We start from the raw sequence: 112,673 nt of genomic DNA, 5'->3' as shown, positions 1-112,673 counted from the left end.
CCTGCAGTCGGCCGACTTCATCGGCGAACTGCTCAGGCTCCATCGTCACGCGATAGAAGTGCTCCGGCTCCGCGGGAGACACTGGGACGGTGTACGGCAGGAACGGCCATTCCACTGGCAGTTCCTCGGCCTCGGCATCGCCTTGCCCGATCTGCAACAGCAGCCCGCGCACGGCTTTGGCCGAGTCCGACGCCTGGTCGCGCTGGCGAACCCGCCGACCGAAGATCACCACCTGCTTGAACTGCGCCTCCACCGCACGGTAGATCCGCAGGTCTGCGAAATGGCGCGTCAGCCATCCGACCAGCTCGGCGTCGAGCACGTAGGACGGCACGATGAAGATCAGCACACCGCCGTATTGCAGCAGCGGCAGGCTGCGCTGATAGAACAACTTCTCCAGCCGGGCACGACCCTGGCCCTGATAGCCGATGTTGCCGTTGACGTCCTTGGAGAGGTCGCCATACGGCGGGTTCAGCCACAACAGGCCGAAGCTCTGCCGGCTGATCAGCGCGTCCATCAGGTCACCGTGGAGGCAACGATCGATCAGTTGCCGGGCGTGGCGGGCACGCTCGGCGTCGTACTCGACGGCATAAGCCGAAACCTGCTCGCGCCCGAGGGCGTGCGCAGCTTCGGCAATCGCCACGCCTTCGCCGGCGCAGGGATCGAGGATGGAGAGCGGGCCAGAGGCTGGCGCCAGTGCGGACAATGCCCGTTCCAATGTGGGTTCATCGGTCGGGAAATAGCCGTTCTTGATGAAGTTGCGCGCGAGGCGCGGGAACATGAGTGCCATGGGAATCTCCTGGAAGGAAGTGGGATGAAGGAAGACGGGCACGCGCACCGCGCTTGCCCGTACAGGGGAATGGCTCAGGCCACGCGCCGAAGCGGTGTGCCCGAGGCCAGTTCGTACCGTGACGCCCCGAGGGTGCCGTTGCGGATCAGGTCACCCAGCGCGGTGGTCAACGCCGGGACGTCGACCGCCAGCCGATGACCTTCCAACGCGCCGATGGCGGATGGCAGGCGGCTCAGCATCGCGCGGGCTTGCAGCAGTTCCAGCACGGTGTCGCGCCAGTGATCGAGCAACGGCAGTGGGCAGGTGTCCTGCACCAGCGTCCACAGCCGATCGGTGCGATGCGATGAATCCCTGGGCAGCAGGGCCAGCGCGCTGGCGTTGGCCTTGTCGGGCTTCACGCAGCGGCGGTCGAACAGCCACAGGTTGACCATGGAACCGAACAGCGTGCGCCGGAAGACGCGCGTGGAGCGTTTCTCCAGGTTCTCGACGTTGCCGACGAAGACCGGGATCGATCCGCCCTGTTCGGTGATGACGTGGAACTGGTCCAGCCCCTGTTCGTCGCGCCCGAGGGTCAGGCGTGCCAGGAACTCCTGGATGGCGGTGTCGCGCGCCCAGATGGAAAGGAACACGAGATTGCCCTGTTCGTCGCCGACGCAGCCATCGGCCATCAGGTCGGGGCATTCGTCGATGCGGTAGAGCGGCTTGGGATCGGAGTGTGCAGGCATGGTGATGTCCTCTTGGATAAAAGAAAGGGACAGCAATGCCCGCTGGGGCAAGCACTGCCCCGTGGGGTGGAAAAGGAATGACTCAGTCCGGCTTGAACTGCCGGGTGGCCGGATTGAAACGAAGCGCCTCGTCTGCCTTGCGGATCGGCGTGAAGCCTTCCAGGTAGACGTTGGCCGAGTAGCGGTCGCGGTAGGTCAACGCCTGCCGTGCCTGCTCATCGGTGAGGCCGTTGGCGATGAAGAGGTCGAGCAGTTCCTCGTCGGGCGAGACGTCGTTGTTGGACAACTGGTCTTCGACGAAGGACAGCAGCGATGCCGGAAGAGACGCGAGGATAGGGTCCATCGTGAGCCTCCTGTGATCAGGCCGACACCGGCGTAGCCGGTAGGGTCGGCGTGCGACGACGCGCGTGGTAGGCACGCACGCCTTCGCGCCACTCGGGGGACTGCTCGGGCGCCATCGCCAGATAGCTGAGCGGGCACGAGTAGTAGTACGGGTGCATCGACTCATCCATCGGCTTGTAGCCCCATTCATTGCCGGAGCCTTCCAGCAGGTCGCAGCGGATGTAGTGATAGGAGTCGCCAACCCCAAGGCCCGGCTTGATGCCTTCCTGCTTGGCGGTGATGCGCACGACGGACCACAGCACGTTGCCGCGCAAGGTGTGTGCGACGGTCTCCGCGCGAAGCTGCTCGTTGTCGCGGGGTTCGATCAGCTCCTGGATCAGTTGATGGCGGGATTGCCTTGAGAAATACCAGCCCATGAGAGTTCTCCTTGAAGAAAAGGCCGGAGTCCTCCCCATCGGGGAAGAACCCCGGCGGGTGGTGGCAGACCGCTTGCGCGGCGGATGGATCAGGCGGTGGCGAGGTGCCAGTCCTGAGACAACGGGGCGAACGAATAACCCAGCACCCCGAGGCGGTCGCGCTGCTGACGCAGGACACGACGATCCACGGCCGGATCGAGCTTGACGATGTCGCCCAGCGGCCAAAGCGCGCCGAACAGCACGGTGTCGTCTTCCTCGGCCGAGGCTTCGAGAGACGGCTTCGCTGCTTTCTCCGTGCCGAACGGCGTGGTGTCGACCAGCGGATCGCGGGTCTTGCGACCCTTCGCCTTGGCAGGTGCCGGGGCTGCGACAGGCACAAGTGCCTGCGCCTCTTCGTCGATCGGATCGACTTCCTGCGGACTCAGCCGGCGGGCTTCGTCACGGCTCAGGGGATCGATGCTGGACAAGGTCATACCGCCCAGGTGGGCGCGAATCTCGATCACCATCCGCCCACTGGTGTTGTAGGTGGAGGGCCGGATCTCGGTGATGATGAAGTCGCCGTCGTACTTGCCTTCGGCGTACTGGTCGAGTTCGGCATTCTTGATGACGAACTCGCCGATGGAAGTCGCCAGACGGCCGACGTTGAAGTCGCCGTTGCGACCGTGGATGGTCTTGATGGCCAGTTGGCCTGGAACATTGATCATGGATAGCTCCTTTCGACGAATGAGCGATCGCGTGCCGCCGGCGCCGAAGCGCAAGCGGTGCTCGATCGAAGGGGAAGAAAACAAGGCCCCGGTGCATGCGCACGGGACCTTGCAGATCAGAACGACTCGGCCAGGGCCGGTGCGTCAGCGGGTGCATCAGCGTCGTCATTGGCGGCGGCTTCGGATGCGGGCGCGTCCTGGGCTACCGACGCGCTGGAGGATGCTGGTGCATCCTCGTTCGCCGCGTCATCGGTCGTCTTGGGCTCGGCCTTGTAGACCATCTCGCCATCGATCTTGATCCAACTCACGAAGAGCAGGCGGGCCTTCAGGCTGACGCCCTGCTGGCCGGCATTCTTCCCCTTGGAGTAGGTGAAGATGTCGGTCCACAGGTCGCCGAGGCGGAAGCCGATCAGCACCTTGCGTTCGGCCTTGACGGCATCTTCGCAACGGCGGACCAGATGCTGAGCTTCGCTGCCGGACACCCGCACGTCGAAACGGCGGTACTCGGGAGCGTTGCTCGGACCATTGAGCGCTGCGATGTCGCAGGCCAGGAACGGCTCACCTTTCTTGGGCTTCACTTCGCGGATGCGATTGAGATACCCGAGGCCAGTGATGTGCAGGTCGAAGAACGATTTTTCGGATGAAGTGGTCATGGTGAATCTCCAGACTTGAGAACAAGAAAAGCGGAGACACACCGACCCTGGCGGGGAGGTGTGGAAACCCCCGCGCGGGTTATGGATCGTGAGACCCGGGAACAACTGCCGTGGCATCTCCATCGATGACTCGACGGACGTTCGCGCTATGGATGCCGAGAGCGAACTGGGGTGATCAACGCGGCCGGAACCGCGTCGTAGCCTTGAAGACCTTGGCTACCTGGGCATGCTGCTGACGGGTGTCAGCGGAACATGGCAGCAGCGTGGCTCCTACAGACGCGGGCTGCTAGAAGGAATCGGCATCAGCGATCTTCCCGATTGTTCGACGACCGGGGCCATGAACCAAAGAAAAGCCCCTCGATCGAGGGGCAGTGAAGGAACACAAGGGTTGGTTTCAGTGCCGCGCGCTGCGCGCGTTGCCGGAGAGCGTTTCCACCCGGATGAGGCGCCAACTGCCGTCATCGATCAAGCGCTCCAGCGTGTCACCGAGATCGTCGAAATAGACTTCATCGACGCGCTCGATGGATTCACCGCCGTGGTGCAGTTCAACCACGTAGACGTCGCCGCCGCGGTCGTAGCTCACCGTGACCTGACCACTGAACTTGCCGGTCTCGACGGTGAAACGGATGGCCGGCGGCGTGGCGATGATGTCGTGCGGCTTGGGATCGACCAGCGAGAAGTCCCGGGCATTGGCGTCAACCAGCAGGTGGCTGATGTACCGATGACCGTCTGGTGCGGGCAGCTTCTGCAACTGTTGGATCAGCTCGGCCAGTTCCGGGCAGCGTGCCTGTGGCACAGGCAGCTCCGCGGTGGCGTCGCCCAGAATCACCGACTTGACGGTGTAGGGCCTGCCATCGGCCAGATACTCCGTCTTCTCCCGAGGCGTGCCGACGCGCTGACCATCGAAGTGGCGCCGTGCATACGGGATGACTTCCACTTTGCTGCCCTCGGCTGGAACAGCAGTGACCAGATAGCGATCGATGACTGCGAACTGGGTCGGCTTGACCTTCACAACGATCGCGTCGTCGGTGACCGCGATCACCTTGCCTTGGAACGGATTGGGATCGGCCGCGAAGCCCAGCATGGTTTTCTGCGGCGTGCCATCGTAGATGTTGAACTTGAACGACCTGGCATTGCGAGGCACATGGCCTGCGACCAGGGTGGGCATTTGAGAGCGGATGAGAGCGTGGTCCATGGGAATCTCCTAGAAGAAAACCCAGGGACGCCCGCCCGCCACCGGGGTTGGGAGCCCCTGGTGGGTTGAGCTGAATGGCGCGGGATGCGCCGGGGATGAACAACGACCTGTGCGGCGAACCACACCGTAGCCTTGAAGGTCGATGGCTACCTGGGCATGTTGCTGACCGAAGTCAGCGGAACATGGGCTCAGAGTGCACCGGCTTCATCGATCTGCCGACTGGAAATCCGCACTGCGGCCTGGTCGGTTTCCAGCAGGATCGAGTAGGGTGGGGGATTACTCCCCCAGCCCTCTCACACCACCGTACGTGCGGTTCCGCATACGGCGGTTCAACTAATACGCTGGAGTCCCTGCACAGTGCTGCGCAGCGAGACCAGCCCCATTTTGGCGAAGTACAACGTCGGTACTGCCTGATTCATGTGCTTGGATGCCGAGTTCCACCAAGGCCCTCGCCCATTTGCGCTCGACTTCCACGCACGCTCCGGCCTAAGCCCAAGTGAGATGAGCCGTCGTTCACGGGTCTTCGGGTTCTTCCACTGCCGCCAGAGTAGGCAGCGTAGTTTTCGGCGCAGCCACCAGTCGAGTTCGTCCAGCGTCCGCATGTTCGCGGTAAGCCGAAAGTAGTTTGCCCAACCCCGCAACACGGGATTTAGCACCTCGAGGGTGTGGGACAAGGACCGGCCTCGCCCCTTGCGTAGTAACTCGCGAACTCGGTCCATCAGTCTCCTGAGGCTTTCGGGTGCCACTCGCACCCGTACCTCGTTGCGATAGATCGTGATCGCGTAGCCCAGAAATTTTCGCTTCCAGGGCCGTGCCACTGCGCTTTTCTGCTCGTTAACACGCAACTTCAGATGACCTTCCAAGAAGGCCCTGATGTTCGCCATCGCCCGCTGCCCTGTGCATTCGCTGCCAACATAGATGTTGCAGTCGTCAGCGTAACGGCAGAACTTCAACTGCCTTCTTTCCAGCTCCCGATCCAGATCGGTCAGCAGGATATTCGACAGTAGCGGGGACAGTGGCCCACCTTGAGGCGTGCCTTCGTTTCTGGGCTGGATCACTCCATAGGCCATCATCCCCGCTTCCAAGAAACGGCGAATCAACCTCAGTAACCGACCATCCTTCACCCGATAGGCAAGTCGAGCCATCAGCACGTCGTGGTTGACTCGATCAAAGAATTTCTCCAGATCAATGTCCACCACCCAGTGCTTTCCTTCGGCCACATACTCTTTCGCCTTGGCGACCGCATCGAGCGCACTTCTCTGTGGACGGAAACCGTAGCTGCCATCGGAGAAAGTTGGCTCGAAGATCGGTTGCAGTACTTGATGGAGCGCCTGCTGGATAAGTCGATCCACCACCGTGGGAACGCCGAGTGTTCTAACCCCGCCATTAGGCTTGGGAATGTCCACTCGGCGCACCGCCCGTGGCAAGTATCGATCTTCCAGCAGTGCCGTCTTCACACTTGACCAGTGCACCAACAGCCAATCCTTCAGCTCCTCGACCGTCAGGCGATCAACGCCCGCTGCACCTCGGTTCTTCAGGACTCGCTTGTACGCTCGTCGCATGTTGCTGGGTTCGACTACCCGCTCCATGAGCAGGTAGTCCTCCGATTTCGTTCGCCCAGCCGTCGCCGCACCCCCCTCAGCACCCTGCGGGCTTCTTTCCGGATTCCGTCCGGCCATGGCATGCAGGGCTCCCCCTTGGGGGACTTCTGCGTCATCGTGGGTTGTCGAGATCGGCTGTCCTACTCTCGGTATTAATCGTTCAGGCCTTCAGTCTCGCGACCTACTATGCCCTCTGCTGACTTCTGCACAGTCATTCCGGCACCTCACGGTGCCGGTAGCCCTGATGGGCAACCGTGCAGATCTCCCCGGGTATTGCGCACCCACTTTCACGCTTATGCCTGTCGGATCTACGTCATGGCGTTCTGTGCAAGTATTGGGCTTCGCAGATTTCGGACTGCTTACCCCGCCATGCCGCCTCGTATCCGCTTCCTGTTCGTCAGGCCAGCGATTTGCCTCGGGCTTCCTTCAGACTCGCAGTCGCCCGCGAAACCCTTGCCTCTAGCTAGCACTTCCCCTTGCCGGGTGTGCGGGGGACTTTCACCCCTGAGTGAATGCGCCCTGCCGGGCGCACCGAAAAAAGCCCCTGCGAACAGGGGCTGGGGCTTGAACATCACTCCTCGAAGATCGGTAGACCTTCCAGGATCTGCGCGTCCGCATCGAGGATCAGGATGCGCACGTCGGCCTGCGCCGCCAGGTGCAGGACGTTGACCAGGCTCTCGGGCATGGCCTTCTTGAGATGCTCCCGATGCAGGTCTTCGGCCGTGATCCCCTCGACATGGCCGAGGTTCTCATCCGTCCAGGGCGTGGCGATCAGCTTGACCCCGATCGCCGGGCTGTACGGGATGCGGAACGCGACGAACAGAAACCGGGTTGGCGTGGCGATGTCGGCCAGCTCGGCCAGGTAGCGCCCGGCATCTTCGGTGATGTGGGCGGAACTGATCTCCCAGCAGCGGCTGTAGAAGCCGGTCTCGAATGTCAGGCGCCGGATGACTTCGCGTGCAACCTCGTCGGAATAGGTGTCGCCGACATGGACAGGCTGTCCGAAGTCATCGCCTGCAACCGCATAGGTCACGGTTCGCACGATGCCCTCGATCTGGCATTGATCCTCGAGTTCCTCGCTGATCTCCTGGCCCTCGGTGATCAGGGCAAAGTCGTTGCAGAAGATGCAGGGGAACTGTGCGACCTGATCGTCAGGCAGATGCGCCTGGCTGGAATGAAGCGGCCGCCAGACCGGTGGGCTGTCGTCCTCGTAGGTGATGCAAAGCGTGCGGACGATGCGCAGGTTCTGATAGCCGCGAACGAATGGATTCGGTTGGATGGACATGGGATTTCTCCAGCAGAGAATAGGCGGAGCTATCCCCTGCTGGGGATTAAGCCCCAGCGGGTGGATGAAGTGGTGGACGCTCAGGCGGAGCGGTGGAAACGGATCGTGCTTGCTCAGCGGGCGGGCATGCCTGCTGCCGGTGTGACCGATGGGGGATAGATCACGGTCAGGAACTGCCTGCCGTTGTGATCGCGGAAGCACGTGCCGTTCGGTACGGCAACCCAGGTGATCCAGTCATGGACCTCCAGCGTCGTGCCGCGAACGAGTCGGGCTCTGAACCAGCGGCCGGGCAGTTGGCCGTCGCCGTAGAACCCGGCGCTGGTGCGCGCGTGATGTGCGTTGAGCCGCCGGACGATTTGTCTGAGCGTCAGGGACATGTGCCACTCCTGAGATGAAGAGGAGGAACACGGCCCCGGCAGGGACACGTGTCCCTCGTAGGGTTGGAGAAAAGGTGCGAGTGCGACGCCGAGGCAGGCTCACCAACCGTTGTAGTTGAGGACCAGGTCGGCAATGACCTTGCGCCGCTCCAGATCGAGGCCACCGAAGTCGGACAGTCCCTCGAAGCCGCAGCGCTTGAGCATCGCGCCGCCTTCGCGGGCGTTGTAGAAGCTCACCATCGCGGACAGGAACATCCGCTGGCCACTGCTCAGGACACCCAGGGCGTCGTTGAGCATCAGCATGTTGGGCCGCAGCTCCCACTTGGTCGTGGCACGCTGCAAGCCTTCGCGGGTGCCGTCACCGAACCACTCGGCGCCGGCGATCTCGGCACCGCGCTTCCAGGCCTGGAAGAACGCGGACGGGGCCTTGGTGAAATGCGCGTCTTCCCGCGCGATCTGATCGAACACTTCTTGAGGCAATGACAAGCTCATGAGGAATCTCCTTGGATGGCAGGGGCAACCACGGGTGCGAGCGCTGCGTCCACGCGCCTGTCGCCAGGGCTTTGGCTGCGGCGTCGCGGCTGGGGAAGTACTCGAAGGACTCGCGGGAGCAAGGTCCGTCGTGGTCATCGAACGCGCCGATGTAGTAACCAGCGGCACTGCGAAGAACCTGCAGAGGCAGGCGCTTGCCGACAAAGGTCAGGGCCAGGTAGCCGATGGAGTCGGCTCGGGCCGCCTGTGCCGTGATGGGTGGCGAAGTGGAAGCAAGGGACATGGGGCTCTCCATGGTGAAAATGGAAAGCGCCCATCCCGACGGGATGAAGGAACTTCCCGTGAGGTGGATCGAAGCATCGACGCCAGGTATCGGCGGCGTCCGCGCGGGCGATGCGAAGCGGACTGGTTCGGTCTACGCGGAAGGTTCCGCGGCGCAGCCTTGAAGACCGGAGCTGCCTGGGCATGGCGCTGACGGAGTCAGCAACGCATGGGCTTAGCTTCGGAGAGCAGTGCGAGCTTGTCGTGCAACAAATCGAAGCTGCGCGGTTCCTGATTTCCAAGCACTGGATAGGCTGTCGCCATTCAGCAGCGCACACGAAAAGGCCCCGCAGTGCGGAGCCGGTTGTGAAACAGGGAGCAGAGGTTGTAGGCCGTGCGGACGGCGTATTTCAGGACAAGGAAAGACCAAGGTGCCGAAGGCTGGAGGCCTTCGGCTGGATGACAAAGGAGTGCCACCCGTGGGCTGCTACAGGCGTGGGGCCGTCGTCAAAGCCGCCGCTGCACCAGCAATCGCACTCGACCGGTATCGTGGCTGGGGTCGATATCCTCTGGCACGCATCCGCGCACAAAGGGCGCCCGTTTTTTCACCGGCGGGCACCGGCACCGAATACCGTCGACCCCGAAGAGTCTCCTGGCGGCTCGCGAGACAAGGCGCCAGGAGACTCTTCTGAGTGAACGGAAGAACCGCGGATCAAGGGAATCGCGTGGGGCGCCATTCGCGGACCAACTGCCTTCTCGCCCTATGGCCACACATGCCAGGCAGGACGCGCACACCGTCGCAGAAGGGATCGCGTGCTGGGGATGCCCCGCAACGCGCGGGGCGCATGCCTCGCCGCCGGGGGAGCGGCAGGCGCGGCAGACGTGTTTTCAGGCTTCAGGACGCCTTGGGTGACGCGCGCCGCTTGCGCGACGCCGGGCGTTTGCCCGCCGAAGATTCGACAGGCAGTGTGCCCTTGCAGTCTGGGTAGCGGCTGCACGACCAAAAGATGCCGCTCTTGCCGCTGCGCTGGCGCATCGGCGACGTGCACAACGGGCAGGTCGGCGTCGGCGGCAGCTTGAGGGACAACCTGGTGCCGCGGTGCTGCTGGACCAACTGCGTGACCCAGGCCGACTGCTTCTCGATGAAGGTGTCCAGCGTCATCTGGCCGGCTTCGATCATGTCCAGCGCCTGTTCCCAGATTGCCGTCGTGCCCGGATCGGCAATCGCCACCGGCACCGCATCGATCAGCGTGAAGGCCGCATCCGATGCACGAATGGCACGGCCTTTCTTCAGCAGATAGCCACGGCCCAACAGGCCGTTGATGACGCTGGCGCGCGTGGCTTCGGTGCCGATGCCCGTCGTTTCCTTGAGCTTCTGCTTCAGTCGCGGGTCGGTCACCAACTTGGCAACACCCTTCATGGCCTTGATCAGTTCGCCCTGGGTGTAGGGCTTGGGTGGCAAGGTCTTCAGCGCCTTCAACTCGACTTGCTCGACGCCGCACTGCATGCCGCTGGTCAGCGGCGGCAGGATTTGACTGCGCTGCGCCGGCTCATCATCCGAACTCTCCGGTCCACCGTTGGCCAACGCCAGGCGCCAGCCCAGCACGACCACCTGCTTGCCGGTCGCCTGCAGTGTCTGGCCGCCGCTGGTCAACACCGCTGTCGTCCGATCAAACTCATGGTGCGGCAGGAACTGGGCCAGGTAGTGGCTCCGGATCAGGCCGTACACCGCCTGTTCCTTCTCCGACATGGCCGAGAGCCGGGTGGGCTCCAGCGTTGGGATGATGCCGTGGTGAGCCGTCACCTTGTCATCGTTCCACGCGCGCGAACGCTGGCTGCGGTCCAGCTTGTCGATCAACGGTCGCAGGTCGGGATCGGTGGCGAGCAAGGCGTCGAGGACTGCCGGCACTTCGGCCAGCATGCTTTCGGGCAGGTAGCCCGAGTCGGAGCGTGGATAAGTCGTCGCTTTGTGCGTTTCGTACAGCGCCTGGGCGATGTCCAGCGTCTCCTGCACATCAAGGCCGAGCTGGCGCGAACACACTTCCTGCAAGGTGCCCAGATCGAACGGCAACGGTGCGGCTTCCGGCACGCGCTCGGTCTCGACCGACACCACCTGGGCTTCGCGACCGGCGCGGATACGATCAGCTGCGTTCTGCGCCACCGGCTGCTGGAGGCAGCGTCCGGCCGCATCGGTGGTGTCGTCGGGCGGCAGCCAATGGGCGCTGAAGGCGTGGCCTGACTGAGTCAGCAAGACCTCGACCGTCCAGTACGGCACGGATATGAACCTGGCGATCTCGCGGTCGCGGTCGACCACCAGGCGCAGCGTGGGGGTCTGTACCCGACCGACCGACAGCACGCCCGGGTAGCCGGCTTGACGCCCGAGCACGGTGAACAGCCGGCTCAGGTTCATGCCGATCAGCCAGTCGGCACGCGAGCGGGCCAGGGCCGAGTGGTACAGCGGCAGTGTCTCGGCCGAAGGCTTCAACGCGCTGAGTGCCTTGCGGATGGAGGCGTCGTTGAGCGCCAACAGCCACAGCCGCTGGATTGGGCCGCGGTAGCCGCACAGGTCGAGGATTTCGCGGGCGATCATTTCGCCTTCGCGGTCGGCATCGGTGGCGATCACCAGCGCGGTGGCCTGGCTGATGAGCTGTTTGACGATCTTGAACTGCGCGGCGGTCGCGGCCTTGGGCTCGACGCGCCAGCGCTCGGGAAGGATGGGCAGTTGCTCGATGGACCAGCGCTTGTACTGCTCGCCGTAGCCCTCGGGCGGAACCGCTTCGACCAAATGACCGATGCACCAGGTCACGACGGTACCCGAACCGCTGTAGCAGCCGGAACCTCGCTGGCCGGCACCCAGCACGCGGGCGATGTCTTTGCCTTGCGAAGGCTTCTCGCACAGGAACACGCGCATGGAGCCTCCTCGGATACGTGCTGTTGATCGGATGGACGACAGCATGTCCGCGCAGGGAAAACTCGACAGCAAGGAAGCGGAACGGGATGGACACCGATTTGTGTGGACGGCAGGAAAACGCCGCCCACAGCGGTGCGGGCAGGTCGCTGCGGAAGGCGCTACGGAAGCGTCGTGTCGGGAGGGCGACTGGAAACCAATGAACGTCGATGACGCTATCCCCAGGGGATAGCTGGTGCATGGCGGGCGGTTGACGGTTGCTACAGCCGCCCTCGAAGGACATCTATTGGCCGGCGGCCGGCTTGGTGCCGAGCACCACCGCCTCGACGCGATACGGCAGGATGCCCACGCGCCTGGCCTCGATCTTGAACGTGACCCGTTCGTTCTCGTCGGCATCCTCCCACTCGTCGCGCACCGTGCGGCCATCGACCAGTACGCGCATGCCTTTCTGATAGAGACTGGCCCAGTGCTCGGCATCGCGATGCCACAGTTCCACCGGCGCCCAGAAGCCGCCGCGATCCTCGTATTCGCCGTCCTTCTTCGGCACCGGGTTGTCGAAGTAGACGTTCAGGCGCAGCAGACGCCGCGGTTCGTCGTTGCCGTTGGTGAACTCGCGGTACTCGGGCGCAGAACCGATGTTGCCTTCGCCGCTGAAATGCGTGCTCATGGTGCCTCCTGTCGCGAGGTGGGTTGGATCGAAACACCGTGCCCGTGGTGGACACGGCGCAGGTACACCGCCTCGGCCTGGGACATCTTGTCGGCGCATTCCAGGGCCTGGCGGGCAATGCTGTGAGTCAGGCTGATCTGCATGTTCAGCGCGATGCGCTGCAGCTCCATCGCGTAGAGATCGTCGACCAGGCGATCGGGCGTGGACGGGCTGGCGATGAGGTGCTGCCACAGCGTCACACCCATGCTGGACCGGTCGAGGTTGCGCCAGCGCAGGAAGGTCGTGCCTGCGCCAGTGGTCTGCTGGGCCAGTTGCGAGCCGAGCAGGTTGAAGGGGTAGGTGCGTGCCTGCGGCAGCACTCGTCTCATCGCAAGCGCGATCAAGTCGTCGCGCAGCGCCATACATTGGCTGGCCCAGGCCTCCAGACTTCCCTTACCTTTAAAAGGCTTCAAAAGGCCTTTTAGGTAGGCTGCATGTTCCAGTCGCTGGAAGTCGGGCTGTTCCAGGGGCATGAAGTGCCGAGGCGCTGCGGAGGATTGCGCCGTCATGCTGGTGCATCCCAATCGGTGGATTCGGCCGCCTTGGCGGACTTCCCCGACTTCTTGGGTTTGTCGGGCTTGGCGGTGTCCTCGTCCGTCGCAACGGCTTCGGCCTCGTCCGCGGTTTCCGCCGGTGTGCTGGCCCTGGCCTCGGCAGGTTCGCGCTGCATGGCGGTCAGTGGAGTGCGGCGCAGCAGGGGCGGCGCGAAGCGCGAGCGGTGTGTGCCTTCGAGCACCTCCTGCGGCAGCGGCCCGTATTTCTCCAGTGCAGCACGCGCCGCGGCGTTGTTCGCAGCGAAGTCGTTGCGCTCGGTGCCTGAATAGCGGTACTGCTGGGCCACGGAGAACAGGCTGCGCAAGGCGTGCGCGCCATCGTTGAGCCAGCGCTCCAGCGTGCTGCGGTCGATCAGCGCCGTGTGATGCGCCAGGATGAGCTTGCGGGCCAGGTCGTCGTAGTCGGCCAATAGGTACACCGCCATGAAGCCGAGCTGCGCGTTGACGAACAGCGGCAGCTTCACCGGCTGCACGTTCATGTTCTCGCCCAGCGACAGCGCCGCTGGCACGTCGGCCAAGGCCTGATCCACCTGCTCGCGCAGCGCCTGCAAGCGGGTCTTGGTGTCGGCCAGCTTTTCCTCGATGCGCAGCATCCACCAGTCGGAATACGGGTCGTCCTGCTCGGCGCCGCGCTTCATCTTGTTCATCGCACTGATGAAGCCGTTGAGACCGATGATGCCGGGGCGCCCCTCGGTAGGCGCGCGGCCGTGCCAGATGCGCGAAGCGTGGTGGGTGTGCAGCGTCAGCGACATCGCGCTGCGCAGCGATCCGAGATTCAGTTGCAGGGGTTCGTTGGCCATGGAGACGACTCGCGACGAATGAACGGGTCGTCAGCATCGGCATCGGCCGGAAGGCCGTCAGTCAACAAACCGCAGCCAGCGCCAGCCGGGTTTTTCCGCCGCCGGAAGGCAGTCTGTTCCAGCTATCCCCTGGGGATAGGTTTGGAACAGTCGAGAGTCAGGCAGGTGAGACAGGCGCTGCGGCGTCAGCGCTGCCAACTGGATTGGTCGCGGGGCAGCCGCCCTTCGGGATCGTTGACCTCGACCGCATTGCCGTCCTTGAGCTGATCCACGTACACCACGACGTTGGTGCGGTCGTCGTTCGCCTGGCTGGGGAACAGGATGCCCGTGCGGCCGTGCGTCAGCACCATGTCGCCCAGCACCCAGGTGGGCGGTTCGATGTGCAGGTCGAATTTCAGGTGGCGCCAGTCCTCGCGCCAGTCGTGCCAGAGCTCGTCCCAAGGATCGCCGTGGTGGAGCTGTCGCAGATCGACCAGCCCGCGCAGCGCCACGGTGTACGAACACATCGTGCACGGCGACAGGAAAGGCGAGGTCTGCTGGTACTCGCGCAACGCGGTCAATTCCTCCAGCGACAGATACAGCGCCTCGACACCCTCCCGGTTGAAGCGACCGTCCTTGGCTGCCGCCCCGGCACCGCTGGTGGGCCGGCTGGCCCACTGCGGGCTGTGCGCGCGAAACAGCGTGGTACCGCGGGGCAGGTCGTGGAGGATCATCCGGTGAACCCTGACTGATCGACTCCAGATAGTCGATCGCGTCGTCGGTGCGTCCTTCCTGCACCAACTGCAGCAGGGTCTTGTGGCGGAACGCCGCAATGGGCTCGTTCTTGACCATGAAAAACGCACGCGCGGTATCCGGCTGCACTGCCGCGGCGGCCGACAGCACTCGCATGAGGTCACGCAGCGCGGCCTGCAGCCGCGGGGACTCGGGATGAGTGCGCAGTGTGTTGCGGTGCACGCCGGCCAGCGTGGCCAAGTCTTGGTATTGCAAGCCCAGGGCATCGGCGACGTTGGTGGCGGAAAAGCGGGACGTACCGGCTTCGCGCACAGTTCCAAGCCGCCTGCCGGCCGAGGTCGGATCGGCCCCACCCCTGCCGTAAGGCTCCGTGTTCCAGCTATCCCCTGGGGATAGTCAACATCAGCGATCACGCAAGGCTTCTCGGAGCTGAGCCAGGTAGGCACGTGCCACCTCGAGGTCAGCGGCACGGGATGCCGGCGGTGACGATGGCGCAGGTGGCGGGGGCGCTGGCGGCGCCGATGCGCTTTCTCCGGCCCAGGCCTTGAACTCTCCGCGGATCGCCTTCTGGATGATGCCGAACAGATAGCCAGCCGGGTTGCGCACCGTGCTGCCGCCACAGCGTGCCGCCCACTCGTCGAGAACGGCCTGCCGCTGCCCCTCGTCCACCTGCTGCAGCGCCACCAGCGCGCCGGCCTGCTGCTCGTCCTTCAGGTGCAGAAAGCGTTCGGGCAGCCGCAAGTTCTGCAAGGCCCTCGCGCGCGGTACTGTACGCACTTCTTTTATACGTTTACTCAGTACTTCAGTACGGTCCTCCTTCGTATTCCGAAGTGAGCCGTCCGGCGCGGGTTTCAGCCTTGCTTCGGATTCCGAAGACGGGCGGCCGACATTCCGAAGTGAGGCTTCCTGGTCGTCTTCGGATCCGTGGTCGGCGTTCTCCTGTGGATAACTTTCCGTTGCCCCGTCATGCCGGGCCATGCGCTGTGCCAGCACCTGCAGGCGGGTCGCCAGCGTACGCCCGCTGAGCAGCGGGTCTTCGGCGATCTCCTTGAGCGTGTTCATGCCCACGATCTGCACCGCCCTGGCGGCATGGGTCAGCGCTTGGCTGACTAGGCCGAGGTAGTCGGCATCGAGCTGCATCGCCTCGAAGGGCGACAGCGGCTCGTCGTGCAGAACGTAGAGGTTGCCCTGGATGCGGCCGCTCTTCGGGTCGCGCCGTCGTCGCACCAGGCTCAGCCAGCGCGTCAGCCGCAGCAGCGTCAGGGCGCGCGCCACGGTCTCGTGCGATGCCTGCGCCGCGCAGGGCATTGAGGCCAGGTAGGGGCGGAGCTGGTCGTAGGTGGGAAACGCCGTCACACCGTCGTCGTTGAGCTGCAGGCGAAACACCTGCCAGGCGTTTCGCTCCAGCGGCGTCAGGCGCCGGTCGAGAAACAGCCGGCGCGGCACACTCTCGTGGCGGTTGCCGCTGTAGAGGAACCCGTCGGCAACCGGCGCCGTTCCCTGCGCTGGCTGCAGATGCTGCAGGGCCTCGTCGAACAACGCCGACAGCGCAGCGGGACCATCGCGCGGTGGTGCGCCGCCCGTGGTCACGGCTATGCCAGCCCCTGGTCGATCCAGTTCCGTATCGCCGCCCACACCACCGACATCGGCAGGCTCAGCGCCTCGGCCAGGTCCATGGTCAGCGCCAGCATCGCCATGTCGTCGGTCAGTGCGATGTCGCGCTCGGTGACGGCGGCCTTCCAGTGCTCCCACAAGGCCACGTCCTGCGCCTCGTTCAGCACCGGATGCCGGCCCTTGCGCTTGGGCAGCCCGAGGATGTCCCGGCGCAGCGCCACTTCCTGGTGCGTGAGGCCGTAGAACGTGCTGACCATCTCCGTGCTCGCACCCAGCCGCAACATGCGGTCGACGGTGGCGATCTCCCGCTCCACGTCATGCACCTGGCTCAGCAATCGCTTCAACACCTCGCGGTTGACCGACACCGAACACCACGACACCGTGGCATTGACCAGCATGCTCACGAGTTCGGGATGCTTCAGCGCATCCAGCTCCTCCTCGCCGAAGCCCATCGCCTTGCAGCGGCGCAGTTGACCGTTGCGCAGGTCATGCAGCGCCTGGGCGATGACGGCCTGGTTGAGCGGGTGCGGTGCCGACATGGGAGCCTCCTGCGTGCTCAGGACTCGTGGCGCGGGTCGCCGGCTTCCAGATCCAGCAGCCGGCGCGCCAGGCGCAGCAGACGGAACAGCTTCACCAGCCCGGCATCGCTCAGGCGCGCGCCAAAGCCGCCGTGACCATGCAGCAGCGGCCCAAGGTCATCGGCCAGCCGCGCGCGATCCAGCCCGGTCGCGAGTGCCGGTGCGACGCTCAGCGCGTACAGCAGGGTCAGCACCGCGCGCGCGAACGCCGGTAGCGCCTTCGCCTGGCGCACGGCCGGCGCCAGGCAGACGAAGCCGATGCCGCCGTCGCTGGCTTCGATGTGGTCGGCCACCGCCGCCTCCTCGGCGATCTCGCGAGCGAACTGCGCGATATGCACGCGCAGGCGATCCGGAACGTCGAGGCCGGGCTCGATGTACCAGACATCCGAGATGGGATAGAGCCCGCCGGCCTGCACCGGGATCGCGCGCAGCGCATCGGCCTCGAAGTCGGGCAGCCTGTCGCCGAGCTGGTCCGCGATCAGGCGCTGGATGGACTGCAGGCGCTCGGTGGTCGGGGCCGGCGTCACGATGTGCCCCTGCAGGCGCTCGTCGGGCTGCCCGTCCTGGTCGTTTGGTGCAGCGGCAGGTGGCGCCGAGGGTGTCTGTGCCGGTGGCGCTGCCGACGGGGTGTCCCGTGGCATTGGCGCCGCTGGCGGCCGTGGCGGCGTGACGGCTGGCGCCGCAGGTGCGACAGGCGTTGCAGGGTTCGGCGCGGCCGGCTCGCTGGTCAATACTCGCTGACGGCTTTCGCTGTCGTCGACTTCCAATGCCAGCGTGTCGTAGTCCACTTCCAGCAGCTCGGCCATCTGGCCCACCAGCTCGTCCTGCACGCGCTGGGGCGAGAAGCCCGCCGGCTGCGTGTCGAACTGCGACAACACATCCTGAAACAGCGAAGCGAAGTCCACGGCCAGCGCTCGGCCCAGCACCCACCGTTCCCAGGTGCGCTCGCACGCCTTGCGCAGCACTGCGAGCCGCTCCACCTGGTGCCGGCCCAGCCCGCCGTAGAGCAGCGTCGGTATCGCCGGCAGCAGGTAGCGCACCGCATCGTTCATGCGGCTGATGTGCGACTGCGGCACCGGATAGCCGTCGGCCGTCAGGCGCCGCGCGAGTTCGCTCTGTGACAGCGCCTGGCCGGTTTCCTGCTCATAGAACTCGCGCGCCGTCTCGATGCCCAGGGCGCGTTCGATGAAGGTCAGCCCGCCGCGCAGCTCGTTCTCGGCCAGGTGCCCGGTCAGCGCCACGATCTCGCCGCGCGCCGGCCATGGGCGGAACAGGCACGCAATGCGGAAGAAGCGTTCCTCCTTGGTCTCGCTCCACAACTCGCGCAGGATCGCCAGCCGCGTGTTGCCGCCGTTGCGAATGATGTAGTGCGCCTCGCCCGGCCTGCGCGTGATCGCGGGGGGCGCGTCCAGCCCGCGTTCGCGGATGGACGCCTTGATCTCGTCGTAGGCCGGATTGCGCGTCACGCGCGGATCGTGGTCGTAGGGCCGCAGTTGATCCAGCGTCACCACCATCGGCGTGTCGGCGATGGGGTCGCTCGAGGTCGCGGTCGAAGGGCCGCTGCGCTCGAAGCCGGTGGCCAGCAGCTTGGCAGCCATGTCCTGCGGCGTCAGCTCAGCCACGGCCGTTCTCCTGCGCCTGCCGGTCGGCGCGGCGAAGCTGCGAGCGGGCATTGCGGTCGGCATGGTGGTCGCTCGCAGTCGAGCTGGTGTAGATCGACGCGCAGCCTTGTTTCGTGAATTTCAGGTGCCCGCCCGACGTGCGCACCACGCGCCAGCCTTCGCCCAGCGCGAACTCGATCAGCGCTCGCAGCCGTTCGCGGCCGCGCGCCAGTTCATGCGCGCTCGCCATGGCCGGCCCCTCCCGCATCGGCCCGGCCGGTGACCAGCGCGAAGTGCTCCCGCCACGCGGGGAACAGCTCGCCGGCCAGCGTGCGCATGGTGTCCAGCGCCGCGGGCGCCGTGCGCCCAGCCGGCTGCCGGTACTCCACCCGATGCACCGGCAATCCTCGTGTCGCAGCACGCGGATAGGCTTCGATGGCCGGCACGTTGGTGTCCAGCACCTGCACGCCGGCCTGTTCCTGGAACACCTGTCGCAGCGCCTGCTGGACCAGCCGCGCGTTCGACGACACCGGATGCACGCGGTTGATGAGCAGGCGCAGCGGCGGTGGCTCGATGCCCAGGTGCCGATACGGCGCGATGTCCTCGATCAGTTGCAGCGTGCCGCGCCGCAGCTCGCGCGCCGCGAGGATCTCCGGCGTCACCGGCGACAGCGCCCGGTCGGACGCCAGCACCGCCATCTCCAGCAGCACGCTGCGCGCGCCCTGGGTGTCGATCAGCAGCAAGTCATAGTGCGTGCGGAAGACGGGCAGCAAATGGCGCAGTCGCAGGCGCCCATCCGGTGCGTGCAGCAGCAGCGTGTTCAGCTCGCCGCGATCGTCGTTGGAGAGCACCAGGTCCAGGCCCGCGATCGCGGTGCGCGACACCAGTTGCTCGATGCGCCGCTCGTTGAAGGCCAGCATCTCGTAGATGCCGCCGGGCGCGCGCACGTCCAGCGTGAAGTAGCTCGACAGCGTGGGCTGCACGTCCAGATCCAGCAGCAGCACACGCAGCCCGGCGTCGGCGATGAAGCCGCCCAGGTTGGCCGCCGTCGTGGTCTTGCCCACGCCGCCCTTGGTCGAAATGATGGACACCACCTGCATAAGCTTCTCCTCGTCGAATGGCATGAACAGAGAAGAAGCGTCAGGCGCGTTCTTTGAGGCGATCAGCGATCCACTGTTCGATCTCCACCGAGTCCCAGCCCACCGCGCGCACGCCCAGGCGCAGCGCCCTGGGGAACTTGCCTTCCTTCATCAGGCTGTAGATGTGCGCGCGCTTGAAGCCGGTCTTGGCTTCGACCTCGGCGCGGCGCAGGATGCGATGTTCGGTTGGTGCCTCCGGGGCGGTGATCTGCGAAGACATGAGGGTCACTCCTTAACGCTCGGTGGCGCTGATTGGCGTGACTCGAATTAAGAACGCCGCGTTGAGGAAAGACACCGCAAATGCGGTATCCGCGACCGCAGATACGGTCTGGCATCGCTCAGGAAGTTGTGCTCTGCAGATTGCGCCGAGCCAGTGCGAACTTGGCCTGCAGGGTGCGCTCGGTGATGCCCGTCGCGTTGCCGTGGTGCGCCACCATCGCGCTGATGATGGCCTCCTGCGTCAGGAAGCTGGAATACGGCATGCCGCTGGGCGACTTGCCCAGCAGCAGCGTCAGTAACCCGCCAACGATGTTCAGGTAGGTCGATTCGCTGCGCGGCCCCGGCATGTTTGCACGCTCCGCGTCGGCCGCGCAGGCGGCGTGCGTCTTCAGCAGCGCCTCGTGCTCGGCGCGCAGTGTCTCGTGCACGCTCAGGTGTTCCGCCAGCCGCGCCTTGATCGCTTCCCGCTCGGCCAGCAATGCGCCCACCGTCTCTAGGCTGATCGCCGGGTGAAGCGCACGCTCGATCTCATCGAACAGAAACGCCGGTTTCTCGCCGGGGTAGTAGTGTGCCATCCAGGCTTTCAGACCGATGTGCCGCACCGTCAGCGTCGGGTCGTCCATCGCCAGCCCCTGCGTATCCCGCATCAGGCCCTCTTTGCCATACGGCATCTCGCCGTGAGCCAGCGCATCGAAGATCCTTTCGGCGTTCAATCGCAGCATCGGCCAGCGCGGAAACTCCGTTGCCTCCGGCAGAGGCCGCCGTCCCAAGGTCGCCAGGATGCGTCGCTCAAAGCGCAGCAATCCACTCCAGCGGATTGCCGCCTCGATCGGGCGGTAGTAGGTCTTGGCGCCATCGGCCAGGCTGCTCGACTTCGGCATATCGCGCGCCTCCATTCGTCATCGCACCGAGTCCACGCACGCACACCCGCCGTACAGGCGGCGTGCGTGGCTGTCCAAGAATCTCCGGGCGAAACGAGCAGGTGGCGAAGCGGCAAAGACCGTGGCATCGGAGATGCCGCCGGTTCCGTTGCGAGATGGGCGCCATGCTTGACCCGGATAACCAGGCCAAAGTCTTTGCAGGGAAGAAGGCCCAGTAAAGCGCGATCAGCTCAACACGCCAGAGCCGATGCGCATACGGCAAGCACTGTTGCGCTGGGCGTCATCGCTGTGACGCTCACGATGGGCATGCGGATTGCATCGCAGGATGCCAACCGCAAGCGCGAGCAACGCCTGAATGCAGCGCGCCCGCGCACTGCGTCAATGGAATCCCGCTATGACAAAACAGGTCTGGCGCTTTGACCAAAATGGAACCGGGCAACCCTGCCTGAAGCAGCCTCATGCGAGCCGTTGCGTATCCAACGGCATATGGCCGACACGCTGCGCACGGTCGATGAAGTGGCGCAGCGGCTCCGACATCGCGCCCTCGGGATGTAGCAGGTAGGTCGTCAGCGCCGCCGAGTCTTCATCCAGCGGCCGGACGATCACGTCCGTCTGCCGGCATGCCACCACGTGCGCCGCGCTGGAAAATCCCACGCCATAGCCGGCCGCCACCAGGGCCAGCATCAGCGAGTGGGTCGTCACGTACTCGGCCACGACCGGCGGTGTCTCCACCAGGCGCAGCAGGCGTTCGCATTGCCGGCTGCACGCCTCACACGCCTGCGGGTGGCACAGCACCAGCGGGTAGCCCATCACTTCTTCCAGCGGCACCCGCTTGTGTGCCAGCAAGGGATGCCGCGCGGGTATGGCTACCACCAGCGGGTCTTGCCACACCGGCGTGGCGACCACCCCGGCCTCCATCTCGCCGGCCATCGCAAACGCCGCGTCGTACAGGTCGTTGCCCAGCCCGCCCACCACCTGCGACAGCGGTGCCTCGAACAGCCGGATGCCCACTTCCGGCGCCTCCTCCCGGCACAGCGCGAGCAGCGCCGACAGCCGGGTCCGCGCGACGCCGCCGGCTAAGGCAATGCGCAGGGTGCCCCGGTGTCCCGCCGCCACCGCCCGCGCCTTGGTCTGGGCTTGCTCAAGGGTCAGCAGCACGCGCCGGGCCTCCTCCAGGAACACCTGCCCGGCCGGGGTCAGGCGCACGCCGCGCGGCGTGCGCTCCAGCAGCGTCACGCCCAGGTCCGCCTCCAGTTGGCGAATCGTGCGCGACAGGGGCGACTGCTCCACATGCAGCCGCCGCGCCGCCCGGCCAAAGTGCAACTCCTCAGCCACGGCGATGAAACAGCGAAGATGGCGTAACTTCATGTAGCTTCCCCAGAAAATGGAGTCCATTCCTCTGACTGTAGGGAACCGCATGAGTGCTTCTCCCGGTGGCGATGCCTGTCACAGAGGCTCTCCAGTCGCCGCCATCCGGCCTTCTGTCGCCGGCACGAGACGGCGAGTGTCCAGGCGAGGCCGGTTATTCGAAGGCCCCCATGAAACTGCATCGGCACGCCCGCCCAGACGTCGGCGTGTCGTCGTCGGCGGCACTGAGCGCGGACTTCAGCAAGCGTGAGCGCCTGCGCGCGGTGCCCGACGGTGAAACGTATCTGTATCATGCAGGTGCTCGAAAGAGCTCAGGCGCCAATGGCGGCGGAAGATGTCATTCGGACACTGATCGAGTGGGGTGCGCGTGTCGGCATCGGCACGGTGTATCGAGTGCCGGACGAACTCTTGCAGCGTGCCTGAGCATCCAGCCATGCAGTTGCTAGGGCGGTCTATCCGGTCTTGTCGGACTGCCGGAACTGGTGCGTGGGCGCGCCGGCTGGCTTGCCAGCGTTGCGCACAAGCATCGTCTTCGTGGACCCCGGTTTGCAGGAACACCTGTGCCACGTCGCCGGGCTGCCCGCCCTGGCATCAGCAGGCACTGACCATCAGCGTTCACTGCCCGGGCTGTGCGCTGCCTGTTCCGAGCGGGCATGAGGCTTTGACGCGATGCCATCAAAGGGGGTGCTGACGGGATGCGGATGGAGGTGATGGCGCCGGATAGGCCGAACCAGAAGAAGACGGACAGGAGGCGGCCTTGGATTTCAGATTGCTGCGTTACTTCGTTGCAGTTGCAGAAGAACTGCATCTGGCCCGTGCAGCAGAGCGCCTGGGCATCGAGCAATCGCCTGTGTCGCGTGCGATGCGCGACCTGGAAAACCAGCTTGGCGTGCAGTTGTTCGACCGCAGCACACGCCTGACGCGGCTGACCTGGGCCGGCCAGGTGTTCCTCGGCGAATGCCGGCGCGTGCAGGCCACCGTCGAGCAGGCAGTCAAAAGCGCCAAGGCGGCGGCGCAGGGCTACCAGGGTTATCTGCGCATCGCCATCTGCGACAGCCTAGCGCAACCCCGCATCGCCACCTTGCTGGCACGCAGCCGCGAGGATGAGCCCGAGCTGGAGATTCGCGTCGTCGAGCTGCCGTTCGCACAGCAGCTCAAGGTGCTGCACAACGATCTGCTGGACATCGGCTTTGCGTTGTCAAACGCGGTGCATGATGGCCTCGTCGCCGAGCCAGTGTGGACCGACCCGCTGTCGGTGATCCTGCCCGCACGCCATCCCTTGCTGGCACACGTGCAGGTGCCGCTGGCCGAAGCCCTGAAGTTCCCGCTGGTTCTGTGCCATCCCGAATCGGGATCGGGCTGCCGCCATCAGATTCAAGCGATGCTGCAGGACGCGGGCGCGCCACTCAAGCTGGTCGATGAAGTGACCAGCCTAGGCGTGATGCTGACTCTGGTCGGCGCCGGCTACGGCATCGGCTTCGCCATCGCCTCGCAAGTGCAGACGCTACAGCGCCCGGACATCTCCATTCGTCCCTTAGCCGGCACCCCACCGATGCTCTCTACCTACCTGCTGCGCCGCCAGGGCGAACCCTCGGAGCCCATGAAGCGCTTCATCGAGCGGGTGAAGGACGGGGCCGCGCCGGTCGACGATGAGCCAATCCTTTGAAGACATAGCTCACCTGTCCGTTGCGACCTGTGGCGTGATGTGTCAGTAGACAGATAAACTTCCGGATGAAATCCGCTGCTCTGGCTGTTGGTAGATGTGCTTGGTTCGCTTTGGATCACTCGCAACGGCCTGTGTTGACCAGGCCGAAGACTTGAGTCCACAATCGAGTCCATTCCGTGACGCTTGGATCGGAAAAGACGTTCGCAATAAACGAGTTAGCGACCGGGAGCTGTTCCCTTCGCCCGCTCCAATCTTTAAGGCCCTGCTTACGCGCGGGGCCTTTCATTTGCGGCCGAGCAACCTGCTGATGGTTCGCCTTCTGCCAGGTTTCATGCCTTTGTCGACAAACCACCATTGCTCTCAGCCGCGCAGAAACGTCAGCACTCGCTGCGTGAACGCGTCGCCCGCCTCTACGTTGGCCAGATGAGCTGCTTCGAAGGCAACCAGTTCGGCGGCGGGGATATTGGCCTGGATGAATTGGCCATGCTCGACAGTTGTCACCGGGTCCTTGGCGCCACAAACAACCAAGGTTGGGGCCTTGATCGCGCCCAGCTGCGTGCGATAGTCGGCATCGCGAACAGCCGCACAGTTGGCGGCGTAGCCGTCTGGTGAGGTGCTGGCGATCATCTCGGTGATGCGTGCCACAGCCGCCGGGTTCGCCTCGGCGAAGCCAGCCGTGAACCAGCGGGCAATGGATGCATCCCGCATGTCCCGCATGGCCTGCTCACGGCCAGCCAGAACGCTATTGATGCGGGTGTTCCATACTTCGTCGGTACCGATCTTTGCTCCGGTATTGCACAGAACCAGCCGTTGCAGGCGGTCGCCGGCATGGATTCCAAGCCACTGACCGATCAGTCCGCCCATGGATAGGCCGCAGAAGGAAAAGCGCTCGATACCTAGCGCATCGAGCAGGGCCAGCACGTCCGCTCCCAGCTGTTCGATACTGTAGGGCCCCTCGGTGACACTCGAATCGCCGTGGCCGCGCGTATCGTAGCGCAGCACGTGAAAGTGCTCGGCAAATGCCGGGACCTGGTCGTCCCACATATGAAGATCCGTGCCCAGGGAGTTGGACAGCACCAGCACCGGCGCGCCTTCCGGACCATCGAAACGGTATTTCAGGCTGGCGTCAGCCAGCTTTACGATCGGCATGCTCGTTCTCACTCGTTCAGTGCCCGGCCAAGCCCTACCTGCAGAAGGCTTTCCGGAATCGTTGTTCGTTGCCGGTGGCTCCTTAAGCCCCGACATGCAAAGCTCAGCGCCTGCACATCACCGGGCGGAACCACGTCGGCACTGTCCTTCGTCACCGCAACGTGGGCTAGGCTCCACCGTTTTCCACGCTACGGCGCCTGCGTCTTCATAGGGTGAACAACCACGTCAGCGGGTTCACCACAGTGGTCATACCCTTTCGACCACCAGCGCCAACCCCTGTCCAACGCCAACGCACATGGTTGCCAGGCCGAGCTTACCGCCGGACTTCTCCAGCTGATGGACCGTAGTCAGCACCAGGCGCGCGCCGCTCATGCCTAGCGGATGGCCGAGGGCGATGGCGCCGCCGTTGGGGTTTACGCGGGCATCGTCGTCGGCCAGGCCGAGGTCGCGGGTCACCGCCAGCCCTTGGGCGGCGAAGGCTTCGTTCAGTTCGATGACGGCGAAGTCACTGACCGCCAGCTTCAGCCGCTCGCACAGCTTCTTCACCGCCGGTACCGGGCCGTAACCCATTATGCGCGGAGCGACGCCGGCACTGGCCATGCCGAGCACCCGGGCGCGCGGCTTGAGGCCGTACTTCTGCACCGCCTCGGCGCTGGCGAGGATCATCGCCGCCGCGCCGTCGTTGACACCCGAGGCGTTGCCGGCGGTGACGGTCTTGTCCGGGCCGTTGACCGGCTTGAGCTTGGCCAGCGCTTCAGCGGTGGTGTCGGCACGCGGGTGCTCGTCAGTATCGACGATCGTTTCGCCCTTCTTGCCCTTGATCACCACCGGGACGATTTCCTCGGCGAAGAAGCCGGCCTGCTGGGCGGCGGCGGTGCGCTGCTGGCTGCGCAGGGCGAAGGCGTCCTGATCCTCGCGGTTGATCTGCCACTCGTCGGCGACGTTGTCGGCGGTCTGCGGCATCGCGTCGACGCCGTACAGCTCCTTCATTTTCGGATTGATGAAACGCCAACCGATGGTGGTGTCCTCGATCTTCTGGGTGCGGCCGAACGCCGTGTCGGCCTTGCCCATCACATAGGGCGCGCGGGACATCGACTCGACGCCGCCGGCAATGGCCAACTCCAGCTCACCGCTGGCGATGGCGCGGAAGGCAGTGCCCACCGCGTCCATGCCCGATGCGCAGAGACGGTTGAGGGTCACGCCCGGCACTGTCTCCGGCAGCCCGGCGAGCAGCGCGGCCATGCGCGCGACATTGCGGTTATCCTCGCCGGCCTGGTTGGCGCTGCCCATGAACACCTCTTCGACCGCCGCTGGATCGAGCCCAGGGTTGCGTTCGAGTAGCGCCTTGAGCGGAATCGCCGCCAGGTCGTCAGCCCGCACGCCAGCCAGCGCGCCGCCGAAGCGGCCGATGGGGGTGCGTACGGCATCACAGATGAATACGTCGCGACTCATTCCTCTCCTCCTTGCTGGCCGTGGGCAGCGGCTGTGCGGGCTTCCAGGGCGCGCAACGCTTCCAGTTCCTCGGCGCTAGGCGCTTCGGTAGTACCGAGCGTTTCGGCGAAGCGGATCGCCCAGCCGGTGTTCTCCACCACCTGCTCGCGGGTCACGCCCGGGTGCAGCGCAGTGACGATGAACTCATTGGTGCCGGCTTCCGGCTCCATGATGCACAGGTCGGTGATGATCGCCACAGGGCCCTTGCCGGGCAGGCCCAGCTGCTTGCGATGTTCACCGCCCTCGCCGAAACCAACGGAAGTGATGAAGGCAAGCCTGTCGACGAAGGTGCGATGCGACTGTTTGAGGATGATCAGCACTTCCTTGGCGCTGCCAGCAATCTCCGGCGCGCCGCCGGCACCTGGCAGGCGCACTTTCGGCTGGTGGTAGTCGCCGATCACCGTGGTGTTGATATTGCCGTACTTGTCCACCTGCGCCGCGCCGAGGAAGCCAACGTCGATACGCCCACCCTGCAACCAGTAGCGAAAGATCTCGCCAGTCGGTACCACGGTGTCGGCGGTCTCGGCCAGCTCGCCGTCACCGATGGACAGCGGCAGCACCGAAGGCTTGGCGCCGATCGGGCCGGATTCGTAGATCAACACAACCTCCGGCGCATGGGTCAGGCGGGCCAGGTTGGCAGCCTTGGACGGCAGGCCGATGCCGACGAAGCAGACACTGCCATTACCGAGGCGGCGGGCCGCGGCGACGGTCATCATTTCATTGGTGCTGTAGGCGCTCATCAGTTGGCCTCCTGCTGCTGGGCCAGCTTGCGCTGGAAGGCGGCGAAGTCTTCGGTGCCGCGAATATAGGTATCGATCCAGGTAGTGAACGCCTCGCGGTCGCGGGCGATCGGGTCCCAGGCCTGGTAGAAGCGGTTGTCCCGCTCGTAGTAACCGTGCGCGTAGGAAGGATGCGCGCCGCCCGGCACCAGGCAGACCGCAGTCAGCGCCCAGGTCGGCAGCACGCAGGCGTTCATCGGCGCGTTCAACTCGTCGACGATCTCCTCGACGGTAACGATGCAACGTTTGGCTGCCAGCGCGGCTTCCTTCTGCACCCCAAGAATGCCCTGGATCAGCACATTGCCCTTGCGGTCGGCCTTCTGCGCGTGGATCACGGTGACATCCGGGCGCACGCTCGGCACGGCCGCCAGCACCTCACCGGTGAAAGGACAGGTAACCGACTTGATCAGCGGGTTGACCTTCGGCAGATCGGAGCCGGCGTAGGCACGCAGCACGGCGAACGGCAGGCCGGACGCACCGGCCACATAGGCGTTGGCGAGATCGGCGTGGCTGTGTTCCTCGATCTCCAGCGCCTGCGGCCAGCCCTTCTCCACCGCATCACGCAGGCGGTGCAGCGAGCCGACGCCGGGGTTGCCGCCCCAGGAGAAGATCAGCTTCTTCGCGCAGCCGGCGCCGATCAGCAGGTCGTAGACCAAGTCCGGTGTCATCCGCACCAGGGTCAGGTCCTTGCGCCCCTGACGCACGATCTCGTGAGCCGCGGCGGTCGGAATGAGGTGGGTAAAGCCTTCCAGGGCGACCGTGTCGCCGTCATGAACGAAGCGCTCGACGGCTTCGCGAAGTGTGAGAAGTTCAGCCATGAGTCGGTCTCTAGTCTTCGGTGCGCAAACGTGCGCGTTGACGAAAACATTAACGACCACGGCAAGGCGTCACAATCCGATAATCGACATATCGTTCGATTACCGAACAACTTACGAAACGCGGTTTGCACCCAATGCGCGTGCATGGCGGGCACCGAAGCCTGCCACAACCAGTCAGTGGAATAGGCGGGTACTGAGTTCCCGGCTGGCCTCCAGCAGCACTGGCAGGAAACGGGTCTCCAGCTCCTGACGGGATACGCGACCGGCGTGGGTGCCGACATTGAGCGCTGCGAGCACCTGCCCGGCGGAATCCTTGAGCGGCACCGCCAAGGAGCGCAGCCCTACTTCCAGTTCCTGGTCGATGATGACCCAGCCCTGCCGGCGAATCTCCTTGATGCTCTCGCGCAGCGCTTCGGGGGTGTGCAAGGTGCGGCTCGTCTTGATCTGCAAATCGGCACGGTCGAGATACTCGTCCAACGCCGCATCATCCAGTGCCGCCAGCAGGATGCGGCCCATGGAGGTGCAGTACGCGGGCAGCCGGCTACCTACCGAAAGGTCCACTGAGATCAGCCGCTGCGGCGTCGCCGAGCGCGCCACATAGAGCACCTCGTCACCTTCCAGGGTCGCCATCGAACAGGCTTCATGGAGCTGTTCGCTGAGACGGTCGAGGATCGGCTGGGCAGTCACGGCCAGCGGCGTGGACGACAGATAGGCGTGGCCCAGTGTCAGTACCTTGGGCAGCAGCGAATAGGTGCGCCCGTCGGTGGTGACGTAGCCGAGTTTTATCAGCGTATGCAGGCAGCGGCGCACGGCGGCGCGGGGGATTTCGGTGCGATGGCTGATCTGCGCGATGGTCAGATGACGCTTGCGTTCCTGAAAGGCGTGGATCACTGCCAGACCGCGGGCCAGCGACGTCATGAAGTTCGGATCGCCGGTCAGCGCTTCGATGCGTTTGGCTGGCGAAGCGACGATGGGCGGTGCCATCGACGGAGAATGAGCACGCTGATCGTCGGTCATTGGCGTGAACCCTAGGCATGTAGTGGATGGGCGATTATCGACATGCAGGCCGATTATCGCCAGCCATGTGAGTGTAGCAACGGTCGAACCGAGCCGGCGCCCCGGCGTCTACTGACCAGGCCGCCTCATACGGCACCACACTCATGACACAACGGAGGACACTGGATGGACGTGACCCGCGGAGTGGTCTGGCTGGCACGCAGCGGTTACGCCGCGCGTGGCGTGGTCTACGTGATCGTCGGTTTTTTTGCGCTCATGGCGGCGCTGGGCGCGGGCGACACCGTGGATACCCGCGGCGCAGTACAACAACTGCTCGGGCAACCCTTCGGCGCGGTGCTGCTCTGGCTGGTGGTGATCGGCCTGCTGGCGCATGTGGCTTGGCGCCTGACCCAGGGCATTGGCGATACCGATCGACACGGTCACGATGCCAAGGGCCTGCTGGTACGCGCCGGCCTAGTCGGCAGCGGCGTGGTGAACCTGTTGCTTGCGCTGTTCACCCTGAGTCTGCTGGTGAGTGGTCTGGACCGTTTCACCGATGGCGGTGGTGGTTCAGGGAGTGGCAGCACCGACAGCCTGATGCGCCTGCTGGGCCTGGAACACTCACACTGGTTGATCTGGGCGATCGCGCTGATCCCGCTCGGCGTCGGCATCGCCCATCTGATCAAAGCCTGGCGCGCGCATTTCGAGCGCTACTTCCAGTGTGACGCGGGCACCATGCGCCTGGTTCGGCCTGTCTCGCGTATCGGCCTGGCTGCACGTGGCTGCGCCTTCCTAATCATCGCCGGCCTGCTGTTCATGGGCGGCAGCCGCTACGAACCGACCGACCCGCCGGGCCTCAAGGAAGCGCTGGAAGCACTGCAGGGCATGCCCGCCGGTGGCGTGCTGCTGCTGGCAATCGGCGTCGGCCTGCTGGCCTTCGCCCTCTACAGCTTCGCCGAAGCGCGCTGGCGGCGGATCGATTTGTCCGAGGTCATGGATTGAGTGGATTGCCGGTGGGCCGGGCTGGATCCTTACACCTTGAATTGGATCGACCGTAGCGGTGGGCTGAAGCCCACCCTACCAGGGGTCGCATGGCGGTTGTGCACGGCCGCTTTTTGTAGGTGGGCTTCAGCCCACCTCGAGCGCGCGCCCACTCCGGTCATCAACCGGCGTGGTAATCCGCGTCCGCTTCCTCGAAGCGCTTGACGATGCTGGCTGCCGGCTCGGCGCCCAGCTTGCTCACCACCACGATGGCAATACTGGCGAGGATGAAGCCCGGGATGATTTCGTACAGCCCCAGACCGATGAACTCCTTCCACACCACCACGGTGACCGCCCCCACCAGCATGCCGGCCAGCGCGCCGTTGCGCGTCATGCGCTTCCACAGCAGCGAGATCAATACCACCGGGCCGAACGCCGCGCCGAAGCCAGCCCAGGCGTAAGACACCAGACCGAGCACCTTGCTGTCGGGATTTGAAGCGATGCCGATGGCGATCAGCGCGATCAACAGCACCATGCCGCGACCGACCCAGACCAGTTCGGTCTGCGAGGCATTCTTGCGCAGCATCGCCTTGTAGAAGTCTTGGGTCAGCGCGCTGGAGCTGACCAGGAGCTGCGCACTGAGAGTACTCATCACCGCCGCAAGGACGCCGGAGAGGATGATGCCGGCGACCCAGGGGTTGAACAGGATCTTCACCAGTTCCATGAACACCCGCTCGCCGTTCTGGCTCACCGCACCGGCCTGCTCCGGGTGGTCGGCAAAGTAGGCGATGCCGAGGAAGCCCACCGCGACGGCGCCGGCCAGGGTCAGGATCATCCAGGTCATGCCGATGCGGCGGGCGTTGGGGATGGTCTTGATCGAGTCGGCGGCCATGAAGCGCACCAGGATGTGCGGCTGGCCGAAATAGCCCAGCCCCCAGGCCAGCAGCGAAATGATCGCGACGAAGGACAGCCCGCGGAACATGTCGAAGTTGGCCGGGTTCTGCGCTTCGATGGTGGCCATCACGGTGCCCATGTCACCGAGGGCGAGGATGACGAACACCGGCGTGATCAGCAGCGCGAAGATCATCAGCGTGGCCTGCACGGTGTCGGTCCAGCTCACCGCCAGGAAGCCGCCGATGAACACATAGAGGATGGTCGCCGCCGCGCCGACCCACAGCGCGTACTCGTAGGGCATGCCAAAGGTGGACTCGAACAGCCGCGCGCCGGCGACGACGCCCGAGGCGCAGTAGATGGTGAAGAACACCAGAATCACCAGCGCGGAGAAGATCCGCAGCATGCGGCTCTCGTCCTCGAAGCGGTGCGAGAAATAGTCCGGCAGGGTCAGCGCGTTGTGGTTGTGCTCGGTGTGCACGCGCAGGCGACCGGCGACGAACAGCCAGTTCAGCCAGGCGCCGATGATCAGGCCGATGGCGATCCAGCTTTCCGACAGGCCGGCGACGAAGATCGCGCCAGGCAGGCCCATCAGCAGCCAGCCGCTCATGTCGGAGGCACCGGCCGACAGCGCCGTGACGAAGCTGCCGAGGCTGCGCCCGCCGAGGATGTAGTCGGAGAAGTTCTTGGTGGCACGGTAGGCGATGAAACCGATCAGGATCATCGCGGCGATGTAGACCACGAAAGTGATCAGAGTGGGTGTGCTGACGTTCATGGGACTTGTTTTCCTTGTGTGTCCTTGACGCTACGCCCGCCGAGTCCGGCAGCGAAGTCATCGAGGAGCGCAAGGATAGCGCGTCGTCCGCGTGGCTGCGCGTGACTACCGGGTTTTGCAGGCACCTAGACGCCGCGCCAAACAAAAAAGGCCGGCAACCGGTGCCAGCCCTTTCTACGCGAACGCTGCGCGATCAGAACGCCAGGCGCACGCCTACGGTCAGGTTGCGACCGGGCAACAACACCTCATCCTTGATGAACGAAGTGTGCTGACGGGCCTTTTCGTTCAGCAGGTTGTTGGCCTTGAGATAGAGCAGGTAGTCGGTCTGACTCAGCGAGCCACTGTAGCCGAGGCTGGCACCGAGCATGTTGTAGCCACCGGTTTCGCTTTCGTAGTCGGCCAGTTCGTCCTGGCGCTGCACCCGATAGAACTCCAGTTGGCCGTTGAGTGCCGGGGTGAAGCCCTGGTCCAGTCGCACACCCAGGCGATCGGCCGGAATGCGCGGCAGATCGCCGCCGCCGTCGCGCAACTTGCCGCGCACGTGGTCGCCGAACAGAGTGAACGCGGTGGCGTCGGTGGCCTGGAAGCGCACCTCCCCTTCCGCCCCGGTGAGCACGGCGTACTGCTGGCGGTATTCGATCTCGCGGTAGCCGCCGCCGATGTCGTTGCCGGTGTCGGCGGCATAGATGAAGTCATCCACCTCGTTGCGGAAAACGCTCAGGCTGAAGGTCGTGCGGCCGGCGAACTTGCGCAGGGTGATCTCGGCGTTGTGTGAGGTTTCCTCTTCCAGGTCGACATTGCCCAACTCAACGGTGCGGGTCGCGGCATGCGGGCCGTTGGCGTAGAGCTCCTCGGCACTGGGCAGGCGTTGCGAGCGCGTCAGCGAGAAGCCCAACGAGTACTGCGGAGCGAAGGTCCAGACCGTACCGGCGGACATCGAGGTGCCGCTGTGATCGGTATCCGGGCGGCCATCGGCATCGATGTCCTGCCATTCGTGGCGCAGGCCGAGTTCGTAGCGCCAGGCGCCGGCAGTGTATTCCTCGAGCAGGAACAAGCCGTGGTTGCGGGTCAGGGTCTGCGGCACGTAGGCCTCTTCGCCGAGGGCTTCGAAGTCGCGCCGCAGGGTCTGCGCGCCGACCACACCGCGCCAGCCGAACAGCGGCTGATGGGTCAGCTCCAGGCGGGCATCGGTGGCATCGTTGTTGAAACGGGTGCCCACTTCCCCGCCTTCGATCTCCTTGTGCTGATAGTCGCTGTGGCCGACACGCAGCCGCGCCAGTTCGAAGCCCGGCAGCGGATCGCTCAGCTCGCCGCGCAGATCCCAGCGCTTGTGGCGCATGTCGACATAAGGCACGCTGCCATGTTCGTCATGATCATGGTCGTCGTCATCGTCGTGATCATCATGGCCGCCGCAGTGCCAGTCGCTGCCGTGGGTGTGGCAATCGGCGTGCTCATGGGCCAGCAACCCGTAGCGGTTGTTCTGCTCACCGTAGGCGGCGCCGATGTAGCCGCGCTCGCCGATGAAGCTGGCGCCCAGGTTGAAGCTGTCGGTGTCGTTGTAGGAACCTTCCTGCTTGTCCGGCGAACCGGGGATTTCATAGGGGTCGGCCTGGCGCTTGGTGCCCTCGGCGCGGACGGCGAAGTTGCCGCTGCCGGCAGTGATACCGAACACCCCGGCACCTTCGTTGGCGACGCTGTTGGTGCGTAGCTCCAGCTCGCCTTCGTAGCCCTTCTCCGGCACGTGGGTGGGGATCTTCTTGTCGATCACGTTGACTACGCCGCCGATGGCGCCGCCACCGTAGAGCAGGGTCGCCGGGCCCTTGAGCACCTCGATGCGCTCGGCCAGCAACGGCTCGCTGGTCACCGCGTGGTCGGGGCTGATGGTCGAAGCGTCGAGCAGTTCGACGCCATCGCTCAGCACCTTGACCCGTGCGCCATCCAACCCGCGAATAACCGGGCGCGCCGCACCGGCGCCAAAGCTGCTGGAGCGTACGCCAGGCTGGCTTTCCAGCGTTTCACCCAGCGTCGCCTCGCGACGCAGCACCAGTTCATCGCCCTCCATCACGGCAGCCGGCGTGGTCATCTCATGGCTCTGCTTGGCCAGGCCGCTGGCGCTGACCACGACGGATTGCAGTTCGACCGGCTCGGCGGCCCAGGCAGCCGGAACCAGAGCCAGGCTGATCGCCCAGGCCAGGGGATGACGCTTAAGTTTCATGTGACTCTCCAGACAGTGGCGGTTGCCTTCCGAGGCAACCGAAGACGGCTGTACGCCGGCATCCGGTAGCGATGCCAGCTTCGCGGGGCGAGAATCTAACATGTTATATCATAACGTTTAAGCCTGTTTTTCCAGTAACAGGCACAACGGATGCACCCTGTTTGTGGTCGACATGGAAACGCCGGGCGAACCGCGCGCGGCTTTTGCACCGCTTCGGGAGAGAGATCATGACCGTAGACATCGACACCACCACCGGCACCTGCGCCGTGGTCATCAACGGCAACACGCACCGCAGCGCCCTGATGGACGTGCGCATCACCACCGATCCCCAGGCACGCATGTCAGTGATGAACATCGACGGCACCAGCATCCATGTGCCGGAAGACGAAGCCGAACATCTGATCGCCGCGGGCGCGGTGGATGACCGATCCAATCTGGTTGCGGACGACTGAATCTGCGGCAGAAATGCAAAACCCCGGCTAGCCGGGGTTTTTTGTAGGTGATCGCAGCAAAATCCTCTGCAGCCTTTGGAAGTGCGCCCCGCTTCGAATTCAGCTTTCGAGCCGGGGCGACACTCCGACACTGGTCCTAGCCGGCGTGATAATCCGCGTCGGCTTCCTCGAAGCGCTTGACGATGCTCGGGGCCGGCTCGGCGCCCATCTTGCTCACCACATAGATGGCGATGCTGGCGAGGATGAAGCCCGGGATGATTTCGTACAGACCCAGGCCGATGAACTCTTTCCACACCACCACCGTGACGGCGCCGACCAGCATGCCGGCCAGCGCGCCGTTGCGGGTCATGCGCTTCCACAGCAGCGAGATCAGCACTACCGGACCGAACGCCGCGCCGAAACCGGCCCAGGCGTAGGACACCAGACCCAGCACCTTGCTGTCGGGGTTGGAGGCGATGCCGATGGCGACCAGCGCGATCAGCAGCACCATCGCCCGGCCGACCCAGACCAGCTCGGTCTGCGAGGCGCTCTTGCGCAGCATGGCCTTGTAGAAGTCCTGGGTCAGGGCGCTGGAGCTGACCAGCAGCTGCGCACTGAGGGTACTCATCACGGCAGCGAGGACGCCGGAGAGGATGATGCCGGCGACCCACGGGTTGAACAGGATCTTCACCAACTCGAGGAAAACACGCTCACCATTCTGGCTAACCGGCCCGGCCAGTTCCGGGTGTCCGGCGAAGTAGGCGATACCGAAGAAGCCCACCGCCACGGCACCGGCCAGCGTCAGGATCATCCAGGCCATGCCGATGCGGCGGGCGTTTGGAATGGTCTTGATCGAGTCGGCGGCCATGAAGCGCACCAGGATGTGCGGCTGGCCGAAGTAGCCCAGGCCCCAGGCCAGCAGCGAGATGATCGCGACGAAGGAAAGCCCGCTGAACATGTCGAACGCGGCCGGATTCTGCGTGGCGATGGTGTCCATCGCGGCGCCCATGTCGCCCAGGGCGAGGATGACGAACACTGGGGTGATCAGCAGCGCGAAGATCATCAGCGTCGCCTGTACGGTGTCGGTCCAGCTCACCGCGAGGAAGCCACCGATGAACACATAGAGGATGGTCGCCGCGGCACCGATCCACAGTGCGTATTCGTACGGCACGCCGAAGCTGCTCTCGAACAGCCGCGCGCCGGCGACCACGCCCGAGGCGCAATAGATGGTGAAGAACACCAGAATCACCAGCGCGGAGAAGATCCGCAGCATGCGGCTCTCGTCCTCGAAGCGATGCGAGAAGTAATCCGGCAGCGTCAGCGCGTTGTGGTTGTGCTCGGTGTGCACGCGCAGGCGACCGGCGACGAACAGCCAGTTCAACCAGGCGCCAACGATCAGGCCGATGGCGATCCAGCTTTCCGAGAGGCCGGCGACGAAGATCGCACCGGGCAGGCCCATCAGCAGCCAGCCGCTCATGTCCGAGGCACCAGCCGACAGCGCAGTGACAAAGCTGCCGAGGCTGCGGCCGCCGAGGATGTAGTCGTCGAAGTTCTTGGTGGCGCGGTAAGCGACGAAACCGATCAGGATCATCGCCGCGATGTAGATCAGAAAGGTGATCAGCGTGGGTGTACTGATGCTCATGTGTGTCCCTCGTTAGTTGTTGTTCGGCACAACGCGAGCGGACCCACGCGGCACCTTGGCAGAGGGCGATAGCGAAAAGGCCATCACCTGTGACAGGCCCAACCGGGCCCGTCAGTGGCGGAAGAGCGTCCGCCAACTGTCCAATTGTTGTTGTGTTCCGGCTGCCAGAGCGGCCGGGAGGTTTAGCGTGATGCGCCAGGTGAACGACCAAGGCCATTCACCCGGTGGTACAGCGTGAATGCGTTCAGTCGTCTCCGAGCGAAAGCAGCGAGGCGTTGCCGCCCACCGCAGTGGTGTTGGTGGAGGTGGTCCGCTCGTTGGCGAAGCGCAGCACATAGCTGGGGCCGCCCGCCTTCGGACCGGTGCCCGACAGACCGCAGCCGCCGAACGGCTGCACGCCGACCACGGCACCAATCTGGTTGCGATTGACGTAGAGGTTGCCGACCCGCGCCAGTTGCTCGATGCGCTCGGCGGTTTCCTCGTTGCGGCTGTGTACGCCGAGGGTCAGGCCGTAGCCGGTGCCGTTGATCGCCGCGACGACCTTCTCCAGGTCCGCCGCGTCGTAGCGCACCACGTGCAGCACCGGGCCGAACTGCTCCTTCTTGAGCTGATGAATGCCGTCGATCTCGAAGGCCACCGGCGCCACGAAATGACCATTCAGACCAGCCGGCAATGTCGCCTCGGCGATCAGTCGCCCTTCGCTCTTGAGCTGCTGGATATGCGCTAGCAGGCCTTCGCGAGCTTCCTGGTCGATCACCGGGCCGATGTCGTTCTCGCGCAGATGTGTCGGGCCGACTCTGAGCTCGGCCATGGCGCCCTTGAGCAACTCGATCACACGATCGGCGATATCACGCTGCACATAGAGCACGCGCAACGCCGAGCAACGCTGGCCGGCGCTGGTGAAGGCGGAACCGACGGCATCCTTGATCACCTGCTCGGGCAGCGCGGTGGAGTCGACGATCATCGCGTTCTGCCCGCCGGTCTCGGCGATCAGTGTGGCGATCGGCCCTTCCTTCTCGGCCAGCTGGCGATTGATGATGCGTGCCGTGTCGGTGGAACCGGTGAAGCACACGCCGACCACCCGCGGATCGCGACAGAACACGCCGCCCAGGGTGGCGCCATCGCCCGGCAGGAAGGCGATCGCCTCCTTCGGCAGACCGGCTTCGAACATCAGCTCAAGCGCACGCGCAGCGATGAGGCTGGTCTGCTCGGCCGGCTTGGCCAGCACGGTGTTGCCGGCCACCAGCGCGGCGGTGATCTGGCCGAGGTAGATCGCCAGCGGGAAATTCCACGGGCTGACGCAGACGAACACACCGCGGCCTTCATGGAACAGCTCGTTGCGCTCGCCGGTCGGGCCTTTCAGCTCTTCGCGGCCAAGCTTCTGCCGCGCCTGCTGTGCGTAGTAACGGCAGAAATCCACCGCCTCGCGTACTTCGTCGATACCGTCCTGCAGCGACTTGCCGGCTTCCACGGTGCACAGCGCCATCAGCTCGGCGCGGTGCAGCTCCAGCAGATCACCCAGACGCTCCAGCACGGCGGCACGGGCTTCCACCGGCGTGGCATTCCAGCTCGGCCAGTAAGCCGCCAGGCGATCGACGGCCTGGCGCGCCTGCTCGGCGCTGGCGAACTGGGCCTGGCCAACAACCTTGGCCAGGTCATAGGGGCAACGCACCTCGGACGGCGTACCGGCGAGCCTCTGCCCGCTGATGACCGGCGCAGCCTGCCACTGGCGCTCGAGGAAAGGTTGGTAGGCGCTGGCCAGGTCGTTCCATTGGTTCTGGATATTCATGTTGATCCCTTGGGAGTTCTTGCGATTGCCGAACAGCGCCGGCGGCAGCGGAATGCGGGGGTTGCCCAGTGCAGCGAACTTGCGCAGCTGGCTCACCGGATGATCGATCAGCGATTCGACCGGGACGCGCGGGTCGACCAGCTGGTGGACGAACGACGAGTTGGCACCGTTCTCCAGCAGGCGCCGCACCAGATAGGGCAGCAGGTCCTTGTGGGCGCCGACCGGGGCGTAGATCCGTACGTTGCGGGCGTACTTCTCGATCACCGTGTCGTACAAGGCATCGCCCATGCCGTGCAGGCGCTGGAACTCGAACTCGCGCGGCTGCGAGGTTTCCTCGGCCATGGCCAGGATGCAGCTGACGGTGTGCGCGTTGTGGCTGGCGAACTGCGGGTAGATCACCCCACGGGTGTGTTCGGACAACAGGTAGCGCGCGCAGGCGAGGTAGGAGGTATCGGTACCTTCTTTGCGGGTATAGACGGGGTAGCCGTCCAGGCCCTGGACTTGGCACTGCTTGATCTCGCTGTCCCAGTAGGCGCCCTTCACCAGCCGCAGCGGAATGCGTTCGCCGAGCTCGCGACCGAGCAGCGTCAGCCAGACCAGCACCGGCAGGCAGCGCTTGGAGTAGGCCTGGATGACCAGGCCGAACTCACCCCAGCCGGCGATGGCCGGGTCGCGCAGGAGCTTTTCGTACAGTTCCAGCGACAGCTCGAGGCGGTCGGCCTCCTCGGCATCGATGGTGATCCCGACATTGCGCTGACGCGCCAGCACGGCCAGTTCGCGCACGCTGGCGAACAGCTCGGTGAGCACGCGTTCGCGCTGGGCGACTTCGTAACGTGGATGCAGCGCCGACAACTTGATCGACACCGACGGACGCGGGCCCTTGCCGACCTGCGGCTCGGCGCCGACGGTTTCCACGGCCTGACGGTAGTCGGCCATGTACTTGGCGGCGTCTTCGGCGGTCAGTGCCGCCTCACCGAGCATGTCGAAGGAATAGGTGTAGCCCTTCTCGCGCTCGGGACGGCCGTTCTTCAGCGCTTCGGCGATGGTCCGGCCAAGCACGAACTGCTTGCCCATCAGCTTCATCGCCTGATTCATCGCGCTGCGGATCACCGGCTCGCCGGAGCGTTTGAGCAGGCGGCCGATGACGTTCTTCGGCCGGCCGTCAGCGGTTTCCGGATCGACCACCTTGCCGGTCATCACCAGCCCCCAGGCGGCGAAGTTGACCAACACGTTGTCGCTCTGGCCGAGGTGACGCTCCCATTCGGCGGCGTTGAGCTTGTCGCGAATCAGCGCGTCAGCCGTGGCGGCATCCGGCACCCGCAGCAGCGCTTCGGCCAGGCACATCAGCATCAGCCCTTCCTGGGTGTCCAGGCTGTACTGGCGCAGCAGTGCATCGAGGGTGTCGACGGCATTGTCACGCCCGCGCACCGCCTCGATCAGGCTGCGCGCGCGCGCGCGAATGGCGGCAATACCCGCCTCGCCGGGATCGGCAAGCTGCAGCAGCTCGGTGAGATATTGCGCCTCGTCAACGGCGTAGTTGGCGCTGATGGCGGGAAAGAATTCCGCGGCTTTCTGGTTGGCGAAGGCGCCTTCCAGCACGTGACCGGCCTTGAACATGCGCCGCTCCTCTTGTGATGGTGTCTGCTTATAGGTCTAGTCCACGGCCAGGCTGTTGGTGCAGCACAAGACAATGAGCCAGGTCGGGACACGGAATGTAGGGGCAGCGTGACGCGTCGTTCTTGCGCAAAACTACGGAAGTTTTACGAAAAACTCCGGAAGCCGGACGCCGAAATACGACGGCAATAAAAACGCACCAGCATGGCGCAGGAATCTGCGCGCGATAGCTGAAGAGCCCGAAAACAGGGCGACCTGAAGAAAGCTCAGGAGTCCGACTTGCGCAATCCGCGAGGGGTCAGACCGAGGTAGCGGCGGGTCGCCGTGGTCAAGGCGCTCTGGCTGGAGAAGCCGCACTCCTCGGCAATCCGCACCAGCGGCAGCGGCGTCTCGCGCAGCAGGCGGGCGGCACGGTCGAGGCGGGTCTTGAGCAGGTACTGGTGCGGCGTGAGGCCGACGCAATCCTTGAACTGGGCGTGAAAGTGGCTGGGGCTGAGGCAGACTACCTGGGCCAACTCGGCGACGGTGATGCGTCGCGCCATGTTGTCCTGGATATGACTGTCCAGCCGCTGCAGATCGAGCGGGCCGGCCGGTCGCTGCTGGGACTCGCCGAACAGTCGCAGGTGCAGCGCCCGCAACAGCACGCCGCCCAGCGCCCGGGCCAGCAGCGGATCGCTGCCGTAGCGCGCCAGCTCGGCGCCGGCGTAGGCCAGCAGATTCTGGAAATCGGCATCCAGCGCCGGATAGCGCGGCGCCTCGAACAGGCGGGCCAACAGCGCAGGGTCGTCGGTGACAATATCCTGCTCGTCGAGATCGATGATCAGCATGCGGTTGTCGCCCATGCCGGCGAAGCCGTGGTCGGCATCGCCCGGCACCAGGCAGGCACGCATCCGGCAGACTTCGCCACCCGAGCCATTGACCTCGAATTCCGCGCGCCCAGAGAGCGACATCACCAGCTGGTGATAGTCGTGGGCGTGCTGGTGAGTCTGGTCATCCAGGCGAAGCAGACGGGCGTTGAGCATGATGGGCACCTGTGCGTGCAAGCACTGTACCTAAGCCGGAATGAAGTGCCCACCCCCACGCGACGGGATTGAAATCATCCGCGCCACCACCCATCTAAGGTGCACGTATTCGCAACGGGTGCCGCATGAACGACGACATCAATCAGGATCATATCGAGCAGGAAATCATCTCCTCCAACGGTCTCGTGCTGCCCGATCAACAGCAGCCGGACAAGCTCTACATCATCCCCGTGCACAACCGGCCGTTCTTTCCGGCGCAGGTGTTGCCGGTGATCGTCAACGAAGATCCCTGGGCCGAGACCCTGGAACGCGTGGCCAAGACGCCGCACCAGCGCGTGGCACTGTTCTTCGTCGACTCGCCGGTGCTGGACATGGCCACCTTCGACCCGGACAGCCTGCCGGAGCACGGCACCATGGTCCGCGTGCACCACGCCTCGCAAGAGGGTGGCAAGCTGCAGTTCGTCGCCCAGGGCCTGGCACGGGTGCGCATCCGCGGCTGGCTGCGGCGCAAGCCGCCGTATCTGGTGGAAGTCGATTATCCGAAGAGCGATGACGACCCGCGTGACGAGGTGAAGGCCTACGGCATGGCCCTGATCAACGCGATCAAGGAGCTCTTGCCGCTCAACCCGCTGTACAGCGAGGAGCTGAAGAACTATCTCAATCGCTTCAGCCCCAACGACCCGTCGCCACTGTCGGACTTCGCCGCCGCGCTGACCACTGCGCCTGGCGCGGAGCTGCAGGAAGTGCTGGATACCGTGCCGGTGTTGAAGCGCATGGAGAAGGTGCTGCCGCTGCTGCGCAAGGAAGTGGAAGTCGCCAGGTTGCAGAAGGAGCTGACCGGCGAGGTGAATCGCAAGATCGGCGAACGCCAGCGCGAGTTCTTCCTCAAGGAACAGCTGAAGATCATCCAGCGCGAGCTGGGCATCACCAAGGACGACAAGAGCGCCGATGCCGACGAGTTCCGCGCGCGCCTGGAAGGCAAGGTGGTGCCACCCGCCGCGCAGAAGCGCATCGACGAGGAGCTGAACAAGCTGTCGATCCTCGAGACCGGCTCGCCGGAATACGCCGTCACCCGCAACTACCTGGACTGGGCCACCGCCCTGCCCTGGGGCGTGCTGGGCAAGGACAAACTCGACCTCAAGCGCGCGCGCAAGGTGCTCGACAAGCACCACGCCGGCCTCGACGACATCAAGAACCGCATTCTCGAATTTCTCGCCGTCGGTGCCTTCAAGGGCGAGATAGCCGGCTCCATCGTGCTCTTGGTCGGCCCGCCGGGCGTGGGCAAGACCAGTATCGGCAAGTCCATCGCCGAATCCCTCGGCCGACCGTTCTATCGTTTCAGCGTCGGCGGTATGCGCGATGAGGCGGAGATCAAGGGTCACCGTCGCACCTACATCGGCGCGCTGCCCGGCAAGCTGGTGCAGGCACTCAAGGATGTCGAGGTGATGAACCCGGTGATCATGCTCGACGAGATCGACAAGCTGAGCAGCAGCTACCAGGGCGATCCGGCCTCGGCGCTGCTGGAGACGCTGGACCCGGAGCAGAACGTCGAATTCCTCGACCATTACCTGGACCTGCGCCTGGACCTGTCCAAGGTGCTGTTCGTCTGCACGGCCAACACCCTGGATTCGATCCCTGGCCCGCTGCTCGACCGCATGGAGGTGATCCGCCTGTCCGGCTACATCGCCGAGGAAAAGCTGGCCATCGCCAAGCGCCACCTGTGGCCCAAACTGCTGGACAGGACCGGCGTACCCAAGCAACGCCTCACCATCAGCGACAGCGCCATGAAAGCGGTGATCGAAGGCTATGCCCGTGAAGCCGGTGTGCGTCAGCTGGAGAAGCAACTGGGCAAGCTGGTGCGCAAGGCCGTGGTGCAGTTGCTGGAAGACCCGCAAGCGGAGCTGAAGATCACGCCGAAGGACCTGGAAAGCTACCTCGGCAAACCGGTGTTCCGCAGCGAACAGGTGCTCTCCGGCGTCGGTGTGATCACGGGCCTGGCCTGGACCAGCATGGGTGGCGCCACGCTGCCGATCGAGGCCACACGCATCCATACGCTCAACCGAGGCTTCAAGCTCACCGGCAAGCTCGGTGACGTGATGAAGGAATCGGCGGAGATCGCCTACAGCTATGTCAGCTCGAACCTGAAAACCTTCAAGGGCGATCCGGAGTTCTTCGACCAGGCTTTCGTGCACCTGCACGTGCCGGAAGGCGCCACACCCAAGGACGGCCCCAGCGCCGGCATCACCATGGCCAGCGCCCTGCTCTCCCTGGCGCGCAACCAGCCGCCGAAGAAAGGCGTGGCCATGACTGGCGAGCTGACGTTGACCGGTCACGTATTGCCGATCGGCGGCGTGCGCGAGAAGGTGATCGCAGCGCGGCGGCAGAAGATCTTCGAGCTGATCCTGCCGGAAGCCAACCGCGGCGACTTCGAAGAGTTGCCCGACTATCTCAAGGATGGCCTGACGGTGCATTTCGCCAAGCGCTTCGCCGATGTGGCCAAGGTGCTGTTCTGACGCGGGACAGGATGCAGAACAGCTGTAGTCGAGGGGTGGAGGTCGCGCTGCGCTTCTACCCTTCGGGGCCGATGCAGACCGAGTGCGCGCCTGCAACCGAGCTCTTTTGGGCTATCCTTCCCAACTCATTTCCGACCGGTGCCGATCATGTCTTTCGACATCCCTCGTCTGTTGCTGCCCGCCAGCTTCGCCCTGCTCGCTGCCTGCGCAAGCAACGACAAGACGCCCTCCAGCGTCGTGCTCAGCGACGACAGCCGCTGTCCGCAAACACTGCAGAGCGGCCAGCAACTCATCATCAGCCTGCCGAGCAACCCGACCACCGGCTATCGCTGGATTCTGCACGAAGCCGCCGCGGAGCAATTGCGCAGCCTCGGCCCCGAGGTGTTCAGCAATCCGAAGGCCGACATGATCGGCGGAGATGGCCTGTCGACCTGGCGCTTCGAGGCACAGGAGTCCGGCAGCGGCCGGCTGTACCTCACCTATCAACGTCCGTGGGAGGCCGACGCCGAGCCAGCGGGCATGTTCGATTGCCGGATCGAGGTACGCTGAGTCGGGCGGAGCCCGCGGCGAGCATGGTTTCGGCTACAATGCCGCCCCTTTTTCACACACGCCGCCCGACACCGTGAGTCACGATCCCGACCGTCTGTTCGCCCAGCCCCTGCCTCGCATTCAGGACTTCGTCTTCAACGAGGACGTGGTGCGGGTGTTTCCCGACATGATCAAGCGCTCTGTGCCCGGTTACCCGACCATCGTCGAGAACATCGGCGTGATCGCCGCGCAGTTCGCACAGCCGCATACTCATCTGTACGACCTCGGCTGCTCGCTGGGGGCGGTGACCCAGGCGTTGCGACGCCACGTGACCGCCGACAACTGCCAGGTCGTCGCCGTGGACAACTCCGCGGCAATGGTCGAGCGCTGCCGCGAATACCTCCACGCACAGGACTCGATGTTCCAGGAGCTGTTGCCGGTCGAGGTCATCGAAGCCGACATCCTGGCTCTGCAGTTCCAGCCCAGCTCGCTGGTGGCGCTGAACTTTACCCTGCAGTTCATCGCACCGGAACAGCGCCCGGCGCTGCTCGGTCGCATTCGCCAGGCCCTGGTGCCCGGTGGCGCGCTGATCCTGTCGGAAAAGCTGCGCTTCGAAGATGAAGACGAGCAACAGTTGCTGACCGACCTGCACATCGCCTTCAAGCGCGCCAATGGCTACAGCGAACTGGAAATCGCCCAGAAGCGCAGCGCCATCGAAAACGTGATGAAGCCCGACAGCCTGGAAACCCATCGCCAACGGCTACTGGATGCCGGCTTTTCCAAGGTCGTGCCCTGGTTCCAGTGCCTGAATTTCGCCTCGCTGATCGCCCTGCCATGAACCTCGACCTGACTCCCCTCGCCTGGCGCCTGGCCGGCACCCCGCTGGCCGCCTGGGCCAACGGCGTTCAGCAGCAGCTGGACGCCAAGCTCGCGGTCGGTCACGGTGATCTGCCGCGCTGGCGGCGCGCCGTCGACGCGCTGCCAGCGCTGGCGCCCGTGCAGGTCGAACTGCGTGACGGCTTCCGCCTCGACGCGCCCTGCGACGACGCCACGCGCCAGGCCACCCACGACGCGCTGATGGGGCTCTCGCCATGGCGCAAGGGTCCGTTCGACGTGTTCGGTGTGCATGTCGATACCGAGTGGCGCTCGGACTGGAAGTGGGACCGGGTTGCGCCGCACCTGAATCTGGCTGGCAAACGCATCCTCGACGTCGGTTGCGGCAACGGCTACTACATGTGGCGCATGCTCGGTGCCGGCGCCGACAGCGTGGTCGGGGTCGACCCGAACTGGCTGTTCTTCTGCCAATTCCATGCAATGAAGCGCTACCTGCAGGAGCTGCCGGTCTGGCATCTGCCGTTCGCCCTGGAAGAACTGCCGGCCAGGCTCGAAGGCTTCGAAACGGTGTTTTCCATGGGCGTGCTCTACCATCGCCGCTCACCGGTCGACCATCTGCTCGACCTCAAGGACTGCCTGGTACGCGGCGGCGAGCTGGTGCTGGAAACACTGGTGGTCGAGGGCGACGAGAACACCGCCCTGGTACCGGAGGATCGCTATGCGCAGATGCGCAACGTCTGGTTCCTGCCCTCGGTGAAGGCGCTGGAATGCTGGTTGCGCCGCGCCGGCTTTGCCGACGTGCGCTGCGTGGACGTCAGCGTGACCAGCATCGCGGAACAGCGCAGCACCGAGTGGATGCGCTACCAGTCGTTGCCCGACTTCCTCGACCCGCAAGACCACCGCAAAACGATCGAAGGCCTGCCGGCCCCCATGCGCGCCGTGCTCCTCGCCCGCAAGCCCTGACGGCAGGTTGGCCGCTCAACGAGTGGCGCGCGCAGTGCCGCGGTGCTTGCGCCGCTTCGCTACCAACTGACGCAACGGCGTATTAGCCATTTCACCGAGCCGGCGCCGATCCAGATCGCGCGACGCCAGTTGCCGATCATCCAGCTTCAACAGTTGCCGATACAGGCGTCGCTGCCGCCAGGCGCGAAACCAGTCCTGCAAGCTGCGCTGCAGATCCAGCGGCCACATGGCCGGCATATAGAAGTCCGGCATCTGCGCCTCGGATTGTTGCCGTACATGGGTATCGCGTCGTTCACCAGACATGCTCACCTCCGCTTTGGCTCTCGGTGGCCACGGGCTTGTGGCGCCACCGGTTGCCTACAGGATGAGCGGGCCTCAACCGTTCAAACAAACGACTAATATGAAAGCCTGTGTTCAGAAAAATTGAAGCCTTTCCTATGCCCGAGCCGCTTGAGCAATCCACTACCCCTTCGACGCCCCTGCTGGAAAGCGATGTGCTGCGCACCTTTGTCGCCATTGCCGAAAGCGGCAGTTTCACCCGTGCCGCTGGGCAGATCTATCGCAGCACCTCGGCGGTCAGCATGCAGATCAAGCGCTTGGAAGAAACCCTCGGGCGCTCCCTGTTCGTCCGCGAGGCGCGGCAGGTGCGCCTGACACCGGCCGGCGAGATACTGCTCGGCTATGCCCGGCGCCTGCTCAAGCTCAACGAGGAGGCCATCGCGCACTTCCTCCAGCCAGCGCTGCAGGGGCGCGTGCACTTCGGAACGCCGGCGGATGTCGGAACGCGCATCCTGCCCGGTCTGCTGGCGTTGTTCGCCCGCAGTCATCCCGGAGTCGAAGTGGATGTGTCGGTCGCGCGCAGTATCGATATGATCGAGCGCATCGACGCAGGCGAACTGGACCTCGCCCTGGTCACCGTAGGCAACCTCGGCCAGGACGATTCGCGGGGCGAGCCGATCCATAGCGAGCCGCTGGTCTGGGCCGGGCGCAGCGGTGGTGTCGCCGCGCTGCGCACGCCGCTGCCGCTGGCGCTGGCCAGCCCCGATTGCGCCTGGCGACGGCAGGCGCTGGATGCCCTCGACCGCGCCGGTCGCAGCTATCGAGTGGCCTACTCCAGCGAACAGACTTCGGGACAGGAGGCCGCGATGATTGCCGATCTCGCCATCGCGCCCTATCCATCAAGCCTGATTCGCCCGCCCCTGCAGCGCCTGGATGGTCAGTATGGGTTGCCAGAACTGGGCGAGTATCAGATCAAGCTGCTACGCGGCAGCAATCGGAGCGAAGCCGTTGAGGTGCTGGCCGCACAGGTGATCGCCGCCTTTGTCGAATACCGCACACGACCGGCCACGCGATTGGAGCGAAACGAGGAGATGAAATGGCACGCTGGATGATCGTGGCGGGCGCTGCCCTGCTACTGCTCGGCATCGCCTGGCACTATTTCCCATGGCTGCTGAGCTGGTTCGGTCGATTGCCCGGCGACATCCGCATCGAGTCCGAACGCAGCCGGGTGTTCATCCCAATCACCTCGATGGTGATCCTCAGCGTGGTCCTGACCGTGCTGATCAACCTGTTCCGCCGCTGAGCAGCGCCGTCCTGCGGAAGACCGCAACTGCGCCCTCCAGCGGATGGCTTGTCTCACCCCCGCGCTGCGGCGCTGAGGATCAGATGCTTCATTTCCTTGACCGCCTGCTTGAAGCCGACGAACAGCGCATGGGCGACGATGGCGTGGCCGATATTCAGCTCGTTGACGCCACGAATGGCGGCGATGGCTTCGGCGTTGTGGTAATGCAGGCCATGGCCGGCGTTGACGATGAGTCCGTGACTCAGGCCGGCCTCGACACCGTCGCGAATGCGCGCGAGCTCGCAGGCCCGCTCGGCAACGCTGTGGGCATCGGCATAACGGCCGGTATGCAGTTCGATAGCCGGTGCGCCGACACGAGCGGCCGCCTCGATCTGCCGCGGCTCGGCATCGATGAACAGCGAGACCTCCGCGCCACAGCCACGTAAACGCTCAACAGCCTCGCGAATGCGCGCTTCCTGCCCGAGCACGTCCAGCCCGCCCTCGGTAGTCAGCTCCTGACGCGTTTCCGGGACCAGGCACACGTGCTCCGGACGCAGCTGCTCGGCGAATGCGAGCATCGCCTCGGTGACCCCCATCTCGAAGTTCATCCTCGTCTGCAACGCGTCCTTCATCATCAGCACATCGCGCTCCTGGATATGCCGACGATCCTCGCGTAGGTGCACCGTGATGCCATCGGCACCGGCCTCTTCCGCATCCAGCGCGGCCTTGACCGGGTCCGGATAGCGGGTGCCGCGGGCCTGACGCAGTGTGGCGACGTGGTCGACGTTGACGCCGAGCAGAATTCGATTGGCCTCAGTCACGCGGAGCCTCCTTCAGGTTCATGAACAGTTCGCGGCTGACTAGCGGTCGGCCGCCTAGATGCGGTGCCAGAGCCTGGCGCATCAGCCGCTTGGCGGCGGCGAGCGCGCCCGGCACCTGCCAATCGGCCTCGGCCATGGCCAAGAGTTCCGCGCCGTTGAACAGCCCAGGCTGGAAGCCCACAACCGGCTCCAGGCCGGCGTCCGGCACCAGCCGATACAGCCGCTGCGCATCGATAGGCTGACCGGCGATATCGATGTCGAGGGCGAAACCATAGCCCAGTTCGTCGAGCAGTCGCCATTCGAAGGCCCGCAGCAACGGTTCCAGCGGCCGGTGCTCGGCCAGCGCCGGTAAGGTCGCGACATAATGATCGAACAACGCGGGGTGCGCGTCTTCGGCAGGCAGCAGGCGAATCAGCAGCTCGTTGAGGTACATACCGCTGAACAGCGCCTGGCCATCGAGCCAGTGCGCAGGGCCGGCGCTTTCCAGGCGGGCAACGGTTTTCAGCTCGGACTTGCCGCGCAGTTCGACTTCCAGCGATACGAACGGGCGAATCAGGCTGCCGGCCTTGCCACGCGCGGCACGCATGACGGCGCGCAGCCGCCCCTGCGGAGTAAACAGGTCGACCAACGCGCTGCTTTCCTTGTACGGACGGCTGTGCAGAACGAATGCAGGCTGGTGCATGGCGGGCCAGGGCGTGCGCGATGCGCACGGGTGAGTGCGAAGGTGGTGTTACTGATAGCCCAGCGAATGCAGTGCGCGCTCGTCGTCGGACCAGCCACCCTTAACCTTGACCCACAGGTTGAGCATGACCTTGGAGTCGAACAGCACCTCCATGTCCTTGCGCGCTTCCTGGCCGATGCGTTTGATGCGCTCGCCCTTGTCGCCGATGATGATCTTCTTCTGCCCGTCGCGCTCGACCAGAATCAGCGCGTGGATGTGCAGCACGTGGCCTTCCTGCTTGAAGTCCTCGATTTCGACGGTGATCTGGTACGGCACCTCGGCGCCAAGCTGACGCATGATCTTCTCGCGCACCAGTTCGGCGGCGAGAAAGCGGCTGCTGCGGTCGGTGATCTGATCTTCCGGGAAGAAGTGCTCGCCCTCAGGCAAGCGCTCGGCCACCAGCTGTTCCAGGGTTTCCAGATTCTGCCCGTGCTGCGCGGAGATCGGCACGATCTCGGCATTCGGCAGCTGCTCGGCCAGCCAGCGCAGGTGCGGTAGCAGCTCGGCCTTGTCCTCGATGCGGTCGGTCTTGTTGACGGCGACGATCAGCGGCCCGGTGACGTATTGCACGCGCTCCAGCACGGCCTGGTCTTCTTCGGTCCAGCGAGTGCGGTCGACGACGAAGATCACCACGTCGACGTCCTTCAGCGCCGAGGCCGCGGTGCGGTTCATATAGCGGTTGAGCGCGGTCTCGCCATTCTTGTGCAGACCGGGCGTGTCCACATAGACAGCCTGCACGCCGCCTTCGGTCTTGATGCCGAGCATGTTGTGCCGCGTCGTCTGCGGCTTGCGCGAGGTAATCGCCAGCTTCTGCCCGAGGATGTGGTTGAGCAAGGTGGATTTGCCGACGTTCGGCCGGCCGACGATCGCGACATAACCGCAACGGCTGACGTCTTCGGATTGTTGCTGCTCGTCAGTCATGTCCGTTCTCCACGCCCAGGGCGATCAATGCGGCTGCGGCGGCAACCTGTTCGGCAATGCGGCGACTGGCGCCCTGCCCATGAGTTTTGTCGTTGAGCAGGGCCACCTGGCATTCGACGAAGAAGGTGCGGCAATGCGGCTCGCCCTGAATATCCACGACTTCGTAACGCGGCAGTTCGCAGGCACGCGATTGCAGAAACTCCTGCAGGCGGGTCTTGGGATCCTTATTGGTATCCACCAGGGTCAGGCCCTGAAGCTCGTTGGCCAGCCAGGCGATGACCCGCTCACGAGCGACGTCCATGCCAGCATCGAGATAGATGGCGCCGATTAGCGCCTCAAGGGTATCGGCGAGAATCGATTCACGGCGGTAGCCACCACTCTTGAGTTCTCCGGAGCCGAGGCGCAGATGGTCACCAAGCTCGAAGCCGCGTGCCAGCACGGCAAGCGTCTCGCCCTTGACCAGCCGGGCCCGCAGGCGCGACAGCTGGCCTTCGCGGGCCTGTGGGAAATGGTTGAAAAGCGCCTCGCCGGCAACGAAGTTGAGGATGGCGTCACCGAGAAACTCCAGACGCTCGTTGTTGCGTCCGGCATAGCTGCGGTGCGTCAGAGCCAGGAGCATCAGCTCCTGGTCCTTGAATTGATAGCCGAGCTTGCGCTCGAGGCGGGCTAACGAAGTGCTCACGGCATCCTTAGGCGATATTCTTTGTCGAAGTTCGCCACCAGATCGAGATTGCGGATCAGCGGCTCGCGTTTTTCGTACTTCAGGTGTGCCCTGAATTCATTGTTCTGGATCTCGACCTTCAGCGCTTCCTTCAGATCGATGTTCTGAATGCCGTTGACCTGCATCCCCTTGCTGACATGACTATAGAACTCCCCGACGCTGTGAATCTCAAGCGCTTCGTCGGTCTCCACAGACTGGATGATCTTGTCCATGGACATGTAGTCGAAATAGTGCGGGAACATCTTGAACCCGGTGCTGGCTACGAATGCCACAACCGCCAGGACCATGATCCAGCTCAGCATGGACAGCCCTTTCTGCGAACGCGCAAAACTCATGTCGACCTCTATGTCGTAAACGATACCCACCGATCGGGGCCGGACAAATATAGCGAGCCCGGCTCGTTCGGCGGGGGCCGTAATTCACAGCTTCAGTGAATCAGGCCCACGCGGGAGAAATTCGGCAGGTTGCTGAGCTTGGGATCCGGCCAGCTCATCCAGACGGCGAAGGCCTTACCCACGATGTTGCGGTCAGGAACCATGCCGGCCAACTCGGCCGGAATCGACTCGTCCTGCCAGTAGCGGCTGTCATTGGAGTTGTCGCGGTTGTCGCCCATCATGAAGTAGTGGCCGGCAGGAACGGTCCACTGCCGACTCGGTTCGATCCGATAGCGCCCCATCTCCTTGCGAATCAGGTGCTCGACCTCACCAAGCTTCTCCCGATATAGCACGGCGCTGCCGAGGCTGCCCGGCTCCTCGCCGATCAGCGTCTCCGCCACCGGCTGATCGTTGATGAACAGCCGACGATCGCTGCTGTAACGCACGGTGTCGCCCGGCAAACCGACGACCCGCTTGATGTAGTTGATGTTCGGTTGACTCGGATAGCGGAAAACCATGACGTCGCCGCGCTTCGGATCGCTGACCTCGATTACTTTGGTATCCACCACCGGCAGGCGGATGCCATACGCGAACTTGTTCACCAGAATGAAATCGCCGACTTCAAGCGTAGGGATCATCGAGCCGGAGGGGATCTGGAAAGGCTCGACAAGGAACGAGCGCAGCACCAGCACGATGGCCAATACCGGGAAGAAGGATTTGCCGTATTCGATCAGCAGCGGCTCCTTGTTCAGCGCCTCGAGCGTCGATGGATCGATTTCCCCGGTGCGCCCTTCGTAGTTAGCGATCGCAGCCCGGCGCCGCGGGGCGAAAAACAACAGATCGCTCAGCGCTAACAGGCCGCAGACGGCCACGGCGATAACCAGCAACAGCGGGAAATTGATCGACATATCAGCTATCTACCTTCAACACCGCGAGGAACGCCTCTTGCGGAATCTCCACGCTGCCTACCTGTTTCATGCGCTTCTTGCCGGCCTTCTGCTTCTCCAGCAGCTTGCGCTTACGGCTTACGTCACCGCCGTAGCACTTCGCCAGAACATTCTTGCGCAGCGCCTTGACCGTGGTCCGCGCGACGATCTGCCCGCCAATGGCCGCCTGGATCGCCACATCGAACATCTGTCGAGGAATCAGTTCTTTCATCTTCTCGGTCAGTTGTCGGCCCTTGTAGTGGGCATTGTCGCGATGCACGATCAGCGCCAGCGCGTCGACCTTCTCGCCATTGATCAGTACGTCGAGCTTGACCAGATTGGCTGACTGAAAGCGCACGAAGCTGTAATCCAGCGAGGCGTAACCTCGACTGACCGACTTCAGGCGATCGAAGAAGTCCAGCACTACTTCGCTCATCGGCAGGTCGTAACGCACCTGCACCTGCGAGCCGAGGAACTGCATGTCGCGCTGTACGCCGCGCTTCTCGATACACAGCGTGATTACGTTGCCCAGATGATCCTGCGGGACCAGGATGTTGGCCTGCACGATCGGCTCGCGCATGTCTTCAATGGAGGACAGATCCGGCAGACGCGAAGGATTGTCGACATAGATGGTGTCGCCATTCTTCAGTAGCAGCTCGTAGACTACGGTCGGCGCGGTGGTGATCAGATCCAGGTTGTACTCGCGCTCCAGGCGCTCCTGGATGATCTCCATGTGCAGCATGCCGAGGAAGCCGATGCGAAAGCCGAAACCCAGCGCTTCGGAGCTCTCGGGCTCGTACTGCAGCGCGGCGTCGTTGAGCGTGAGCTTCTGTAGCGCCTCGCGGAAGTCCTCGAAATCATCGGAGCTGACCGGGAACAGGCCGGCATACACCTGCGGCTTGATGCGCTGAAAACCAGGCAGCATCTCAACGTCCGGCGTGCTTGAAAGCGTCAGGGTATCGCCCACCGGCGCACCATGGATGTCCTTGATGCCGGCGATGATGAAGCCCACTTCACCGGCTTTGAGATCCGCTGTGGCGGTGTGCTTGGGCGTGAAGACGCCCACACTGTCGACCTGGTGGACTTTGCCGGTGGATTTGACCAGCACCTTGTCGCCTTTCTTGATGCGCCCGTGGCGTACCCGAACCAGCGATACCACACCCAGATAATTATCGAACCAGGAATCGATGATCAGCGCCTGCAACGGCGCCTCGATCTCACCGGTTGGCGGCGGGATGACCTGAACCAGACGCTCGAGCACGTCTTCGACACCCATACCGCTCTTGGCGCTGCACGGGACAGCATCGGTGGCATCGATGCCGATGATGTGTTCGATCTCTTCCTTGACGCGCTCAGGCTCGGCCTGGGGCAGGTCCATCTTGTTCAGGACCGGCATGACCTCAAGACCCTGCTCGATGGCGGTGTAGCAGTTGGCGACCGATTGCGCCTCGACACCCTGCCCGGCATCGACCACCAACAAAGCACCCTCACACGCAGCGAGCGAACGGCTGACTTCATAGGTGAAGTCGACGTGGCCTGGCGTGTCGATGAAATTCAGCTGGTAAGTCTTTCCATCATTCGCCTTGTAATGCAGCGTGACGCTGTGGGCCTTGATGGTAATACCACGCTCACGCTCGAGATCCATCGAATCCAACACCTGAGCGGCCATTTCTCGCTCGGACAGGCCACCGCACATCTGGATGAACCGGTCCGCCAGGGTGGACTTGCCGTGATCAATGTGGGCGATGATGGAGAAATTGCGGATATGACTCAGGTCACTCACAGCTCAACACTCGGAAAAGACGCGGGCCGATTGCCCGCCGAAAATAGCCGCGAAGTGTAACTGATCAGTCCCGGCAGTGCCACGTACAAGCCATCCGCAGATGATCCGCAGCGTCGGCGAGGGCATTCAGGCGGCCGGAGCAAAAAGAAAGGGCGGCCAAAGCCGCCCTTTATTCACCGCTGCTCCGCGCCTAGTCCGCCAGCTTGAACGTGATGAAGCTGGCACGCCCTTGACGCAGGACGCGCATCGATACCGAACGATTTTTCGGCAATTGCTCGGCAACCTGGGCGAACGTCTCCGCCGAATTGATAGCCTGGTTGTTCAGGTGGGTGATGACATCACCTGGGCGCAGACCGATCATCGCCGCCGGGCCATTGAGAATCTCCGTGATGACCACACCACCCGGCAGGTCGAGACTCTTTTTCTGCTCGGCGGTCAGCTCAGTCACTTTTACACCCAGGCGGTTATCACTACGCTCCTGCCCGCTACCGGAAGCCGCCACCGGCTCACCCTCGTCCGGCATCGCACCGATCTTCACATCGAGCATCTTGCGATCGCCATCACGTACCACTTCCATCCGAGCCTTGCTGCCAGGCTTCAGCGCTCCTACCAAATGCGGCAGATCTGCCGACATGACGATCGGCTTACCATCGAGACTGAGGATGACATCTCCTACGCGCAACCCACTTCGTGCAGCAGGACCACCGTCCATCACCTGAGCCACCAATGCACCGGCCGGGCGCTCGAGGCCGAACGACTCCGCGAGATCCTTGTTTACTTCCTGAATCACGACACCGAGCCAGCCGCGGCTAACCTTGCCGTCGGTGCGCAGCTGATTGGCCACGTCCATCGCCACGTCGATCGGAATCGCGAACGACAGCCCCATGAAGCCACCGGAGCGAGTGAAAATCTGAGAGTTGATGCCGATCACTTCGCCGTCAAGATTGAACAACGGCCCTCCGGAATTGCCTGGATTGATCGCCACGTCGGTCTGAATGAACGGGACATAGCTTTCATTGGGCAGGCTGCGGCCGGTTGCACTGACGATACCTGCGGTCACGGTATGGTCAAAACCAAACGGCGAGCCGATAGCCAACACCCACTCGCCGGCTTTGAGCTCATCGGAGCGGCCGATCTTCACGGTTGGCAGACCTTTACCTTCGACCTTCAGCACAGCCACGTCGGACCGCGGATCGGCACCGACCAGCTTGGCTTCCAGCTCACTCCGATCCGGCAGCCTGACGATGATTTCATCGGCATCGGCGACTACATGGTTGTTGGTGAGCACGTAACCATCTTCAGAGATGATGAAGCCAGAACCAAGAGATTGCGCTTCGCGTTGCTGGCCACGCCCCGGCGCGCCTGGCATCTGCGGAATGCTATGTTCGAAGAACTCACGAAAGATCGGTGGCAATCCCTCCAGCTCCGGCATCTGAGCCGTTGCGCTGCGCACGGGCACCTTCTGCTTGGTACTGATGTTAACCACCGCCGGCGATGCACTTTCAACCAGCGGCTTGAAATCAGGCAAAGCCGTTTGCGCTTGCGCCACCAAGGCCTGCCCAAGCAAGGCCAGGCCTGCCATGAAGGCAAAGCAGCTGTTTCGATTGAACATGACTACAAGTCTCCCCACTGATAAAATAAGGAAGCTCAGGGACTCGCTGGCCCCGCGAGCATGGCGCGCAAGATCACTGGCTGCCAATCAGGATTGCTCGCCGTACGCCGAGTCCGCATACGCACCAACAGCCAGGAAGCGAAGAATCCGCCGCACCCTGAGAAGATGATGACCGGCTCGTACGATGAAAACTGGGCGGCCACCACGGCGGCGATCATCAATATGATCAGAGGAAAAAGATAGACAAGGACGGCACCGCGCAGCAACACATCCTCGCGAATGCCAACGATAACGGAATCGCCAACCTGCAGCTGAATGTCCGTCAAAGCGCGAACCAACCCGCGCTTCTCGCGGAGGCCGAGGGTATCCATCAACCCCTGACCACAGCCATTTTTTGCGGAACAACCGGAACAGGTACTCTTGCGCCGCGTCTCGACCCAAACCGCGCCCTTATCGAGCGCGACTACCCGCCCCGGTTCTTCAATCATTTCTGCGTCTGTTCCGCATCGGCCCGCATCGAAAGCGCTACTCGCTCGGCAGTCCCTAGCGGCACTTCACCCACGACCGTCACCATGACATCACCATCGGCGGTACTGATGCGTTTGGATACCGCAACCGTTGGCCCCATCTGGCTGCGAGCATCCTCAACCAGCGCCCCCCGCAGCGGCTCGAGAAATACCGAAAACTTGGCAAGGCCATCGCCGTAGGAGAGCCAGGAAACCGTTTCCGATGAGGCGGGGCTAGGCCGTTCATGTGCATCGAGCAGCTTGAAACCTGGGGGCAACCAATCGGTGCGCCACTTTGATGTAGCGCTTGCTGTGCGCTTTTCCATCTTTACAGGTTTACAGGCCTGACTCGGCGAAAGCTGCTCCGCACTGACTGGACCGGCGGCGAACTGTGTGAACTGAAAACGTTCCAGCAACTGGCCTTTTTCGTTGAGCATCAAAGATTTGAGCGGTAGCGCAGTGTCCCGATCAAGATGCAATTCGAAGCCATAGCGATGCTGATCCCTGGGAACCACTGCCAGTGCTACGGAAGTACGTCCGGCAACCCGGGAATCGCCCAGCTCGCGGAACTCGTACCATTCGGAAAGCGCTTTTGGATCCAGGCGCTGGCCGGTCCATGCTTGCCCTTCGCGCACCTGCGCAGCCAGGTCATCCGATGCGCACTGCACCTGGCCATCCTTCAGGACAACCTCGGCAGGCTCACCGTCGAGCTGTAACAAACGCTCGCGCACCTGATCTCCGTCCACTTGTTGCCAGACGGAATGACTGGAAAAACTGCCATTCCGTTCGTAGACGAAAGTACCTGTATAGCTCTGATTCTGCTCTGCTGAAGCCAAACGACCCATCCAGGTCTCAGCATCAGCGGCAAGGGCCGGCATAGAAAGCCAGCCCCCCATCACCACATACAGCGGTAATACGCGCATGTTTCTCCCTAACGTTCTTCCATGCTGGCCGCACGAGCGTACGGCAGCGCGCTCTCCGATCCATTACCAAAGGCAGCCTGCTGCGCATGCTGACGAACATAAGAAGGCAGACGCTCCTCATGCCAGCGCTCGATCGGGGCGTTCTCCGCCGCAGTCTGGACAGGCATCTGCGCTTGCTCACTGTAACCCGCCAGTACCGTCGGCCCCTGATTGGCTTGCGGCACCGAAATACTTGGCTGCGGAGCCTGTTGCGCAAGCTGCGGACCAGCCACTTCGCTCTGATTGTACAACCGCACCCCAGCCAGAACAGCTACCGTAACAGACGCTGCTACAGCAATGCGCCCGAAACTCTTCCAACCACTGCGCTGCTGCGTCTGAACCGGCGCGGCCTCGTCAGCCAGCGCAGCCGATACCGCTGCTGCGATATCCAAACGCGGCTCGATCAGTTCCTTGTGCATTGCGGCACGGGCGAGCTGATAACGTGACCATGTGGCCCGCAGCTCTGGGTTGTCGCCTGCGAGTACGCGACGTAATTCCAACTCGTCCGCTTCGTTATCCATCACCGCGGACAGCGATTCATGCAGGGCTTCACGACTCATGGCGGTTCCTCTCTTGGCTGTCGCCGCTGTCTCAGGATTCATGCAACAAGGGTTGCAACGCTTTATCTATGGCTTCACGTGCCCGGAAAATCCGAGAACGCACTGTGCCCACCGGACACTGCATGACGCTCGCAATGTCTTCATAACTAAGACCATCAAATTCGCGTAGTGTTAGAGCCGTACGCAAATCTTCGGGCAAAAGTTGAATGGTTCGATGAACGGTATCTTCAATCTCATCCCTGAGCAGCGAGCGTTCCGGTGACTCGATGTCCTTGAGGGCGTGATCGCCTTCATAGAACTCGGCATCCTCAGAGCTCACATCACTGTCCGGCGGACGCCTTCCACGCGCCACCAGATGATTCTTCGCCGTATTGATGGCGATGCGGTACAGCCACGTATAAAAAGCACTGTCCCCGCGGAAATTGGCGAGTGCGCGATAGGCTTTGATAAACGCCTCTTGCGCGACGTCTTGAGCTTCGTGGGAGTCATGAACGAACCGCACGATCAACCCAAGGATCTTGTGCTGGTACTTCATCACCAGCAGATCAAACGCCCGCTTGTCTCCACGCTGCACTCGTTCAACCAGTTGCTGGTCCTGCTCCTGAGTCAGCATGAACGCTCCTCCCTATCGGAGTAGCGTCGCTCACTCCAGCGAACCGACCTGCCAGAATAGACCCGGGCTTTACGCAAAAGTTCTCCCCCCTCCTAGCAAGCTATCCTGCAATACCTGACGGCGATTGCACCACAGCGAAGCGTCAGATCAGCTGACGACGCCGTCCTGGTGTCCATAGCAAGCCTGAGCCGCCCACGTCGCATGGCCAGCCGGCTTACATCCACAACTGCCTATTGAGTAGCTTGGTGTACTAAAAGTTCCCACCGTTAGAAGCGAACGACACTGCAGTCTATTTTGGCGCGACCTCACGTCTATATACTAGGCCACGTTTTCTCCACGGAACTGGACATGAACCAGGCTCAACTATACGACGTGTTAGTCATTGGCAGTGGCGCTGCCGGCCTGACTCTGGCACTGAATCTCCCCGAGAGCCTTCGCGTTGCGGTGCTCAGCAAAGGTGATCTGGCCAATGGCTCGACCTTTTGGGCCCAAGGCGGCGTCGCGGCAGTTCTGGATACAACTGACACCGTGGAATCACATGTCGCTGACACGCTGATCGCAGGTGGAGGCCTTTGCCACGAGGACGCCGTTCGCTTCACCGTGGAGCATAGTAACGAGGCAATCCAGTGGCTGATCCAGCAAGGCGTGCCCTTTACCCGCGACGACACGCCGAATCGAGAGGACGGCGGCTTCGAATTTCACCTCACACGCGAAGGCGGGCATAGCCATCGGCGCATCATTCACGCAGCCGATGCAACCGGAGCAGCAATCTTCAATACGCTGCTTGGACAAGCCAGGCAGAAACGCAACATCGAACTACTGCAACAGCGCGTCGCTGTCGACCTGATCACCGAGCACAAGCTCGGTCGTCCAGGCAGGCGCTGCCTGGGCGCTTACGTGCTCAACCGCAACACCGGTGAAGTGGAAACTTTTCAGGCGCGCTTCGTCGTATTGGCGACCGGGGGCGCTGCGAAGGTTTACCTGTACACAAGCAATCCGGACAGCGCTTGCGGTGACGGCATCGCCATGGCGTGGCGCGCGGGCTGCCGCGTCGGCAACCTGGAGTTCAACCAATTCCACCCGACCTGCCTGTATCACCCGCAAGCCAAGAGCTTTTTGGTCACCGAGGCTCTGCGCGGTGAAGGTGCGCTATTGAAACTACCGAACGGCGAGCGCTTCATGCCGCGCTTCGATGCCCGGGAAGAGCTGGCTCCACGCGACATCGTCGCACGCGCGATCGACCACGAGATGAAGCGCCTTGGTATCGATTGTGTCTATCTGGACATCAGCCACAAGCCTGCGGAGTTTATCAAGAGCCACTTCCCCACCGTTTACGAACGATGCCTGGAGTACGGCATCGACATCACCAGCCAGCCCATCCCCGTCGTGCCAGCGGCCCACTACACATGCGGCGGCGTGGTCGTTGATCAGGCCGGTCGCACCGACATTCCAGGGCTCTACGCAATAGGCGAAACCAGCTTCACGGGGCTGCACGGCGCCAATCGCATGGCCAGCAACTCATTGCTGGAGTGCTTCGTCTATGGTCGCGCTGCAGCGAAGGACATCCTGCGCGAGCTGCCCAATTGCGCAAACCCGACGACACTGCCTGCCTGGGACGCCAGCCAGGTCACCGACTCCGACGAGGACGTGATCATCGCCCACAACTGGGACGAGTTGAGACGCTTCATGTGGGACTACGTCGGCATCGTTCGCACCACCAAGCGCCTGATGCGCGCCCAGCATCGGGTGCGCCTGCTGCTCAGCGAGATCGACGAGTTCTACAGCAACTACAAGGTCAGCCGCGACCTGTTAGAACTGCGAAACCTGGCGCTGGTAGCGGATTTGATGATCCGCTCGGCAATGGAGCGCAAGGAAAGTCGTGGGCTGCACTACACCCTCGATTATCCCGATCTGCTCGCCCATGCCGCGGACACTATCCTGGTACCGCCCACCTACGCCGACTGAATTTAAGACGCACCCTCAGGCGACGATGCTGATCCTGCCGCAGCGCGTCGCAGGGCACGCAGACACTGCCGGCAAAACGGCGTCCCGGCACACGAAAACGCAGCACTATGACCAGCGGCAGCGCCAGGCTGTCCGGCAGCAGTTGTATTGGCTGCCAACCCTGCCCAGCACTCCATAACTGCCAACCGTGCTCGTCGTGGCGCAGGCCACGCCAGGCCCCTTCCGCCGACAGCAAAATGGCCTTTGGCAGCACGTACCAAGCATGTACGCCGCACAACAGCCAGCAGCCCAGCGACGCCCAGCCAGACAGGCCGGACAGTGCAATGGCCATCAGTGCGAACGACTGAACAAGCAGGTAAAAGGCGAACAGCAGCCGCGAAGGCCGCCAGTGACATTCGAAGTGCTGGCTACTTGGGCTGGACACGATCGAGAATCATGCGGACCATGCGACGCAGGTCCTCGTCTTCTGGTTCGCCTCGCTGCATGAACCAGCCGAACATGTCCTGGTCCTCACAACTCAACAGCTTGCGGTAGCGACGCTGATCCTCTTCATCGAGTCCCGGATAGACTTCCTTGACGAAAGGCACCAGCAGCACATCCAGCTCCAGCATGCCGCGGCGACTTTGCCAGAACAGACGATTGAGTTCGGATTGCTCGGCCATACAACGGCTCCTTTTGAGAAGGCCGGCATTATAACGGCTGTCTCGCACTCATCAGCCGCTTTTTTCACCCGTCCGCAACGGCCACTGCGCAACCGTTTTCAGCGGCCTGCTATGATGTCCGCCCGGATTCAGACGGCGACCGATCATGACCGACACTGCTTATTTCTGCGTTCTGTCGCATGAAGGCGTCCTTGCCGTGCGCGGCCCGGATGCCAGCAAATTTCTCCAGGGTCAACTGACCTGCAATCTCAACTATCTGAATGCCGAAACATCCAGCCTGGGCGCACGCTGCACCCCCAAAGGCCGGATGCAATCGAGCTTCCGCATCGTATCGGACGACGATGGCTTTCTTCTGGCCATGGCCAGCGAGCTGCTGCAGTCGCAACAGGCAGACCTGAGCAAATACGCCGTTTTCTCCAAGTCGCGACTCAGCGATGAGTCATCCCGATGGTGCCGTTACGGGCTGTTTGGAGGCGATGGTGCGCTGGTCAGCCTGGGCCTGGACTTGCCGCAAAATCCCGACAGCGTTGTACGAGGCACCGGCCTGATCGCTATCCGACTGCATGACGGCCGCGCAGAACTCTGGGCCTCTGATGAGGCAGAACAGGTCCGGTCCCGCCTGAGTGCACAACTGAAAGAGGCAGCACTTGATCGCTGGCTGCTAGACCAGATTCGCGCCGGCATCGGCCAGGTCTTCGCCAGCACCCGCGACCTGTTCATCCCGCAGATGATCAACCTGCAGGCGCTTGGCGGCGTGAGCTTCAAGAAAGGTTGCTATACCGGCCAGGAAATCGTGGCGCGCATGCAGTACCTCGGCAAGCTGAAGCGCCGCCTTTACCGCCTTGCGACCCGCGGCGAGCCAGACGAACTGCCAGCACCAGGCATCGAGCTGTTCTCCCCCGTTCACGGCTCGAACGTTGGCGAAGTGGTGCTGGCCGCCACCAGCACAGACAGAATCGAATTGCTTGCCGTAGTGCAGGAGGATGCTGTCGCGGATGGGCGGCTGTACCTCGGCTCGCCGGACGGATTGCCTTTGGAACTGCTAGAGCTTCCTTACAACCTCGATCCTGATCGGGAAATTCAGCGTTAGTGCGAACCGGAGCCGGCACGCACGAGCCAAGAGGCGCACCATAGGGACTGTATGCAGCAGTATCTGGACAAGCGCCCGAGCGACACCGACCGACACCTAAAGGAATGACATGAGCACCCTTGCAGAGAAAGTCCAGCGTGAACTGACAGATGCGATCGAGAATGATGAGCTGGTTCTGCCCACGCTCCCGGAGGTCGCGTTGCGCGTACGCGAAGCCGCGGAAGACCCGGACATCAGCATACCGGCACTGAGCAAGGTCATCGGCAACGATGCAGCGCTCACCGCGCGCATCATCAAGGTCGTCAACAGCCCGCTGTTGCGCACCAGCCGGGAAATCGACGACCTGCAGATGGCGGTCAGCCGCCTCGGCATCAACTACACCTGCAACCTGGCGACTGGCCTGGCCATGGAGCAGATGTTCCAGGCCACCACCGATATCGTCGACCGCAAGATGCGTGAGGTCTGGAACAAGAGCACCGAAGTGGCCGCCATCAGCCATGTGCTGTGCCGTCACTACACGCGCCTGATGCCAGACCAGGCGACTCTTGCGGGGCTGGTTCATCAGATTGGTATCCTGCCGATACTGACCTATGCCGAAGAGCACGGCGCACTGCTTGCCGACTCGTTCAGCCTCAACCACGTCATCGACCGGATTCACCCCCTGGTTGGCGAAAAGATCCTACGCACCTGGGACTTCCCCGACTCGATCGCGTCGGTGGCCGGCCAGTACACCGATTTCCAACGCAACTCCGATAGCGTCGATTACGTCGACATCGTCCAGGTCGCCACCCTGCAGAGCCACCTCGGCAGCCAGCACCCCTATACCCAGCTTGACTGGAACAACATTCCCGCCTTCAGCAAGCTGGGGCTCGACCCGAATACGCTCCTCCAGGAAGACGAAGACCTGTCAGCTGCGATGGACGCAGCGATGACGATGCTTCATTAACCCGGCCCACTCGCTCACCGTTCGCCGAACACGAGGAACCGTCCCTGTGGCGCCTAGTCACTAAAAGGGACGGCAATCTCGCCGCATCGTGCCTCGCACCCCACTGCGCCGACACGAATCAGGTAGAAAGGAGAACGCAATGAGCAGAACAACAACCAAGACCTTCTTCTCGGGCGCCCTTGCCCTGCTGTTCGGCTTCGCCGCCAATATCGCGCTGGCTGCCGAAGGAGATAACTTCGTCGATGAGGCCTCGGCCAAGGGCATCGCCGAAATCGAAACGGCAAAGATGGCGCTGGACAAAGGCACGTCCGAGGATGTGAAGCAGTTCGCCCAGAAGATGATCGACGACCACACCCAGGCCAATCAAAAACTTGCGCAACTGGCCCAACAGAAGAATCTCGAGATGTCCGACGAGGCCACACTGATGGACAAGGCGAAGGCGATGATTCTCCAGCTGCGTGACGGCGAGAACTTCGACGAGGCTTATGCCAACAATCAGGTCGTCGCGCATGAACAAACCATCGAGCTGTACCGGGATTATGTCGAGGGCGGCGACAACCCGGACCTCAAGCAGTTCGCCCAACAGACCCTGCCCAAGCTGGAAGAACATCTCAAGCAAGCGAAGGAACTGCAGGCCAAGCACGGCCAGCAGGACTGAAGCCTGGGCCCGATGCCGCAGGCCGGCATCGGGTCATACCCGGTCAGGCAGTTGCCAGTCGATCGGCTCAAGACCTTGCTGTCTCAGAAACTGATTGGCACGACTGAAGTGGCCGTTACCCAGAAAACCACGATGCGCCGACAGTGGCGACGGGTGCGCCGACTTGAGCATCAAATGCCGCGTCGGATCGATCAGTCGCGCCTTCGACTGTGCGTGCGCGCCCCAGAGCATGAACACCAGATGCGGGCGACACTCGCCAACCACCTCGATCACGCGGTCGGTGAATTGCTGCCAGCCAGCCTTGGCATGGGATCCTGCCAAGCCCTGCTCCACCGTCAGCGAGGTGTTTAGCATCAGCACCCCCTGTTCCGCCCAGCGCTGCAGATAGCCGTGAGAAGGAACCGGTAGGTTGAGGTCGCGCTTGAGCTCCTTGAAGATGTTCTGCAACGACGGCGGCGGCGCCACGCCAGGCTGCACCGAGAAACACAAGCCGTGCGCCTGCCCTGGCCCGTGATAAGGGTCCTGCCCGAGGATGACCACTTTGACCTGCTCGAGCGGCGTCGAGTTGAGCGCGTTGAAGATCAGCGGCCCCGGCGGGAAGATCACCTTGCCGGCGGCCTTTTCGCGACGCAGAAACGCGGCCAGTTGCTGCATGTAGGGTTTGTCGAACTCGTCGCGCAGGGCTTCTTTCCAGCCAGCCTCGAGCTTGATGCGATCATCCTGGGTCATGAGCGGTTTCCGGATAGCCAAGCGGCGGAACCCTAAGGAACGCCTGCCGCCCTTGTCAACGCCGAAACGCCTCGACCATTGCGCCACCGCAATATCATCCCCCCTCCTTTAGTCATAATCGCACCTGGCTCACGGACTGATGCGGACAAGGGTTCCGATGCGCACATAAAGAGTGACGCCTACCCCAGCCGCAGGGTAAAAAAGCCAACTGCCGACAAACCAATAACAAAAGCGACAACAAGGAACATGCAATGAACCGGATTACTCTTCTGGCGCTAGGGCTGGGGTTTTGTCTTACGGCTCAGGCTGCCGATCCCATCACACTCGGCCTCAATTACCCCCGCACTGGCAGCTACAAGGAAGAAGGTCTGGCGCAGATGCGGGGCGCTCTGTTGGCCATCGACGAAATCAACGAAGCAGGAGGCGTGCTCGGCCGCCCGCTGCAACTCATCAGCCGCAATACAGCCTCACGCCCCGAGAAGGCGGTCGCCAATGTCGACAAGATGGCCGACGAAGGCGTCGCGATGCTGTTCGGCGGCGTCTCCAGCGCCGTGGCGATCGCAGCGAGCAAGCGCGCCAAGGAAAGAGGGCTGCTCTACTTCGGCACGCTGACGTATTCCAACGACACGACCGGCAAAGACGGCCACCGCTACATGTTCCGCGAGTGCAACAACGCCTGGATGAGTGCGCGCGTGCTGGGGCAGTATCTGAACGAGAACCTGCCGGGCAAGAACTACTTCTATATCACTTCCGACTACACCTGGGGCCATACCAGCGAGAGCTCGTTGCGCCAGGCTACGGGCACCGTCGACCAGAACAGGCATCCAGGTATCAAAACGGCGTTTCCGGGCGCTCGCCTGTCCGATTACCGGGCAGCACTGGAGAAAGCCGCCAGCAGTAACGCCGACGTCCTGGTACTGGTGCTGTTCGGCGAGGACATGGTGCGTGCCATGCGCATCGCGGATGACCTGGGCCTGAACAAGAGGATGCAGATCGCTGTTCCCAACCTGACGCTGTCGATGGTCGAACTGGCCGGCCCCGACATCATGCACGGCGTTCTTGGCACGGAGCCCTGGACCTGGCGAGTTCCAGACCTGGAGGGCTCCGAGCGCGGCAAGGCCTTCGTCCGGGATTTCGGCGAGCGCTACCAGACCCACCCGTCGAGCTCCGCTGCCTCGGCCTACAGCATCGTTCATCAGTGGGCGGATGCAGCCAAACGGGCCAGGAGCATCGGCAGCGAGCAGGTCATCGCGGCGCTGGAAGACCACAGCTACACCCTGCTCAAGGATCGCCAGCAATGGCGCGCGTTCGACCATCAGAACGTGCAGTCGGTCTACGCAGTGCGCGTGAAGCCGCGCGAGGAAGTTCTCAAGGACCGCTTCAAGCAGGACTATTTCGAGATCGTCCATCGCCTGTCCGGCGAGCAGGCGGCCCCTTCGCTGACCGAGTGGCAGGAAGAGCGCCGTGCCGGCGGGCAGCCGACTAGGCTACAGTGATCTGCAACGGCAGCGCCTGACGCGAGCAGGCGCTGCCAACGGGACTATTCTGGGACCGGTGTCCACTGCAACCTAGGCGCGCTTGGAATACAGGCGCGGGAGGCAGATTCAGGCGCCGGCCGGCAGCCCTGACCCGTCACGAGGATCTCGATATGACTACCGCCCTAGAGCCCTATCAAGCCGGCGTCTTCGACCTGACTCACAAGCTGACCGTGGAAAAACACGGTCACACCGCCCTCATCACCATCAATCACCCACCGGCCAATACCTGGGACCGAGAGTCGCTGATCGGCCTCAAGCAAGTGGTGGAGCATCTCAACCACGACGATGATATCTATGCTCTGGTGATCTGCGGCCAGGGCGAGAAGTTCTTCAGCGCCGGCGCCGACCTCAAGCTCTTCGCCGACGGCGACCGAAATCGAGCGCGGGAGATGGCCCGGCGCTTCGGCGAAGCCTTCGAAACGCTGCGCGATTTCCGCGGTGTCTCGATCGCCGCAATCAACGGTTTCGCCCTCGGTGGTGGGCTTGAGTGCGCGCTGGCTTGTGACCTGCGCATCGCTGAGCAGCAAGCGCAGCTGGGCCTACCGGAAGCCTCGGTCGGACTGTTGCCCTGCGCTGGTGGCACTCAAGCCCTTGCCTGGCTCGTCGGCGAAGGCTGGGCAAAACGCATGATCCTCTGCGGCGAGCGCATCACCGCGGAGACAGCACTACGCATCGGCCTGGTCGAGCAGGTGGTCGAACCTGGCCAGTCGCGCGGTCATGCCCTGCTCCTTGCCTCCCGTGTGGCACGCCAGAGCCCAGTGGCGGTACGCGCCATCAAACCCCTGATCGACGGAGCACGACTACGGGTTCCCGCCACGTTCGCGGCGGCAGAGCGCGAGGCGTTCGTCGGATTGTTCGAAGCCGAAGACACGCTCGAGGGCGTCAACGCCTTTCTCGAAAAGCGCGATCCGCGCTGGCGCAACCGCTGATGCATCCGTAGCGATACTGTGCAGGTTGTTCAGGTGCCGCGGAAGGTCGACGCCTCACTGACATTGGCTGACCGATCTGACGCACCTTCGGCGCAGTGAAGCTCGTTCCGACTGAACGACACCGGCCTTGTCTGAATAATGCGGTATCAATGCCGGTAGGGTCGGTACTGCTGCTGGTAACGGCCGTCCCGGTTGTAATGAGGCCGCAGCCGATGATCGCGGCCGTCGCGAATGACGTGCGGGCGTTGCTGACGATGATCCGGGCGCCAGTGCTCGCGGCGCTCGAAACCGCGGTGACGATCGTAGTACTGCGGTGGGAGCTGGCTCTGATAGCGCGGCGGCAGGTTACGTGGATACTGCGGATAGTGTGAATAAGGGCTGCGCGGATCGTACTGACGGGGACGGCTGTCATGCCGATAGCCACGGTTGTAGCCCTGGCCGTAGCCGGCACTATAACCATGGTTGTAATAGCGTGGGCTTTCAGCCTGGAACACCCAGACGCCGTCTCGCCGATCCGCCTGCGCCTGCGCCTGCAGGCTCGCCCCCAGGCCGAGGCACAGCAGGACCAACAATGATCGAATGCTCATGGGAACACCTCCGATGGTGTCATGGACCCCAGCTCATCAGACCACAACCAGTGGCCGACTGCTGAAACGGCGGACAACCGGCAGCCATGTAGCGTCTGGGCCTGCTCCAGATGTCGCCAGATCAGCGCGACGGGCTGCCGCAGCTTGTATGGCCGCGGCCGCTTCCCGATAATAGCGGCCCTTTAGCCCCACGGCTCTCGCAGAGCGCGACGGAACGGGAACAGACCCTAGATGACCGAACTCGCCCTGATCATGGTTAGCGCCATCCTGGTCAACAATTTCGTGCTGGTGCAGTTCCTCGGTCTGTGCCCGTTCATGGGCGTGTCGAAGAAGATCGAGACGGCCATCGGCCTGTCGCTGGCGACTACCTTCGTGTTGACCCTGGCAGCCATGTGCAGCTACCTCGTCCAGCAATACGTGCTCAAGCCGCTGGACCTGGAGTTCCTGCGGACCATCAGCTTCATTCTGGTAATCGCCGTGACGGTACAGTTCACCGAGATGGTCGTGAACAAGACCAGTCCGCTGCTCTATCGTGTACTCGGTATCTTCTTGCCGCTGATCACTACCAACTGCATCGTCCTCGGCGTGGCCCTGCTCAACGCCAACAAGGCCGAGTTCACCTTCCTCACCGCTACCGTCAATGGCTTCGCCGCTGGCCTGGGCTTTTCCCTGGTGCTGGTGCTGTTCGCCGCCATGCGTGAGCGCATCGCCATCGCCGACGTGCCCAAATCGTTTCAGGGCGCGGCGATCGGCATGATCACCGCCGGCCTCATGTCGCTGGCCTTCATGGGCTTCACCGGGCTGATCAAGCTATGAGCGCCGTTCTCATCGCAGTGCTTGCACTGCTCGCCCTGTGCCTGCTTGGCGGTGCAATCCTCGGTTTCGCCGCCGTGCGCTTTCGCGTCGAGGGCGACCCCATCGCCGAGCAGATCAATGCCCTGCTGCCGCAAACCCAGTGTGGCCAGTGCGGCTACCCGGGCTGCAAGCCCTACGCCGAGGCCATTGCCGGCGGCGACAAGATCAACAAGTGCCCGCCGGGGGGCGAAGCGACCATCCAGGCGCTGGCCGACCTGCTCGATGTCGAGCCGGAACCGCTGGATGCCGAAGGTGGCGAGAAGCCGCAGATGGTCGCCTACATCCGCGAAGCCGAGTGCATTGGTTGCACCAAGTGCATCCAGGCCTGCCCGGTGGACGCCATCGTCGGTGCCGCACGGCAGATGCACACCGTCATCATTTCCGAGTGCACCGGCTGCGATCTCTGCGTCGAGCCCTGCCCGGTAGATTGCATCGACATGATCGAGGTCGGCAGCAACCTGCAGAGCTGGAAGTGGAACCGGCCGCTGGCGCCCGGCCAGCTTATCGCGACCGACCGGGAGCAAGCCGCATGACCTCGTTGAAGATCTGGGACATCCACGGCGGCATCCACCCGCCGGAGCACAAGGAGCTGTCCAACCGCACCCCGATCCAGCCTGCGCCACTGCCCAAGCGCCTGGTCCTGCCCTTGGCGCAGCACCTGGGCGCACCAGCCGAACCCTGCGTGACGCTCGGCGAACGCGTGCTCAAGGGCCAGCAGATCGCGCTCGCCAGCGGTTTCGTCAGCGCCGCACTGCACGCGCCGACATCCGGCGTGGTCAGCTTCATCGGCCCACAACCCTACCCGCATGTCTCGGGCATGCTCGTCGACGCAATCGTCATCGACAGCGATGGCGAGGACTGCTGGCTCGAACTCGAGCCCCACCCCGATTACCGTGCGCTGGAGCGTCCGGTGTTGCTCGAACTGATTCGTCAGGCCGGAATCAGCGGCCTCGGCGGCGCCGGCTTTCCCACTGCGGTCAAACTGACCCCACCGCCGACGCAAAACATCCGCACACTGATCATCAACGGCACCGAGTGTGAGCCGTACATCACCGCCGACGACCTGCTGATGCGCGAGAAAGCCGCCGATCTGGTGGCGGGCATCGAAATCCTCGCGCACCTGATCCAACCGCAGGAGGTACTGATCGGCATCGAGGACAACAAGCCCGAGGCCATCGCCGCGGTCCGCGCGGCCATCGGTGAACGGCCCTTCGTGCTCAAGGTCTTTCCGACCAAGTACCCCTCCGGCGGCGAGAAGCAGCTGATCCAGATTCTGACTGGCGAAGAGGTGCCCAGCGGCGGCCTGCCCGCGGATATCGGCATGCTCTGCCAGAACGTCGGCACCTGCGTTGCTATCCATGACGCCGTGCTGCTCGGCAAACCGCTGATCTCGCGAATCACCACCCTCACTGGCGAAGCACTGGCGCGCCCGATGAACGTCGAGGTGCTGATCGGCACGCCAGTCGAAGAACTGCTCGCGTTCGCCGGACTCGAGCAGAGCCGGCTCAACCGCCTGATCATGGGCGGCCCGATGATGGGCTTTACCCTGCCGTCCCTCGACGTGCCGGTGGTCAAGACCACCAACTGCCTGCTCGCCAGCACGCTCGAAGAACTGCCTCCGCCGCCGCCAGCGCTGCCCTGCATCCGCTGCGGCGAGTGCGCCGAGGCCTGCCCGGTCAGCCTGCTGCCGCAGCAGCTGCATTTCTTTGCCCTTGGCCAGGAGCACGAGCAGCTCAAGGCCCATAACCTGTTCGACTGCATCGAGTGCGGAGCCTGCGCCTACGTCTGCCCGTCGAGCATCCCGCTGGTGCAGTATTACCGCGCCGCCAAGGGCGAGATCCGTGAGTTGGAGCAGAAGCAGCAGAAAGCCGAGCACTCCAAGCAGCGCTTCGAACTGCGCCAGGAGCGTCTGCGCCGCGCCGAAGAACAGAAGGAAGCCGAGCGCAAGGCCCGCGCGGAGCGCGCCGCACGCGCCAAGGCGGCGCAGGGCGAAAGCGTGCAGACGGCCTCCGATAGCGCCGCTGCAGCTCCGAGCTCAGCGCCCAAGTCGGGCCTCTCGGAAAGCCAGAAGAAATTGAAGATCGAAGCCAGCATGGCCCAGGTCGCCCTGAAGAAGGCGGAAAAGCAGCTCGCCGCACACGACACGCCCGAACTGCAAGCCCAGGTTGCCGACCTGCGCAAAGCCGCCGAAGCGGCGCAGCAGGCACTCGACGCCGCCATGCAGGAGAGCGCCAGCGCCGCGCCTACCGCCAAGCCAGCGGACGACGAGGCGCTGAAGAAGGCCAAGATCGAAGCCGCCATGCTCAAGGCGCAGATCCGCAAGCTGGAAAAGCTCGAAGCGCGGGACGACGACCAGCAGGCCGAGCTCGCGCGTCTGCGTCAGCAACTGCACGAAGCTGAACAAGCCCTAGCAGCCGCCCAGAGCACCGCCCCGGCTCCCGCCGCCAAGTCAGCGGACGATGAGGCGCTGAAAAAGGCCAAGATCGAAGCCGCCATGCTCAAGGCGCAGATCCGCAAGCTGGAGAAGCTCGAAGCGCCGGACGACGACCAGCAGGCCGAGCTCGCGCGTCTGCGTCAGCAACTGCATGAAGCTGAACAAGCCCTAGCAGCCGCCCAGAGCGCCGCGCCCGCCCCCGTCGCCAAACCAGCGGACGACGAGGCGCTGAAAAAGGCCAAGATCGAAGCCGCCATGCTCAAGGCGCAGATCCGCAAGCTGGAAAAGCTCGAAGCGCCGGACGACGACCAGCAGGCCGAGCTCGCGCGTCTGCGTCAGCAGTTGCACGAAGCTGAACAAGCCCTAGCAGCCGCCCAGAGCACCGCCCCCGCTCCCGCCGCCAAACCAGCGGATGACGAGGCGCTGAAAAAGGCCAAGATCGAAGCCGCCATGCTCAAGGCGCAGATCCGCAAGCTGGAGAAGCTCGAAGCACCGGACGACGACCAGCAGGCCGAGCTCGCGCGTCTGCGTCAGCAGCTGCACGAAGCCGAACAAACCTTGGCAGCCGCCCAGAGCGCCGCTCCCGCTCCCGCCGCCAAGCCGGCGGACGATGAAGCCTTGAAGAAGGCAAAGATCGAACTGGCGATGAAACGCGCCGAACTGAAGAAGGCCGAGAAGGCCGACGCGCAAGAGGCGGAACTCAGCCGGCTGCGCGACGCGCTGCAGGCGGCCGAACAAGCTCTGCATGCGGCCGAAGAAGCCTCGCACAAGCCCGCCCCGGAACTGGTGCGCACCAGCAAGCCCAATGTCGATGAGCGCCAGCGCGAACTGAAGACCGAGGTTGCCTTCGCCCGCGCCGATCTGCGCAAGCTGGAGCGAGACGAGCAGACCGAGCCGACGACACTGGAGGCCGCTCGCCTGCGACTCAGCGAAGCCGAACGGCAGCTGGCGGACTATCAGCAATCGTGAGAAATGACCGCTGCACCGGTGTGCTGGTGTAGTCGCTCGACAAGTCAGAGAGATTCGAGGAAGTGGCCCAGGCCACATCCCAAGACAACACCTTCACCGGAGAGCCAATGGCCCTGCCCCGCATCACCTCGCCCCACGCCAAGGGCGCCAACCGTACCCAGCGGGTCATGCTGCTGGTGCTCGCGGCCACCCTGCCCGGCGTGGTCGTGCTGACCTGGCTCTACGGCGCCGGCACGCTGATCAACCTCGCCTGGGCATCGCTCGCCGCACTTGCCTTCGAAGCGGCGATTCTCCGCCTGCGGCAGCGGCCGGTGGGCTTCTTTCTGCGCGACGGCAGCGTGCTGGTCACCGCCGTGCTCCTGGCCTTGGCGTTGCCGCCCTATTCGCCCTGGTGGCTGCCGCTGATCGCCACCGGCTGCGCCGTGGTGTTCGGCAAGCAGTTGTATGGCGGCCTGGGCCAGAACCCCTTCAACCCGGCGATGATCGGCTACGTGGTGGTGCTCATCTCCTTCCCGGTGGAGATGACCACCTGGCCGGTGCCGCACAGTGTCGGGCTGAGCGCCGGCCTGCAGCATATCCTCGGTATCGCTTCGCTTCCCGACGGCTGGACCCAGGCCACCGCCCTGGATGTGCTCAAGGTGAACAAGAGCCTGACCATCGACGAGCTCTGGCGCAATCCGGCCTTCGGCCACTTCGGCGGCATCGGCTCGGAAGTGGTGAACCTCGCGTTTCTTGCTGGCGGCCTATTCCTGCTACACAAGCGGCTGTTTAGCTGGCACGCGCCAGTCGGCATGCTCGGCGCGCTGATGCTGATGAGCCTGCTGTTCTGGAACGGCTCGGGTTCGGATAGCAACGGTTCGCCGCTGTTTCACCTACTCAGCGGCGCCACCATGCTCGGCGCCTTCTTCATCGTCACCGATCCGGTCAGCAGCGCCACCAGCCCACGCGGACGCCTCATTTTCGGTGCTGGTGTCGGTGTGCTGGTATACGTCATCCGCGCCTGGGGCGGCTATCCGGACGGCGTCGCCTTTGGCGTGCTGCTGATGAATCTCGCCGCTCCCACCATCGATTACTACACCCGCCCGCGCACCTACGGCCACCGCAAGGCCGAGCGCGGCTTCAAGCTGGGCGAATGACATGATAGTTCCGGAAATCAGCCGCTCGATGCTGAAGAACGCTACGGTGCTGGGCCTGTTCGCCATCGTTACCGTGGGCGCTGTGACTCTGCTGCAGCAGGGCACTGCCGAGCGCATCCAGGCCGCTGAACGCGCCGCCCAGGTACGTGCGCTGGGCGAGATCCTCCCGGCTGGCAGCTACGACAACCATCTGCTCGACGACAGCTTGCTGGTTCAGGATCGCCTGCTAGGCAACCGAAGCCCACTGCCCGCCTATGTCGCCATCAAGGATGGACGCCCCACCGCCGTAATCCTCCAGGCCATCGCTCCGGACGGCTACAGCGGCGCGATCCATCTGCTGGTGGGCATCCATGCTGACGGCCGGGTCGCTGGCGTGCGAGTCATTGGCCACCGGGAAACCCCCGGTCTCGGCGACAAGATCGAGCTCGCAAAGAGCCCCTGGATTCGAAGCTTCGAAGGCAAGTCGCTAACGAACCCGGAGGCCGACGGCTGGGCGGTGAAGAAGGACCGCGGTGAGTTCGACCAGTTCGCGGGCGCCACCATCACACCGCGCGCGGTGGTCGGTGCGGTGCATCGTGCCTTGCAGTACTTCGATGCACACAAGGCCGAGCTACTGGCAGCCGAAGGCGAGACGACCGAGGCCGCTGGCGGCGTCTTGGAAAGCCGCACCGAGCCCGCCGAAGCCACCGTCCACTCACGCGCCGGCGGTGCCGCCACACGCGACGAATTGCGCACCACCGAGCCGGCCGCCGAGCCGCAAGGGGACCAGCCATGAGCACACCCAGCTACCGCGAACTGACCGTCAACGGCCTGTGGAAGAACAACCCGGCACTGGTACAGCTGCTCGGTCTCTGCCCGCTGCTCGGCGTCAGCAACTCGGCGGTCAACGCACTCGGCCTCGGCCTGGCGACCATGCTGGTGCTGACCTGCTCGAACATCGGCGTATCGCTGGTGCGCGGCGTGGTCAACACCGCCGTGCGCCTGCCGGCGTTCGTGATGATCATCGCCGCGCTGACCACCTGCATCGAGCTGCTGATGCAGGCCTTCACCTACGAGCTGTATCAGATCCTCGGCATCTTCATCCCGCTGATCACCACCAACTGCGTGATCCTCGGCCGCGCCGACGGCTTCGCTGCGAAGCACAACCCGCTGATCGCCGGCTTCGACGGTCTGATCATGGGTATCGGCTTCTGCCTGGTGCTTGTGGTGCTTGGCGGCTTGCGCGAGCTGTTCGGCACCGGCGCGCTGTTCGCCAACATGCACCTGCTGTTCGGCCCGGTCGCCAGCGACTGGCAGATCACGCTGTTCAGCGACTACAAGGGCTTTTTGCTGGCCATCCTGCCGCCTGGCGCTTTCATCGTCCTCGGCCTGCTGATCGCCCTGAAGAACCGGATCGACGAGCAACTCGCCGAACGTGCCCGTGCTGCCCAGCCAGCCGCGCCGGCTGCCAGCCGCCGAGTACGGGTGACCGGGGTGATCGAGTGAGCCCGTTCCGATGAATGCCGAAAAACGCCGGGAGATCTTCCGCCGCTTCCATGACGACAATCCCGAGCCGAAGACCGAGCTGGCCTACAGCACACCCTTCGAGCTGCTGATCGCAGTGATCCTCTCGGCCCAGGCCACCGACGTCGGCGTGAACAAGGCCACCGCCAAGCTGTTCCCGGTGGCCAATACCCCGGAAGCCATCTATGCCCTCGGCTACGATGGCCTGTGCGAGTACATCCGCACCATCGGCCTGTACCCGAGCAAGGCGAAGAATGTCATCGAAACCTGCCGCATCCTGATCGAGCAGCATGGCAGCCAGGTACCGGACAACCGCGAGGCACTGGAAGCGCTGCCAGGGGTGGGTCGCAAGACCGCCAACGTGGTACTGAACACCGCCTTCCGCCAGTTCACCATGGCGGTGGATACGCATATCTTCCGGGTCAGCAACCGCATCGGAATCGCCCCCGGCAAGAACGTGCTGGAGGTGGAGCGCAAGCTGATCCGCTTCGTGCCGAAGGAGTACCTGCTGGACGCGCATCACTGGCTGATCCTGCATGGTCGCTATGTCTGCAAGGCGCGCAAACCGCAGTGCGGCAGCTGCCGGATCGAAGACCTCTGCGAATACAAGCACAAGACATCTGACGATTGAGCGGATAGCGAAAAAGCTGGCTGCACGATTGAAAAAAACTTTTTTACCGCCTCCAGATTTGCCGCTATAAGGTGCGCCAAGAGCGCCCCGTAGCCTTGGAGTGAACAAGTGGCCGAGAAAGAAGACATTCAGATCGAAGACGATTTCATCGCCGAAGATGACGACGAGGGCAGCGAAGCCCCAGTCGAGGTCGCCAAGACCAATCTGACCAAGCGCCGGATCATCGACAACCTGCTCGAGGAACGACGCCTGCAGAAAGAGTTGAACGACTTCGACTTCGATCTGTAAAAGAAAAAGCCCCGCAAGGGGCTTTTTCATGCCTGCCGATCAGTCGGCGCGGGACGGAGACAGAAGTTCGATCTTGTAACCATCCGGGTCCTCGACGAACGCCAGGATGCTGGAGCCATGCTTCATCGGCCCAGGCTCACGGGTGATCTTGCCGCCACGGGCGCGGATGTCTGCGCAGGCCTTGTAGACATCTTCGACTTCCAGGGCAATATGCCCGTAGCCGTCGCCCAGCTCGTATTTTTCCACACCCCAGTTGTGGGTCAGCTCGATCACGCTGTTGTGCGCCTCGTCGCCGTAGCCGACGAAGGCCAGGGTGAACTTGCCTTCCGGATAATCCTTGCGGCGCAGCAGGGTCATGCCCAGCACCTCGGTATAGAAGGCGATGGATTTTTCCATGTCGCCGACGCGCAGCATGGTATGCAGCAATCTCATGTTCGGGTTCTCCTCATCGGCAGTGCTTGTGGCCATGCAGAAAGCAAGACCCCGGCACAGGGCCGGGGTCGGTCAGGCTCGGGTACGCCAGCTTATCAGAACTGGGTACGGCCCTTGCCCGCAGCGATGCGCATGCGCAGCGCGTTGAGCTTGATGAAGCCACCGGCGTCGGCCTGATCGTAGGCGCCGCCGTCTTCCTCGAAGGTTGCGATATTGGCATCGAACAGCGAATCATCGGACTTGCGGCCGACCACGATGACATTGCCCTTGTACAGCTTCAGGCGCACCACACCGTTCACGTTGACCTGGGAGGCATCGATCATCTGCTGCAGCATGCTGCGCTCCGGGCTCCACCAGTAGCCGTTGTAGATCAGGCTGGCGTACTTGGGCATCAGCTCGTCTTTCAGATGAGCCACTTCGCGGTCCAGAGTGATCGACTCGATGGCGCGGTGGGCCTTGAGCATGATGGTGCCACCGGGGGTTTCGTAGCAGCCGCGGGACTTCATGCCGACGTAGCGGTTCTCGACGATATCCAGGCGACCGATGCCGTTCTCGCCACCGATGCGGTTGAGTTCGGTGAGTACCTGAGCCGGGGTCATGTCCTTGCCGTCGATGGCAACGATGTCACCCTTGCGGTAGGTCAGCTCGATGTAGGTCGGGGTGTCCGGCGCGGCTTCCGGGGACTTGGTCCAGCGCCACATGTCCTCTTCGTGCTCGGTCCAGGTGTCTTCCAGCACGCCGCCCTCGTAGGAGATGTGCAGCAGGTTGGCATCCATGGAGTACGGCGACTTCTTCTTGCCGTGGCGCTCGATCGGGATGGCGTGCTTCTCGGCGTAGTCCATCAGCTTCTCGCGCGACAGCAGATCCCACTCGCGCCAGGGAGCGATGACCTTGACGCCTGGCTTGAGCGCGTAGGCACCCAGCTCGAAGCGCACCTGGTCATTACCCTTGCCGGTGGCGCCGTGGGAGATGGCGTCGGCGCCGGTCTCGTTGGCGATCTCGATCAGACGCTTGGCGATCAGCGGACGGGCGATGGAGGTACCCAGCAGGTACTCGCCTTCGTAAACGGTGTTGGCGCGGAACATCGGGAACACGAAGTCGCGAACGAACTCTTCGCGCAGATCATCGATATAGATTTCCTTGACGCCTAGGGCCTGTGCCTTGGCACGCGCTGGCTCGACTTCCTCGCCCTGGCCGAGGTCAGCGGTGAAGGTCACCACTTCGCAGTTGTAGGTGTCTTGCAGCCACTTGAGAATCACCGAGGTGTCCAGGCCACCGGAATAGGCCAGAACTACCTTCTTAACGTCCGCCATGCCATCAGCTCCACGGGTTGTACGGAAAACCTGCGATTCTACCGGTCACGGGGCCGCTTTTACAGGGGCGGCGGACGCGCAGTCAGGAAGATGGCGCACTTGCTTCGGTGGAGGCCGTCGCGGCCGCAGCTTCGCGCTGCAGACGCAGGGTGACCCGCCGGTTCTTGGCCCGATTGGCTTCACTGTTGTTGGTCACCAGGGGATAGCGTTCGCCATGGAAGCGCACGGTGATCTGTTCCTGTGGCACGCCACTGGCGACCAGGTACTCCTGCACGGCCAGCGCACGGCGTCTCGACAGATCGCGATTGACCAGTCGATTGCCGCTATTGTCGGAGTGACCGTCGAGCTCGATGCGATTCACGCTGGGGTCGGCACGCAGGTACTGCAGGATGATGTCGAGCTTGGCACGTCCGAGCGCGTCGAGCGCCACATCGCTGCTGGGAAAGCCGATCTGCGATTGGCGCACCTGATCAAAGTTGACCGGCAACAGTTTCGCCGTGCAGGCGCGATAGTCCTCGTAAGCCTTGGTGAAACGTGCCGGTAGCAGGCGGATCTCCAGCGTTTCGCCGCCATGCTGCGTGCGATGGCGCACCACCGGGCTGCGCCCTTCGAGCAGCCCGCTGAGCAGACGACCGGCCTGCGCTTGCGTGCTGTTGAACGGAACATCGCCACCACCAATCGACACCACGCCCAGGTTGATATCGCTGCGTGACGGCTGCCACGGCGCGGCGGCGGCCAGCAGCGTGGCCGAGCCCGCGCCCAGCCAGCGTTCCGGAGAGTGCAGACGGAAGGTCGCCTGCTCGCCTGCGCGCCGCACGAATTCGCCACGACCAAAACCGGCGATAGGCTGGATCAGCCGACACTCGAATTGGTCGCCCTCCACTTGCCATTGCACACGCTCCAGCCGCGTCTGAAAGGTCAGCGCGTTGGCCGGTGAAGCGAGCAGGCACATCAGTACGAGGGGGCGCAGGCGCACGGTGGGCTCCGGGAGGATGCTGGTTCCAACTAGGTATCGGTGTCCAACGAGCAAACTTGAGCACGGTGCAGTCAGCGATCCAGCTCGCAGACGAAGGCAAGATGCCGCGACCGCCCTTTTCCGGTAGCATTCGCGCACGTTTCACCCGCCTGGAAAGCCCGCATGTCCGACCGACTCACCCTGCTGCGCCCCGATGACTGGCACATTCACCTGCGTGACGGCGCCGTCCTGCCGCATACCGTCACGGACGTTGCGCGCCAGTTCGCCCGCGCCATCATCATGCCGAACCTGGTGCCACCGGTACGTACCGCCGATGAGGCAGAGGCCTACCGTCAGCGCATTCTGGCCGCTCGCCCAGCCGGCAGCCGTTTCGAGCCGCTCATGGTGCTCTACCTCACCGACAGCACTACGCCGGACGACATCCGTCGCGCCAAGGCCAGCGGCTTCGTCCATGCGGTCAAACTCTACCCGGCCGGCGCCACTACCAACTCGGCCTCCGGCGTGACCGCCATCGACAACATCTTCGACGTGCTGGAAACCATGGCCGAAGTCGGCATGCCGCTGTTGGTTCACGGAGAGGTCACGCGCGGCGAGATCGATATTTTCGATCGAGAGAAGTACTTCATCGACGAGCAGCTGAGCCGGGTCACCGCGAAGTTCCCAACGCTGCGGGTAGTCTTCGAACACATCACCACCCGTGACGCGGTGCAGTTCGTCCAGGCAGCTGGAGCCAATGTCGGCGCCACCATTACCGCCCATCATTTGCTGTACAACCGCAACCACATGCTGGTCGGTGGCATTCGCCCACACCTGTTCTGCCTACCGGTGCTCAAGCGCAACCTGCATCAGGAAGCCCTGCTGGACGCTGCCACCAGCGGCAACCCGAAGTTCTTCCTGGGTACCGACTCGGCGCCCCATGCCCAGCATGCCAAGGAAGCCGCTTGCGGCTGTGCCGGCTGCTACACCGCCCATGCGGCCATCGAGTTGTACGCCGAAGCCTTCGAGCAGCGTCAGGCGCTGGACAAGCTGGAACCCTTTGCCAGCCACTTCGGTCCTGATTTCTATGGCCTGCCGCGCAATACCGACCAGCTCACGCTGGTACGCGAGGAGTGGGAAGTCCCGACCAGCCTGCCGTTCGGCGAGCAGCTCGTCATACCGTTGCGAGCCGGCGAACGCCTGCACTGGCGCCTGGAGACGAACGCATGAGTGAGGAGCAGTTCGAAGACGAACTCGAAGAACACCTGCCCGGCAAGCCCCGCTCGCCCATGGCACGGCGCTTCCGTGGTTTCCTTCCGGTGGTGATCGATGTCGAATGCGGTGGCTTCAACAGCGCAACCGATGCCCTGCTTGAAATCGCCGCCGTGACCATCGGCATGGACGAACAAGGCCTGCTCTACCCGCAGGACACGCTGTTCTATCGCGTCGAGCCCTTCGCCGGCGCCAACATCGAGCCTGCCGCGCTGGAATTCACCGGCATCAAGCTCGACCACCCACTGCGCATGGCCGTTCCCGAGCTGCAGGCGATGACGGACATCTGCCGCAGCGTGCGCAAGGCGGTGAAATCGGCAGGCTGCAAACGCGCGATCCTGGTCGGGCACAACAGCAGCTTCGACCTGGGCTTTCTCAACGCGGCCATCGCCCGCTGCGAGATCAAGCGCAACCCGTTCCACCCCTTCTCCAGCTTCGATACCGCCACCCTCGCCGGCCTCGCCTATGGGCAGACCGTGCTGGCCAAGGCCTGCCAGGCGGCGGGCATCGATTTCGACGGCCGTGAAGCCCACTCGGCCCGCTACGACACCGAGAAGACCGCTGAACTGTTCTGCGGCATCGTCAACCGCTGGAAGGAAATGGGCGGCTGGGAAGAGTTCGACGAATAGCAGAGCCAGCCCGAGGAGCCGAGGCGACGCTCTGTCTCACCGCCTCCACGCCAGAACGAAAAAGGCCAGTCGCATGACTGGCCTTTTTCGTTTGACCGCAGCTTAGAGCGGCTTGCCACGGTTGCCGTGCTGGCCGACGAAGGCCTGCACCGCTTTGAGCTCGTTCGGCAACACCGTGCAACGCTCGCTGCGCTCGAACAGATCGGCAAGGTGCGCCGGCAACGCAAGCGCCTGACCTATGCCCGCCTTCTCCACTGCATCAGGGAATTTCACCGGATGCGCAGTGCCGAGGGTCACCATCGGGATGTTCAGGCTACGACGGCATTCACGGGCCGCATGCACGCCGATGGCAGTATGCGGATCGAGTACCTCGCCGGTTTCCTTGAACACCTGGGCGATGGTCGCACAGGTTTGTTCGTCGTCCACGGCCAGCGAGTCGAAGAGCCGGCGTGCTTCGGTCCAGCGATCCTCCTCAACCGACAGCTTGCCGCTGGCACGGAAGCCATCGAGCAGATCCGCCACGGCCTTGCCGTTACGTCCGTGCAGGTCGAAGAGCAAACGCTCGAAGTTCGACGACACCATGATGTCCATCGAAGGCGACAGCGACGGGTGCAGGGTGTCCTTGTCGTAGCGGTTGCCGGACATGAAGCGATGCAGGATGTCGTTGCGGTTGGTGGCGACGATCAACTGATTGATCGGCAGCCCCATATTGCGCGCCAGGTAACCGGCAAAGATGTCGCCGAAGTTGCCGGTCGGCACCGAGAAGGCCACCGAACGCGCCGGACCGCCCAGCTGCAGCGCGGCATGGAAGTAGTAGACGATCTGGGCCATGATCCGCGCCCAGTTGATCGAGTTGACCGCTACCAGACGGGTGCCCTTGAGGAACCCCTGATCGGCGAAGCTGGCCTTGACCATCTCCTGGCAGTCATCGAAGTTGCCTTCGATGGCGATGTTGTGAATGTTGTCGCCGAGGATGGTGGTCATCTGCCGGCGCTGCACTTCCGACACGCGCTGGTGCGGGTGCAGGATGAAGATGTCGACGTTCTCGCAACGGCGGCAGCCTTCGATGGCCGCCGAGCCGGTATCACCCGAGGTAGCGCCCATGATCACCACGCGCTCGCCACGCTTGGCCAGCACGTAGTCGAGCAGACGGCCGAGCAGCTGCAGGGCGAAGTCCTTGAACGCCAGGGTCGGACCATGGAACAGTTCGAGCACCCACTCATTGCCGTTCAGCTGGCGCAGCGGGGCGATGGCACCATGGGCGAAGACGCCGTAGGTTTCCTCGAGGATTCGCTTGAAGTCCGCATCTGGAATGCTGCCAGCCACGAACGGGCGCATGACCCGGAAGGCTAGCTCGTGATACGGCAGGCCAGCCCAGGAGGCGATTTCCTCGACGGTGAACCGCGGCAGGTTCTCCGGAACATAGAGACCACCATCGGTGGCCAGACCCGCCAGCAGGACGTCTTCGAAGTTCAGGGCCGGCGCTTGGCCACGGGTGCTGATGTAACGCATGATTCAAACCTTCGGTGTTGGCTGCGGGCGACGGGCAGGCAAACCACCTGCGCCGGCCCGCCGATGCCGGATTAGTTCAGCTGTTCGACGCGGATACGCACGACCTGCCCGACCACGTCCTCGAGCGCTTCCAGCGCCGCGATGGCGTCGTCGATACGCTGCTCGACCACTCGATGGGTAACGAGTATGACCGGAACCAGGCCATCCTGAACCTCGGCCTCCTTTTGCATGATCGACTCGATATTGATGCCACGCTCGGAGAGGATGGTCGCCACCTGAGCGAGAACACCCGGATGGTCCTTGGCCTGGATGCGCAGGTAGTAGGCACTTTCACAGGCGCTGATCGGCAGAATCGGGTGGTCGGACAGCGAATCAGGCTGGAACGCCAGGTGCGGCACGCGGTTGTTCGGATCGGTCGTCAGCGCCCGTGCGACGTCCACCAGGTCGGCCACCACTGCCGAAGCAGTCGGTTCCATTCCGGCGCCGGCACCGTAGTAGAGTGTGCTGCCAACCGCATCGCCGTTGACCATCACGGCGTTCATCACCCCGTTGACGTTGGCGATCAGGCGATCAGCCGGAATGAGCGTGGGATGGACGCGCAACTCGATGCCGCTATCGGTGCGTCGGGCCACGCCCAGATGCTTGATGCGATAACCCAGCGCCTCGGCATAGTTCACATCGGCCGTGGTCAGGCGCGCAATACCTTCGGTATAGGCCTTGTCGAACTGCAGCGGAATCCCGAAAGCGATGGAGGCCAGGATCGTCAGCTTGTGCGCCGCGTCGATGCCTTCTACGTCGAAGGTCGGGTCGGCCTCCGCGTAGCCGAGCTCCTGGGCTTCTTTGAGCACGTCTTCGAAGGTGCGTCCCTTTTCGCGCATCTCGGTGAGGATGAAGTTGCCCGTGCCATTGATGATGCCGGCCAGCCAGTTGATTCGATTGCCGGCCAGCCCCTCGCGAATGGCCTTGATTACCGGAATCCCGCCCGCGACGGACGCCTCGAAGGCGACGATGACGCCCTTCTCGCGCGCCTTGGCAAAGATCTCGTTGCCATGCACCGCGATGAGTGCCTTGTTAGCCGTGACGACGTGCTTGCCGTTCTCGATGGCTTGCAGTACCAGCTCCTTGGCAAGGGTATAACCACCGATGAGCTCGACGACGATATCGATTTCCGGGTTGTTCACGACGTCGAGGACGTCGGCGGTAATAGATGTTGCGCCAGTGTCGCACTTGGGGTTCGGATGCCGGGTGGCAATCTGCGCAACCTCGATTCCGCGCCCGGCACGGCGGGCAATCTCCTCGGCGTTGCGTTTGAGCACGTTGAAGGTACCGCCACCGACGGTCCCCAGCCCACAGATGCCAACTTTCACCGGTTTCAAGCTGAACTCCCCATTCACAGCGAAACGACCGGACCTGCCGGTCGACAAAAGAGTCGCACATTACGAAGGGAGCCGCCGTTAGTCAATCGGCCGCGGCCGCGCGGCTAAGGCGCCGACCCGCCGAGCCCGAGCCGTTGATGCCATTGCGCAAGCGATTCATCAGGGTACTCGGCGTAACAGCGATCCTGCGTCTGTATCTGCGGCTCCACCCAGCCGGCCTTGGAGCCGAGCATGAGATGCGTATGCTCGGGCGGCACGGGCAGATCGCTATCGATCGCCGAAGCGAAAGGATGGACCAGATCCGGCCAGTTCGGATCCCACAACCACAGCGCACTGGCGCAGATTCGACAGAAGTGTCGGCGGCCGTCACTGACCTTGACCTCTCCGGTTTCGGCATCGACGAGACGCGCCTGGTAGACACCCAGATGCCCGCGCCCTTCGACCTTCAGGGTTCGATAGTCGCCACCCAGATTGATGGCATAGCCGCCCCCGCCCGCAGTCTTGCGGCAGATCGAGCAGTAACAGCGCATGAACGGATATGGCTGCGCCGACTCAAGGGTGAATCGCACAGCCTGGCAATGGCAGGAACCTTTCAGCTTCATCACGACGACCTCGTTCAGAGCCCTCAAGCTTTGAACGCAGCATGCCGTCCAGTTCCTGCCTTCCCCGGCCGAGGCGGCACATTCGGACCGCCGGCCAGCCTTACTCCGCCTTGAGCGCCACGTCAGCCAGCTGCGCTGCCGGCTGATAGCCCGGGATCATCTGCCCATTGGCGAGAATAATGGCGGGAGTGCCTTGTACGCCGATCATCTGGCCCAGCTGATACTGCTTGGCGATCGGCGTCTCGCAACTGGCTGCCGGCAGCTCCTCACGGGCCTTGGCCTTGTTCATCGCATCCTGGCGATCCTTGGCGCACCACACACTGGTCAGCGTATTGGCACCATGGCTACCCATACCTTGGCGCGGAAAGGCCACATAGCGCACCTCGACGCCGAGGCGGTTCAGCTGCGGCACTTCGCTGTGCAGCTTCTGGCAGTAGCCGCAGTCGGTATCGGTGAACACGGTGATATGGGTCTTCGGCTCCTTTGGCGAAAACACCACCATCTCGCTTTGCGGGATCGAGTTGATCTGCTTGGCCACCGACTTGCTCTGCGCCAACTCGGTGAGATTGACAGCCTGACCATTCTGGAACTGATAGAGATAGCCCTGAATGACGAATTGCCCGTCCGGGCTGGCATAGAGCTGGCGCCCGCCTTCCAGCTGAACCTGATAGACACCCGGCATCGGACTTTCCGCTACGGCCTCGATCGGCATGTCCGGCTGAATTTTCTGCAACGCCTGGCGAATCGCCTGATCAGGGTCGGCAGCAGTGGCAAGAGTGCTGGCCAGGCCGATAGAGGCGGCAGCGAACAAACGAATCACGCCCATGGAAACTCCTGGCAGCGGCGATCTAAGGGAAGGCGCAAAGACTACCATAGGCATTGCGCTCAAACTGCTAGCCGCTTCTCCGACCGGCCTGCCGGCAGCCGATGCAAACGAGGCACGCATCGGCTGAGCGCGACCGGCGGCAGGCATGTGACCCGGCTAGCCACGTGGATGATGGGCCGCGTGCAGCTCCTGAAGCCGGGCGCGGGCGATATGGGTATAGATCTGCGTAGTGGACAGATCGCTATGCCCGAGCAACATCTGCACGGTCCGCAAATCCGCACCATGGTTGAGAAGGTGTGTGGCGAATGCGTGGCGCAGGGTATGCGGCGAGATAGAGGTAGCGATTCCGGCCGCCTTTGCGTGCAGCTTGACCCGGTGCCAGAAGGTCTGCCGCGTCATCTGATCGCCACGCTGACTGGGAAACAGCACATCGCTGGCCTTGCCGACAAGCAACAGGCCGCGCGCATCGCGCTGGTAGCGCTCCAGCCAATGCAGCGCCTCGTCACCCAGCGGCACCAGACGCTCCTTGTTGCCCTTGCCGAAGGTTCGTAACACGCCCTGACGCAAGCTGACCTGCTCCAGCGTCAGGCCGATCAGTTCGGTTACGCGCAACCCACACGCATACAGCACCTCGAGCATCGCCCGGTCGCGCAATCCCAGCGGATCCTCGACATCGGGTGCCGCCAGCAGCGCCTCCACGTCAGCCTCGGACAGCGCCTTGGGCAAGGGACGCCCAAGGCGCGGCAGATCCACACGCAATGTCGGATCCAGCGATATGTCGCCCTCGCGCAGCAGGTAGCGATAGAAGCCGCGCAACCCGGACAGGAAGCGCGCCGTGGAACGCGCCTTGTAGCCATTATCCAGACGCCAGGCGAGATGATCGAGGATGACCTCACGACCCGCGGCCGCCAAACGGACCCCGCGCTCATGCAACCATGCGTTAAACAGTGCCAGATCGCTGCGGTAGGCTTCCCGGCTGTTGTCGGCCAGGCCTTTTTCCAGCCACAGCGCATCGAGGTAGCGGTCGATAACGGGATCGTCGAGAGCGGGCATGGCGACTTCGAGACGGAATGGGAGGTGCCAGTTTTCCACACGCCACTTAGCCAGTGCCAGTGCCAGTGCCGTCGCCGATTACCGCTCGCTGCGAGCAGACTGCGGCCCGAGGGAAGTGCGCTTAAAAAAAAGCAGCCCGGAGGCTGCTTTTCTTCGAAGCGGGAAAAGCGGTCTTAGACCAGCTTTTCCTTGATGCGGGCGGCCTTGCCGGACAGCGCGCGGAGGTAGTACAGCTTGGCCTTGCGCACGTCACCGCGACGCTTGACGCTGATGCTGTCGACCATCGGGCTGTAGCTCTGGAAGGTACGCTCGACGCCAACGCCGTTGGAAATCTTGCGAACGGTGAAAGCGCTGTTCAGGCCGCGGTTACGCTTGCCGATCACGACGCCTTCGAAGGCCTGCAGACGCTGACGCTCGCCTTCCTTCACCTTCACCTGAACGATAACGGTGTCACCCGGCGCAAACGGCGGGATTTCCTTGGTCATCTGCTCGGCTTCGAGCTGCTGAATGATCTTGTTGGTCATGCTGTGTGCTCCTAAGGTCAACCCACCGGGTTGCCATCGATACGTTAACTATCGTTCCGCTGGCGGATGTATTCCGCCAACAGCTTTTGTTCTTCTCCAGAAAGCGAGCGGCTATCCAGAAGATCGGCGCGGCGCTCCCAGGTCCGACCAAGGGACTGCTGCAAGCGCCAGCGCCGGATGTGTTCGTGGTTGCCGCTGAGCAGCACCTCAGGAACACATTTACCCGCATACACCTCAGGTCGCGTGTAATGCGGACAGTCGAGCAGGCCGTCTGTAAACGAGTCCTCCTCGGCGGAACCAGCATGACCCAAGGCGCCCGGAAGCAACCTGGTCACGGCATCGATCAGCACCATTGCCGGCAGCTCGCCGCCGGACAGTACGTAGTCACCGATCGACCACTCCTCGTCTACGTGCGCTTCAATGAAACGCTCGTCGATACCTTCATAGCGACCGGCGATGAGAATCAACGCATCCTCATTCGCCAGCTCGCGGACATCCGCCTGTTTCAGCTGACGCCCTTGCGGCGAAAGGTAGATCACCTTCGCCTTGCCGCCCGCGGCGCGTTTGGCATCGGCCAACGCCAGCTCGAGCGGTTTGATCTTCATCACCATGCCGGGGCCGCCACCGAATGGGCGGTCATCCACCGTCTGATGACGGTCTTCGGTGTAGCTCCTGGGATTCCAGCAGCTCAACTGCAACAACCCCTGCTTCACCGCACGACTGGTAATCCCATACTCGCTGATGGCTGCGAACATACCCGGGAACAGACTGATGACTTCAACGCGCAATGCGGCCATGCCGTTCAGAAGTCCGCATCCCAGTCGACCTGCATCTCGCCCGATTCCAGATCGACCTTCAAGACGCAGTGATCCGTATAGGGCAGCAGTCGCTCGCGATCATCGAGGCTTCCAGCGCAAGGCTTCACGACCAGAACATCGTTGGCTCCGGTCTCGAGCAGGTGATCGACCTGACCAAGCAACTGCCCGGCCTGATCGAGCACCTTCAAACCTTGAAGCTGATACCAGTAGTACTCACCGTCATCCAGCGCGGGCAGTTCGCTGCGTGGAACGCAAATCTCGAAGTCGGCGTAGGTACGCGCCACCTCGCGATCGGTCAGTCCTTTCAGCGAAGCCACCAGAACCTTGCCCTGGAGGCGCCCCTTGACCAACTCGACCTGCTTGACTTCGTCACCTCGCCTCAGCGTCCAGCGACGATAGCCCAGCAGATTGTCGATCGGATCGGTGAAGGAATAGACCTTCACGTCACCGCGCACGCCATGCACCGAAACGATCTTGCCGATGACGACTAGATCATCGCTCGGGGCAGACATTGCGCTCATAGACTCAGGCAGCGGCCTTGGCAGCTTCCTTCAGCAGCTGAGCAACGCGCTCAGACGGCTGTGCGCCCTGGCTCAGCCAGTAAGCAGCGCGCTCCTGATTGACAGAGAGCTTCACTTCCGCACCAGTGGCGATCGGATTGAAGAAACCGATACGCTCGACGAAGCGACCATCACGCGGGTTGCGGCTGTTGGTCACGGTCAGGTGGTAGAAAGGGCGCTTCTTGGAGCCGCCACGGGCGAGACGAATAGTTACCATGTGAACATCGTTCCTGTAGTCGGTGCTAACTTAAGGCACACACTTAAAATGGGCCTGGGCCCGAAAGGCCGCACATTTTAAGGAATGCCGGGAATTTTGCAAACTCTTTTGCTAGAGGCGCGCAGCCGTCCAGCGCGCCGGACACGGGCGTGCGCCAGCGCTGGCGCCAATCTTGCGCAATCGCAGCCACAGACCTAGAACTTGGGCATCCCGCCGCCGGGGAACATGCCGCCCATACCGCGCATCATCTTGGCCATGCCGCCCTTGCCGGTGACCTTCTTCATCATCTTCTGCATCTGCTTGTGTTGCTTGATGAGACGACCGATGTCCTGCACCTGAGTGCCGGAGCCCATGGCAATACGTCGCTTGCGCGAGCCACTGATGATGTCCGGGTTGCGCCGCTCGGCTGGCGTCATCGAGTTGATGATCGCTTCCATCTGTTTGAACTGCTTCTCCGCCGCACCCTGGGCATGCCCCATCTGTGACAGGTTGACGCCGCCGATGGAGGGCAGCTTGTCCATCAGGCCGCCCAGCCCGCCCATGTTTTTCATCTGCTGCAGCTGATCGCGGAAGTCTTCGAGATCGAAGCCCTTGCCCTTCTTCAGCTTCTTGGTGAGCTTCTCCGCCTTCTCGCGATCCAGTGTCTGCTCGGCCTGCTCGATGAGGCTGAGCACGTCGCCCATACCGAGGATGCGGGAAGCGATTCGATCTGGATGGAAGGGCTCCAGCGCGTCGCTCTTTTCACCCATGCCGAGGAACTTGATCGGCTTGCCGGTCACATGACGCACGGAAAGCGCTGCACCACCACGGGCATCGCCATCGACCTTGGTCAGCACGACACCGGTCAGCGGCAGCGCATCGCCGAACGCACGGGCGGTGTTCGCCGCGTCCTGACCGGTCATGGCGTCTACCACGAACAACGTCTCGGCCGGCCTGATCGCGGCGTGCACGGCCTGGATCTCCGCCATCATCTCGGCATCGATTGCCAGACGACCCGCGGTATCCACCAGCACCACATCGATGAACTTGAGCTTGGCTTCGCGAATCGCCGCCTGGGCGATATCCACCGGCTTCTGGCTGGTGTCGGACGGGAAGAAGGTCACGCCGACTTCGCCCGCCAGCGTCTCGAGCTGCTTGATCGCCGCAGGGCGATAGACGTCGGCCGAGACCACCAGCACCGACTTCTTCTTGCGCTCCTTGAGGAAGCGCGCCAGCTTGCCCACTGTCGTGGTCTTGCCCGCGCCCTGAAGGCCGGCCATGAGCACCACCGCCGGCGGCGCGACATTCAACGCCAGATCCTCGCTGGCGGCGCCCATCAGTTCTTCCAGTTCGGCGCGGACAATCTTCACGAACGCCTGCCCCGGCGTCAGGCTCTTCGATACCTCGGTGCCGACTGCGCGCTCCTTGACCCGATTGACAAACTCCTTGACCACCGGCAGCGCGACGTCGGCCTCGAGCAGGGCCATCCGCACCTCACGCAGGGTGTCCTTGATGTTGTCCTCGGTCAGCTTGGCCTTGCCCGTGACATGGCGAAGCGTTTGTGAGAGGCGATCGGTTAGGTTTTCGAACATGAGCCATTCCACGCTGGATGTGCTGAAGGGCGCGATTATAGAAGGTGGAAGCATCGGGCCGGTACCCCGATCGCCGCGGTTTTCGATAATGTGGCGCCCGCTGCACCCTGCTGCGAATGACACAGTGACGCCAGCTGCGGCGATCCGTACCCCGACGCGACTTTTGTGCCCCCGACGTTTGTGCCACACTCACGACCTTTCGAGCTCGTTACCGGAACCTATGCTTCCTCTGCTACCCAGCCTCGCTGCGGCCGTTCTCTACGCTGGCGCCGCGGGTTACCAAAGTCTGCGTCTGGCGCAGCGTGCGGTCCCGGACAAACGGCTGCTGCTGGCCGCCGGCGTACTCGCCTTGCTCGCCCATAGCGTCAGCCTGTTCGTCCAGCTCATCTCCCCCAGCGGCCTGCACCTGGACTTCTTCACGGCTTCGAGCCTGATTGCCGCCGCCGTGATCCTGCTGATCCTTCTGGCTCTCCACCGGATGCCGGTGGAGAACCTGCTCCTGCTGCTGTTTCCCCTGGGTTGCCTGACCGTACTCTTTGCCCAGTTCGCGCCATCCGGCACTGCGCCAGCGATCGCCGAAGAACCGGGAATACTGGCGCACATCCTCCTTTCCATACTCGCGTACGGCATGCTGACCATTGCCGTGTTCCAGGCCTTGCTGCTGTTACTGCAGGACCACCATCTCAAGCACAAGCACCCGTCAGGACTGATCCGTAACTTCCCTCCCCTGCAGACCATGGAAAGCTTGCTGTTCGGTTTTCTATGGGCGGGCTGGGGGCTGCTGTCCGCCTCCCTGGTGTCCGGCTGGCTGTTTCTCGACGATCTTTTCGCTCAGCATCTGGTCCACAAGACACTGCTCTCGGTGGTTGCCTGGGTGGTTTTCGGGCTTCTGCTGTGGGGACGACACCAGCTCGGCTGGCGTGGCTATAAGGCGATCCGCTGGACACTGGCTGGTTTCTGCCTGCTGATGTTGGCGTATTTCGGCAGCAAGCTGGTCCGCGAATTCATCCTGCACATCTGACGAACAGGCCAACTCGTGGAAGATCTACATCCCGGCTTTCTGCTCGGCCTACTGGTATTTCTGCTGCTGTGCTCGGCGTTCTTCTCCAGCTCCGAGACCGGCATGCTCAGCCTCAACCGCTATCGACTGAGGCATCAAGCCAAGGAAGGACACAAGGGCGCCCGTCGCGCCAGCAGCCTGCTGGCCCATCCAGACCGCCTGCTTGGCACCATCCTGGTCGGCAACAACTTCGTCAACATCCTCGCCTCCTCCATTGCCACCGTGCTCGCCATGCAGTTGTGGGGGGAAGCCGGCATCGCCATCGCCACCATCGGCCTGACCATCGTTCTGTTGGTATTCGGAGAAATCACACCCAAGACCCTGGCCGCATTGCGCCCAGAGATCATCGCCTATCCGGTCAGCCTGCCGCTGCTGATGCTGCAGAAGGTCCTCTATCCGCTGGTCGCCTTGCTCGGCTGGGTAAGCAATGGCCTGCTCCGGCTGCTTGGCGTAGACCTGTCCAACAAGGGCAATGACAGTCTTTCCACCGAGGAATTGCGTAGCGTGGTCCGCGAATCCGGCAGTGACCTGCCGCTGAACCGCCAGAGCATGCTGCTGGGCATTCTCGATCTGGAGCGGGTGACCGTCGACGACATCATGATCCCGCGAAACGAGGTCACCGGCATCGATCTTGACGATGATCTGGAAGCGATCATCAGCCAGCTGCGCACCACCCCACACACCCGCCTGCCGGTCTTCCGCAACGACATCAATCAGATCGAAGGCATCGTCCATATGCGGCAGATTGCTCGCCTGCTCAGTCATGATCAGCTAACCAAGGAGAGCCTGCTCGCCGCCTGCACCGAACCCTATTTCGTGCCGGAGAACACGCCGCTGTCGACTCAGCTGCTGAACTTCCAGAAACAGAAGCGACGGATCGGCATCGTCGTGGATGAATATGGCGATGTCCGCGGCGTCGTCACGCTTGAGGACATTCTCGAAGAGATCGTCGGCGAGTTCAGCAATCAGGACGCCTTGCGCAGCCCGGACATCCACCCTCAGGACGACGGCACGCTGGTCATCGATGGCGCAGCCTATATCCGCGAGGTGAACCGAGCGCTGGATTGGCAGCTGCCCTGCGACGGACCCAAGACGCTCAACGGCCTGATCACCGAAGCACTGGAACACATCCCCGACAGCGGCATCTGCCTGCAGATCGGCGACTATCGCCTGGAGATCCTCCAGGCGGCCGACAATCGGGTCAAAAGCGTGCGCGCCTGGACCATCAACGCGACGCCATCGACCGAGCAGCCAACAGACTAAGGAGGCGGCGCAAGGCCGGCTCCGCTGCACTCAGAGATCGACTTTCACCGCCGCTGCCGCGCGCAGTGCCTTCTGCCGAGCCGCATCGATGGCGACGTCTCGTGCCAGCGCCACGCCCATGCGGCGCTGTCCGCTGACGCCAGGCTTGCCGAACAGACGCAGCCCGGTATCCGGCTCGGCAAGCACCGCCGCGAGGTTACCGAAGCTCACCTGAGTCGACTCCCCTTCCACCAGCACCACAGCCGACGCTGCCGGACCCAGCTGGCGAATGACCGGAATCGGCAGGCCGAGGATCGCGCGTGCATGCAGGGCGAACTCGGACAAATCCTGCGAGACCAGCGTGACCAGCCCGGTGTCGTGAGGCCGCGGTGATACCTCACAGAACCACACCTGGTCACCCTTGACGAACAGCTCGACACCGAAGATGCCGCGACCACCGAGTGCATCGGTCACGGCCAATGCGATACGCTGCGCCTCGGCCAGCGCCGCCGGCGTCATGGGCTGCGGTTGCCAGGACTCCTGATAGTCGCCTTTTTCCTGTCGATGCCCGACCGGCTCGCAGAAGCTGGTGCCGCCGGCATGGCGCACCGTCAGGAGGGTGATCTCGTAATCGAAATCGATGAAACCCTCGACGATGACCCGACCGCGCCCAGCGCGACCGCCGGCCTGCGCATAGTCCCAGGCCGCCTCGATATCCTCGGCACTGCGCAGCACGGACTGCCCCTTACCCGAAGAACTCATTACCGGCTTGATGAGGCACGGAAAGCCCAGCGCCAGCGCCGCGGCACGGCACTCATCCAGCGAGTCGGCAAAGCGATAGGGCGAGGTAGGCAGCCCCAGCTCCTCGGCGGCCAGACGACGAATCCCCTCACGGTTCATCGTCAGCTGCGCCGCCCGGGCGGTCGGGATCACCGTATAGCCTTCGCCCTCCAGCTCCACCAGCGTGGCGGTTGCGATAGCCTCGATCTCCGGCACGATGTAATGCGGCCGCTCCTGCTCGATCACGGCACGCAGTGCGGCGCCATCGAGCATGTCGATCACATGGCTGCGATGCGCAACCTGCATCGCCGGGGCATTGGCATAGCGATCCACGGCGATCACTTCAACGCCGAGACGCTGCAATTCGATGACCAGCTCCTTGCCCAACTCTCCACAGCCGCAGAGCAGGATGCGCGTGGCGCTGGGAGACAGCGGGGTGCCTATCGTTGGCATGGAGTTCCTCGTCGTTTGTGAAGGTCGATCAACGCCATCGGCGTCCTACATCAGCTGGCCACCGAGACGGGCCCGCTCGTTGCAACGGCGCAGCACCTGGCGCCGCTCTTCATTGTCCATCAGCCCCCAGCGGCGAATCTCATCGGAACTGCGCTGGCAGCCGACGCACAGATCGTCGTCATCCAGCGCACAGAGGCTGACGCAGGGGGAGGCTACCGGTTTTTCCTGAAGACTCACTCATCCGGCTCCAGATCGCGCGCGTAGCGCTGCGCGTTGTGCACGTAATGGGCGGCGCTGGCCTCGAGCATCTTCTTCTGCTCCCCGGTCAACTCCCGCACAACCTTGCCTGGTGAACCGACCACCAGCGAGCCATCGGGGATTTCCTTGCCTTCGGGAATCAGCGTGTTGGCGCCGATGATGCAATGTCTGCCGATCTTCGCCCCGTTGAGCACCACGGCGTTGATGCCGATCAGGCTGTAGTCACCCACCGTACAGCCATGCAGCATGGCGTTGTGCCCCACCGTCACGCCAGTTCCCAGCGTCAGCGGATGGCCCATGTCCGTGTGCATCACGCTGCCGTCCTGGACGTTGCTGTTTTCGCCGATGTGAATCAGCTCGTTGTCGCCGCGCAGCACCGCGCCGAACCAGACGCTGGCGCCGGCATCGAGCCGGATCTTGCCCACCAGCGTAGCGTTGGGTGCCACCCAGCTCTGCGGATGGGCATCCACACGCGACTCTCCCAGACGGTATTTCACGGCATTACCTCTCAGTCAGGTTCAATAGTCGGCCCGCACCGGGCCGGGTCAGGGTCTGCTGCGTCCGGACAGATCGACGAACGCCGCCGGCGCGCGGCGCATCTCGATACCAGCGTCGTAAACGACGTTCACCAGTTCGACGATCATGATCGCCGTCAGCCCCCAGATCTGATATTCGCCAAAACGATAGGACGGGATGTACCAGCTCTGCCCCTGATAATCGATCCGGTGAGTGACCTCGCGCGGGTCCTGGCAGAAGAACTCCAGCGGCACCGAAAAGACCGAGGCGATTTCAGCATCGTTGGCCCGATACTCGACATAATCCGGTACCAGTCCGACATACGGCGTGACATGGATTCCATGCACCGAAACCAGACTGCTGAGTGGCCCGACCACCTCCACCATGCCGGGAGCAAGCCCCACCTCCTCCTCGGCTTCGCGCAGCGCCGTCTCTAGCAGATCACGGTCCTCCGGATCACGGCGCCCGCCGGGGAATGCCACTTCGCCGCCGTGGGTGGAGAGGCCCGCGGCTCGAAGCGTCAGCACAAGTTCCGGCGATTCGCTGCGAGTGATCGGCATCAACACGGCCGCCTCGGGCAGGCGACCCTCCGGCGCCAAGAGATGCGGAGAATAGCCACGCACCCGTCGGAGTATTGTGTCCAGCATGAATAGTCTCGTTTCGTCTTTGACCGGCATCATGGCATGAAAGGCGCAACGGCCCAAGACCTCGGAAAAGTCATGGTGCCGGACGAACAGGCTCATGGGAGATCAGTCTCACGGTGGTTCGTGGCTTCCTTGCTGAATTACCGCGGACGGCCCAAGATTTGCCGTAATCGACAGGAATTCTTCCATGAAGTACTGCAACCAGTGTGGCAACCCGGTCCTGATCCGCGTCCCGGACGGTGACAACCGACCGCGCTTCGTCTGCGATAGTTGTCAGACCGTGCACTACCAGAATCCACGCATCGTTGCCGGTTGCGTGCCGATCTGGGACGACCAGGTGCTGCTCTGCCGGCGCGCGATCGAACCCAGACGCGGGTACTGGACGCTGCCGGCCGGCTTCATGGAAAACGGCGAAACGATACAACAGGCTGCTGCGCGCGAAACGCTCGAGGAAGCCTGCGCAAGAGTCAGGGACCTGCAGCTGTACACCCTGTTCGATCTGCCACATATCAATCAGGTCTACATGTTCTTTCGCGCGCAGCTGGTCGATCTGGACTTCTGTGCCGGGGACGAGAGTCTCGAGGTGAAACTCTTTCATCAGCAGGACATCCCTTGGTCCGAGCTGGCTTTTCCGACCATTGGCCGTACCCTAGAATGCTTCTTCACCGACCGGGTGCAGCAGACCTTCCCGGTACGTAACGAAGCCGTCTCCGGCCTCAGGCAGCGCGACCGGGCAAGTTGATGTTCGGTACGGCATGACGGCAATACAGGTCTGATGCAGTTTTCCACGGGAAAGTTTCGATGCGCTGGCTGTTCACCCTGCTCTGCCTAACCTTCACTGCGATGTCCTACGCCAACACGACACCCAGCCTGGGCGGCTCCTCCATTGACAAGGTGCTGGTGGTCAAGTCGGAACGCCAACTTCATCTGGTCAGCGCCGGCCAGACGCTCAAGAGCTATCGCGTCTCGCTGGGCAAGCAGCCACGCGGCGCGAAGCTGCGTGAAGGCGACATGCGTACGCCCGAGGGTTTCTACTGGATCGACTGGCGCAAGACCAGCGACAAATACAACCTGTCGATGCACATCTCCTACCCCAACGCCCGCGACCTGGCACGCGCGCAGGAGGAAGGAGTGCCGCCGGGCAGCATGATCATGCTGCATGGCACGCCACTCGACGAGGAGTATCCCGAGTGGTTCTTCCACACCCTCGACTGGACCGAAGGCTGCATCGCCCTGAGCAACAGCGACATGCGGGAAATCTGGTCGCTGGTCAAGGACGGCACGCTGATCGAGATACGGCCCTGACCCATCCAGGCAACATCCAATAACGGCGGGGGGCGCTCTCCCCCCGATCAGAACTGCATATCGGACAGACGCCACACATCGAACGCTGGTGTTTCGTAGGGGTGAGCCTTCTTCATCGCCTTGACGCTGTCGTGAATCAGCTCGTCGGCGACCACCATCTCGACCTTCCATTCGGCCACGTGCTGCACTTGTCCGGTCTGGCCCAGAAAAGGCTGACTTCCCTCCAGCGGCCGATACTGCCCCTGCCCCAGCGTCTGCCAGCAGCAGCTGTCATAACTACCGATTCGACCGCCACCTACTGTGAACACTGCTTTCTTGACCGCTTCCAGATGGCTTTCCGGAACATAGAAACACAGTTTGTACATCGACCTCTCCGTGCGCATGAAGCCTGGCGCGTGGCCAGACGAGATAGATGGCAGTTTGCCAGCCACGCACCGCACAAAAGGTGCTGCGCGTCATAGCTCAGACGCCGAGCAGGACCCGCGGTTCATAGACATTGGTCCAAATGAAAAGCCCGCTGATCGGCGATCAGCGGGCTTGCAGGGCTCGGGTCGAAAGCGTGATCAGTCAACCCAGACACGAGCATTGCGGAACATGCGCATCCAGCCGCCGTCCTCCTGCCATTCGTCCGGACGCCAGGAGTTGGTTACGGCGCGGAACACCCGCTCGGGGTGCGGCATCATGATGGTTACACGACCATCACGACTGCTCAGACCCGTTATGCCCCGCGGCGAGCCGCTCGGGTTGGCAGGATAGCGCTCGGTGACCTTGCCATGGTTGTCGACGTAGCGCAGCGCCACGGTACCGGAGAGATCAGCCTGCAACATGGCCTCCTCGCTTTCGAACTCCGCATGGCCTTCGCCATGAGCGATGGCGATCGGCAGGCGGGAGCCGGCCATGCCCTGCAGGAAGATCGACGGCGAGTCCTGAATCTGGACCATTGCCACGCGCGCTTCGAATTGCTCCGAGCGGTTGCGCACGAAGTGCGGCCAGTACTCGGTTCCCGGGATCAGCTCGTGCAGGTTGCTCATCATCTGGCAGCCGTTGCACACACCCAGGGCGAAGCTGTCCTTGCGCTCGAAGAAGGCTTGGAAGCCGTCGCGCGCGCGCGCATTGAACAGGACCGACTTGGCCCAGCCCTCGCCGGCACCCAGCACGTCGCCATAGGAGAAACCGCCGCAGGCGACCAGGCCCTTGAACGCCTCGAGGCTGACGCGACCGGAGAGAATGTCGCTCATGTGCACGTCGACCGCGGCAAACCCGGCCCGGTCGAACGCCGCTGCCATCTCGACCTGACCGTTGACGCCCTGCTCGCGCAGCACCGCCACCTGCGGGCGCACACCGCGCTTGATGTAGGGCGCGGCGATATCCTGGTTGACGTCGAAGCCCAGCTTGACGCTGAGGCCGGGATTGTCCTCCTCCAACAGCGCGTCGAACTCCTGGTCGGCGCACTCGGCGTTGTCCCGCAGGCGCTGGATCTGGTAGCTGGTCTCGGCCCACTGGCGCTGCAGCAGGCGACGGTCGCCGCTGAACACCTCGTTGCCGGCCAGCCTGATGGAGACATAGCCATTGTTGGCGGGCTGCCCGATGACCGCGACGCAGTCGCCGAGGCCGGCTGCGCTGAACTGCGAGAGCACGATCTCGGTGTCATCCTGGCGTACCTGAATGACCGCACCCAGCTCTTCGTTGAAGAGCACGGCTGGCACGTCATCGGCATCATCCAGCAGACCATCGAGATTCAGATTCAGACCACAGTGACCGGCGAACGCCATTTCCAGCACGGTAGTCAGCAAGCCGCCGTCGGAACGGTCATGATAGGCCTGCAGCAGCCCATCGGCGTTGAGCCCCTGAATGACGGCAAAGAATGCGCGCAGGTCTTCGGCATCGTCGAGATCCGGCACCTGCCGACCGAGCTTGCCGTAGACCTGCGCGAGAATCGATCCACCCAGGCGGTTCTGCCCGCGACCGAGGTCGATCAGGATCAGGTCGGTGGCCCCCTTGTCCAGGCGCAGCTGTGGCGTCAACGTACGGCGAACGTCGCTGACCGGAGCAAAGCCAGACACGATGAGGGAAAGCGGCGACGTCACACTCTTCTCGGCGCCCTCTTCCGACCAGCGCGTCTTCATCGACATCGAGTCCTTGCCCACCGGAATGGTAATGCCCAGCTGCGGGCAGAGTTCCATGCCAACGGCACGCACGGTGTCGTACAGGCGTGCATCCTCCCCCGGATGCCCGGCTGCGGCCATCCAGTTGGCCGACAGCTTGATGTCGGAGATCTTCTCGATGGAAGCGGCAGCCAGGTTGGTCAGCGTCTCACCGATGGCCATGCGTCCGGAGGCCGGAGCGTCGAGCAGTGCCAGCGGGGTGCGCTCGCCCATTGCCATCGCCTCGCCGCAATTGACGTCGAAGCTGGCGGCGGTTACCGCACAGTCCGCCACGGGCACCTGCCATGGACCGACCATCTGGTCGCGGACCACCTGGCCGGTGATGCTGCGGTCACCGATGGTGATCAGAAAGCTCTTGCTGGCCACCGCAGGATGGCGCAGCACGCGGCCCACGGCTTCGTCCAGATAGACCGCCGCGGCATTGAAGTCATCGCCCAGTTCGGCTTCGCGGCTGGCGCTGCGGTGCATGCGTGGCGCCTTGCCGAGCAGCACGTTGAGCGGCATGTCCACCGGCTTGTTGCCGAAATGGCTGTCGGCGACGGTCAGATGCGCTTCCTCGGTGGCCTCGCCGACCACCGCAAACGGGCAACGCTCGCGCTCGCAGATGGCCTTGAAACGTTCGAAATCGGCCGCATCGACCGAAAGCACGTAGCGTTCCTGGGATTCGTTGCACCAGATTTCCAGCGGCGCCATGCCCGGCTCGTCGTTGGGAATGTTGCGCAGCTCGAAACGGCCGCCACGACCGCCATCGTTGACCAGCTCGGGGAAAGCGTTGGACAGGCCGCCGGCGCCCACGTCGTGAATGAACTTGATCGGGTTCTGCTCGCCCATCTGCCAGCAGCGATCAATGACTTCCTGGCAGCGACGCTCCATTTCCGGGTTGTCGCGCTGTACCGAGGCGAAGTCCAGATCAGCCGAGCTGGTACCGGTGGCCATCGACGATGCCGCACCGCCACCCAGGCCGATCAGCATGGCCGGGCCGCCGAGGACGATCAGCTTGGCGCCGACCGAAATCTCACCCTTCTGCACATGCTCTTCGCGAATGTTGCCCATGCCGCCGGCAAGCATGATCGGCTTGTGGTAGCCGCGCACTTCCTCGCCATGCGGGGTGCTGATTGCCTGCTCGAAGGTACGGAAATAGCCGGTCAGCGCCGGACGACCGAATTCGTTGTTGAACGCGGCGCCGCCCAGCGGACCCTCGATCATGATGTCCAGCGGGGTGACGATGCGCTCGGGCTTGCCGTAGGGCTTTTCCCAGGGCTGCTCGAAACCCGGGATGTTCAGGTTGGATACGGTGAAACCGGTAAGGCCGGCCTTCGGCTTGGCGCCGCGGCCAGTGGCACCCTCGTCGCGAATCTCGCCGCCCGAGCCGGTGGAAGCCCCGGGGAACGGCGCGATGGCGGTCGGGTGGTTGTGGGTTTCCACCTTCATCAGGATATGCACCGGCTCCTGGCTGGCCGCGTACTCGCGCGTCTCAGGATTCGGATAGAAGCGCCCGGCGACGTTGCCGACGATGACCGCGGCGTTGTCCTTGTACGCCGACAGCACGCCCTCGTTGTGCAGCTGGTAGGTGTTCTTGATCATGCCGAACAGGGACTTTTCCTGGCTCTCGCCATCGATGTCCCAACTGGCATTGAAGATCTTGTGCCGGCAGTGCTCGGAGTTCGCCTGGGCGAACATCATCAGCTCGATATCGTGCGGGTTGCGCCCCAGTCCGGTGAAGGCCTGTACCAGGTAATCGATTTCGTCCTCGGCCAGGGCCAGGCCCAGTTCGACGTTGGCCTTCTCCAGCGCGGCGCGGCCGCCGCCGAGTACATCCACCGCCGTCAGCGGCTTCGGCTCGGCATGGCTGAACAGGTTGGCGGCCTCCTCGAAGCGGCCCAGCACCAGCTGGGTCATGCGGTCGTGCAGCGCGGCAGCGACAAGCTTGGCGTCGCCGTCGGAGATTTCACCCTGCACGTAGTAGGCGATCCCCCGCTCCAGCCGCTGGATCTTCTCCAAGCCGCAATTGTGGGCGATGTCGCTGGCCTTGCTCGACCAGGGCGAGATGGTGCCGAAACGCGGCACCACCAGGAACAGCCGACCGGCGGGTTCCTGTACCGGCACGCTGGGTCCGTACTTCAGCAGGCGGGTCAGTACGTGCTGCTCATCCGCATCAAGCGTGCCGGAAACCTCGGCGAAATGGGCGAACTCGGCGTACAACCCGCTGACGGCGGGGACCTTCTCGGTCAGTTGTGCCAGGAGCTTGCCATGACGGAAGGCGGAAAGAGCGGGAGCGCCGCGCAGGATCAACATCGTCGGAACAGCCTCGGAGGGGGAGCAGTCGGGGCGCGTATTCTAGCTCATGACGATGGGCAAGGGGCAGCGACCCGCTGCAAGTCCGGAGCCGTGCTGACAGCTGGCCCCGACGACCAGCGTAAGGCCGCAACCTGCCCCGCGAGCCCACGCCCAGCCCGCCAGGACCGATGACGGAGTCGACCGCGAGCCGGCCGCTGGCTAGCGCGCGCCACCCTGAAGCCTGACTCCCCTCCAGACGCCGTATTGGCCGACCGGCTGTTTCATCGGCAGGCGTTTCACCTCGGCCAGGGTGTGGCTATCGAGAACGATCAGCGCTCCCTCGTCGCGCTGCAGGCTGACCAGGACATGGCGGCCATCTCGTGAGAATTCGACATGAGCCAGCGTCGCCTCCGGCTCGACCAGGAATTCTCGCGCCACTTCCAGCGTCTCGCGGTCGATCGCCTGCAGCACCTGTCGAGAGTCGGCCGGCATCGTCGAAACGACCAACAGATACCGGCTGTTCTCGAGAGCCGTGAGCAAGCGCCCAGGCCCCTTCAGAGCGATACGTCGTACCAGCGCGCGTTGCTGCGGATCGATCACCGCGATTTCGGGCGACACCTGACCGGTGCTGGCCATCAGCAACCTGCCGTCGCGCCGCCAGGCGACACTCGACGCCATGTCTGGGTGACCTTGCATGGGCAGCCGGCCGATCCGCCGACGCGCATCCAGATGAACGACCTCCACCTCGCCCTGGGACGACACGCCGAACAGCTCGGCCTGCTCTGGGTTGAAGAAGAAGTCATCCAACGGCCCATCCAGCTCGATCCACCGGGGGTTGAGATAACCGGAAACGAACGTCCCCTCCCGGTACTGGAAGTCATGCACCAGACCGATCGCCATATCCTCGGCGCCAGGGTCATAGCTGACCTCCCACAGCTCGGCGATGTCCTTCATCGCAACGATGAACGACCGACGCGCCGGCAGACCGTAGACCGCCGACACCCGCGAGCTGCGCTCGCCCTTGTGGTCGAGGGTCGGCAGGACCTTGAGTAGGTTCAGTTCTCCATCGAGCAGCACCAACGCATGGGGCCGCAGATTGGCCACGGCAATGTGGTCGCCGGCAGGGGAAATGGCGATATTGCTGCTGTCCAGACCCGCACGCACTTCGGCGACGACCGTCAGCGTCCACAGATCGTACTTGGTCACCCAGCCATCGCGGGATACGAAAAACACAAAGCGCCCATCGCGAGTGAAACAGGGGCTGTCATGCACACCTCGCGTGACAAAGCGGTGGATGGGCTCGAGCTTTTCGCCATCGAGGATGGTGACATGCGAGCCGCCGGCCTCGACCACGAGGATCAGCCCCAGCGGATCAGCTTCATAAGCGGGCGAATCAGTTGCCTCGGCCTCACGCGGTACATGACGGGAAAGCGCAATGTCCTCCGGTGTCCAGAGCGCCTCTGCCTGTGCCGAGGCGACCAGCGCGCACGCCAGCAGCCAGGCGACTGCTAGCTGTAGCAAACGAATGACACCACAGGTTCTGCGCTTCGACATGCCGACGCCCCGGACGCGATGGGATGCGACGATTACAGGCTATCGCAGGACGTCCGCCCATGACCGATGTCAACCGGAGGTCAGGCGGGATGCCGGAACGGGGCGACTGTTTCCGCTCGGAGACCTGCCGCTCTTCAATGCAGGATCTGACTGAGGAACAGCTTGGTCCTGTCGTTCACCGGGTTGGTGAAGAACACCTCCGGCTCGGCCTGTTCGACAATCTCCCCCTTGTCCATGAAGATCACCCGGTCGGCCACGGTGCGGGCGAAGCCCATTTCATGCGTCACGCAGAGCATGGTCATGCCGCTTTCGGCGAGACCGATCATGGTGTCCAGCACTTCCTTGACCATCTCCGGGTCGAGCGCCGAAGTCGGCTCGTCGAACAGCATGATCTTCGGCTTCATGCACAGCGCCCGGGCGATCGCCACCCGCTGCTGCTGGCCGCCGGAGAGCTGACCGGGAAACTTGTTGGCCTGCTCGGGAATGCGCACGCGCTCGAGATAATGCATGGCGATCTCCTCGGCCTGCCGGCGCGGCAGCTTGCGCACCCACATCGGCGCCAGGGTGCAGTTCTGCAGCACGGTCAGGTGCGGAAACAGATTGAAGTGCTGGAAGACCATGCCGACTTCGCTGCGAATCGCCTCGATCTGCTTGAGGTCGCTGGTCAGCTCGACGCCGTTGATGACGATGCGCCCCTGCTGATGCTCCTCCAGCCGATTCAGGCAGCGGATGGTGGTGGACTTGCCCGACCCGGACGGCCCGCACAGCACGATGCGTTCGCCCTGTCGCACGGAAAGGTTGATGTCCTTGAGCACATGGAACTGGCCGAACCACTTGTGCACGCCCTGCATGCGGATGACCGGCTCGCTCGCCCGCCCGGCCTGCGCGATTGAATCATTCATATCTCACTCCTAACGCTTGTGGCCGGTGTCCAGCTTGCGCTCCAGGCGCATGGAATAGCGGGACATGCCGAAACAGAACATCCAGTACACCAGCGCGGCGAACACGTAGCCTTCGGTGGACATACCCAGCCAGGCCGGGTCCGCCGTAGCGCGCTTGATGCTGTTGAGGAAATCGAACAGGCCGATGATGATCACCAGGCTGGTGTCCTTGAACAGGGCGATGAAGGTGTTGACGATGCCCGGAATCACCAGCTTCAGCGCCTGCGGCAGGATCACCAGCAACGTGCTGCGCCAGTAGCCCAGACCCATCGCTGCGGCCGCCTCGTACTGCCCTTTGGGGATTGCCTGCAGGCCGCCGCGCACCACCTCGGCGATATAGGCAGCCTCGAAGAACACCACCATCAGCATCGCCCGCAACAGCTTGTCGAGGTTCATGCCTTCGGGCAGGAACAGCGGCAGCATCACCGACGACATGAACAGCACGGTGATCAGCGGTACGCCGCGCCAGAACTCGATGAAGGTGACGCAGAGCACCCGGATGGCCGGCATGTCCGAACGTCGCCCGAGCGCCAGCAGGATGCCCAGCGGCAAGGCGCCGGCAATGCCCACCGCGGCGATCACCACGGTCAGCATCAGCCCACCCCACTGACTGGTCGGCACCGTCTGCAGCCCGAAGAATCCGCCATGCAGCAGCCAGTAGGCCAGCAGCGGATAGACCAGCAGATAGCCCAGGCCGTAGCGCAGCTTGTGCGGCATCTGCCGCAGGAACAGCGGCGCCGCGCCGATGATCGCCAGCCAGGCTGCCGCATCGACGCGCCAGCGCAGCTCCACGGGGTAGAAGCCGTACATGAACTGGCCGAAGCGAGCCTGCACGAACACCCAGCAGGCGCCCTCGCGGCTGCAATCGGCGCGGGTTTCGCCGGTCCAGTCAGCCTTGAAGATCGCCCATTCGAGCACCGGCGGCACGATCAGCCACAGCAGATACAGACCGACCAGCGTCAGCAATGTGTTGAGCCAGCTGGAGAACAGATTGGCCCGCAACCAGCCGAACGCACCGATGCTGATGGTCGGTGGCGGCAGGTCGGGCTTGAAGGTATGAATGGTCATGCGCTCACCGCTCGATCAGCGCAATGCGCTTGTTGTACCAGTTCATCAGCAGCGAAATGCTGATGCTGATGGCCAGATAGACGCTCATGGTGATGGCCATGGTTTCGATCGCCTGCCCGGTCTGGTTGAGCACCGTGCCGGCGAAGAGCGAGACCATGTCCGGATAGCCGATCGCCGCTGCGAGCGATGAGTTCTTCGCCAGGTTCAGGTATTGACTGGTCAAGGGCGGCACGATGACCCGCAGCGCCTGCGGCACGATGACCAGCCGCAGCACCTGTCCCGGACGCAGGCCGAGGGACGCGGCGGCCTCGGTCTGACCATGGCTGACCGATTGAATGCCCGCACGCACGGTTTCGCCGATGAATGCAGCGGTATAGACCGACAACGCCACGACGATCGAGACCAACTCGGGAATCACCACCCAGCCACCGCGGATATTGAAGCGCTGCAACTCGGGCACTTCCCAGCTGAACGGCGCCCCGGCAACGAGCGTCACCAGCCAGGGAATGGCGAGAAATAGCCCGAAGCTGGTCCAGAACACCGGAAACGTACGGCCCGTGGCATGGCGTCGGGCGCGGGCCCAACGGCTGAGCATGACCACCGAGGCCAACGCCACCAACAGCGCCAGCCAGAACGCCCAGAAGCCCTCGGCGGCGCTGGGTGCCGGCATCTGCACGCCACGGTTGTTGACGAATACGGCGTCCCACAGGCTCAGGCTGTTGCGCGGCCCGGGCAATGGGCTGATCACTGCGAAATAGACGAAGAAGATCAACAACAATGGTGGGATATTGCGGAATATCTCGATGTAGAGCGTCGCCAGCTGGCGGATCAGCCAGTTGCTCGAGAGCCGCCCCACGCCGAGGATGAAACCCATGATCGTGGCCAGGAATATCCCGATCACGCTGACCAGCAGGGTGTTGAGCAGCCCGACCCAGAATACGCGACCATAGCTGTCGCTCTCGCTGTAGTCGATCAGGTGCTGGGAAATGCCGAAACCGGCAGCGTTGTCGAGAAAGCCGAAGCCGGAGGTGATGCCGCGATGGGCGAGATTGGTCTGGGTGTTATGGAAAAGGTACCAACCGAATGCCACCACGGCGATGACGGCCAGAATCTGGAATAGCCAGGCCCGCGCTCGCGGATCATGCAGAAGCGATCCGCCCGCCGGACGGGGATTGTCGATGGTTCGCATCGAATGTCCTCATACCGCATCACCGGCGCGTTGTGCGCACCGGTGATACTTCTCCCTCTGGTAACGGAGCCGGTATAGCCGGCCCCGCTCGCTCAACGTACCGGCGGGGCGTACTGCACGCCGCCGTTGTTCCACAGGGCATTGAGGCCGCGTTCGATCTTCAGCTCGCTGCCGGCACCGACGTTGCGATCGAAGATCTCGCCATAGTTACCGACCTGCTTGATGATCTGTACCGCCCAGTCCTTCGGAAGCTTCAGGTCCTTGCCATATTCACCTTCGGCACCCAGCAGGCGGGCAACGTCCGGATTCTTGGTGCTTTTGGCCTTCTCCTCGACGTTTGCCGAAGTGACCCCCAGTTCCTCGGCATTGAGCATGGCGAACAGCGTCCAGCGCACGATATCGAACCACTCCTCATCGCCCTGGCGAACCGCCGGGCCCAGGGGCTCCTTGGATATCACCTCAGGCAATACGACATAGTCATCAGGCTTCGCCAGCTTGATGCGCTGGGCATAGAGCTGGGACTGGTCAGAGGTGAGCACGTCGCAGCGCCCGGACTCCAGCGACTTGGCGCTTTCATCAGAGGTGTCGTAGGTGATGGGGGTGTAGTTGTGGCCGTTGGCGCGGAAATAGTCGGAGAGATTCAGCTCCGTGGTGGTGCCGGCCTGGATGCATACCGTGGCCCCATCAAGCTCCTTGGCGCTCTTGACGCCGAGTTCCTTGTTTACCAGGAAGCCCTGCCCGTCGTAGTAGGTCACGCCGGTAAAATTCAACCCCATCGCTGCATCTCGCGAGCTCGTCCAGGTGGTGTTGCGCGACAGCATATCCACCTCGCCCGACTGCAGCGCGGTGAAGCGCTCCTTGGCGGTCAGTGGGCTGTACTTGACCTTGCTCGCGTCGCCGAACAGCGCGGCGGCGACTGCTCGACAGACATCAACGTCGAGCCCCTGGTACTGGCCCTTGGCGTCGGCGAACGAAAACCCTGGCAGGCCATCGCTGATGCCGCACTGCACGAATCCCTTCTTCTGCACCGCATCGAGGGTCGCCCCTGCCTGCGCCAACCCACTCATACCCAGCAGTGACGCAGCACCCAGCGCAGCCAGTGTGGATTTCACCCTAATCATCGAAACCTCCAGTTTGCTTTCTTATTCTCGGGTTCGGGCCATGAACCACTTCGATGTACCGACGGGGCAAACGAAGCGGTGCCAGCCTGACCTGAGTCTAGTCGCCCATGGATGAACGGCAACGTTGTTTGTCATTGCCTCGACTCGCCCCTGCAGGCCGATCCCTTAAGAGCAGGCAGCACAAAGCAAGCGGCGTACCAGCTCGCCGGGAACGCCCGCCGACGTACCACCGCGGGTTCTAACGTCACGCCGTAGCGGGTAACCTCGCGCTATTTCCTCACTGGCGGCGGACAGAGCGCCCCAAGAAGAGGCAACCGTACCCAGACCGGAGCCGATCCATGACTACCCCGCTGATTCTCGAGCCGTCCAACAGCGCCGACGCCTGCGTCATCTGGCTGCACGGCCTGGGCGCCGACCGTTACGACTTCCTGCCGGTTGCCGAAGCCCTGCAACAACGGCTGCTTAGCACGCGCTTCGTCCTGCCACAGGCGCCGACGCGTCCGGTGACCATCAACGGTGGTTGGAGCATGCCAAGCTGGTACGACATCCTTGCCATGAGCCCGGCCCGCGCGATCAACCGTGACCAGTTGGAAGCTTCAGCACAACAGGTCATCTCGTTGCTCGAGGCGCAACGCGATGCCGGGATCGATCCGGCACGCATCTTCCTGGCCGGCTTCTCCCAGGGCGGTGCGGTCGTCCTGCACACAGCGTTTCTACGCTGGCAGGGACCGCTGGGCGGCGTCATCGCGCTTTCGACCTACGCGCCCACCTTTACCGAGCCGTCGGCGTTCGCCCCGGCCGCACTGCAGTATCCGGTACTGTGCCTGCACGGCAGCCGCGACGATGTCGTGCCTATGGCGATGGGCCGCGCCGCCTTTCAAACCCTGCAGGACGCAGGCGTCACCGCGGCGTGGCACGACTATCCGATGGGCCATGAAGTGCTGCCGGAGGAAATTCGCGACATCGGCGCCTGGCTCGCTGAACGTCTTGGCTGACCAGGCGCATCAGAGGAAGCTGGACGTGCGACTATCCGTGGCAGCGCGCCGCTTCACACCTGCCATCGTCCGACCGCCTACCACGTCGGCCACCCGTGCCAGGCGGGAGGCTTCGCCACATTTGCGTCTTGCATTACACTGACGCGCGATTCTTTCCCATTTCGACGACGAGAAGACCGTGCTCAAAGCACTCAAGAAAATCTTTGGCAAGGCCCCGGACGAGCGGGCCGCCACAACGACTGGTGCCGCATCTGCCAGCCACGAACGGCAAACCGACCCCGTGACCCAGCAGGTCGCGACGAACGAAGCCCAACCCAAGCCGCAAGCCACCCAGCGCACCGCTGAAAAGCCACGCCGCCAGCGCAGCAGCAAACCGCCCAAACCCGCCGCCCCGGCCTGGAAGCTGGAAGACTTCGTGGTCGAACCGGCCGAAGGCAAGACCCGCTTCCATGACTTCAAGCTCGCACCAGAGCTGATGCACGCCATTCACGACCTGGGCTTCCCTTATTGCACGCCGATCCAGGCTCAGGTGCTCGGCTACACACTCGCTGGAAGGGACGCCATCGGTCGCGCCCAGACCGGCACGGGCAAGACCGCTGCATTTCTGATTTCCACCATTACCCAGTTGCTCGAGACGCCGCCACCGAAAGACCGCTACATGGGCGAGCCGCGCGCACTGATCATCGCCCCCACCCGTGAGCTGGTGGTGCAGATCGCCAACGATGCGCTGGACCTGACCAAGTACACCGGTCTCAACGTGATGAGCTTTGTCGGCGGCATGGATTTCGACAAGCAGCTCAAACAGCTGGAGTCGCGTTACTGCGACATCCTCGTGGCAACTCCCGGCCGCCTGCTGGATTTCAACCAGCGCGGTGAGGTGCACCTGGACATGGTCGAGGTGATGGTCCTCGACGAGGCCGACCGCATGCTCGACATGGGCTTCATCCCGCAGGTCCGCCAGATCATTCGGCAGACCCCGCCCAAGAGCGAACGTCAGACCCTGCTGTTCTCCGCCACCTTCACCGATGACGTGATGAACCTGGCACAGCAATGGACCACCAACCCCGCCGTGGTCGAGATCGAACCGGAGAACGTCGCCAGCGATACCGTCGAGCAGCACGTCTACGCCGTAGCCGGCAGCGACAAGTACAAGCTGCTGTACAACCTGATTACCCAGAACGACTGGACGCGGGTGATGGTATTCGCCAACCGCAAGGACGAAGTGCGACGCATCGAGGAACGCCTGACCAAGGACGGCATCAGTGCCGCGCAGATGTCCGGCGACGTCCCGCAGCACAAGCGCATCCGCACGCTGGAGGGCTTTCGCGAGGGCAAGATTCGCGTGCTGGTGGCCACCGACGTCGCCGGTCGCGGCATTCACGTCGATGGCATCAGCCATGTGATCAACTTCACCCTACCGGAAGACCCGGACGATTACGTGCACCGCATCGGCCGGACCGGCCGCGCCGGCACCAGCGGCACCTCCATCAGCTTCGCTGGCGAGGACGACGCCTTCGCTCTGCCGCCCATCGAGGCACTGATCGGCCGCAAGATCCAGTGCGAGATGCCGCCGGCGGAACTGCTTGCGCCCGTCCCCCGCTCGCGCTGAACCCCTTGCTGCCCGGAGCCTGCCCAGGCGAGCCGGCGACTGGCACCGATGACCTGGGTCAGGCCGCTTCTGACTCGAAGCGACTAAAGTAGTATCCAGGTATCGAATCAGGAGGATCACCGATGGACAGCATGCACTGGTTATTGACCCTCATCGTCGTCGGTTTTGTCCTACTCTGCGTGGGCTTCAACTACCGGGACAAACAATGGGGCGTCGGACTGCTGAGCCTAGGCATCCTCACCATGTTCTCGACGCTGGCCTTCAAGATGTACATCACCTTCTACTGAAGGCTCAGCTCTTCTCGTTCCAGCGCTCGACTGCCAGCTGATCGCTGGCACGGCCCTCTACCCAGCGTGGCCCGGCCGCGGTGCTTTCCTTCTTCCAGAATGGCGCGCGCGTTTTCAGGTAGTCCATGACGAAGCGACAGGCGTCGAAGGCGGCGTCGCGATGGGCACTGGCCGCACCGACGAACACGATCGGCTCGCCAGGCTCCAGCGATCCAACGCGGTGCAGCACATCCAGGCGCAGCAGTGGCCAGCGATGCTCGGCCTCCTGCACGATCTTCTCCAGCGCCCTCTCCGTCATGCCGGGGGCATGTTCGAGAAACATGCCGGCCACGTCCTGTCCGTCATTGAAGTCACGCACATAGCCGACGAAGCCGGCCACCGCACCGATGCCCAGGTTGGCGGCGTGCAGCGCGTTAAGCTCCGCGCCGGGATCGAACGAGGCCTGTTGAACACGAACCGCCATGCTCAACCTCCGGTCACGGTAGGAAAGAACGCCACCTCGTCGCCATCGGCAACGGCTTCTTCTAGGCCACACAGTTCCTGATTGCGCGCGCACATCAGGTTCTGCTCGCCGAGCACCTCCCAGACGCCGCCGCGCGCCAACAAATGTCGGCGGACGTCATCCACGCTGCCGAGCGACTCATCCCATTGGATGCGCTCGCCATCGCTGCCGAGGGTTTCCCGATATCGGGCGAAGAACTGAACCGAAATCATGCCTGCACCTGCCAATGTCCGCTCTTGCCGCCGAGTTTTTCCAACAACCGCACCCCTTCGATCACCATGCCGCGGTCCACGGCCTTGCACATGTCGTAGATGGTCAACGCGGCGACGCTGGCAGCGGTCAGCGCCTCCATCTCCACCCCCGTCTGGCCCGCCAGTTTGCAGGCCGCGCGGATCAATACGCTGTCGTCACCATCGGCCTGCAGTTCGACCTTGATGCTGGTCAGCAGCAGCGGGTGACAGAGCGGAATCAGTTCATGGGTTTTCTTCGCCGCCTGGATGCCGGCGATGCGTGCCACGGCGAATACGTCGCCCTTGGGATGGCCGCCCTGCTGAATCATCTGCAGGGTCTGCGGCAGCATGCGCACGCGTGCCTCGGCCACGGCCTCGCGCGCCGTCACGGCCTTGTCGGTGACGTCGACCATGCTGGCGCGGCCTTGCGAATCGAGATGGGTGAGCATTTGGCGCTCCTGAGCTGAAAATCAGGAGTCTACCCCAGCCGCCGGCGATGGACCCGCCTCGTAAGAGGTACTCCGGGCATCGCCAGCCTCGAGCCCTCTACATGTGCGCTTCGGCGTATTCGGCCAGTACCGAGCGCGGCACGCCCTGCAGGGTGATATGCACGCCGTGGGAGAAGTCCTTGAAGCGTTCGGTGAGGTAGGTCAATCCGGAACTGGTAGCGGACAGATAGGGCGTATCGATCTGCGCCAGGTTGCCCAGACACACCACCTTCGAACCGTTGCCCGCACGGGTGATGATGGTCTTCATCTGGTGCGGCGTGAGGTTCTGGCATTCGTCGATCAGGATCAGGCTCTGCTGGAAACTGCGCCCGCGGATGTAGTTCAGCGATTTGAACTGCAGCGGCACCTTTTGCAGGATGTAGTCGATGCTACCGTGGGTGTTCTCGTCCTCCATGTGCAGCGCTTCGAGGTTATCGGTGATCGCGCCGAGCCAGGGCTCCATCTTCTCGGCCTCGGTGCCGGGCAGAAAGCCGATGTCCTCGTCCAGCCCCTGGACGCTGCGGGTGGCGATGATGCGCCGGTAGCGCTTGCTGACCACGGTCTGCTCGATGGCTGCAGCCAGGGCCAGAATGGTCTTGCCCGAACCGGCGGCGCCGGACAGGTTGACCAGATGAATATCCGGGTCGAGCAGCGCGAACAATGCCAGCGCCTGATGAATATCACGCGGACGTAGGCCCCAGGCTTCCTGATGCAGCAGCGGCTCCTGGTGCAGGTCGAGCAGCAGCAGCTCATCGGCCTTGATGCCCTTGATCCAACCCACGAAGCCCTGTTCGTCGATGATGAACTCGTTGATATGGACGGCCGGTAGATTGTCGGTCAGCTGCACCCGATGCCAGGTACGTCCGTGCCCCTGATGGGTTTCCACCTTGCTCACGCGATCCCAGAACGAGCCGGTAACGCTGTGATAGCCCGGCGAAAGCTGTCCGACATCGTCGACCAGCTGGTCGGTATGGTAGTCCTCCGCCGCCACGCCACAGGCCCGCGCCTTCAGGCGCATGTTGATGTCCTTCGTGACGAGTACCACCGGCACCCCGGGCCGCTGTTTGCTCAGCTCGACCACCTGATTGATGATCTTGTTGTCGTTCAGGTCCTCTGGCAGCGCGCTGGATTCACCGCGCTTGCTCATCAGAATCGAAAGGCTGCCGCACGGCCCGCTTTTGCCACGCTGGATCGGCACACCCAGTTCGACTTCCTCGGGCGTGGCATCGCCCAGCAGCCTGTCGATCAGACGAATCGCCTGGCGGCACTCGGCGGCCACGCTGTGCTTACCGGTCTTGAGCTGATCGAGCTCCTCCAGCACGGTCATGGGTATCGCGACCTGGTGCTCCTGGAAATTCAGCAAGGCATTGGGATCGTGGATCAGAACGTTCGTGTCGAGGACGTAGAGCGTGGGCTGGGTCGCGCGGGATCTGCCGTAGTCATCCATACCGATCACCTTTTTCTAGGGTCAGAAGCGAAGCGGATACGCGCTCCGCCGCAGAGTGACCGCCGTGCGATTGAGGTGAGCGGACGAGGGAAGCCAGTGGATTCGGGGCTACCCAGGAGCCGCCACCTGTGTCGCAGGGTTCGGCGGTCTGGATTCGGTAATACCGTAAAACTTATGACAGACAAAAGACTTTTCCGTTGAATGTCGGTTTTTTTTCACGAATCGACCGCAGGTGCTTGGCTCACTCCGTTTTCACGCGTTAATGTCGACGATCAAGGTGTGCGCTTTCGCCGCAGCGATTCACCTCGGCAGTGATGTGCACCAGCTGGGTAAAGGGCTGCAGCGCGGCCTTGTAGCGATCGGCGGTATGTCCCTGATGCGTGACCACGCTGATGATGCAGCTGTACTGCGAACGCCCTACACGCCACAGGTGCAGGTCGGTCACTTCGGTATCGGGCACCCGTTCCAACGCTTCGCGAACCTGCTCGACGAGTGGGTCATCCATCTCCCGATCCAGCAACGCCATCGCCGTATCCCGCAACAAACCACGCGCCCATACGAGAATCACCACGGCACCGACGATGCCCATGGCCGGATCGAGCCAGCCCCAGCCAAACAACTTACCCCCCAGCAAGGCGACGATGGCCGCCACCGACGTCAGGGCATCGGTTAGCACATGGATGAAGGCGGCATGACGGTTGAGGTCCTTGCCTGACGCCCCATGTGCATGCGCATGGCCCTGCTCGTTATGGCTATGGCCGTGATCGTGCTGATCACGCAACAGCCAGGCCGATAGCAGATTCACCAGCAGGCCGATCACCGCAACCAGCAACGCCTCATCGAAGCCGATCGCCGCAGGCGACCAGAATCGCTGCAGCGACTCGCCGATCATGAACAGCGCCACGACTACCAGCAGAAGCGCACTGGCGAAGCCGGCGAGCACCTCGATCTTCCAGGTGCCAAAAGCGAAGCGCTGGTCCGTCGCGTAGCGTCGCGCCAGTAGATAGGCAAGCGCAGACAGACCGATCGCGACCATGTGCGAAGCCATGTGCCAGCCGTCCGCCAGCAATGCCATCGAGTTGAACCAGTAACCGGCGACTATCTCCACCACCATGGTCAGCCCGGTAAGCAGCACCACGCCCCAGGTCTGCCGCTCCGCGCGGCGTTCCAGAGGACGGTAGTCGTGTGGCGGCTGCCATTGCGCGTGATTGCAATCAGTCATACGAACTCCCGAATCGATGGCCACAGCTTGCACCTCGTCATGCAGGTAAGGTCAACAGCGCGTCTATGGCATCCATAGCTGGAGCCGCTCCGGTCACCACCCTACAATCGCGCCATCAGAAAGGAGACCGTACATGCTGATGGTGATTTCCCCAGCCAAGACACTCGATTACGAAACACCACCGATAACCGAACGTTTCACCCTGCCGCAGCACCTCGACCATTCGCAGCAACTGATCGAACTGCTTCGAGACTATTCGCCAGCGCAGATCAGCGAACTCATGCACCTCTCGGACAAGCTGGCTGCGCTCAATGTGGCCCGTTACGGCAGCTGGACCGCCGAGTTCACGCCGGACAACGCTAAACAGGCCTTGCTGGCCTTCAAGGGCGACGTCTACACCGGGCTCAATGTCGACGATTTCACCGACGACGATCTGCTGTTCGCCCAGCAGCATCTACGCATGCTTTCGGGGCTCTACGGGCTGCTGCGTCCACTCGACCTGATGCAGCCCTATCGACTGGAAATGGGCACCAAGCTCGTCAACCCGCGCGGCAAGGACCTATACGCGTTCTGGGGAGAGCGAATCAGCGACTGGCTGAACGAAGCCCTTCGCGAACAGGGCGACGATGTTCTACTGAACCTGGCGTCCAATGAATATTTCAGTTCAGTCAAGCGCAAGGCGCTGAATGCGCGGGTCATCGAGGTCGATTTCAAGGACATGAAGAATGGCCAGTACAAGATCATCTCGTTCTATGCCAAAAAGGCGCGCGGCCTGATGGCACGCTGGGTGATCAAGGAACGCATTGCCAAGCCCGAACAGCTCTCGGCGTTCGATTACGAGGGCTATCGCTTCAGCGCGGACGATTCCTCGGCCAACCATCTGGTATTCCTGCGCGATACCGACCAGCAGTAACCGTAGCCGCGGCGCCAACCCGCCGGTTGGCGCCGCCCTGCCCGCACGGGCAGCACGAACTCATCCCGCCGCGCCTGACAGCGCACCGAGGCCCGCCGTGGTCTCACCCTTAAGCAGCCATCGCCCGCTGAAACCGTTCGAAAAATCTCACCGATCAACGGCAATCCACGCGGGAACTATCGCGCATGGCCGGCAATCATAAGCGCGTACCGACAATTCCAGGTGGAAAGGGACGTCGCACATGAACGTGCATTGGGTCACCAATCATGCAATTCGCTCCGCTTCCGGTCGCATGACGGCTGCGGCAGGAGCGAAACCTCGGGCAGCCAGACTGCCGGACATCAGGCCAACGGCCGAGGCGTCGACCAGTGCCAACGCGGCACTCGGGCAGACATACGCCGAGCAAGGCACGAACAGAGGGTTACGGCCATGCAACAGCAGCGCTCCTTGCCGACCGGCAGACATCACGCATCGCTCACGACGATGGCGCTCTTCGTCGTGCCGTCGGCCATCGGAGATTCGCCGTGCCGACATTTCTGACCGGCAATCAACCACAGCGCCATCGGGCCTGAGCGGTCCTGGCGCAACCAACGCCGGCCATTGAGACCTGACAGCAGATTCCATTCCCGAGGCGGTGCCTCGGGACCGAGCGGCTATCGCTCCGAGCGATCGGCGATTCCCTCGATGAACAACCCGGGCGCTGCCAGATGGCCG

The 112,673-nt window shown here is 63.3% G+C and carries 114 protein-coding genes and 1 pseudogene (1 of these 115 running past the window's edge); 34 read left to right on the top strand and 81 right to left on the bottom strand.

What is annotated here, in order from left to right:
- The 25 genes and pseudogenes from OUY36_RS06185 to OUY36_RS06065 all read right to left on the bottom strand — a co-directional run.
- A protein-coding gene (locus OUY36_RS06185) for a DUF6094 domain-containing protein (protein ID WP_267937220.1) crosses the window boundary here: on the bottom strand, positions 1-787 show its 5' portion. It extends 323 nt beyond the left edge of the window; 787 of the gene's 1,110 nt are visible here — the first part of the coding sequence; its start codon is at positions 785-787; its stop codon lies beyond the left edge, outside the window.
- Positions 788-861: 74 nt separating this feature from the next.
- Complete coding sequence (locus tag OUY36_RS06180) at positions 862-1,512, bottom strand: hypothetical protein (RefSeq protein ID WP_267937217.1); 651 nt, start codon at positions 1,510-1,512, stop codon at positions 862-864.
- 82 nt (positions 1,513-1,594) lie between these two features.
- Positions 1,595-1,855 carry a hypothetical protein gene (locus OUY36_RS06175; RefSeq protein WP_267937214.1) on the bottom strand — a complete coding sequence of 87 codons (261 nt, stop codon included), beginning with the start codon at positions 1,853-1,855 and terminating at the stop codon, positions 1,595-1,597.
- Positions 1,856-1,871: 16 nt separating this feature from the next.
- Entirely contained in the window at positions 1,872-2,270 is a 399-nt protein-coding gene (locus tag OUY36_RS06170; RefSeq protein WP_042927345.1) for a hypothetical protein, read from the bottom strand.
- Between the two features lie 89 nt (positions 2,271-2,359).
- Entirely contained in the window at positions 2,360-2,974 is a 615-nt protein-coding gene (locus OUY36_RS06165; protein ID WP_267937209.1) for a DUF3275 family protein, read from the bottom strand.
- 116 nt (positions 2,975-3,090) lie between these two features.
- Complete coding sequence (locus OUY36_RS06160; protein WP_267937207.1) at positions 3,091-3,627, bottom strand: STY4534 family ICE replication protein; 537 nt, start codon at positions 3,625-3,627, stop codon at positions 3,091-3,093.
- A 394-nt stretch (positions 3,628-4,021) separates the two neighbouring features.
- Positions 4,022-4,822 (bottom strand): GTPase, encoded by an 801-nt coding sequence (locus OUY36_RS06155; RefSeq protein ID WP_267937205.1) that lies wholly within the window; start codon positions 4,820-4,822, stop codon positions 4,022-4,024.
- Positions 4,823-5,151: 329 nt separating this feature from the next.
- Positions 5,152-6,576 (bottom strand): group II intron reverse transcriptase/maturase, encoded by a 1,425-nt coding sequence (ltrA, locus tag OUY36_RS06150; protein WP_442807062.1) that lies wholly within the window; start codon positions 6,574-6,576, stop codon positions 5,152-5,154.
- 418 nt (positions 6,577-6,994) lie between these two features.
- Positions 6,995-7,708 (bottom strand): DUF5983 family protein, encoded by a 714-nt coding sequence (locus OUY36_RS06145; protein ID WP_267937200.1) that lies wholly within the window; start codon positions 7,706-7,708, stop codon positions 6,995-6,997.
- A 113-nt stretch (positions 7,709-7,821) separates the two neighbouring features.
- Positions 7,822-8,085, bottom strand: a complete 264-nt coding sequence (locus OUY36_RS06140) for a hypothetical protein (protein ID WP_267937197.1) — start codon at positions 8,083-8,085, stop codon at positions 7,822-7,824.
- A 99-nt stretch (positions 8,086-8,184) separates the two neighbouring features.
- On the bottom strand, positions 8,185-8,577 hold the full coding sequence (locus OUY36_RS06135; protein ID WP_020685575.1) for a hypothetical protein: 393 nt from the start codon (positions 8,575-8,577) through the stop codon (positions 8,185-8,187).
- Positions 8,578-8,608: 31 nt separating this feature from the next.
- Positions 8,609-8,860: pseudogene (locus OUY36_RS06130) on the bottom strand (hypothetical protein); the annotation flags it as partial.
- An 873-nt stretch (positions 8,861-9,733) separates the two neighbouring features.
- Positions 9,734-11,749, bottom strand: a complete 2,016-nt coding sequence (locus tag OUY36_RS06125) for a DNA topoisomerase III (RefSeq protein ID WP_267937194.1) — start codon at positions 11,747-11,749, stop codon at positions 9,734-9,736.
- 280 nt (positions 11,750-12,029) lie between these two features.
- Positions 12,030-12,413 (bottom strand): single-stranded DNA-binding protein, encoded by a 384-nt coding sequence (locus OUY36_RS06120; protein WP_020685569.1) that lies wholly within the window; start codon positions 12,411-12,413, stop codon positions 12,030-12,032.
- Positions 12,410-12,961: a DUF3158 family protein gene (locus OUY36_RS06115; protein ID WP_267937188.1), complete on the bottom strand. Its 552-nt coding sequence runs from the start codon at positions 12,959-12,961 to the stop codon at positions 12,410-12,412. Before OUY36_RS06115 ends, OUY36_RS06120 begins: the two co-directional genes overlap by 4 nt.
- On the bottom strand, positions 12,958-13,806 hold the full coding sequence (locus OUY36_RS06110) for a PFL_4669 family integrating conjugative element protein (protein WP_267937186.1): 849 nt from the start codon (positions 13,804-13,806) through the stop codon (positions 12,958-12,960). The genes OUY36_RS06115 and OUY36_RS06110 overlap by 4 nt, the downstream gene beginning before the upstream one ends.
- 185 nt (positions 13,807-13,991) lie before the next feature.
- Entirely contained in the window at positions 13,992-14,519 is a 528-nt protein-coding gene (locus tag OUY36_RS06105; RefSeq protein ID WP_267937184.1) for an RES family NAD+ phosphorylase, read from the bottom strand.
- A 421-nt stretch (positions 14,520-14,940) separates the two neighbouring features.
- Positions 14,941-16,128 (bottom strand): STY4528 family pathogenicity island replication protein, encoded by a 1,188-nt coding sequence (locus tag OUY36_RS06100; protein WP_267938102.1) that lies wholly within the window; start codon positions 16,126-16,128, stop codon positions 14,941-14,943.
- A 2-nt stretch (positions 16,129-16,130) separates the two neighbouring features.
- Positions 16,131-16,691, bottom strand: a complete 561-nt coding sequence (locus OUY36_RS06095) for a DUF2857 domain-containing protein (protein WP_267937182.1) — start codon at positions 16,689-16,691, stop codon at positions 16,131-16,133.
- A 17-nt stretch (positions 16,692-16,708) separates the two neighbouring features.
- Complete coding sequence (locus OUY36_RS06090; RefSeq protein WP_267937180.1) at positions 16,709-18,352, bottom strand: ParB family protein; 1,644 nt, start codon at positions 18,350-18,352, stop codon at positions 16,709-16,711.
- Positions 18,345-18,581, bottom strand: coding sequence for a type II toxin-antitoxin system HicA family toxin (locus OUY36_RS06085; RefSeq protein ID WP_267937178.1), 237 nt, complete (start codon positions 18,579-18,581; stop codon positions 18,345-18,347). Before OUY36_RS06085 ends, OUY36_RS06090 begins: the two co-directional genes overlap by 8 nt.
- Positions 18,565-19,431: a ParA family protein gene (locus OUY36_RS06080; RefSeq protein ID WP_267937175.1), complete on the bottom strand. Its 867-nt coding sequence runs from the start codon at positions 19,429-19,431 to the stop codon at positions 18,565-18,567. The genes OUY36_RS06085 and OUY36_RS06080 overlap by 17 nt, the downstream gene beginning before the upstream one ends.
- A 40-nt stretch (positions 19,432-19,471) precedes the next feature.
- Positions 19,472-19,690 carry an AlpA family transcriptional regulator gene (locus tag OUY36_RS06075; RefSeq protein WP_267937173.1) on the bottom strand — a complete coding sequence of 73 codons (219 nt, stop codon included), beginning with the start codon at positions 19,688-19,690 and terminating at the stop codon, positions 19,472-19,474.
- Positions 19,691-19,808: 118 nt separating this feature from the next.
- The gene (locus OUY36_RS06070; protein WP_267938100.1) at positions 19,809-20,570 is read right to left on the bottom strand and encodes an ATP-binding protein; all 762 of its coding nucleotides are present in this window, start codon (positions 20,568-20,570) and stop codon (positions 19,809-19,811) included.
- A 456-nt stretch (positions 20,571-21,026) separates the two neighbouring features.
- Positions 21,027-21,938, bottom strand: a complete 912-nt coding sequence (locus OUY36_RS06065; protein ID WP_267937172.1) for a LysR family transcriptional regulator — start codon at positions 21,936-21,938, stop codon at positions 21,027-21,029.
- Between the two features lie 273 nt (positions 21,939-22,211).
- On the opposite strand from OUY36_RS06065, the gene OUY36_RS06060 reads away from it, so the two are divergent.
- Both OUY36_RS06060 and OUY36_RS06055 read left to right on the top strand, forming a co-directional pair.
- On the top strand, positions 22,212-22,361 hold the full coding sequence (locus OUY36_RS06060; RefSeq protein WP_267937171.1) for a hypothetical protein: 150 nt from the start codon (positions 22,212-22,214) through the stop codon (positions 22,359-22,361).
- Between the two features lie 334 nt (positions 22,362-22,695).
- A complete protein-coding gene (locus OUY36_RS06055; RefSeq protein ID WP_267937170.1) occupies positions 22,696-23,604 on the top strand; it encodes a LysR family transcriptional regulator in 909 nt (302 codons plus the stop codon).
- A gap of 360 nt (positions 23,605-23,964) precedes the next feature.
- On the opposite strand, the gene pcaD is transcribed toward OUY36_RS06055, so the two are convergent.
- The 5 genes from pcaD to OUY36_RS06030 all read right to left on the bottom strand — a co-directional run bounded on the left by pcaD (position 23,965) and on the right by OUY36_RS06030 (position 28,858).
- Positions 23,965-24,753: a 3-oxoadipate enol-lactonase gene (gene pcaD, locus OUY36_RS06050; protein WP_230725402.1), complete on the bottom strand. Its 789-nt coding sequence runs from the start codon at positions 24,751-24,753 to the stop codon at positions 23,965-23,967.
- 246 nt (positions 24,754-24,999) lie between these two features.
- Positions 25,000-26,205 carry a 3-oxoadipyl-CoA thiolase gene (pcaF, locus tag OUY36_RS06045; RefSeq protein ID WP_267937168.1) on the bottom strand — a complete coding sequence of 402 codons (1,206 nt, stop codon included), beginning with the start codon at positions 26,203-26,205 and terminating at the stop codon, positions 25,000-25,002.
- Entirely contained in the window at positions 26,202-26,984 is a 783-nt protein-coding gene (locus tag OUY36_RS06040) for a CoA-transferase subunit beta (RefSeq protein ID WP_267937167.1), read from the bottom strand. The genes pcaF and OUY36_RS06040 overlap by 4 nt, the downstream gene beginning before the upstream one ends.
- Positions 26,984-27,841 carry a CoA transferase subunit A gene (locus OUY36_RS06035; RefSeq protein ID WP_133456053.1) on the bottom strand — a complete coding sequence of 286 codons (858 nt, stop codon included), beginning with the start codon at positions 27,839-27,841 and terminating at the stop codon, positions 26,984-26,986. The genes OUY36_RS06040 and OUY36_RS06035 overlap by 1 nt, the downstream gene beginning before the upstream one ends.
- A 174-nt stretch (positions 27,842-28,015) precedes the next feature.
- Positions 28,016-28,858 carry an IclR family transcriptional regulator domain-containing protein gene (locus OUY36_RS06030; protein ID WP_200594525.1) on the bottom strand — a complete coding sequence of 281 codons (843 nt, stop codon included), beginning with the start codon at positions 28,856-28,858 and terminating at the stop codon, positions 28,016-28,018.
- Between the two features lie 165 nt (positions 28,859-29,023).
- Between OUY36_RS06030 and OUY36_RS06025 the strand changes: the two genes are divergently transcribed.
- A complete protein-coding gene (locus OUY36_RS06025) occupies positions 29,024-29,839 on the top strand; it encodes a DUF1206 domain-containing protein (protein ID WP_267937166.1) in 816 nt (271 codons plus the stop codon).
- Positions 29,840-29,999: 160 nt separating this feature from the next.
- Here OUY36_RS06025 and putP (OUY36_RS06020) read toward each other — a convergent pair whose 3' ends face one another.
- Both putP (OUY36_RS06020) and OUY36_RS06015 read right to left on the bottom strand, forming a co-directional pair.
- Positions 30,000-31,484, bottom strand: coding sequence for a sodium/proline symporter PutP (putP, locus tag OUY36_RS06020; RefSeq protein WP_063541177.1), 1,485 nt, complete (start codon positions 31,482-31,484; stop codon positions 30,000-30,002).
- Between the two features lie 193 nt (positions 31,485-31,677).
- The gene (locus OUY36_RS06015; protein WP_267937164.1) at positions 31,678-33,699 is read right to left on the bottom strand and encodes a TonB-dependent receptor; all 2,022 of its coding nucleotides are present in this window, start codon (positions 33,697-33,699) and stop codon (positions 31,678-31,680) included.
- Between the two features lie 227 nt (positions 33,700-33,926).
- Here OUY36_RS06015 and OUY36_RS06010 point away from each other — a divergent pair, with 227 nt between their 5' ends.
- Positions 33,927-34,151: a DUF3203 family protein gene (locus tag OUY36_RS06010; RefSeq protein ID WP_014819536.1), complete on the top strand. Its 225-nt coding sequence runs from the start codon at positions 33,927-33,929 to the stop codon at positions 34,149-34,151.
- A 136-nt stretch (positions 34,152-34,287) separates the two neighbouring features.
- Here the strand turns inward: OUY36_RS06010 and putP (OUY36_RS06005) are convergent, their stop codons facing one another.
- The 3 genes from putP (OUY36_RS06005) to OUY36_RS05995 form a co-directional block, all read right to left on the bottom strand.
- Positions 34,288-35,772, bottom strand: coding sequence for a sodium/proline symporter PutP (putP, locus tag OUY36_RS06005; protein WP_044315210.1), 1,485 nt, complete (start codon positions 35,770-35,772; stop codon positions 34,288-34,290).
- Positions 35,773-36,016: 244 nt separating this feature from the next.
- Complete coding sequence (putA, locus tag OUY36_RS06000; RefSeq protein ID WP_267937163.1) at positions 36,017-39,178, bottom strand: bifunctional proline dehydrogenase/L-glutamate gamma-semialdehyde dehydrogenase PutA; 3,162 nt, start codon at positions 39,176-39,178, stop codon at positions 36,017-36,019.
- 263 nt (positions 39,179-39,441) lie between these two features.
- On the bottom strand, positions 39,442-40,197 hold the full coding sequence (locus OUY36_RS05995) for a helix-turn-helix transcriptional regulator (RefSeq protein WP_267937161.1): 756 nt from the start codon (positions 40,195-40,197) through the stop codon (positions 39,442-39,444).
- A 125-nt stretch (positions 40,198-40,322) separates the two neighbouring features.
- Here OUY36_RS05995 and lon point away from each other — a divergent pair, with 125 nt between their 5' ends.
- The 4 genes from lon to cmoB all read left to right on the top strand — a co-directional run bounded on the left by lon (position 40,323) and on the right by cmoB (position 45,035).
- Positions 40,323-42,710 (top strand): endopeptidase La, encoded by a 2,388-nt coding sequence (gene lon / locus OUY36_RS05990; protein ID WP_267932358.1) that lies wholly within the window; start codon positions 40,323-40,325, stop codon positions 42,708-42,710.
- 147 nt (positions 42,711-42,857) lie between these two features.
- Positions 42,858-43,259, top strand: coding sequence for a protease inhibitor I42 family protein (locus OUY36_RS05985; protein ID WP_063541171.1), 402 nt, complete (start codon positions 42,858-42,860; stop codon positions 43,257-43,259).
- Positions 43,260-43,332: 73 nt separating this feature from the next.
- Entirely contained in the window at positions 43,333-44,076 is a 744-nt protein-coding gene (gene cmoA / locus OUY36_RS05980; protein ID WP_110777845.1) for a carboxy-S-adenosyl-L-methionine synthase CmoA, read from the top strand.
- Positions 44,073-45,035 carry a tRNA 5-methoxyuridine(34)/uridine 5-oxyacetic acid(34) synthase CmoB gene (gene cmoB / locus OUY36_RS05975; RefSeq protein WP_267937158.1) on the top strand — a complete coding sequence of 321 codons (963 nt, stop codon included), beginning with the start codon at positions 44,073-44,075 and terminating at the stop codon, positions 45,033-45,035. Before cmoA ends, cmoB begins: the two co-directional genes overlap by 4 nt.
- A gap of 15 nt (positions 45,036-45,050) precedes the next feature.
- Here cmoB and OUY36_RS05970 read toward each other — a convergent pair whose 3' ends face one another.
- Complete coding sequence (locus OUY36_RS05970; RefSeq protein ID WP_174214571.1) at positions 45,051-45,338, bottom strand: hypothetical protein; 288 nt, start codon at positions 45,336-45,338, stop codon at positions 45,051-45,053.
- 134 nt (positions 45,339-45,472) lie between these two features.
- Here OUY36_RS05970 and OUY36_RS05965 point away from each other — a divergent pair, with 134 nt between their 5' ends.
- Together OUY36_RS05965 and OUY36_RS05960 are read left to right on the top strand one after the other, a co-directional pair.
- On the top strand, positions 45,473-46,426 hold the full coding sequence (locus OUY36_RS05965; protein WP_267937156.1) for a LysR substrate-binding domain-containing protein: 954 nt from the start codon (positions 45,473-45,475) through the stop codon (positions 46,424-46,426).
- The gene (locus OUY36_RS05960; protein WP_110777849.1) at positions 46,411-46,617 is read left to right on the top strand and encodes a DUF2905 domain-containing protein; all 207 of its coding nucleotides are present in this window, start codon (positions 46,411-46,413) and stop codon (positions 46,615-46,617) included. Before OUY36_RS05965 ends, OUY36_RS05960 begins: the two co-directional genes overlap by 16 nt.
- Before the next feature lie 53 nt (positions 46,618-46,670).
- Here OUY36_RS05960 and pdxJ read toward each other — a convergent pair whose 3' ends face one another.
- The 12 genes from pdxJ to rpoE form a co-directional block, all read right to left on the bottom strand.
- Entirely contained in the window at positions 46,671-47,417 is a 747-nt protein-coding gene (gene pdxJ, locus OUY36_RS05955) for a pyridoxine 5'-phosphate synthase (RefSeq protein WP_102840697.1), read from the bottom strand.
- Complete coding sequence (gene recO, locus OUY36_RS05950) at positions 47,410-48,099, bottom strand: DNA repair protein RecO (protein WP_102840696.1); 690 nt, start codon at positions 48,097-48,099, stop codon at positions 47,410-47,412. Before recO ends, pdxJ begins: the two co-directional genes overlap by 8 nt.
- A gap of 48 nt (positions 48,100-48,147) precedes the next feature.
- Positions 48,148-49,059 carry a GTPase Era gene (era, locus tag OUY36_RS05945; protein WP_267937154.1) on the bottom strand — a complete coding sequence of 304 codons (912 nt, stop codon included), beginning with the start codon at positions 49,057-49,059 and terminating at the stop codon, positions 48,148-48,150.
- The gene (rnc, locus tag OUY36_RS05940) at positions 49,052-49,741 is read right to left on the bottom strand and encodes a ribonuclease III (RefSeq protein ID WP_013982082.1); all 690 of its coding nucleotides are present in this window, start codon (positions 49,739-49,741) and stop codon (positions 49,052-49,054) included. The genes era and rnc overlap by 8 nt, the downstream gene beginning before the upstream one ends.
- The gene (locus tag OUY36_RS05935) at positions 49,738-50,115 is read right to left on the bottom strand and encodes a DUF4845 domain-containing protein (protein ID WP_063541164.1); all 378 of its coding nucleotides are present in this window, start codon (positions 50,113-50,115) and stop codon (positions 49,738-49,740) included. The genes rnc and OUY36_RS05935 overlap by 4 nt, the downstream gene beginning before the upstream one ends.
- A gap of 92 nt (positions 50,116-50,207) precedes the next feature.
- A complete protein-coding gene (lepB, locus tag OUY36_RS05930) occupies positions 50,208-51,062 on the bottom strand; it encodes a signal peptidase I (protein ID WP_063541163.1) in 855 nt (284 codons plus the stop codon).
- A 1-nt stretch (position 51,063) separates the two neighbouring features.
- A complete protein-coding gene (gene lepA / locus OUY36_RS05925) occupies positions 51,064-52,863 on the bottom strand; it encodes a translation elongation factor 4 (RefSeq protein ID WP_063541162.1) in 1,800 nt (599 codons plus the stop codon).
- A 190-nt stretch (positions 52,864-53,053) separates the two neighbouring features.
- On the bottom strand, positions 53,054-54,475 hold the full coding sequence (locus OUY36_RS05920) for a DegQ family serine endoprotease (protein WP_063541161.1): 1,422 nt from the start codon (positions 54,473-54,475) through the stop codon (positions 53,054-53,056).
- Positions 54,476-54,510: 35 nt separating this feature from the next.
- Positions 54,511-54,963 carry a SoxR reducing system RseC family protein gene (locus OUY36_RS05915; protein WP_267937153.1) on the bottom strand — a complete coding sequence of 151 codons (453 nt, stop codon included), beginning with the start codon at positions 54,961-54,963 and terminating at the stop codon, positions 54,511-54,513.
- Positions 54,960-55,904, bottom strand: coding sequence for a MucB/RseB C-terminal domain-containing protein (locus tag OUY36_RS05910; protein WP_267937152.1), 945 nt, complete (start codon positions 55,902-55,904; stop codon positions 54,960-54,962). The genes OUY36_RS05915 and OUY36_RS05910 overlap by 4 nt, the downstream gene beginning before the upstream one ends.
- 8 nt (positions 55,905-55,912) lie before the next feature.
- Entirely contained in the window at positions 55,913-56,503 is a 591-nt protein-coding gene (locus tag OUY36_RS05905) for a sigma-E factor negative regulatory protein (protein WP_133456069.1), read from the bottom strand.
- A gap of 31 nt (positions 56,504-56,534) precedes the next feature.
- Positions 56,535-57,116, bottom strand: a complete 582-nt coding sequence (rpoE, locus tag OUY36_RS05900; RefSeq protein WP_003282114.1) for an RNA polymerase sigma factor RpoE — start codon at positions 57,114-57,116, stop codon at positions 56,535-56,537.
- Positions 57,117-57,464: 348 nt separating this feature from the next.
- Here rpoE and nadB point away from each other — a divergent pair, with 348 nt between their 5' ends.
- Positions 57,465-59,081, top strand: a complete 1,617-nt coding sequence (nadB, locus tag OUY36_RS05895; protein ID WP_102840690.1) for an L-aspartate oxidase — start codon at positions 57,465-57,467, stop codon at positions 59,079-59,081.
- Here the strand turns inward: nadB and OUY36_RS05890 are convergent.
- The gene (locus OUY36_RS05890) at positions 59,050-59,505 is read right to left on the bottom strand and encodes a protein YgfX (RefSeq protein ID WP_063541156.1); all 456 of its coding nucleotides are present in this window, start codon (positions 59,503-59,505) and stop codon (positions 59,050-59,052) included. The genes nadB and OUY36_RS05890 overlap by 32 nt on opposite strands.
- The gene (locus OUY36_RS05885) at positions 59,489-59,743 is read right to left on the bottom strand and encodes an FAD assembly factor SdhE (RefSeq protein ID WP_003293594.1); all 255 of its coding nucleotides are present in this window, start codon (positions 59,741-59,743) and stop codon (positions 59,489-59,491) included. The genes OUY36_RS05890 and OUY36_RS05885 overlap by 17 nt, the downstream gene beginning before the upstream one ends.
- A gap of 145 nt (positions 59,744-59,888) precedes the next feature.
- Here OUY36_RS05885 and ygfZ point away from each other — a divergent pair, with 145 nt between their 5' ends.
- From ygfZ to OUY36_RS05870, 3 genes are all read left to right on the top strand, one after another.
- Positions 59,889-60,833 carry a CAF17-like 4Fe-4S cluster assembly/insertion protein YgfZ gene (gene ygfZ / locus OUY36_RS05880; protein ID WP_267937150.1) on the top strand — a complete coding sequence of 315 codons (945 nt, stop codon included), beginning with the start codon at positions 59,889-59,891 and terminating at the stop codon, positions 60,831-60,833.
- 109 nt (positions 60,834-60,942) lie between these two features.
- A complete protein-coding gene (locus tag OUY36_RS05875) occupies positions 60,943-61,779 on the top strand; it encodes an HDOD domain-containing protein (protein WP_125868366.1) in 837 nt (278 codons plus the stop codon).
- Between the two features lie 139 nt (positions 61,780-61,918).
- On the top strand, positions 61,919-62,437 hold the full coding sequence (locus OUY36_RS05870) for a DUF4142 domain-containing protein (RefSeq protein ID WP_267932346.1): 519 nt from the start codon (positions 61,919-61,921) through the stop codon (positions 62,435-62,437).
- A 33-nt stretch (positions 62,438-62,470) separates the two neighbouring features.
- On the opposite strand, the gene ung is transcribed toward OUY36_RS05870, so the two are convergent.
- Positions 62,471-63,166 carry a uracil-DNA glycosylase gene (gene ung, locus OUY36_RS05865; protein ID WP_063544745.1) on the bottom strand — a complete coding sequence of 232 codons (696 nt, stop codon included), beginning with the start codon at positions 63,164-63,166 and terminating at the stop codon, positions 62,471-62,473.
- Positions 63,167-63,417: 251 nt separating this feature from the next.
- Here ung and OUY36_RS05860 point away from each other — a divergent pair, with 251 nt between their 5' ends.
- Complete coding sequence (locus OUY36_RS05860) at positions 63,418-64,662, top strand: ABC transporter substrate-binding protein (RefSeq protein WP_110777862.1); 1,245 nt, start codon at positions 63,418-63,420, stop codon at positions 64,660-64,662.
- 152 nt (positions 64,663-64,814) lie between these two features.
- A complete protein-coding gene (locus OUY36_RS05855) occupies positions 64,815-65,633 on the top strand; it encodes an enoyl-CoA hydratase (RefSeq protein ID WP_102840686.1) in 819 nt (272 codons plus the stop codon).
- A gap of 146 nt (positions 65,634-65,779) precedes the next feature.
- Here the strand turns inward: OUY36_RS05855 and OUY36_RS05850 are convergent, their stop codons facing one another.
- Positions 65,780-66,220, bottom strand: a complete 441-nt coding sequence (locus OUY36_RS05850; RefSeq protein WP_267937147.1) for a hypothetical protein — start codon at positions 66,218-66,220, stop codon at positions 65,780-65,782.
- A 231-nt stretch (positions 66,221-66,451) separates the two neighbouring features.
- On the opposite strand from OUY36_RS05850, the gene rsxA reads away from it, so the two are divergent.
- The 8 genes from rsxA to OUY36_RS05810 all read left to right on the top strand — a co-directional run bounded on the left by rsxA (position 66,452) and on the right by OUY36_RS05810 (position 74,036).
- Entirely contained in the window at positions 66,452-67,036 is a 585-nt protein-coding gene (rsxA, locus tag OUY36_RS05845; protein WP_156244461.1) for an electron transport complex subunit RsxA, read from the top strand.
- The gene (rsxB, locus tag OUY36_RS05840) at positions 67,033-67,608 is read left to right on the top strand and encodes an electron transport complex subunit RsxB (RefSeq protein ID WP_011912393.1); all 576 of its coding nucleotides are present in this window, start codon (positions 67,033-67,035) and stop codon (positions 67,606-67,608) included. Before rsxA ends, rsxB begins: the two co-directional genes overlap by 4 nt.
- Entirely contained in the window at positions 67,605-70,478 is a 2,874-nt protein-coding gene (gene rsxC, locus OUY36_RS05835) for an electron transport complex subunit RsxC (protein ID WP_267937146.1), read from the top strand. Before rsxB ends, rsxC begins: the two co-directional genes overlap by 4 nt.
- Positions 70,479-70,585: 107 nt before the next feature.
- Positions 70,586-71,614 (top strand): RnfABCDGE type electron transport complex subunit D, encoded by a 1,029-nt coding sequence (locus OUY36_RS05830; protein ID WP_267937145.1) that lies wholly within the window; start codon positions 70,586-70,588, stop codon positions 71,612-71,614.
- 1 nt (position 71,615) lies between these two features.
- Positions 71,616-72,389 carry an electron transport complex subunit RsxG gene (gene rsxG, locus OUY36_RS05825; RefSeq protein WP_267937144.1) on the top strand — a complete coding sequence of 258 codons (774 nt, stop codon included), beginning with the start codon at positions 71,616-71,618 and terminating at the stop codon, positions 72,387-72,389.
- Positions 72,386-73,099 carry an electron transport complex subunit E gene (locus OUY36_RS05820; RefSeq protein WP_200594560.1) on the top strand — a complete coding sequence of 238 codons (714 nt, stop codon included), beginning with the start codon at positions 72,386-72,388 and terminating at the stop codon, positions 73,097-73,099. Before rsxG ends, OUY36_RS05820 begins: the two co-directional genes overlap by 4 nt.
- A 10-nt stretch (positions 73,100-73,109) precedes the next feature.
- Positions 73,110-73,748 carry an endonuclease III gene (nth, locus tag OUY36_RS05815; RefSeq protein WP_267937141.1) on the top strand — a complete coding sequence of 213 codons (639 nt, stop codon included), beginning with the start codon at positions 73,110-73,112 and terminating at the stop codon, positions 73,746-73,748.
- 108 nt (positions 73,749-73,856) lie between these two features.
- On the top strand, positions 73,857-74,036 hold the full coding sequence (locus tag OUY36_RS05810; protein WP_106442912.1) for a PA3496 family putative envelope integrity protein: 180 nt from the start codon (positions 73,857-73,859) through the stop codon (positions 74,034-74,036).
- Between the two features lie 39 nt (positions 74,037-74,075).
- Here the strand turns inward: OUY36_RS05810 and gloA are convergent, their stop codons facing one another.
- The 3 genes from gloA to OUY36_RS05795 all read right to left on the bottom strand — a co-directional run bounded on the left by gloA (position 74,076) and on the right by OUY36_RS05795 (position 76,757).
- Positions 74,076-74,468 (bottom strand): lactoylglutathione lyase, encoded by a 393-nt coding sequence (gloA, locus tag OUY36_RS05805; RefSeq protein ID WP_218570882.1) that lies wholly within the window; start codon positions 74,466-74,468, stop codon positions 74,076-74,078.
- A 95-nt stretch (positions 74,469-74,563) separates the two neighbouring features.
- Positions 74,564-75,781, bottom strand: a complete 1,218-nt coding sequence (locus OUY36_RS05800) for an argininosuccinate synthase (protein WP_102840679.1) — start codon at positions 75,779-75,781, stop codon at positions 74,564-74,566.
- 82 nt (positions 75,782-75,863) lie between these two features.
- Entirely contained in the window at positions 75,864-76,757 is an 894-nt protein-coding gene (locus OUY36_RS05795; RefSeq protein ID WP_152480974.1) for a flagellar protein MotY, read from the bottom strand.
- A 162-nt stretch (positions 76,758-76,919) separates the two neighbouring features.
- Between OUY36_RS05795 and pyrC the strand changes: the two genes are divergently transcribed.
- Positions 76,920-77,963 (top strand): dihydroorotase, encoded by a 1,044-nt coding sequence (gene pyrC / locus OUY36_RS05790; protein WP_267937138.1) that lies wholly within the window; start codon positions 76,920-76,922, stop codon positions 77,961-77,963.
- Entirely contained in the window at positions 77,960-78,634 is a 675-nt protein-coding gene (rnt, locus tag OUY36_RS05785; RefSeq protein ID WP_063544719.1) for a ribonuclease T, read from the top strand. Before pyrC ends, rnt begins: the two co-directional genes overlap by 4 nt.
- A gap of 102 nt (positions 78,635-78,736) precedes the next feature.
- On the opposite strand, the gene thrC is transcribed toward rnt, so the two are convergent.
- From thrC to ffh, 10 genes are all read right to left on the bottom strand, one after another.
- Positions 78,737-80,146 (bottom strand): threonine synthase, encoded by a 1,410-nt coding sequence (gene thrC, locus OUY36_RS05780; RefSeq protein WP_102840676.1) that lies wholly within the window; start codon positions 80,144-80,146, stop codon positions 78,737-78,739.
- Positions 80,147-80,217: 71 nt separating this feature from the next.
- On the bottom strand, positions 80,218-81,522 hold the full coding sequence (locus tag OUY36_RS05775) for a homoserine dehydrogenase (protein WP_063544715.1): 1,305 nt from the start codon (positions 81,520-81,522) through the stop codon (positions 80,218-80,220).
- Positions 81,523-81,626: 104 nt separating this feature from the next.
- Positions 81,627-82,124 carry a GFA family protein gene (locus tag OUY36_RS05770; protein WP_267938097.1) on the bottom strand — a complete coding sequence of 166 codons (498 nt, stop codon included), beginning with the start codon at positions 82,122-82,124 and terminating at the stop codon, positions 81,627-81,629.
- A gap of 100 nt (positions 82,125-82,224) precedes the next feature.
- Entirely contained in the window at positions 82,225-82,950 is a 726-nt protein-coding gene (locus tag OUY36_RS05765; protein ID WP_125868354.1) for a disulfide isomerase DsbC N-terminal domain-containing protein, read from the bottom strand.
- Positions 82,951-83,106: 156 nt separating this feature from the next.
- Entirely contained in the window at positions 83,107-84,003 is an 897-nt protein-coding gene (xerD, locus tag OUY36_RS05760) for a site-specific tyrosine recombinase XerD (protein ID WP_267937134.1), read from the bottom strand.
- 173 nt (positions 84,004-84,176) lie between these two features.
- Positions 84,177-84,527 (bottom strand): 50S ribosomal protein L19, encoded by a 351-nt coding sequence (rplS, locus tag OUY36_RS05755; RefSeq protein WP_015277862.1) that lies wholly within the window; start codon positions 84,525-84,527, stop codon positions 84,177-84,179.
- Between the two features lie 44 nt (positions 84,528-84,571).
- Entirely contained in the window at positions 84,572-85,324 is a 753-nt protein-coding gene (gene trmD / locus OUY36_RS05750) for a tRNA (guanosine(37)-N1)-methyltransferase TrmD (RefSeq protein ID WP_063544707.1), read from the bottom strand.
- Between the two features lie 5 nt (positions 85,325-85,329).
- Positions 85,330-85,866, bottom strand: coding sequence for a ribosome maturation factor RimM (gene rimM / locus OUY36_RS05745; RefSeq protein WP_267937132.1), 537 nt, complete (start codon positions 85,864-85,866; stop codon positions 85,330-85,332).
- Positions 85,867-85,870: 4 nt separating this feature from the next.
- Positions 85,871-86,122, bottom strand: coding sequence for a 30S ribosomal protein S16 (rpsP, locus tag OUY36_RS05740; protein ID WP_011912373.1), 252 nt, complete (start codon positions 86,120-86,122; stop codon positions 85,871-85,873).
- Positions 86,123-86,316: 194 nt separating this feature from the next.
- The gene (gene ffh / locus OUY36_RS05735; RefSeq protein WP_267937131.1) at positions 86,317-87,693 is read right to left on the bottom strand and encodes a signal recognition particle protein; all 1,377 of its coding nucleotides are present in this window, start codon (positions 87,691-87,693) and stop codon (positions 86,317-86,319) included.
- A 220-nt stretch (positions 87,694-87,913) separates the two neighbouring features.
- Here ffh and OUY36_RS05730 point away from each other — a divergent pair, with 220 nt between their 5' ends.
- Complete coding sequence (locus OUY36_RS05730; protein WP_063544701.1) at positions 87,914-88,714, top strand: cytochrome C assembly family protein; 801 nt, start codon at positions 87,914-87,916, stop codon at positions 88,712-88,714.
- A gap of 15 nt (positions 88,715-88,729) precedes the next feature.
- The gene (locus OUY36_RS05725) at positions 88,730-90,016 is read left to right on the top strand and encodes an HlyC/CorC family transporter (protein WP_063544699.1); all 1,287 of its coding nucleotides are present in this window, start codon (positions 88,730-88,732) and stop codon (positions 90,014-90,016) included.
- Positions 90,017-90,046: 30 nt separating this feature from the next.
- On the opposite strand, the gene purT is transcribed toward OUY36_RS05725, so the two are convergent.
- The 4 genes from purT to OUY36_RS05705 are packed head-to-tail and all read right to left on the bottom strand — an operon-like array spanning position 90,047 to position 92,649.
- Positions 90,047-91,228 carry a formate-dependent phosphoribosylglycinamide formyltransferase gene (purT, locus tag OUY36_RS05720; protein ID WP_267937129.1) on the bottom strand — a complete coding sequence of 394 codons (1,182 nt, stop codon included), beginning with the start codon at positions 91,226-91,228 and terminating at the stop codon, positions 90,047-90,049.
- A gap of 45 nt (positions 91,229-91,273) precedes the next feature.
- Positions 91,274-91,465 carry a DUF1289 domain-containing protein gene (locus tag OUY36_RS05715; RefSeq protein ID WP_063544695.1) on the bottom strand — a complete coding sequence of 64 codons (192 nt, stop codon included), beginning with the start codon at positions 91,463-91,465 and terminating at the stop codon, positions 91,274-91,276.
- Positions 91,462-91,983 carry a gamma carbonic anhydrase family protein gene (locus OUY36_RS05710; RefSeq protein ID WP_267937128.1) on the bottom strand — a complete coding sequence of 174 codons (522 nt, stop codon included), beginning with the start codon at positions 91,981-91,983 and terminating at the stop codon, positions 91,462-91,464. Before OUY36_RS05710 ends, OUY36_RS05715 begins: the two co-directional genes overlap by 4 nt.
- 48 nt (positions 91,984-92,031) lie before the next feature.
- The gene (locus OUY36_RS05705) at positions 92,032-92,649 is read right to left on the bottom strand and encodes a CoA pyrophosphatase (protein ID WP_063544691.1); all 618 of its coding nucleotides are present in this window, start codon (positions 92,647-92,649) and stop codon (positions 92,032-92,034) included.
- A 184-nt stretch (positions 92,650-92,833) separates the two neighbouring features.
- Here OUY36_RS05705 and OUY36_RS05700 point away from each other — a divergent pair, with 184 nt between their 5' ends.
- Both OUY36_RS05700 and OUY36_RS05695 read left to right on the top strand, forming a co-directional pair.
- The gene (locus OUY36_RS05700) at positions 92,834-93,388 is read left to right on the top strand and encodes an NUDIX hydrolase (protein WP_102840669.1); all 555 of its coding nucleotides are present in this window, start codon (positions 92,834-92,836) and stop codon (positions 93,386-93,388) included.
- Between the two features lie 59 nt (positions 93,389-93,447).
- Positions 93,448-93,951, top strand: a complete 504-nt coding sequence (locus OUY36_RS05695) for a L,D-transpeptidase family protein (RefSeq protein ID WP_102840668.1) — start codon at positions 93,448-93,450, stop codon at positions 93,949-93,951.
- Positions 93,952-93,998: 47 nt separating this feature from the next.
- Here OUY36_RS05695 and OUY36_RS05690 read toward each other — a convergent pair whose 3' ends face one another.
- The 7 genes from OUY36_RS05690 to OUY36_RS05660 form a co-directional block, all read right to left on the bottom strand.
- Entirely contained in the window at positions 93,999-94,316 is a 318-nt protein-coding gene (locus OUY36_RS05690) for a Nif3-like dinuclear metal center hexameric protein (protein WP_102840667.1), read from the bottom strand.
- Positions 94,317-94,514: 198 nt separating this feature from the next.
- On the bottom strand, positions 94,515-98,411 hold the full coding sequence (gene purL, locus OUY36_RS05685; protein ID WP_267937127.1) for a phosphoribosylformylglycinamidine synthase: 3,897 nt from the start codon (positions 98,409-98,411) through the stop codon (positions 94,515-94,517).
- A 201-nt stretch (positions 98,412-98,612) separates the two neighbouring features.
- Complete coding sequence (locus OUY36_RS05680; protein WP_063544681.1) at positions 98,613-99,947, bottom strand: cytochrome D1 domain-containing protein; 1,335 nt, start codon at positions 99,945-99,947, stop codon at positions 98,613-98,615.
- Between the two features lie 134 nt (positions 99,948-100,081).
- Positions 100,082-100,849, bottom strand: coding sequence for an amino acid ABC transporter ATP-binding protein (locus tag OUY36_RS05675; RefSeq protein ID WP_063544679.1), 768 nt, complete (start codon positions 100,847-100,849; stop codon positions 100,082-100,084).
- Positions 100,850-100,858: 9 nt separating this feature from the next.
- On the bottom strand, positions 100,859-101,956 hold the full coding sequence (locus tag OUY36_RS05670; RefSeq protein ID WP_063544677.1) for an amino acid ABC transporter permease: 1,098 nt from the start codon (positions 101,954-101,956) through the stop codon (positions 100,859-100,861).
- 4 nt (positions 101,957-101,960) lie between these two features.
- Positions 101,961-103,145: an amino acid ABC transporter permease gene (locus tag OUY36_RS05665; RefSeq protein WP_063544675.1), complete on the bottom strand. Its 1,185-nt coding sequence runs from the start codon at positions 103,143-103,145 to the stop codon at positions 101,961-101,963.
- Between the two features lie 92 nt (positions 103,146-103,237).
- Positions 103,238-104,266, bottom strand: coding sequence for an amino acid ABC transporter substrate-binding protein (locus OUY36_RS05660; protein WP_063544673.1), 1,029 nt, complete (start codon positions 104,264-104,266; stop codon positions 103,238-103,240).
- A 338-nt stretch (positions 104,267-104,604) separates the two neighbouring features.
- Between OUY36_RS05660 and OUY36_RS05655 the strand changes: the two genes are divergently transcribed.
- From OUY36_RS05655 to OUY36_RS05645, 3 genes are all read left to right on the top strand, one after another.
- The gene (locus tag OUY36_RS05655; RefSeq protein WP_200600034.1) at positions 104,605-105,261 is read left to right on the top strand and encodes an alpha/beta hydrolase; all 657 of its coding nucleotides are present in this window, start codon (positions 104,605-104,607) and stop codon (positions 105,259-105,261) included.
- 178 nt (positions 105,262-105,439) lie between these two features.
- Positions 105,440-106,870, top strand: a complete 1,431-nt coding sequence (gene rhlB / locus OUY36_RS05650) for an ATP-dependent RNA helicase RhlB (RefSeq protein WP_063544669.1) — start codon at positions 105,440-105,442, stop codon at positions 106,868-106,870.
- 131 nt (positions 106,871-107,001) lie between these two features.
- Positions 107,002-107,157, top strand: coding sequence for a hypothetical protein (locus OUY36_RS05645; protein WP_162621546.1), 156 nt, complete (start codon positions 107,002-107,004; stop codon positions 107,155-107,157).
- A gap of 4 nt (positions 107,158-107,161) precedes the next feature.
- On the opposite strand, the gene moaE is transcribed toward OUY36_RS05645, so the two are convergent.
- The 5 genes from moaE to dmeF all read right to left on the bottom strand — a co-directional run bounded on the left by moaE (position 107,162) and on the right by dmeF (position 111,046).
- On the bottom strand, positions 107,162-107,620 hold the full coding sequence (gene moaE, locus OUY36_RS05640; RefSeq protein WP_013982032.1) for a molybdopterin synthase catalytic subunit MoaE: 459 nt from the start codon (positions 107,618-107,620) through the stop codon (positions 107,162-107,164).
- Positions 107,621-107,622: 2 nt separating this feature from the next.
- A complete protein-coding gene (locus tag OUY36_RS05635) occupies positions 107,623-107,871 on the bottom strand; it encodes a MoaD/ThiS family protein (protein WP_133456091.1) in 249 nt (82 codons plus the stop codon).
- On the bottom strand, positions 107,868-108,338 hold the full coding sequence (moaC, locus tag OUY36_RS05630) for a cyclic pyranopterin monophosphate synthase MoaC (RefSeq protein WP_063544663.1): 471 nt from the start codon (positions 108,336-108,338) through the stop codon (positions 107,868-107,870). Before moaC ends, OUY36_RS05635 begins: the two co-directional genes overlap by 4 nt.
- A 97-nt stretch (positions 108,339-108,435) precedes the next feature.
- On the bottom strand, positions 108,436-109,824 hold the full coding sequence (locus OUY36_RS05625) for a PhoH family protein (protein ID WP_063544661.1): 1,389 nt from the start codon (positions 109,822-109,824) through the stop codon (positions 108,436-108,438).
- A gap of 259 nt (positions 109,825-110,083) precedes the next feature.
- A complete protein-coding gene (dmeF, locus tag OUY36_RS05620) occupies positions 110,084-111,046 on the bottom strand; it encodes a CDF family Co(II)/Ni(II) efflux transporter DmeF (RefSeq protein WP_267937126.1) in 963 nt (320 codons plus the stop codon).
- A 133-nt stretch (positions 111,047-111,179) separates the two neighbouring features.
- On the opposite strand from dmeF, the gene yaaA reads away from it, so the two are divergent.
- The gene (gene yaaA, locus OUY36_RS05615; RefSeq protein ID WP_156244405.1) at positions 111,180-111,959 is read left to right on the top strand and encodes a peroxide stress protein YaaA; all 780 of its coding nucleotides are present in this window, start codon (positions 111,180-111,182) and stop codon (positions 111,957-111,959) included.
- Positions 111,960-112,673 lie beyond the last annotated feature (714 nt).

The organism is Stutzerimonas sp. R40042, from assembly GCF_026642215.1.
Classification (GTDB): Bacteria; Pseudomonadota; Gammaproteobacteria; order Pseudomonadales; family Pseudomonadaceae; genus Stutzerimonas; species Stutzerimonas frequens.
The sequence above is the reverse complement of the archived record's forward strand: the minus strand, read 5'-3'. Positions and strand labels throughout refer to the sequence as shown.

Coding starts and splice junctions, on each gene's coding strand:
- OUY36_RS06105 (WP_267937184.1), bottom strand. CDS start 14,519: ATGATCCTCCACGACCTGCCCCGCGGTACCACGCTGTTTCGCGCGCAC.
- OUY36_RS05655 (WP_200600034.1), top strand. CDS start 104,605: ATGACTACCCCGCTGATTCTCGAGCCGTCCAACAGCGCCGACGCCTGC.
- OUY36_RS06160 (WP_267937207.1), bottom strand. CDS start 3,627: ATGACCACTTCATCCGAAAAATCGTTCTTCGACCTGCACATCACTGGC.
- dmeF (WP_267937126.1), bottom strand. CDS start 111,046: ATGACTGATTGCAATCACGCGCAATGGCAGCCGCCACACGACTACCGT.
- trmD (WP_063544707.1), bottom strand. CDS start 85,324: ATGGCCGCATTGCGCGTTGAAGTCATCAGTCTGTTCCCGGGTATGTTC.
- OUY36_RS05700 (WP_102840669.1), top strand. CDS start 92,834: ATGAAGTACTGCAACCAGTGTGGCAACCCGGTCCTGATCCGCGTCCCG.
- OUY36_RS05695 (WP_102840668.1), top strand. CDS start 93,448: ATGCGCTGGCTGTTCACCCTGCTCTGCCTAACCTTCACTGCGATGTCC.
- OUY36_RS05875 (WP_125868366.1), top strand. CDS start 60,943: ATGAGCACCCTTGCAGAGAAAGTCCAGCGTGAACTGACAGATGCGATC.
- thrC (WP_102840676.1), bottom strand. CDS start 80,146: ATGCGTTACATCAGCACCCGTGGCCAAGCGCCGGCCCTGAACTTCGAA.
- OUY36_RS05830 (WP_267937145.1), top strand. CDS start 70,586: ATGGCCCTGCCCCGCATCACCTCGCCCCACGCCAAGGGCGCCAACCGT.
- OUY36_RS06025 (WP_267937166.1), top strand. CDS start 29,024: ATGGACGTGACCCGCGGAGTGGTCTGGCTGGCACGCAGCGGTTACGCC.
- OUY36_RS06135 (WP_020685575.1), bottom strand. CDS start 8,577: ATGAGCTTGTCATTGCCTCAAGAAGTGTTCGATCAGATCGCGCGGGAA.
- OUY36_RS06140 (WP_267937197.1), bottom strand. CDS start 8,085: ATGTCCCTGACGCTCAGACAAATCGTCCGGCGGCTCAACGCACATCAC.
- rimM (WP_267937132.1), bottom strand. CDS start 85,866: ATGAGCGCAATGTCTGCCCCGAGCGATGATCTAGTCGTCATCGGCAAG.
- OUY36_RS05970 (WP_174214571.1), bottom strand. CDS start 45,338: ATGTCTGGTGAACGACGCGATACCCATGTACGGCAACAATCCGAGGCG.
- OUY36_RS05675 (WP_063544679.1), bottom strand. CDS start 100,849: ATGAATGATTCAATCGCGCAGGCCGGGCGGGCGAGCGAGCCGGTCATC.
- rsxA (WP_156244461.1), top strand. CDS start 66,452: ATGACCGAACTCGCCCTGATCATGGTTAGCGCCATCCTGGTCAACAAT.
- moaC (WP_063544663.1), bottom strand. CDS start 108,338: ATGCTCACCCATCTCGATTCGCAAGGCCGCGCCAGCATGGTCGACGTC.
- OUY36_RS05765 (WP_125868354.1), bottom strand. CDS start 82,950: ATGGGCGTGATTCGTTTGTTCGCTGCCGCCTCTATCGGCCTGGCCAGC.
- OUY36_RS06120 (WP_020685569.1), bottom strand. CDS start 12,413: ATGAGCACGCATTTCAGCGGCGAAGGCAACATCGGTTCTGCGCCCGAG.
- OUY36_RS06165 (WP_267937209.1), bottom strand. CDS start 2,974: ATGATCAATGTTCCAGGCCAACTGGCCATCAAGACCATCCACGGTCGC.
- OUY36_RS05670 (WP_063544677.1), bottom strand. CDS start 101,956: ATGACCATTCATACCTTCAAGCCCGACCTGCCGCCACCGACCATCAGC.
- OUY36_RS05870 (WP_267932346.1), top strand. CDS start 61,919: ATGAGCAGAACAACAACCAAGACCTTCTTCTCGGGCGCCCTTGCCCTG.
- purT (WP_267937129.1), bottom strand. CDS start 91,228: ATGCCAACGATAGGCACCCCGCTGTCTCCCAGCGCCACGCGCATCCTG.
- OUY36_RS05995 (WP_267937161.1), bottom strand. CDS start 40,197: ATGCTCAACGCCCGTCTGCTTCGCCTGGATGACCAGACTCACCAGCAC.
- OUY36_RS06175 (WP_267937214.1), bottom strand. CDS start 1,855: ATGGACCCTATCCTCGCGTCTCTTCCGGCATCGCTGCTGTCCTTCGTC.
- OUY36_RS05635 (WP_133456091.1), bottom strand. CDS start 107,871: ATGATTTCGGTTCAGTTCTTCGCCCGATATCGGGAAACCCTCGGCAGC.
- OUY36_RS05905 (WP_133456069.1), bottom strand. CDS start 56,503: ATGAGTCGTGAAGCCCTGCATGAATCGCTGTCCGCGGTGATGGATAAC.
- OUY36_RS06040 (WP_267937167.1), bottom strand. CDS start 26,984: ATGAGCGCCTACAGCACCAATGAAATGATGACCGTCGCCGCGGCCCGC.
- OUY36_RS05910 (WP_267937152.1), bottom strand. CDS start 55,904: ATGCGCGTATTACCGCTGTATGTGGTGATGGGGGGCTGGCTTTCTATG.
- OUY36_RS05920 (WP_063541161.1), bottom strand. CDS start 54,475: ATGTTCAATCGAAACAGCTGCTTTGCCTTCATGGCAGGCCTGGCCTTG.
- OUY36_RS05960 (WP_110777849.1), top strand. CDS start 46,411: ATGGCACGCTGGATGATCGTGGCGGGCGCTGCCCTGCTACTGCTCGGC.
- rplS (WP_015277862.1), bottom strand. CDS start 84,527: ATGACCAACAAGATCATTCAGCAGCTCGAAGCCGAGCAGATGACCAAG.
- OUY36_RS05915 (WP_267937153.1), bottom strand. CDS start 54,963: ATGATTGAAGAACCGGGGCGGGTAGTCGCGCTCGATAAGGGCGCGGTT.
- OUY36_RS05800 (WP_102840679.1), bottom strand. CDS start 75,781: ATGGCGGACGTTAAGAAGGTAGTTCTGGCCTATTCCGGTGGCCTGGAC.
- ffh (WP_267937131.1), bottom strand. CDS start 87,693: ATGTTCGAAAACCTAACCGATCGCCTCTCACAAACGCTTCGCCATGTC.
- OUY36_RS05855 (WP_102840686.1), top strand. CDS start 64,815: ATGACTACCGCCCTAGAGCCCTATCAAGCCGGCGTCTTCGACCTGACT.
- rsxG (WP_267937144.1), top strand. CDS start 71,616: ATGATAGTTCCGGAAATCAGCCGCTCGATGCTGAAGAACGCTACGGTG.
- rpoE (WP_003282114.1), bottom strand. CDS start 57,116: ATGCTGACTCAGGAGCAGGACCAGCAACTGGTTGAACGAGTGCAGCGT.
- OUY36_RS05820 (WP_200594560.1), top strand. CDS start 72,386: ATGAGCACACCCAGCTACCGCGAACTGACCGTCAACGGCCTGTGGAAG.
- OUY36_RS05660 (WP_063544673.1), bottom strand. CDS start 104,266: ATGATTAGGGTGAAATCCACACTGGCTGCGCTGGGTGCTGCGTCACTG.
- putP (WP_044315210.1), bottom strand. CDS start 35,772: ATGAGCATCAGTACACCCACGCTGATCACCTTTCTGATCTACATCGCG.
- OUY36_RS06085 (WP_267937178.1), bottom strand. CDS start 18,581: ATGGCGAGCGCGCATGAACTGGCGCGCGGCCGCGAACGGCTGCGAGCG.
- OUY36_RS06115 (WP_267937188.1), bottom strand. CDS start 12,961: ATGACGGCGCAATCCTCCGCAGCGCCTCGGCACTTCATGCCCCTGGAA.
- OUY36_RS05730 (WP_063544701.1), top strand. CDS start 87,914: ATGCTTCCTCTGCTACCCAGCCTCGCTGCGGCCGTTCTCTACGCTGGC.
- OUY36_RS06170 (WP_042927345.1), bottom strand. CDS start 2,270: ATGGGCTGGTATTTCTCAAGGCAATCCCGCCATCAACTGATCCAGGAG.
- ygfZ (WP_267937150.1), top strand. CDS start 59,889: ATGACCGACACTGCTTATTTCTGCGTTCTGTCGCATGAAGGCGTCCTT.
- gloA (WP_218570882.1), bottom strand. CDS start 74,468: ATGAGATTGCTGCATACCATGCTGCGCGTCGGCGACATGGAAAAATCC.
- OUY36_RS05985 (WP_063541171.1), top strand. CDS start 42,858: ATGTCTTTCGACATCCCTCGTCTGTTGCTGCCCGCCAGCTTCGCCCTG.
- OUY36_RS05680 (WP_063544681.1), bottom strand. CDS start 99,947: ATGTCGAAGCGCAGAACCTGTGGTGTCATTCGTTTGCTACAGCTAGCA.
- OUY36_RS06180 (WP_267937217.1), bottom strand. CDS start 1,512: ATGCCTGCACACTCCGATCCCAAGCCGCTCTACCGCATCGACGAATGC.
- moaE (WP_013982032.1), bottom strand. CDS start 107,620: ATGGCGGTTCGTGTTCAACAGGCCTCGTTCGATCCCGGCGCGGAGCTT.
- OUY36_RS06080 (WP_267937175.1), bottom strand. CDS start 19,431: ATGCAGGTGGTGTCCATCATTTCGACCAAGGGCGGCGTGGGCAAGACC.
- OUY36_RS06155 (WP_267937205.1), bottom strand. CDS start 4,822: ATGGACCACGCTCTCATCCGCTCTCAAATGCCCACCCTGGTCGCAGGC.
- nth (WP_267937141.1), top strand. CDS start 73,110: ATGAATGCCGAAAAACGCCGGGAGATCTTCCGCCGCTTCCATGACGAC.
- OUY36_RS06035 (WP_133456053.1), bottom strand. CDS start 27,841: ATGGCTGAACTTCTCACACTTCGCGAAGCCGTCGAGCGCTTCGTTCAT.
- era (WP_267937154.1), bottom strand. CDS start 49,059: ATGACTGACGAGCAGCAACAATCCGAAGACGTCAGCCGTTGCGGTTAT.
- lepB (WP_063541163.1), bottom strand. CDS start 51,062: ATGTCGATCAATTTCCCGCTGTTGCTGGTTATCGCCGTGGCCGTCTGC.
- pyrC (WP_267937138.1), top strand. CDS start 76,920: ATGTCCGACCGACTCACCCTGCTGCGCCCCGATGACTGGCACATTCAC.
- OUY36_RS05885 (WP_003293594.1), bottom strand. CDS start 59,743: ATGGCCGAGCAATCCGAACTCAATCGTCTGTTCTGGCAAAGTCGCCGC.
- nadB (WP_102840690.1), top strand. CDS start 57,465: ATGAACCAGGCTCAACTATACGACGTGTTAGTCATTGGCAGTGGCGCT.
- purL (WP_267937127.1), bottom strand. CDS start 98,411: ATGTTGATCCTGCGCGGCGCTCCCGCTCTTTCCGCCTTCCGTCATGGC.
- pcaF (WP_267937168.1), bottom strand. CDS start 26,205: ATGAGTCGCGACGTATTCATCTGTGATGCCGTACGCACCCCCATCGGC.
- OUY36_RS06110 (WP_267937186.1), bottom strand. CDS start 13,806: ATGGCCAACGAACCCCTGCAACTGAATCTCGGATCGCTGCGCAGCGCG.
- cmoB (WP_267937158.1), top strand. CDS start 44,073: ATGAACCTCGACCTGACTCCCCTCGCCTGGCGCCTGGCCGGCACCCCG.
- xerD (WP_267937134.1), bottom strand. CDS start 84,003: ATGCCCGCTCTCGACGATCCCGTTATCGACCGCTACCTCGATGCGCTG.
- recO (WP_102840696.1), bottom strand. CDS start 48,099: ATGCACCAGCCTGCATTCGTTCTGCACAGCCGTCCGTACAAGGAAAGC.
- OUY36_RS06030 (WP_200594525.1), bottom strand. CDS start 28,858: ATGACCGACGATCAGCGTGCTCATTCTCCGTCGATGGCACCGCCCATC.
- OUY36_RS05860 (WP_110777862.1), top strand. CDS start 63,418: ATGAACCGGATTACTCTTCTGGCGCTAGGGCTGGGGTTTTGTCTTACG.
- putA (WP_267937163.1), bottom strand. CDS start 39,178: ATGTTCAAGGCCGGTCACGTGCTGGAAGGCGCCTTCGCCAACCAGAAA.
- OUY36_RS05625 (WP_063544661.1), bottom strand. CDS start 109,824: ATGGATGACTACGGCAGATCCCGCGCGACCCAGCCCACGCTCTACGTC.
- OUY36_RS05645 (WP_162621546.1), top strand. CDS start 107,002: ATGCACTGGTTATTGACCCTCATCGTCGTCGGTTTTGTCCTACTCTGC.
- OUY36_RS06095 (WP_267937182.1), bottom strand. CDS start 16,691: ATGTCGGCACCGCACCCGCTCAACCAGGCCGTCATCGCCCAGGCGCTG.
- yaaA (WP_156244405.1), top strand. CDS start 111,180: ATGCTGATGGTGATTTCCCCAGCCAAGACACTCGATTACGAAACACCA.
- OUY36_RS06145 (WP_267937200.1), bottom strand. CDS start 7,708: ATGTCCATCCAACCGAATCCATTCGTTCGCGGCTATCAGAACCTGCGC.
- OUY36_RS05965 (WP_267937156.1), top strand. CDS start 45,473: ATGCCCGAGCCGCTTGAGCAATCCACTACCCCTTCGACGCCCCTGCTG.
- OUY36_RS06015 (WP_267937164.1), bottom strand. CDS start 33,699: ATGAAACTTAAGCGTCATCCCCTGGCCTGGGCGATCAGCCTGGCTCTG.
- OUY36_RS05770 (WP_267938097.1), bottom strand. CDS start 82,124: ATGAAGCTGAAAGGTTCCTGCCATTGCCAGGCTGTGCGATTCACCCTT.
- lon (WP_267932358.1), top strand. CDS start 40,323: ATGAACGACGACATCAATCAGGATCATATCGAGCAGGAAATCATCTCC.
- OUY36_RS06065 (WP_267937172.1), bottom strand. CDS start 21,938: ATGAAGTTACGCCATCTTCGCTGTTTCATCGCCGTGGCTGAGGAGTTG.
- pcaD (WP_230725402.1), bottom strand. CDS start 24,753: ATGCCGATCGTAAAGCTGGCTGACGCCAGCCTGAAATACCGTTTCGAT.
- OUY36_RS05705 (WP_063544691.1), bottom strand. CDS start 92,649: ATGCTGGACACAATACTCCGACGGGTGCGTGGCTATTCTCCGCATCTC.
- OUY36_RS05935 (WP_063541164.1), bottom strand. CDS start 50,115: ATGAGTTTTGCGCGTTCGCAGAAAGGGCTGTCCATGCTGAGCTGGATC.
- rsxC (WP_267937146.1), top strand. CDS start 67,605: ATGACCTCGTTGAAGATCTGGGACATCCACGGCGGCATCCACCCGCCG.
- OUY36_RS05690 (WP_102840667.1), bottom strand. CDS start 94,316: ATGTACAAACTGTGTTTCTATGTTCCGGAAAGCCATCTGGAAGCGGTC.
- OUY36_RS05850 (WP_267937147.1), bottom strand. CDS start 66,220: ATGAGCATTCGATCATTGTTGGTCCTGCTGTGCCTCGGCCTGGGGGCG.
- rnt (WP_063544719.1), top strand. CDS start 77,960: ATGAGTGAGGAGCAGTTCGAAGACGAACTCGAAGAACACCTGCCCGGC.
- rsxB (WP_011912393.1), top strand. CDS start 67,033: ATGAGCGCCGTTCTCATCGCAGTGCTTGCACTGCTCGCCCTGTGCCTG.
- OUY36_RS06125 (WP_267937194.1), bottom strand. CDS start 11,749: ATGCGCGTGTTCCTGTGCGAGAAGCCTTCGCAAGGCAAAGACATCGCC.
- ung (WP_063544745.1), bottom strand. CDS start 63,166: ATGACCCAGGATGATCGCATCAAGCTCGAGGCTGGCTGGAAAGAAGCC.
- putP (WP_063541177.1), bottom strand. CDS start 31,484: ATGAACGTCAGCACACCCACTCTGATCACTTTCGTGGTCTACATCGCC.
- OUY36_RS05665 (WP_063544675.1), bottom strand. CDS start 103,145: ATGCGAACCATCGACAATCCCCGTCCGGCGGGCGGATCGCTTCTGCAT.
- OUY36_RS06070 (WP_267938100.1), bottom strand. CDS start 20,570: ATGCCGAAGTCGAGCAGCCTGGCCGATGGCGCCAAGACCTACTACCGC.
- rpsP (WP_011912373.1), bottom strand. CDS start 86,122: ATGGTAACTATTCGTCTCGCCCGTGGCGGCTCCAAGAAGCGCCCTTTC.
- OUY36_RS06075 (WP_267937173.1), bottom strand. CDS start 19,690: ATGTCTTCGCAGATCACCGCCCCGGAGGCACCAACCGAACATCGCATC.
- OUY36_RS06010 (WP_014819536.1), top strand. CDS start 33,927: ATGACCGTAGACATCGACACCACCACCGGCACCTGCGCCGTGGTCATC.